The 112,334-nt window shown below is 71.4% G+C and carries 109 protein-coding genes, 1 tRNA gene, 1 pseudogene and 2 riboswitches (2 of these 113 running past the window's edge); of the genes and pseudogenes, 41 read left to right on the forward strand and 70 right to left on the reverse strand.

The window, feature by feature from the left end; genetic code table 11:
* Positions 1-130: the final stretch of a tyrosine recombinase XerC gene (locus ACIBK1_RS17535; protein ID WP_396736104.1), read on the forward strand. Its footprint begins 800 nt before the window's first position; 130 of the gene's 930 nt are visible here — the last part of the coding sequence; its start codon lies off the left edge, out of view; the stop codon is at positions 128-130.
* Between the two features lie 35 nt (positions 131-165).
* Here the strand turns inward: ACIBK1_RS17535 and ACIBK1_RS17540 are convergent, their stop codons facing one another.
* From ACIBK1_RS17540 to rpsP, 10 genes are all read right to left on the reverse strand, one after another.
* Positions 166-885 carry a M23 family metallopeptidase gene (locus ACIBK1_RS17540; protein ID WP_396736107.1) on the reverse strand — a complete coding sequence of 240 codons (720 nt, stop codon included), beginning with the start codon at positions 883-885 and terminating at the stop codon, positions 166-168.
* Between the two features lie 70 nt (positions 886-955).
* Positions 956-1,279 carry a DUF2469 domain-containing protein gene (locus ACIBK1_RS17545; RefSeq protein ID WP_030511723.1) on the reverse strand — a complete coding sequence of 108 codons (324 nt, stop codon included), beginning with the start codon at positions 1,277-1,279 and terminating at the stop codon, positions 956-958.
* Positions 1,280-1,333: 54 nt separating this feature from the next.
* The gene (locus ACIBK1_RS17550) at positions 1,334-2,059 is read right to left on the reverse strand and encodes a ribonuclease HII (RefSeq protein ID WP_030511724.1); all 726 of its coding nucleotides are present in this window, start codon (positions 2,057-2,059) and stop codon (positions 1,334-1,336) included.
* Positions 2,060-2,137: 78 nt separating this feature from the next.
* Positions 2,138-2,797, reverse strand: coding sequence for a signal peptidase I (gene lepB, locus ACIBK1_RS17555; protein ID WP_051762609.1), 660 nt, complete (start codon positions 2,795-2,797; stop codon positions 2,138-2,140).
* Positions 2,798-2,917: 120 nt separating this feature from the next.
* The gene (lepB, locus tag ACIBK1_RS17560; protein WP_030511726.1) at positions 2,918-3,766 is read right to left on the reverse strand and encodes a signal peptidase I; all 849 of its coding nucleotides are present in this window, start codon (positions 3,764-3,766) and stop codon (positions 2,918-2,920) included.
* Positions 3,767-3,874: 108 nt separating this feature from the next.
* Positions 3,875-4,240 carry a 50S ribosomal protein L19 gene (gene rplS / locus ACIBK1_RS17565; protein ID WP_030511727.1) on the reverse strand — a complete coding sequence of 122 codons (366 nt, stop codon included), beginning with the start codon at positions 4,238-4,240 and terminating at the stop codon, positions 3,875-3,877.
* Positions 4,241-4,390: 150 nt separating this feature from the next.
* On the reverse strand, positions 4,391-5,263 hold the full coding sequence (gene trmD, locus ACIBK1_RS17570; protein WP_083744220.1) for a tRNA (guanosine(37)-N1)-methyltransferase TrmD: 873 nt from the start codon (positions 5,261-5,263) through the stop codon (positions 4,391-4,393).
* A 10-nt stretch (positions 5,264-5,273) separates the two neighbouring features.
* Positions 5,274-5,789 (reverse strand): ribosome maturation factor RimM, encoded by a 516-nt coding sequence (gene rimM, locus ACIBK1_RS17575; protein WP_030511729.1) that lies wholly within the window; start codon positions 5,787-5,789, stop codon positions 5,274-5,276.
* A gap of 187 nt (positions 5,790-5,976) precedes the next feature.
* On the reverse strand, positions 5,977-6,219 hold the full coding sequence (locus tag ACIBK1_RS17580) for an RNA-binding protein (RefSeq protein WP_030511730.1): 243 nt from the start codon (positions 6,217-6,219) through the stop codon (positions 5,977-5,979).
* Between the two features lies 1 nt (position 6,220).
* Positions 6,221-6,676: a 30S ribosomal protein S16 gene (gene rpsP, locus ACIBK1_RS17585; protein WP_030511731.1), complete on the reverse strand. Its 456-nt coding sequence runs from the start codon at positions 6,674-6,676 to the stop codon at positions 6,221-6,223.
* A gap of 271 nt (positions 6,677-6,947) precedes the next feature.
* Between rpsP and ACIBK1_RS17590 the strand changes: the two genes are divergently transcribed.
* Entirely contained in the window at positions 6,948-7,619 is a 672-nt protein-coding gene (locus tag ACIBK1_RS17590) for a DUF4232 domain-containing protein (RefSeq protein WP_396736113.1), read from the forward strand.
* A gap of 109 nt (positions 7,620-7,728) precedes the next feature.
* Here the strand turns inward: ACIBK1_RS17590 and ffh are convergent, their stop codons facing one another.
* From ffh to ACIBK1_RS17615, 5 genes are all read right to left on the reverse strand, one after another.
* Positions 7,729-9,276, reverse strand: coding sequence for a signal recognition particle protein (gene ffh, locus ACIBK1_RS17595; RefSeq protein ID WP_030511733.1), 1,548 nt, complete (start codon positions 9,274-9,276; stop codon positions 7,729-7,731).
* A gap of 116 nt (positions 9,277-9,392) precedes the next feature.
* Positions 9,393-9,944, reverse strand: coding sequence for a GTP-binding protein (locus ACIBK1_RS17600; RefSeq protein WP_076434899.1), 552 nt, complete (start codon positions 9,942-9,944; stop codon positions 9,393-9,395).
* A gap of 7 nt (positions 9,945-9,951) precedes the next feature.
* Complete coding sequence (locus ACIBK1_RS17605; protein ID WP_363532869.1) at positions 9,952-10,386, reverse strand: DUF742 domain-containing protein; 435 nt, start codon at positions 10,384-10,386, stop codon at positions 9,952-9,954.
* A gap of 4 nt (positions 10,387-10,390) precedes the next feature.
* On the reverse strand, positions 10,391-10,819 hold the full coding sequence (locus tag ACIBK1_RS17610; protein WP_076443285.1) for a roadblock/LC7 domain-containing protein: 429 nt from the start codon (positions 10,817-10,819) through the stop codon (positions 10,391-10,393).
* A complete protein-coding gene (locus tag ACIBK1_RS17615; RefSeq protein WP_396736116.1) occupies positions 10,816-13,593 on the reverse strand; it encodes a sensor histidine kinase in 2,778 nt (925 codons plus the stop codon). The genes ACIBK1_RS17610 and ACIBK1_RS17615 overlap by 4 nt, the downstream gene beginning before the upstream one ends.
* A gap of 423 nt (positions 13,594-14,016) precedes the next feature.
* Between ACIBK1_RS17615 and ACIBK1_RS17620 the strand changes: the two genes are divergently transcribed.
* The 5 genes from ACIBK1_RS17620 to ACIBK1_RS17640 are packed head-to-tail and all read left to right on the forward strand — an operon-like array spanning position 14,017 to position 18,350.
* Positions 14,017-14,985, forward strand: coding sequence for an ABC transporter substrate-binding protein (locus tag ACIBK1_RS17620; RefSeq protein ID WP_036409627.1), 969 nt, complete (start codon positions 14,017-14,019; stop codon positions 14,983-14,985).
* A 19-nt stretch (positions 14,986-15,004) separates the two neighbouring features.
* Entirely contained in the window at positions 15,005-15,778 is a 774-nt protein-coding gene (locus tag ACIBK1_RS17625; protein WP_396736119.1) for an ABC transporter permease, read from the forward strand.
* Positions 15,775-16,563, forward strand: coding sequence for an ABC transporter permease (locus tag ACIBK1_RS17630; protein ID WP_396736122.1), 789 nt, complete (start codon positions 15,775-15,777; stop codon positions 16,561-16,563). The genes ACIBK1_RS17625 and ACIBK1_RS17630 overlap by 4 nt, the downstream gene beginning before the upstream one ends.
* A 9-nt stretch (positions 16,564-16,572) precedes the next feature.
* Positions 16,573-17,349: an ABC transporter ATP-binding protein gene (locus ACIBK1_RS17635; RefSeq protein ID WP_357323331.1), complete on the forward strand. Its 777-nt coding sequence runs from the start codon at positions 16,573-16,575 to the stop codon at positions 17,347-17,349.
* Positions 17,346-18,350: a methyltransferase gene (locus ACIBK1_RS17640; RefSeq protein ID WP_396736125.1), complete on the forward strand. Its 1,005-nt coding sequence runs from the start codon at positions 17,346-17,348 to the stop codon at positions 18,348-18,350. Before ACIBK1_RS17635 ends, ACIBK1_RS17640 begins: the two co-directional genes overlap by 4 nt.
* Positions 18,351-18,478: 128 nt before the next feature.
* Here the strand turns inward: ACIBK1_RS17640 and ACIBK1_RS17645 are convergent, their stop codons facing one another.
* The 12 genes from ACIBK1_RS17645 to ACIBK1_RS17700 all read right to left on the reverse strand — a co-directional run bounded on the left by ACIBK1_RS17645 (position 18,479) and on the right by ACIBK1_RS17700 (position 33,367).
* A complete protein-coding gene (locus tag ACIBK1_RS17645; RefSeq protein WP_076443290.1) occupies positions 18,479-19,054 on the reverse strand; it encodes a GTP-binding protein in 576 nt (191 codons plus the stop codon).
* A 7-nt stretch (positions 19,055-19,061) separates the two neighbouring features.
* Complete coding sequence (locus ACIBK1_RS17650) at positions 19,062-19,499, reverse strand: DUF742 domain-containing protein (protein ID WP_083744218.1); 438 nt, start codon at positions 19,497-19,499, stop codon at positions 19,062-19,064.
* 118 nt (positions 19,500-19,617) lie between these two features.
* On the reverse strand, positions 19,618-20,040 hold the full coding sequence (locus ACIBK1_RS17655; protein ID WP_076434898.1) for a roadblock/LC7 domain-containing protein: 423 nt from the start codon (positions 20,038-20,040) through the stop codon (positions 19,618-19,620).
* The gene (locus tag ACIBK1_RS17660) at positions 20,040-23,285 is read right to left on the reverse strand and encodes a sensor histidine kinase (RefSeq protein ID WP_396736128.1); all 3,246 of its coding nucleotides are present in this window, start codon (positions 23,283-23,285) and stop codon (positions 20,040-20,042) included. The genes ACIBK1_RS17655 and ACIBK1_RS17660 overlap by 1 nt, the downstream gene beginning before the upstream one ends.
* Before the next feature lie 381 nt (positions 23,286-23,666).
* Entirely contained in the window at positions 23,667-24,203 is a 537-nt protein-coding gene (locus ACIBK1_RS17665; protein WP_197042833.1) for a GTP-binding protein, read from the reverse strand.
* A gap of 28 nt (positions 24,204-24,231) precedes the next feature.
* Complete coding sequence (locus ACIBK1_RS17670; protein WP_030510865.1) at positions 24,232-24,591, reverse strand: DUF742 domain-containing protein; 360 nt, start codon at positions 24,589-24,591, stop codon at positions 24,232-24,234.
* 15 nt (positions 24,592-24,606) lie between these two features.
* Complete coding sequence (locus ACIBK1_RS17675) at positions 24,607-25,026, reverse strand: roadblock/LC7 domain-containing protein (RefSeq protein ID WP_030510866.1); 420 nt, start codon at positions 25,024-25,026, stop codon at positions 24,607-24,609.
* Positions 25,023-28,271: a nitrate- and nitrite sensing domain-containing protein gene (locus ACIBK1_RS17680; protein WP_396736131.1), complete on the reverse strand. Its 3,249-nt coding sequence runs from the start codon at positions 28,269-28,271 to the stop codon at positions 25,023-25,025. Before ACIBK1_RS17680 ends, ACIBK1_RS17675 begins: the two co-directional genes overlap by 4 nt.
* A 278-nt stretch (positions 28,272-28,549) precedes the next feature.
* Entirely contained in the window at positions 28,550-30,901 is a 2,352-nt protein-coding gene (locus tag ACIBK1_RS17685; RefSeq protein ID WP_231514091.1) for a [protein-PII] uridylyltransferase, read from the reverse strand.
* A gap of 4 nt (positions 30,902-30,905) precedes the next feature.
* Complete coding sequence (locus tag ACIBK1_RS17690; protein WP_030510869.1) at positions 30,906-31,244, reverse strand: P-II family nitrogen regulator; 339 nt, start codon at positions 31,242-31,244, stop codon at positions 30,906-30,908.
* Positions 31,241-32,557, reverse strand: a complete 1,317-nt coding sequence (locus tag ACIBK1_RS17695; protein WP_030510870.1) for an ammonium transporter — start codon at positions 32,555-32,557, stop codon at positions 31,241-31,243. Before ACIBK1_RS17695 ends, ACIBK1_RS17690 begins: the two co-directional genes overlap by 4 nt.
* A 384-nt stretch (positions 32,558-32,941) precedes the next feature.
* Positions 32,942-33,367, reverse strand: coding sequence for a MarR family winged helix-turn-helix transcriptional regulator (locus ACIBK1_RS17700; protein WP_231514092.1), 426 nt, complete (start codon positions 33,365-33,367; stop codon positions 32,942-32,944).
* A 93-nt stretch (positions 33,368-33,460) separates the two neighbouring features.
* On the opposite strand from ACIBK1_RS17700, the gene ACIBK1_RS17705 reads away from it, so the two are divergent.
* Positions 33,461-34,327, forward strand: a complete 867-nt coding sequence (locus tag ACIBK1_RS17705; protein WP_396736136.1) for an NAD(P)H-binding protein — start codon at positions 33,461-33,463, stop codon at positions 34,325-34,327.
* A 119-nt stretch (positions 34,328-34,446) separates the two neighbouring features.
* Here the strand turns inward: ACIBK1_RS17705 and ACIBK1_RS17710 are convergent, their stop codons facing one another.
* From ACIBK1_RS17710 to ACIBK1_RS17730, 5 genes are all read right to left on the reverse strand, one after another.
* Positions 34,447-35,379 (reverse strand): sigma-70 family RNA polymerase sigma factor, encoded by a 933-nt coding sequence (locus tag ACIBK1_RS17710; RefSeq protein ID WP_030510873.1) that lies wholly within the window; start codon positions 35,377-35,379, stop codon positions 34,447-34,449.
* A 223-nt stretch (positions 35,380-35,602) separates the two neighbouring features.
* Entirely contained in the window at positions 35,603-36,751 is a 1,149-nt protein-coding gene (hutI, locus tag ACIBK1_RS17715; protein WP_396736139.1) for an imidazolonepropionase, read from the reverse strand.
* 53 nt (positions 36,752-36,804) lie between these two features.
* Positions 36,805-38,148, reverse strand: coding sequence for a formimidoylglutamate deiminase (locus ACIBK1_RS17720; RefSeq protein WP_396736142.1), 1,344 nt, complete (start codon positions 38,146-38,148; stop codon positions 36,805-36,807).
* A 73-nt stretch (positions 38,149-38,221) separates the two neighbouring features.
* On the reverse strand, positions 38,222-38,908 hold the full coding sequence (locus tag ACIBK1_RS17725) for an SDR family oxidoreductase (RefSeq protein ID WP_030510876.1): 687 nt from the start codon (positions 38,906-38,908) through the stop codon (positions 38,222-38,224).
* An 81-nt stretch (positions 38,909-38,989) separates the two neighbouring features.
* The gene (locus ACIBK1_RS17730; RefSeq protein WP_030510877.1) at positions 38,990-39,328 is read right to left on the reverse strand and encodes a hypothetical protein; all 339 of its coding nucleotides are present in this window, start codon (positions 39,326-39,328) and stop codon (positions 38,990-38,992) included.
* Between the two features lie 39 nt (positions 39,329-39,367).
* Here ACIBK1_RS17730 and ACIBK1_RS17735 point away from each other — a divergent pair, with 39 nt between their 5' ends.
* Genes ACIBK1_RS17735 through ACIBK1_RS17745 form a run of 3 tightly spaced genes read left to right on the forward strand, consistent with a single transcriptional unit; the run spans position 39,368 to position 41,681 of the window.
* A complete protein-coding gene (locus tag ACIBK1_RS17735) occupies positions 39,368-39,907 on the forward strand; it encodes a PadR family transcriptional regulator (RefSeq protein WP_051762325.1) in 540 nt (179 codons plus the stop codon).
* 14 nt (positions 39,908-39,921) lie between these two features.
* On the forward strand, positions 39,922-40,878 hold the full coding sequence (locus tag ACIBK1_RS17740) for an ABC transporter ATP-binding protein (protein ID WP_030510879.1): 957 nt from the start codon (positions 39,922-39,924) through the stop codon (positions 40,876-40,878).
* A 53-nt stretch (positions 40,879-40,931) separates the two neighbouring features.
* Complete coding sequence (locus ACIBK1_RS17745) at positions 40,932-41,681, forward strand: ABC transporter permease (protein ID WP_396736147.1); 750 nt, start codon at positions 40,932-40,934, stop codon at positions 41,679-41,681.
* Here ACIBK1_RS17745 and ACIBK1_RS17750 read toward each other — a convergent pair.
* The 7 genes from ACIBK1_RS17750 to ACIBK1_RS17780 form a co-directional block, all read right to left on the reverse strand.
* Positions 41,678-42,496 (reverse strand): alpha/beta fold hydrolase, encoded by an 819-nt coding sequence (locus ACIBK1_RS17750; RefSeq protein WP_363418212.1) that lies wholly within the window; start codon positions 42,494-42,496, stop codon positions 41,678-41,680. The genes ACIBK1_RS17745 and ACIBK1_RS17750 overlap by 4 nt on opposite strands.
* Before the next feature lie 295 nt (positions 42,497-42,791).
* On the reverse strand, positions 42,792-44,579 hold the full coding sequence (locus tag ACIBK1_RS17755) for an ABC transporter ATP-binding protein (protein ID WP_396736150.1): 1,788 nt from the start codon (positions 44,577-44,579) through the stop codon (positions 42,792-42,794).
* Between the two features lie 92 nt (positions 44,580-44,671).
* The gene (locus ACIBK1_RS17760; protein ID WP_396736153.1) at positions 44,672-45,373 is read right to left on the reverse strand and encodes a hypothetical protein; all 702 of its coding nucleotides are present in this window, start codon (positions 45,371-45,373) and stop codon (positions 44,672-44,674) included.
* A 38-nt stretch (positions 45,374-45,411) separates the two neighbouring features.
* The gene (locus ACIBK1_RS17765) at positions 45,412-45,585 is read right to left on the reverse strand and encodes a hypothetical protein (RefSeq protein WP_156081130.1); all 174 of its coding nucleotides are present in this window, start codon (positions 45,583-45,585) and stop codon (positions 45,412-45,414) included.
* 100 nt (positions 45,586-45,685) lie between these two features.
* Positions 45,686-49,207, reverse strand: a complete 3,522-nt coding sequence (locus ACIBK1_RS17770; protein WP_396736156.1) for a WD40 repeat domain-containing serine/threonine protein kinase — start codon at positions 49,205-49,207, stop codon at positions 45,686-45,688.
* A gap of 109 nt (positions 49,208-49,316) precedes the next feature.
* The gene (locus ACIBK1_RS17775) at positions 49,317-49,769 is read right to left on the reverse strand and encodes a DUF3592 domain-containing protein (RefSeq protein ID WP_030510886.1); all 453 of its coding nucleotides are present in this window, start codon (positions 49,767-49,769) and stop codon (positions 49,317-49,319) included.
* A gap of 181 nt (positions 49,770-49,950) precedes the next feature.
* A complete protein-coding gene (locus ACIBK1_RS17780) occupies positions 49,951-50,268 on the reverse strand; it encodes a hypothetical protein (RefSeq protein ID WP_076434886.1) in 318 nt (105 codons plus the stop codon).
* Between the two features lie 204 nt (positions 50,269-50,472).
* Here ACIBK1_RS17780 and ACIBK1_RS17785 point away from each other — a divergent pair, with 204 nt between their 5' ends.
* The gene (locus ACIBK1_RS17785) at positions 50,473-51,504 is read left to right on the forward strand and encodes a hypothetical protein (RefSeq protein ID WP_396736159.1); all 1,032 of its coding nucleotides are present in this window, start codon (positions 50,473-50,475) and stop codon (positions 51,502-51,504) included.
* A 67-nt stretch (positions 51,505-51,571) separates the two neighbouring features.
* Here the strand turns inward: ACIBK1_RS17785 and ACIBK1_RS17790 are convergent, their stop codons facing one another.
* On the reverse strand, positions 51,572-52,429 hold the full coding sequence (locus tag ACIBK1_RS17790) for a hypothetical protein (RefSeq protein WP_051762331.1): 858 nt from the start codon (positions 52,427-52,429) through the stop codon (positions 51,572-51,574).
* A gap of 44 nt (positions 52,430-52,473) precedes the next feature.
* Positions 52,474-53,271, reverse strand: coding sequence for a FadR/GntR family transcriptional regulator (locus ACIBK1_RS17795; protein WP_051762354.1), 798 nt, complete (start codon positions 53,269-53,271; stop codon positions 52,474-52,476).
* 152 nt (positions 53,272-53,423) lie between these two features.
* Here ACIBK1_RS17795 and ACIBK1_RS17800 point away from each other — a divergent pair, with 152 nt between their 5' ends.
* From ACIBK1_RS17800 to ACIBK1_RS17840, 9 genes are all read left to right on the forward strand, one after another.
* A complete protein-coding gene (locus tag ACIBK1_RS17800) occupies positions 53,424-54,761 on the forward strand; it encodes a glutamine synthetase family protein (RefSeq protein ID WP_396736162.1) in 1,338 nt (445 codons plus the stop codon).
* Entirely contained in the window at positions 54,728-56,113 is a 1,386-nt protein-coding gene (locus tag ACIBK1_RS17805) for an aldehyde dehydrogenase family protein (protein ID WP_435872120.1), read from the forward strand. Before ACIBK1_RS17800 ends, ACIBK1_RS17805 begins: the two co-directional genes overlap by 34 nt.
* A gap of 4 nt (positions 56,114-56,117) precedes the next feature.
* Complete coding sequence (locus ACIBK1_RS17810; RefSeq protein WP_396736165.1) at positions 56,118-56,882, forward strand: 3-oxoacyl-ACP reductase; 765 nt, start codon at positions 56,118-56,120, stop codon at positions 56,880-56,882.
* Between the two features lie 10 nt (positions 56,883-56,892).
* Positions 56,893-57,582 (forward strand): gamma-glutamyl-gamma-aminobutyrate hydrolase family protein, encoded by a 690-nt coding sequence (locus ACIBK1_RS17815; RefSeq protein WP_396736168.1) that lies wholly within the window; start codon positions 56,893-56,895, stop codon positions 57,580-57,582.
* A gap of 408 nt (positions 57,583-57,990) precedes the next feature.
* The gene (locus tag ACIBK1_RS17820; protein ID WP_156081131.1) at positions 57,991-58,773 is read left to right on the forward strand and encodes an AfsR/SARP family transcriptional regulator; all 783 of its coding nucleotides are present in this window, start codon (positions 57,991-57,993) and stop codon (positions 58,771-58,773) included.
* Positions 58,774-58,831: 58 nt separating this feature from the next.
* A riboswitch (glycine riboswitch) is annotated at positions 58,832-58,929 on the forward strand.
* A riboswitch (glycine riboswitch) is annotated at positions 58,930-59,025 on the forward strand.
* 43 nt (positions 59,026-59,068) lie between these two features.
* Positions 59,069-60,160 (forward strand): glycine cleavage system aminomethyltransferase GcvT, encoded by a 1,092-nt coding sequence (gene gcvT / locus ACIBK1_RS17825; protein ID WP_030510896.1) that lies wholly within the window; start codon positions 59,069-59,071, stop codon positions 60,158-60,160.
* Entirely contained in the window at positions 60,157-60,549 is a 393-nt protein-coding gene (gene gcvH / locus ACIBK1_RS17830) for a glycine cleavage system protein GcvH (RefSeq protein WP_030510897.1), read from the forward strand. Before gcvT ends, gcvH begins: the two co-directional genes overlap by 4 nt.
* A gap of 22 nt (positions 60,550-60,571) precedes the next feature.
* A complete protein-coding gene (locus ACIBK1_RS17835) occupies positions 60,572-61,945 on the forward strand; it encodes an L-serine ammonia-lyase (protein WP_076434878.1) in 1,374 nt (457 codons plus the stop codon).
* Between the two features lie 198 nt (positions 61,946-62,143).
* The gene (locus tag ACIBK1_RS17840; RefSeq protein WP_036408300.1) at positions 62,144-63,571 is read left to right on the forward strand and encodes a hypothetical protein; all 1,428 of its coding nucleotides are present in this window, start codon (positions 62,144-62,146) and stop codon (positions 63,569-63,571) included.
* Here ACIBK1_RS17840 and ACIBK1_RS17845 read toward each other — a convergent pair.
* Both ACIBK1_RS17845 and ACIBK1_RS17850 read right to left on the reverse strand, forming a co-directional pair.
* Complete coding sequence (locus ACIBK1_RS17845; RefSeq protein WP_357329070.1) at positions 63,500-63,991, reverse strand: hypothetical protein; 492 nt, start codon at positions 63,989-63,991, stop codon at positions 63,500-63,502. The genes ACIBK1_RS17840 and ACIBK1_RS17845 overlap by 72 nt on opposite strands.
* A 1-nt stretch (position 63,992) precedes the next feature.
* A complete protein-coding gene (locus ACIBK1_RS17850) occupies positions 63,993-64,691 on the reverse strand; it encodes a DUF6286 domain-containing protein (RefSeq protein ID WP_396736172.1) in 699 nt (232 codons plus the stop codon).
* 201 nt (positions 64,692-64,892) lie between these two features.
* On the opposite strand from ACIBK1_RS17850, the gene ACIBK1_RS17855 reads away from it, so the two are divergent.
* Positions 64,893-66,068, forward strand: a complete 1,176-nt coding sequence (locus ACIBK1_RS17855) for an amino acid deaminase/aldolase (RefSeq protein ID WP_030510902.1) — start codon at positions 64,893-64,895, stop codon at positions 66,066-66,068.
* Positions 66,069-66,167: 99 nt separating this feature from the next.
* Here ACIBK1_RS17855 and ACIBK1_RS17860 read toward each other — a convergent pair whose 3' ends face one another.
* Positions 66,168-66,494 carry a DUF3618 domain-containing protein gene (locus ACIBK1_RS17860; RefSeq protein WP_030510903.1) on the reverse strand — a complete coding sequence of 109 codons (327 nt, stop codon included), beginning with the start codon at positions 66,492-66,494 and terminating at the stop codon, positions 66,168-66,170.
* Between the two features lie 135 nt (positions 66,495-66,629).
* On the opposite strand from ACIBK1_RS17860, the gene bcp reads away from it, so the two are divergent.
* The 4 genes and pseudogenes from bcp to ACIBK1_RS17880 all read left to right on the forward strand — a co-directional run bounded on the left by bcp (position 66,630) and on the right by ACIBK1_RS17880 (position 67,913).
* Positions 66,630-67,097, forward strand: a complete 468-nt coding sequence (gene bcp, locus ACIBK1_RS17865) for a thioredoxin-dependent thiol peroxidase (RefSeq protein WP_396736176.1) — start codon at positions 66,630-66,632, stop codon at positions 67,095-67,097.
* Positions 67,098-67,154: 57 nt separating this feature from the next.
* Positions 67,155-67,589, forward strand: a pseudogene (locus ACIBK1_RS17870) (HNH endonuclease signature motif containing protein); the annotation flags it as partial.
* A 36-nt stretch (positions 67,590-67,625) separates the two neighbouring features.
* Positions 67,626-67,699: transfer RNA gene (locus ACIBK1_RS17875), tRNA-Leu, on the forward strand.
* 91 nt (positions 67,700-67,790) lie between these two features.
* Positions 67,791-67,913, forward strand: coding sequence for a hypothetical protein (locus tag ACIBK1_RS17880; RefSeq protein ID WP_269321819.1), 123 nt, complete (start codon positions 67,791-67,793; stop codon positions 67,911-67,913).
* A gap of 171 nt (positions 67,914-68,084) precedes the next feature.
* Here the strand turns inward: ACIBK1_RS17880 and ACIBK1_RS17885 are convergent, their stop codons facing one another.
* Positions 68,085-68,369, reverse strand: coding sequence for a hypothetical protein (locus ACIBK1_RS17885; protein ID WP_357317853.1), 285 nt, complete (start codon positions 68,367-68,369; stop codon positions 68,085-68,087).
* A gap of 847 nt (positions 68,370-69,216) precedes the next feature.
* On the opposite strand from ACIBK1_RS17885, the gene ACIBK1_RS17890 reads away from it, so the two are divergent.
* From ACIBK1_RS17890 to ACIBK1_RS17905, 4 genes are all read left to right on the forward strand, one after another.
* Complete coding sequence (locus ACIBK1_RS17890; protein ID WP_396736180.1) at positions 69,217-70,398, forward strand: sensor histidine kinase; 1,182 nt, start codon at positions 69,217-69,219, stop codon at positions 70,396-70,398.
* Positions 70,399-70,578: 180 nt separating this feature from the next.
* The gene (locus ACIBK1_RS17895) at positions 70,579-71,244 is read left to right on the forward strand and encodes a response regulator transcription factor (protein WP_208865564.1); all 666 of its coding nucleotides are present in this window, start codon (positions 70,579-70,581) and stop codon (positions 71,242-71,244) included.
* A gap of 113 nt (positions 71,245-71,357) precedes the next feature.
* Positions 71,358-72,101 carry an ABC transporter ATP-binding protein gene (locus ACIBK1_RS17900; protein WP_030510913.1) on the forward strand — a complete coding sequence of 248 codons (744 nt, stop codon included), beginning with the start codon at positions 71,358-71,360 and terminating at the stop codon, positions 72,099-72,101.
* Between the two features lie 3 nt (positions 72,102-72,104).
* Complete coding sequence (locus ACIBK1_RS17905) at positions 72,105-74,594, forward strand: ABC transporter permease (protein WP_396736185.1); 2,490 nt, start codon at positions 72,105-72,107, stop codon at positions 74,592-74,594.
* 117 nt (positions 74,595-74,711) lie between these two features.
* Here the strand turns inward: ACIBK1_RS17905 and ACIBK1_RS17910 are convergent, their stop codons facing one another.
* A complete protein-coding gene (locus ACIBK1_RS17910) occupies positions 74,712-75,335 on the reverse strand; it encodes a TetR/AcrR family transcriptional regulator (protein ID WP_396736188.1) in 624 nt (207 codons plus the stop codon).
* A 40-nt stretch (positions 75,336-75,375) separates the two neighbouring features.
* Between ACIBK1_RS17910 and ACIBK1_RS17915 the strand changes: the two genes are divergently transcribed.
* Complete coding sequence (locus ACIBK1_RS17915) at positions 75,376-76,377, forward strand: alpha/beta fold hydrolase (protein ID WP_396736191.1); 1,002 nt, start codon at positions 75,376-75,378, stop codon at positions 76,375-76,377.
* Positions 76,378-76,416: 39 nt separating this feature from the next.
* Here the strand turns inward: ACIBK1_RS17915 and ACIBK1_RS17920 are convergent, their stop codons facing one another.
* From ACIBK1_RS17920 to ACIBK1_RS17950, 7 genes are all read right to left on the reverse strand, one after another.
* Positions 76,417-78,213: a toxin glutamine deamidase domain-containing protein gene (locus ACIBK1_RS17920; protein ID WP_051762343.1), complete on the reverse strand. Its 1,797-nt coding sequence runs from the start codon at positions 78,211-78,213 to the stop codon at positions 76,417-76,419.
* A gap of 158 nt (positions 78,214-78,371) precedes the next feature.
* Positions 78,372-80,219, reverse strand: a complete 1,848-nt coding sequence (locus ACIBK1_RS17925) for a molybdopterin-dependent oxidoreductase (RefSeq protein WP_396736194.1) — start codon at positions 80,217-80,219, stop codon at positions 78,372-78,374.
* A gap of 58 nt (positions 80,220-80,277) precedes the next feature.
* Positions 80,278-80,880 carry an RdgB/HAM1 family non-canonical purine NTP pyrophosphatase gene (gene rdgB, locus ACIBK1_RS17930; RefSeq protein ID WP_396736197.1) on the reverse strand — a complete coding sequence of 201 codons (603 nt, stop codon included), beginning with the start codon at positions 80,878-80,880 and terminating at the stop codon, positions 80,278-80,280.
* 19 nt (positions 80,881-80,899) lie between these two features.
* Positions 80,900-81,616 carry a ribonuclease PH gene (gene rph, locus ACIBK1_RS17935; RefSeq protein ID WP_357316180.1) on the reverse strand — a complete coding sequence of 239 codons (717 nt, stop codon included), beginning with the start codon at positions 81,614-81,616 and terminating at the stop codon, positions 80,900-80,902.
* Between the two features lie 5 nt (positions 81,617-81,621).
* Positions 81,622-82,374 carry an MBL fold metallo-hydrolase gene (locus tag ACIBK1_RS17940; protein WP_030510920.1) on the reverse strand — a complete coding sequence of 251 codons (753 nt, stop codon included), beginning with the start codon at positions 82,372-82,374 and terminating at the stop codon, positions 81,622-81,624.
* Entirely contained in the window at positions 82,371-83,207 is an 837-nt protein-coding gene (gene murI, locus ACIBK1_RS17945) for a glutamate racemase (RefSeq protein ID WP_036408302.1), read from the reverse strand. Before murI ends, ACIBK1_RS17940 begins: the two co-directional genes overlap by 4 nt.
* An 82-nt stretch (positions 83,208-83,289) precedes the next feature.
* Positions 83,290-84,084: a thioesterase family protein gene (locus ACIBK1_RS17950; protein ID WP_396736200.1), complete on the reverse strand. Its 795-nt coding sequence runs from the start codon at positions 84,082-84,084 to the stop codon at positions 83,290-83,292.
* A 236-nt stretch (positions 84,085-84,320) separates the two neighbouring features.
* Between ACIBK1_RS17950 and ACIBK1_RS17955 the strand changes: the two genes are divergently transcribed.
* Positions 84,321-85,943: a DUF3352 domain-containing protein gene (locus ACIBK1_RS17955; protein WP_396736203.1), complete on the forward strand. Its 1,623-nt coding sequence runs from the start codon at positions 84,321-84,323 to the stop codon at positions 85,941-85,943.
* A gap of 49 nt (positions 85,944-85,992) precedes the next feature.
* On the opposite strand, the gene ACIBK1_RS17960 is transcribed toward ACIBK1_RS17955, so the two are convergent.
* The 5 genes from ACIBK1_RS17960 to clpS all read right to left on the reverse strand — a co-directional run bounded on the left by ACIBK1_RS17960 (position 85,993) and on the right by clpS (position 88,716).
* Positions 85,993-86,940, reverse strand: coding sequence for a PLP-dependent cysteine synthase family protein (locus ACIBK1_RS17960; RefSeq protein ID WP_030510924.1), 948 nt, complete (start codon positions 86,938-86,940; stop codon positions 85,993-85,995).
* The gene (locus tag ACIBK1_RS17965) at positions 86,941-87,219 is read right to left on the reverse strand and encodes a MoaD/ThiS family protein (RefSeq protein WP_030510925.1); all 279 of its coding nucleotides are present in this window, start codon (positions 87,217-87,219) and stop codon (positions 86,941-86,943) included. It abuts the gene before it with no gap.
* Between the two features lie 258 nt (positions 87,220-87,477).
* Entirely contained in the window at positions 87,478-87,894 is a 417-nt protein-coding gene (locus ACIBK1_RS17970) for a Mov34/MPN/PAD-1 family protein (RefSeq protein WP_030510926.1), read from the reverse strand.
* Between the two features lie 10 nt (positions 87,895-87,904).
* Positions 87,905-88,429 carry a DUF2017 domain-containing protein gene (locus tag ACIBK1_RS17975; RefSeq protein WP_030510927.1) on the reverse strand — a complete coding sequence of 175 codons (525 nt, stop codon included), beginning with the start codon at positions 88,427-88,429 and terminating at the stop codon, positions 87,905-87,907.
* Positions 88,429-88,716, reverse strand: coding sequence for an ATP-dependent Clp protease adapter ClpS (gene clpS, locus ACIBK1_RS17980; protein ID WP_030510928.1), 288 nt, complete (start codon positions 88,714-88,716; stop codon positions 88,429-88,431). Before clpS ends, ACIBK1_RS17975 begins: the two co-directional genes overlap by 1 nt.
* Before the next feature lie 90 nt (positions 88,717-88,806).
* Here clpS and ACIBK1_RS17985 point away from each other — a divergent pair, with 90 nt between their 5' ends.
* From ACIBK1_RS17985 to ACIBK1_RS18000, 4 genes are all read left to right on the forward strand, one after another.
* Complete coding sequence (locus tag ACIBK1_RS17985; protein ID WP_396737245.1) at positions 88,807-90,051, forward strand: nicotinate phosphoribosyltransferase; 1,245 nt, start codon at positions 88,807-88,809, stop codon at positions 90,049-90,051.
* A 94-nt stretch (positions 90,052-90,145) separates the two neighbouring features.
* Entirely contained in the window at positions 90,146-90,718 is a 573-nt protein-coding gene (locus tag ACIBK1_RS17990; protein WP_396736207.1) for a nicotinamidase, read from the forward strand.
* A 114-nt stretch (positions 90,719-90,832) separates the two neighbouring features.
* The gene (locus ACIBK1_RS17995) at positions 90,833-91,477 is read left to right on the forward strand and encodes a hypothetical protein (RefSeq protein WP_396736210.1); all 645 of its coding nucleotides are present in this window, start codon (positions 90,833-90,835) and stop codon (positions 91,475-91,477) included.
* Between the two features lie 269 nt (positions 91,478-91,746).
* Positions 91,747-92,475: a hypothetical protein gene (locus tag ACIBK1_RS18000; protein WP_197042838.1), complete on the forward strand. Its 729-nt coding sequence runs from the start codon at positions 91,747-91,749 to the stop codon at positions 92,473-92,475.
* Positions 92,476-92,542: 67 nt separating this feature from the next.
* Here the strand turns inward: ACIBK1_RS18000 and ACIBK1_RS18005 are convergent, their stop codons facing one another.
* The 6 genes from ACIBK1_RS18005 to ACIBK1_RS18030 form a co-directional block, all read right to left on the reverse strand.
* A complete protein-coding gene (locus tag ACIBK1_RS18005; protein WP_030510933.1) occupies positions 92,543-94,297 on the reverse strand; it encodes a DEAD/DEAH box helicase in 1,755 nt (584 codons plus the stop codon).
* Positions 94,298-94,668: 371 nt separating this feature from the next.
* On the reverse strand, positions 94,669-95,202 hold the full coding sequence (locus ACIBK1_RS18010; protein WP_156081141.1) for a hypothetical protein: 534 nt from the start codon (positions 95,200-95,202) through the stop codon (positions 94,669-94,671).
* Positions 95,203-95,698: 496 nt separating this feature from the next.
* Positions 95,699-96,607, reverse strand: coding sequence for a hypothetical protein (locus tag ACIBK1_RS18015; protein WP_396722738.1), 909 nt, complete (start codon positions 96,605-96,607; stop codon positions 95,699-95,701).
* 187 nt (positions 96,608-96,794) lie between these two features.
* Complete coding sequence (locus ACIBK1_RS18020) at positions 96,795-98,186, reverse strand: zinc metalloprotease (RefSeq protein WP_396736214.1); 1,392 nt, start codon at positions 98,184-98,186, stop codon at positions 96,795-96,797.
* Between the two features lie 71 nt (positions 98,187-98,257).
* On the reverse strand, positions 98,258-98,518 hold the full coding sequence (locus tag ACIBK1_RS18025; RefSeq protein WP_030510937.1) for a DUF3039 domain-containing protein: 261 nt from the start codon (positions 98,516-98,518) through the stop codon (positions 98,258-98,260).
* Positions 98,519-98,603: 85 nt separating this feature from the next.
* Positions 98,604-100,169, reverse strand: coding sequence for an MFS transporter (locus ACIBK1_RS18030; RefSeq protein WP_030510938.1), 1,566 nt, complete (start codon positions 100,167-100,169; stop codon positions 98,604-98,606).
* Positions 100,170-100,304: 135 nt separating this feature from the next.
* Between ACIBK1_RS18030 and ACIBK1_RS18035 the strand changes: the two genes are divergently transcribed.
* Entirely contained in the window at positions 100,305-100,946 is a 642-nt protein-coding gene (locus tag ACIBK1_RS18035) for a TetR family transcriptional regulator (protein WP_396722734.1), read from the forward strand.
* A 63-nt stretch (positions 100,947-101,009) separates the two neighbouring features.
* Here ACIBK1_RS18035 and ACIBK1_RS18040 read toward each other — a convergent pair whose 3' ends face one another.
* The gene (locus ACIBK1_RS18040) at positions 101,010-102,062 is read right to left on the reverse strand and encodes a leucine-rich repeat domain-containing protein (protein WP_396736217.1); all 1,053 of its coding nucleotides are present in this window, start codon (positions 102,060-102,062) and stop codon (positions 101,010-101,012) included.
* 260 nt (positions 102,063-102,322) lie between these two features.
* Between ACIBK1_RS18040 and ACIBK1_RS18045 the strand changes: the two genes are divergently transcribed.
* The gene (locus ACIBK1_RS18045; RefSeq protein ID WP_030510941.1) at positions 102,323-103,717 is read left to right on the forward strand and encodes a cellulase family glycosylhydrolase; all 1,395 of its coding nucleotides are present in this window, start codon (positions 102,323-102,325) and stop codon (positions 103,715-103,717) included.
* 101 nt (positions 103,718-103,818) lie between these two features.
* Here the strand turns inward: ACIBK1_RS18045 and ACIBK1_RS18050 are convergent, their stop codons facing one another.
* The 3 genes from ACIBK1_RS18050 to ACIBK1_RS18060 form a co-directional block, all read right to left on the reverse strand.
* Positions 103,819-104,394, reverse strand: a complete 576-nt coding sequence (locus tag ACIBK1_RS18050; RefSeq protein WP_030510942.1) for a YqgE/AlgH family protein — start codon at positions 104,392-104,394, stop codon at positions 103,819-103,821.
* Between the two features lie 102 nt (positions 104,395-104,496).
* On the reverse strand, positions 104,497-105,906 hold the full coding sequence (locus ACIBK1_RS18055) for an NAD-dependent malic enzyme (protein ID WP_030510943.1): 1,410 nt from the start codon (positions 105,904-105,906) through the stop codon (positions 104,497-104,499).
* A gap of 237 nt (positions 105,907-106,143) precedes the next feature.
* Positions 106,144-107,061: a tetratricopeptide repeat protein gene (locus ACIBK1_RS18060; RefSeq protein ID WP_030510944.1), complete on the reverse strand. Its 918-nt coding sequence runs from the start codon at positions 107,059-107,061 to the stop codon at positions 106,144-106,146.
* A 129-nt stretch (positions 107,062-107,190) separates the two neighbouring features.
* On the opposite strand from ACIBK1_RS18060, the gene ACIBK1_RS18065 reads away from it, so the two are divergent.
* Positions 107,191-107,697 carry a DinB family protein gene (locus ACIBK1_RS18065; RefSeq protein WP_396736221.1) on the forward strand — a complete coding sequence of 169 codons (507 nt, stop codon included), beginning with the start codon at positions 107,191-107,193 and terminating at the stop codon, positions 107,695-107,697.
* 36 nt (positions 107,698-107,733) lie between these two features.
* Here the strand turns inward: ACIBK1_RS18065 and ACIBK1_RS18070 are convergent, their stop codons facing one another.
* Complete coding sequence (locus ACIBK1_RS18070; RefSeq protein ID WP_197042839.1) at positions 107,734-108,201, reverse strand: Lrp/AsnC family transcriptional regulator; 468 nt, start codon at positions 108,199-108,201, stop codon at positions 107,734-107,736.
* Positions 108,202-108,267: 66 nt separating this feature from the next.
* Here ACIBK1_RS18070 and ACIBK1_RS18075 point away from each other — a divergent pair, with 66 nt between their 5' ends.
* Positions 108,268-109,659 carry a pyridoxal phosphate-dependent decarboxylase family protein gene (locus ACIBK1_RS18075; protein WP_396736224.1) on the forward strand — a complete coding sequence of 464 codons (1,392 nt, stop codon included), beginning with the start codon at positions 108,268-108,270 and terminating at the stop codon, positions 109,657-109,659.
* Here the strand turns inward: ACIBK1_RS18075 and ACIBK1_RS18080 are convergent.
* Positions 109,656-111,338, reverse strand: a complete 1,683-nt coding sequence (locus ACIBK1_RS18080) for a methylmalonyl-CoA mutase (protein ID WP_396736227.1) — start codon at positions 111,336-111,338, stop codon at positions 109,656-109,658. The two genes, ACIBK1_RS18075 and ACIBK1_RS18080, sit on opposite strands and share 4 nt — an antisense overlap.
* A 196-nt stretch (positions 111,339-111,534) precedes the next feature.
* On the opposite strand from ACIBK1_RS18080, the gene ACIBK1_RS18085 reads away from it, so the two are divergent.
* Positions 111,535-112,334, forward strand: the 5' end (the start) of a protein-coding gene (locus ACIBK1_RS18085; RefSeq protein ID WP_396736230.1) for a S8 family serine peptidase. 931 nt of this gene lie beyond the right edge of the window; only the first 800 of its 1,731 coding nucleotides appear in the window; the start codon lies at positions 111,535-111,537; its stop codon lies off the right edge, out of view.

The raw sequence follows: 112,334 nt of genomic DNA on the forward strand, positions 1-112,334 counted from the left end.
AGGCGGGGCCGACCTGCGATCCGTGCAGGAGATGCTCGGGCACGCCTCACTGGCCACCACGCAGATCTACACGCACGTGTCCATCGAGCGGCTGCGGGCCGCCTATCGCCAGGCCCATCCCCGCGCCTGAGCACCGCGGCCCCGGCCCGGGCTTCGCCACGAGCCTCACGGTCGTCGTGACGCCCGGCGGGCTTCGGCGGCGGCCCAGCGCGGCAGAAGACGGACCTGCCCCAGGCCGAACAGCAGGAGCGGGTCCAGGTAGAGACGTCCGCGCAGGAGTCCCCAGTGCAGGCAGGGGGCGGTGCAGTGAGCGGCGGCGTCCTCCTCGACGACGCCGATGACCTCACCGGCCGCGACGGCGTCACCAGGCCGGACCAGGGCTCGGACCGGCAGATAGGTGGTGCGCAGGCCGTCGGGGTGCGAGATCGTCACGACTCCCCGGCCTGCGACCCGCTCCGCCAGGCCGACCGTTCCCGGTCCCGCGGCCACGACCTTCTCCCCTGGCCGCGCGGCCAGGTCCACGCCCCGGTGACCGGCCAGCCACCGCTGTGGGGGCGGATCGAAGCGCCTCATCGGACGTGCGGGCCCGGAAAGCGGCCAGCGCCAGCCGGACGCCTCCCCAGGCGGCCCCATCGGGCCCGGTCCGGCCGTCCCTGCCCCCGCGGATCGTGATGCCCGCGTCGGCGACGCCCCCGTCGGCGTCGTCTCCGCGGGCCGGGACGCCTCCGCCGACGACGGGTTCGCGGACCGGGGCCCACTCCCCGTCGCGTACGGCTCCACGGAGCTTCTGGCGGCCACGGGCCGGACGGCGCCGGATGGCCGGCCGGGAGCCGTGGTCAGCAGGACCAGCAGGACCAGTACGAGCACGTACGCGACGAGACGCATGCCACGACGATGCGCCCCGAAGGCTCGCCCCGAGCGGCCGAACGCCGTTCTGGGGACAGACCGTGCACGATCAGCTCGAGAAGCCCTCCTTGGGCATCTCGAGGTCGGGCTTGGCCAGTTCCTCGACGTTGACGTCCTTGAAGGTCACCACCCGCACGTTCTTCACGAAGCGGGCCGGGCGATACATGTCCCAGACCCAGGCGTCCTGCATCTTCACGTCGAAGAAGACATCGCCGTTCTCGGCGGTGCGGACGTCGAGATCGACGGAGTTCGTCAGATAGAAGCGCCGCTCGGTCTCGACCACGTAGGTGAACAGGCCGACCACATCGCGGTACTCCCGGTAGAGCTGCAGCTCCATCTCGGTCTCGTACTTTTCGAGATCTTCCGCGCTCATCCCGGTCCTCCTCTTCCACTCCCCGTCGGGATCCCACCGTCGAGGCCGACCCGTTCAGACGACACCGGTTCCAACCTCATTCTCGCGCATGTCCTCATCCTGCCCCGTCCACAGGCCCCCGGCCGGGATCCTTGTCCCACGAGTCACCCTGGCCACCGTCACGAACGAGAACCGATGGTGCGGACTCGGCCCGTGCCGCGCCAGCGCCCGCCGATGACCGGGAGTCACGTAGCCCTTGTGCAGAGCGAAGCCGTACTGCGGGTAGACCTCGTCGAGGCCGTGCATCAGCCGGTCCCTCGTCACCTTCGCCACGATCGAGGCCGCCGCCATGCACGCGGCGACCTGGTCGCCCTTCCACACGGCCAGCGACGGCGCGGGCAGCCCCGCCACCGGGAAGCCGTCAACGAGGACGTAACCGGGGACGAGCCCCAGCCCGGCGACGGCCCGCCGCATTCCCGCGACGTTGCACTTGTGCAGGCCGCGCGAGTCGATCTCCTCGGGCGGGATCACGACCACGCTCACGGCCCTGGCGGTCGCCGTGATCCGCTCGTAGAGGCGCTCGCGCACGGCCTCGGTCAGAAGCTTGGAATCGCTCAGCCCGTCGATCTCCCGCCCCAGCACGACCGCGGCGACGACCAGCGGTCCGGCGCAGGCGCCGCGACCGGCCTCGTCCACCCCGGCGACCGGCGTGAACCCCCGCCGGGCCAGGGCCCGCTCGTAGCCGTAGAGTCCGGAGTCCCGTCGTACGACACTCGGGCGCGGGCGATAGGCAGCTGTCATGACGACAAGCAGATTACGCCCCATTCGGGACCGGCGATACGGCCGGAACCACCGCCGACGGCAAAGCCGCAGGTGAGATCAGCGCACGGCGGAGAAAGTGCCGGGCCGGGAAAGCAGCGAGATCCGGTTAAGCGGCCAGTAGCGCAGGAACGCCCGCCCGGTGACGTCGTCCTCGGAGATCGTGCCCTCGTGCCCGTCGTCGGTGTAGAAGCGGGAGTCCGCCGAGTTGTTCCGGTGGTCGCCCATCAGCCACAGGCGCCCCTTGGGGACCGTCACGTCGAATTTAAGGTCGGAGGGCTTGGCCCCCGGGTAGAGGTACTTGCCCTCCTCGTCCAGCGGCGTCCCGTTCACGGTGATGCGGCGCTTGGCGTCGCAGCACTTCACGTGGTCGCCGCCCACCCCGATCACCCGCTTGATCGTGTCCTCGCCGTTCCAGCCCTTGAAGACCACGATGTCGCCGCGCTCCACCGGCCCGAGCTTGTACGCGAGCTTGTTGACCACCACGTAGTCGTTCACCAGGAGCGTGTTCTGCATCGACTCCGACGGGATCCAGAACGACTGCAGCAGGAAGGTGTGGACCAGCAGGGCGACGACGACCCCGCCGAGCACGTACATGATGGTCTCGAGAAAACCGGAGCGCTTCCTCTTCGCGGGCCGGCCCTTCTTCCCCCCGGCGGCCGGCGCGTTCTCGCCCGCCTCGCCCGCCTGGCCCGCGGCCGCCGCCTCCGACGGCTCCACCGATACCTCCGGTTCCGCCGGCTCTCCGGGGACGCGGTCCGCGGACCCGACCGGCCCCGCGGTGCCTAAGCGACCCTCGTCGGACTCTCCCACGGCTGCCTCCTCCGGCTCTGTCACGTCCTACCGTCGCCTCACCAGCCGCCGGCGCAGGGCCACCAGCGGCACGGCCCCCGCGAAGCCCGCGACGAAGGGCGCGGCCCCGAGGGCCGCCTGGAGCGCCGGTTGCGCGAACGTCTCCGGGATCGGCAAGATCTTGGCCCGGTTGAACGGCCAGACGATGACGAACGCGCGGCCGATCACCTTGTCGGCCGGAATGGTGCCGCCACCCGGGTCACCCATGTGCAGACGGGAGTCCCAGGACACCGAGCGGTGGTCGCCCATCACCCACAGGCGGTCCGGCGGGACGGTGACCTCGAACTCGCGCCCGGACGGCTCGTCGCCGGGATACAGGTACGACTTCTCGTTCAGCGGCACGCCGTTCACCGTGACCCGGCCCTGCTCGTCGCAGCATTTGACCTTGTCGCCCGGCACGCCGATGACCCGCTTGATGTAGTCCTTCTCCCCCGGCACGACCCCGAACGCGGTTCCGAGCCAGCGCAGCCCGGCCGCGATGGGGTTGGACGGCTCCTCGAGCTGCACCTCGGGGTCCCAGGAGTCCACGCCGGAGAACACCACGATGTCGCCGCGCTCGATGTCGCGTACGTGGTAGACCAGCTTGTTCACCAGCACCCGGTCGTTGATGAGGAGCGTGTCCTCCATCGACTCGGACGGGATGTAGAACGCCTGGACCACGAAAGACTTGATCAGCAGGGCCAGAGCGAGGGCGACCACGATCAGGACGGGCAACTCCCGCCAGAACGAGCCTTTCTTCTTCCCGTCCTCGGCGTTCTGCTTGACGTCTTCGGCGACCACGTCCACCCCGTCCTCGGCGGGGCGGCGCGTGCCCGGCCCCTGTCCCTCGCTAGCCATCGCTGCTGAGCCTAGATGATGTCCGCGACGGCGAGCGCCGGGGACACCGCATCACCGGCAAAAAGAAAGTGGCCCGCGCCTGGGGCACGGACCACGATCTCCAAAGCCTTACTTGGCGGCCGGCTGCGCCTCGCGCTTCTCGCGGATGCGCGCGGCCTTTCCGCGCAGGTCGCGCATGTAGTACAGCTTGGCCCGGCGGACGTCGCCGCGGGTCACCACGGTGATCTTCTCGATCACGGGGCTGTGAACCGGGAAGGTGCGCTCGACGCCGACGCCGTAGCTGACCTTGCGGACCGTGAACGTCTCACGGATGCCACCGCCCTGGCGGCGCAGGACGAAGCCCTTGAACACCTGGATGCGGGACCGGTTGCCCTCGACGACGCGGACGTGGACCTCCAGCGTGTCACCCGGGCGGAAAGCCGGTACGTCGCTGCGAAGGGCAGCCTTCTCGATCTCCTGGATCTGCGTGTGCATGGCGGCGGTTCCTCATTGACATGGGCACGCGGAGGTCCACCCGGCCGGCCCGAGGGCCCGGCGACGAGGGGGACACGCATGCTTGGCTTGATACGTCTTGTCTGCGTTCAGCCGGGCGCACCCGGCCATGCCGAAGTAGGCAGCAGCGATTCAGTCTGCCATATCTTCGGGCCCCGCGCGAAACGCGCTGTGAACCTCGGGGGGAAACCCGGTGGGAGACGCGGCGGCGGGACGGCGTTCGTCGACACGTTCCTCGAACTCCTCGATGACGCGCCGGTCGTGCTTGTCGAGGCCGTCACGGTCGAGCCTTGCGACCAGTTCGGGCCTCCGGTCCAGGGTGCGGCGCAGCGCCTCGTCGCGCCGCCAGCGGGCGATCCTGCCGTGATGTCCCGACAGCAGGACCTCCGGCACCTCGTGCCCCCGCCACACGGGCGGCTTGGTGTAGACGGGGCCTTCCAGCAGATTGGCCATGGCCCCCGGCGCGAAGGAGTCGTCGGCGACGGAGCGCGCGTTGCCGAGGACCCCCGGCAGCAGCCTCCCCACGGCCTCGACCATCACCAGGACGGCCGCCTCTCCTCCGGCTAAGACGTAGTCGCCGATGCTCACCTCGTCGGCGCGCAGACGCTCGCCGTACTCGGCGACGACGCGGGAGTCGATGCCCTCGTAACGCGCCGGGGCGAACAGCAGCCACGGCTCCTCGGCGTACTCCAGCGCCACTTCCTGGGTGAACGGCCGGCCGCTCGGCGTGGGGACGACCAGCCGGGGCAGCGCGTCCGCCCCGCGGGCCGCGCGTCCGCCCTCGATCACCGCGTCGACGGCCTCGCCCCAGACCTCCGGCTTCATCACCATGCCGGGGCCCCCGCCGTACGGCGTGTCGTCCACGGTCTTGTGGACGTCGTGCGTCCAGTCGCGCAGCTGGTGGAGGTGGATGTCGAGGATGCCGCGCTCGCGGGCCTTGCCCATGAGGGAGACGTCGAGCGGGGCGAAGTACTCCGGGAAGATCGAGATGATGTCGACGCGCATCGGCGGCCCCCTACTCCGCCTCGGCGTCGAGCAGGCCGGGCGGGGCGTCAACGACGAGGATCCCCTTGCCCAGGTCGATCTCGGGCACGAGCGCCTTGACGAACGGAACGTACGCCTCGTCGCGGGAGGGACGGGCAACCACCAGCAGGTCCTGCCCGTGGTGGAGGACGTCGCTGACCTCGCCGACCCGCTCGCCCTCGGTGGTGACCACCGTCAGGCCGATCAGCTCGTGGTCGTGGAACTCGTCGGGGTCCTCGATCGGCGGCAGGTCCGCGGAGTCCACGACGAGCAGCGTGTCGCGCAACGCCTCCGCGGCCTCCCTGCCCTCCACACCGGCCAGGGTCAGCAGCAGGATCCCCTTGTGCCACCGGGCCCGCTCCACCGTCAGCGGACCGGCCGAGGCCGGGTCGGTGACCAGCGTCGCCCCCGGAGCGAAGCGCAGATCGGGCTCGTCGGTGCGCACCTCGACCGTGACCTCGCCCCGCACGCCGTGCGGGCGGCCGATCCTGCCCACGACTAGCTGCACTTGTCGCCTACCTCCGCTACCGCTGCAACGCGACTTCTACACGACTTCTATGCGACTTGATCGCCACGGTTCGAACGTCGCCGCCCGAACCGGTCTGTCACTGCGAACCACCTGGAACAGACCGGTTCGAGCCCGGAAAACACGCCGGGGGACCCCGTTGCGGGGCCCCCCGGACGCGTCGTTCGGCTCAGCGCGCCTCTTCCAGGTCGACCAGGTCGATCCGCACGTACTTGCCGTTCGACAACGCGTTGAGCACAGTGCGCAACGCCTTCGCCGTACGGCCGCCACGGCCGATGACCTTGCCGAGGTCGTCGGGGTGTACCCGGACCTCGAGAACGCGCCCGGTGCGGATGCGCCGTGCGCGGACCCGGACGTCGTCCGGATGCTCGACGATGCCCTTGACCAGGTGCTCGAGGGCCTCCTCGAGCACCTCAGGCCTCGCCTTCCGGCTTCTCCTCCGCGGCCGGGGCCTCGGTGGTCTCTTCGGCCTTCACGGTCTTCTTGGCCTTCTTCGGCGTGGTGGCGGCGGCGCCGGTGTCACCCGCCAGCGACTCCTTGGCGGCCGCCTCGTACGCCGCGTGCCGGTCCGGCTTGGGCTCGGCGACCAGGAGCGGCGTGGTGGGGGCGGGCTCGCCCTTGAACTTCTGCCAGTCGCCGGTCAGCTTGAAGATCTTCAGGACCGGGTCGGTCGGCTGCGCGCCGACGCCCAGCCAGTACTGCACCCGCTCGGAGTTCACCTCGATGCGCGAGGGGTTCTCCTTCGGGTGGTACAGGCCGATCTCCTCGATGGCACGGCCGTCCCGCTTGCTCCGGGCGTCGGCGACGACGATGCGGTACTGCGGGTTGCGGATCATGCCGAGCCGCTTGAGCTTGATCTTGACTGCCACGGGTGTGGTCTCTCCTGCATTAGAGCGTGGGTGAGCGGTGTCTCATCGAGTGGGGCACGATGGGAGCCCGCCCGAGGGACAGGCGCGACCGGCGGGGGTGAGAGGGCACCCGCCAGGTCACGATGTTCCAGCCTGACATTCTGCCAGATGATTCCCCATGCTCCGCAAAGGACGGTCCCTTCGCCGCCCTGATTTCGGCACGGATGCGCCCATGCCTGCGGAAGGGGCGTGCGAACTGATCGCGCGAACAGGCCGTCCAATGGTCATGCGAATGACGAACACAACCCTCACGGCCGGAGCGGCGGTTCTCGCCCTGCTGGCCGCGGGCTGCGGCACGGGCACGACGCCCTCCGCGGCCTCCGCTCCCCCGGCCAGGACGACGACCGCGCGCACGACGGCACCGCACACGACGGCAGCCCAGACGACGGCACCGTCCGCCGCGGACACGGGACGGGCCACCGCCGCGGGCGCCGCGTCCGCCCGGTACGGCGCCGCGGCACGAACCACGGCCACTCAAACCACGGGCGCCGCCCCCCAGCGGTGCCGTACGACCGGCCTGCGGGCCCGCGTGGGACGGCAGGACCCGGGAGCCGGCAACCGCTACGCGCCGCTCGTGCTGACCAACACGTCGGGCAAGACCTGCTGGGTGTACGGCTTCGTCGGGCTCGTCCTCATCGACGGCCGGGGTGACGTGCTGCGCACGCGCACCCGCCGCGAGAGCGTCACCCCGCACCGGGTCACGCTGCGTCCCGGGGCGAGCGCGCACGCCCGGCTCCACTGGACCGTGGTGCCGAGCGGGCACGAGACCCGGTGCCCCGCCTCGGCCCGGCTGATGATCATCCCGCCTGACGAGGTGGCGCATCTGGAGGTTCCGTTCAGCGCGACGGTGTGCGACGACGGCAGGATCGACGTCAGGCCCATGGCCCCCGGCGCCGGCCTCTGACACGAGACGCCGGCCTCCGGCACAGGACAGGACACCGCGCGCGCCTCTGACAGGACCGCACCGCCGCCCGCCGGCAACCGGCGGGCGGGCGGTCAGGCGCGTGGGCGGGTCAGTTCTGGCCGGGCAGCTTCAGCTTCGACGGGTCGAAGCCGGGCGGCAGCTCCATGCCGGGGGGCAGCTGGCCGCCGCCGAGGTTGCCGAGCAGGCCCTTGGGCAGCTTCGGAGCGTCCGAGGACGACGCGTTCGCGCCGGCCTTGCCGAGCGCGGCCTTGCGCGGGTCGCCGCTGACACGACGGCCCTTCTTGGGCTTCTGCGCCTTCTGCTTGCGTCCGCCGGGCATGCCCGGGATGCCCATGCCCTGGGTCATCCGCTTCATCATCTTCTGCGCCTCGAAGAAGCGGACCACCAGGTTGCTCACCTCGGTGACCGTGACGCCCGAGCCGTTGGCGATGCGCGCCCGGCGGGAGCCGTTGATGATCTTCGGGTCCTGGCGCTCGCCGGGCGTCATGGAACGGATGATCGCCGCGATGCGGTCCAGGTCGCGGTCGTCGACCTGGTTGAGCTGCTCGCGCATCTGCCCCATGCCCGGCATCATGCCGAGCAGGTTCTTGATGGGCCCCATGCGGCGCACCATCATCATCTGCTCGAGGAAGTCCTCCAGCGTGAAGCCGTCCCCGGAGACGAGCTTGCCCGCCATCTTGGCGGCCTCCTGCTCGTCGAACGTCTTCTGCGCCTGCTCGATCAGGGTGAGGATGTCACCCATGTCGAGGATCCGGCCCGCCATGCGGTCGGGGTGGAAGGCGTCGAAGTCCTCGAGCTTCTCACCGGTGCTGGCGAACATGATCGGCCGGCCGGTGACGTGCCGCACCGACAGGGCGGCGCCGCCGCGGGCGTCGCCGTCGAGCTTGGTCAGCACCACGCCGTCGAAGCCGACGCCGTCCATGAACGCGCCGGCCGTGCTCACCGCGTCCTGACCGATCATCGCGTCGAGCACGAACAGGACCTCGTCGGGCGTGACCGCGTCGCGGATGTCGGCGGCCTGCTGCATCAGCTCCTGGTCGATGCCGAGGCGGCCGGCGGTGTCGACGATGACCACGTCGTGCTGCTGGCGGCGCGCGTGGTCCACCGACTGCCGGGCCACCGCGACCGGGTCGCCCACGCCGTTGCCCGGCTCGGGGGCGTACACGGCCACACCGGCGCGCTCGGCCATGACGGCGAGCTGCTGCACCGCGTTGGGCCGCTGGAGGTCGCAGGCGACGAGCAGCGGGGCGTGCCCCTGGTCGCGCAGCCACTTGGCGAGCTTGCCGGCCAGGGTCGTCTTGCCGGAGCCCTGGAGACCAGCCAGCATGATCACGGTCGGCGGGTTCTTCGCGTAGCGCAGCCGCCGCGTCTCGCCGCCCAGCACCTCGATGAGCTCGTCGTTGACGATCTTCACGACCTGCTGCGCGGGGTTGAGCGCCTGGGAGACCTCGGCGCCGCGGGCCCGCTCCTTGATCCGGGCCACGAAGTCCTTCACGACCGGCAGCGCGACGTCCGCCTCGAGCAACGCGATGCGGATCTCGCGGCAGGTCGCGTCGATGTCGGCGTCGGAAAGCCTGCCTTTGGACCGAAGGGAGGAGAAGACCGAAGTCAGCCGGTCGGAAAGCGTCTCGAACACGTGTTTGGCCAGCCTCGAAGCGAGTGGACGGGTCGGTGAACCATCAGTCTCCCCAGACTATCCGCCCGCACGCCCTTCACGCCCGTGCCGCGGGGGCGAGATCGCCGGTCCGGCCCTCACCGGACCGCGCTCACGTGGGACGTGAGCGCGTGTTCGACCAGCGTGATCAGGGTGCTCTTGACGGATTCGCGGTCGCGGGCGTCGGTGCGGACGATCGGAACCTGGGGCGACAGCGTCAGGGCCTCGCGCAGTTCGCCCTCTCCGTGGGTGTACTCCCCGTCGAAGCCGTTGACGCCGACGACGAACGGCAGGCGCGCCTCCTCGAAGTAGTCCACCGCCGGGAAACTGTCGGCCAACCGCCGGGTGTCGACCAGCACCACCGCACCGATCGCCCCCCGCACCAAGTCATCCCACATGAACCAGAACCGATGCTGACCCGGCGTACCGAACAAATACAAAATCAGATCCCGGTCCAGCGACACCCGCCCGAAATCCATCGCCACCGTCGTGGTCGTCTTGTGCGGCACCAACCCCACATCGTCCACACCCGCCGAGGCATCCGTCATCACCGCCTCGGTCGTCAACGGCACGATCTCCGACACCGCCCCCACGAAGGTCGTCTTCCCCACACCGAAGCCCCCCGCAACGACGATCTTCGTCGAGGTCAACCCCCGGCTAGAGCCTGCGAAGTCCACTGAGCACCCTTTCCAGCAAGTTCAGATCCGGCTTACCGGCCTCCAACTGCGGCTGATGCACATGCACCAGCCCCTCCGCCGCCATGTCCGCGATCAGCACACGGACAACACCCAGCGGAATCCGCAGCAACGCCGACACCTCAGCCACCGACCGCACCTGACGGCACAGGGAGGCGATGGCCCGATGTTCCGGGGGCCTCGTGGACAGGTCGTAGTGAGTGGTCGTGGCGGAGGAGACCAGCGCCTCCAGCGCGAGCTGCATGCGAGGCGTCGTACGCCCGCCGGTGACGGTGAACGGGCGCACCGGAGACGCGGGCTCCTCGGGGATCGGCCCGCCCGGCTGCCGCTCCCACGGGTCCGCGCCGGGTTGCTGACCCCACGGGTCCGCGCCCGGCTGCTGTCCCCACGGATCCATCCGGTCACCTCCGGGGATACGACACGGCTTGGAGCTCGGCGCGTACCGCGGGGGTCAGCACCTGACCCGCCCGCTCGACCAGCAACGTCATCTGATAGGCCACCAGACCCAGATCGGAGTCGGCCGCCGCCAGCACCGCCAGACAGGACCCGTCACTGATCGACATGATCAGCAACAACCCCCGCTGCATCTCCACCACCGTCTGCGTCACCGGGCCACCCTCGAACACCCGCGACGCACCCTGCGTCAAACTGATCAACCCGGCCGCCACCGCCGCCAGCTGATCCGCCCGGTCCTTCGGGAACCCGTGCGAGAACGCCAGGGGCAACCCGTCCGAGGAGACGACGACGGAGTGCGCCACGCCGGGCACCGAACTCACGAAATCATCGATCAGCCAGTTCAGGCCGCGTGCGCCCTGGCTCAACTCACTCATGCGCCGTCCCCTTTCGCGGTCGGGTAGCCCTCGTCCTCACTCAGTTCGCCCCTGGCCACCGCCCTGCCCTGCCGTACGCCCTGCTGCAGGCTCGCCAGCCGGCTGCGGGCCCGGTCGGGCGACAGGAGCGGCTGCGAGGGGGCGGGCGCCGCCGACACCGCGGCCCGATCGGCCGAGCCGGGCACCAGGTTGGCCTTCGGCACCCGCTTGGGCAGACCCGAGGTGGTCGTGCCGTCCGAGGCGGGCTTCTCGGTGGCCGCAGCCGCGGCCTGCCATCCGGCGTCCATGGGCGAGTCGTTCTGCCAGCCCGATCCGGTGTCGGTGGCGGGGGTGCGCTGGAACCAGGCGGACTCGACCGAGGCGAAGATCGGCAGATACTCCTCGGCCTGCGGCCCGGTCTGTGCTCCGTTCGGACGCGCGCCGCCCGGCGGGACGGGAGCGCCGTGCACCGGCCCGGAGATCGAGACCGGGCCGGTCGTCGCCGGCATCGCGCCGAACGCCGTCGGGACGGGCCCGGTCACCGCCGGCAGAGGCCCGGTCGCCGCTTCGTCCATGCCGGACGACCGGCCGCGTATCCGGGTGAGCGGATCGTGGAGCGACGGCGCGGCGATCCCGGAGGCCGGGAGCTGCTGACGGCCCCAGCCCCCGATGCCCTGCTGTGCGTTCCCCTGCTCGGCCTGACGGGGGCTCCAGGCAGGGGCGAACGCGCCGGAGTAGGAGGACTCCGGCTGCTGCGCCGGATACCCCATGATGGACTCGGGCAGCAGGACCATGGCGGTCAGCCCGCCTCCGTCGTGCGGCCTGAGCTGGACCCTGATGCCGTTGCGGGCGGCGAGACGGCCGACCACGAACAGGCCCATCCGCCGCGACACCGACACGTCCACCACCGGCGGGTTCGCCAGCCGCCAGTTCGCCTGGGAGATCTCCTCCGACGTCATGCCGATGCCGGAGTCGGTGACGGAGATCATCACGCCCCCGCCGTCGATCCGGTTGCCCGAGACCACCACGCGGGTGTCGCGGGCCGAGAACGCCAGCGCGTTCTCCACCAGCTCGGCGAGCAGGTGGATGACGTCGTTGACGGCCTGACCGGCGATCGAGACGTCCGAGGGGAAGTTCAGCGTCACCCGCTCGTAGCCCTCGACCTCCGACAGCGAGGCCCGGATGACGTCGGTGATCTCGACGGGCCGGCTCCAGCGGCGTGCGGGCTCCTGCCCGGCGAGAACCAGGAGGTTCTCACTGTTGCGGCGCATGCGGGTCGCCAGGTGGTCGAGCTTGAACAGGTCGCCGAGCCGCTGCTCGTCCTGCTCGCCCTGCTCCAGACCGTCGATCAGGGCGATCTGGCGCTCCACGAGGGTCTGGGTGCGCCGCGACAGGTTCACGAACATCGCGTTGACGTTGCTGCGCAGCCGGGCCTCGTCGCCCGCCAGCCGGATGGCCTCACGGTGAACCTCGTCGAAGGCCCGCGCGACCTCGCCGATCTCGTCGGCGGACGCCACGCCGATCGGCTGCACCCTGGCCTGCCCCGCCGCGTCGCCCTCGGACTCGCGCAGCCGCTGCACCAGCGTGGGCAGCCGGTGCCCGGCGACCTCCAGCGCCTCACTGCGCAGGCGCCGCAGCGGCCGTACGAGGGAGCGCGCCATGACGGCGGTGATGAGCAGCACCAGCAGCAGGACGAGGACGACCATCGTGATGCTGACGACGGCCACGTTCCGGTCGGAGCTCTGCAGCTCGTCGCTCCGGGTGACGATCGACTTGGTCAGTCCGGTCATCACGTCGCGCATGAGGTCGGCCTGCTCGCTGATCGCGTCGAACCAGCGGTCGGCGTCGGTCCCCCTGCCGCCGACGTTGCGGATGAGCTGCCCGGCGCGGACGAGGTACAGCGCCCGGTCGATGAAGAACCGCGCGCGGTCCACCTTCTGGTCGGTGACCGTGTCGTTGTAGAGCTGACGCTCGTCGGTGGTGGCCACGGCGGTGAACGCCGTCAGTTCGCTCTGCTCCCGCGCCGCGGCGCCGGTGAAGGCGTCGAGCTCGGCCGGGTCGAGCCGCTGCCGGGCCAGTCCCACCGCGAGCAGCGCGCGCTGCTCCGACACCGCTTCCTTGGCCCGCGCGAGCGCCGCGAGCGCCTTGATGCTCGCATACAGCCCTTCGTCCGGAACTCCCTGACCCGCCGCGTCGTACAGCTTCAGCAGGTCGTCGGTGACGAGCCGGTAGTTCTCGATGCCGCGCAGCGGCGCGAGCTGCGACTCCAGCACGATCTTCCGGAACGCCGTCAGGTCCGACAGACGGGCCAGGGCCCGCGCCAGGTCCTCCCGGCCGAGCCCGCCCAGCGCGTCCCCGCTCGTCCCGGCCCGGCCGCGCACCTGCTGCACGGCGGCGTCCACGGCCTCGTGCTGGTTTCTCACGGTGGTGAGCAGGTCTCGGTCACGGCGGCCGCCCGCGACGTACTTGACCGACAGGTCCCGCTCCAGCTGCACCTCGTGGAGGAGCACGCCGACGTTGCCGACGAGCTCGACGGCCTCGCGCACCCGCTGATATTCGGCGGCGCTGGATATCGAGCCCGCCACCCGCAGGCCGCCGAGCAGGACCGCGACGACGGTGGGCAGCACGATCAGCGCGACGAGCCGGGTTCGCACCCGCCAGTTCTTCAGCTGTATCGAGTTGCCGGTCGCCGGCGCCTCGGGTGGTCCGCCGTCCGCGGAGGACGCGCCGCCGGCGGGCTCGGCGACCGGTTCCGGCTCGGCGCGGCGACCGCTCTCGATCGTTGCTGTCCTCACTGGCGCAACCTCTCGCGCTGAATCTCAGGGGATAAGGCTTTGGGGGTCGCTCTATTGCGAGAGCCCGCACATCACCGGGCAATTTGAGCATAAGGCATCGAGATAGACAAAGAGCTTGGGATATTGGAGCGGTCCAACGTTTCGACCGACCTTAAACACATATCGGCAGAGCGGCGTCGAGCAGGGGGAAGGCAATATCGGACGGGCCATGGACGACGCCACCCCTCGTGGAACCGGTCCAAACCCCAGGCCGTAATTCCAAAGGATGACAGAAGTGATTTAGTCCTAAATTTCACTACAATCGTGACTCAAACACATCTAATCCGTACGGCTCCTGTACGCTTCTCGCCCGTCGCCGTCTATGCGGGACGACCCGGGCGGACGGCACCTCAACACTCCAGACAAGGAGACTTCATGAGGCTTATGAGTCGCACTCTCGCCGTCGGCGCCGCAGCCGTTCTGGCGCTCACTTCTTGCAGCAACTCCGAGACGACGTCCGCTTCTTCCTCGGGCAACGGACTGGAGAAGACGACGCTGAAGGTGGGCACCATCCCGGTGCCGGACAGTGCGCCGTTGCAGGTGGCGATCGAGAGAGGATTCTTCAAGGCGGAGGGCCTCGAGGTCCAGCCCGAGGTGGTCGCCGGCGGCGCCGTCGCCACCCAGAAGCTGCTGGGCGGGAGCCTCGACATCTCGCTCGGCGCCTACGTCGGCACTTTCCTCGCCCAGGACAAGGGCGCGGGGAAGTTCAAGTATGTCGCCGACAGTTACGGGGCCGCGCCCGGCGCTTTCGTCATTATGGTCAAAAAGGACTCCCCGATCAAAACTGTCGCAGACCTCAAGGGAAAGACCATAGCGGTCAACGTGCTCAACAGCGTCAGCCAGCTGACCGCCGAGGTGCAGATGAAGGTGGCCGGGGTGACCGCGACCCCGGACCAGTTCGTGGAGAAGACGTTCCCCGACATGCCCGCCGCTCTGGAAAACGGTCAGGTCGACGCGGCCGCGATGACCGAGCCGGTCATCACGGTGGAATCAAAAGCGGGCGGCCGAATCATCGTCGATGAGATGACCGGTCCGACCGAAAGTCTTCCCATCGCCGGCTGGTTCACCACTGACGCCACCGCGAGCAAATATCCGAAGGCGATAGCCGCGTTCCAGCGGGCGCTCGGCAAGGCGCAGGCACTCGTCGCGAAGGACCGCAAGATCGTCGAGGAGATGCTGCCCAAGTACACCAAGATCGACGCCGCCACCGCGGCCGTCATCTCCCTGGGCTCCTATCCGACCTCTCTCAGCGAGACCCGTCTCCAGCGCGTGGCCGACCTGATGAAGGAGTACGGCTACATCAAGAACGATCTCGACGTGAAGTCGATGATCCTGCCGCCCCCGGCGAGCTGACGGAGATCCCGTACCTGCTATGGAACATGCACGAGTCCTCCGCGGCGTCGCCGGCGTCGCGGGGTTCCTCGCCGTGGCCGAGGTCGTCGGCGCGACCGGCCTGATCGACGATCGCTTCCTGCCGCGGATGTCGACGATCCTCCGCGGCGCGGCGGAACTGCTCGTCGATCCGGAGTTCCTCGCGGACGCGCGTGCCTCGCTCGCCGCGTGGGGACTCGGGCTGCTGCTGACCGTTGCGGTGTCGGTCCCGGCCGGACTCGCGCTCGGGGCCCTGCCGCCCGTGGAACGCGCCGTACGGCCGCTGATCGAGTTTCTCCGGCCCATCCCCTCGGTCGCCATCATCCCGCTCGCGATCCTGATCTTCAGTGACAACCTGCACCTGAGGGTGGCCGTCATCGTCTACGCGGCGTCCTGGCCGATCGTCATCAACACGATCTACGCACTGCGGGACGTCGACCCCCTCGCCAAGGAGACCCTGCGCAGCTTCGGGTTCGGTCCGATGTCCGTGCTGCTCCGGGTGGCGCTGCCCAGCGCCGCGCCCTTCATCGCGACCGGCATCCGCGTCGCCGCCGGCACCGCCGTCATCCTCGTGGTCAGCGCGGAACTGCTCGCCGGAGGAGCGGAGGGGATCGGGATCTACATCACGGAGGCCGCGAGCGGCAACCGGATGGACCTGATGCTCGGCGCGGCCCTGTGGGCCGGCCTGTTCGGCGTCCTGTCCAACACCGCCCTGGTCGCGGTGGAACGCAGGCTGTTCCGCTGGCACGACGTACGCACCGGAGCCGCCCGATGAACGTGATCAGAGCCGTCGGCCGTCTCTGGCTGGTGCCGGTGACGCTCGTGGTCTGGGAGGTCGCCACCCGCGCCGCCGAGCAGCCGTTCTTCCCTCCCCCGTCGGCGACGCTGGCCCGGATGGGCGAGATGTGGCTGTCGGGCCCGCCCGCCCACCTCCTGCTGACGGAGCAGGCGATGGACGATTTCGGCCCCAGCCTCGCCCGTCTGTTCGCCGGGTGGGCGCTGGCCGCGGTCCTCGGAGTGGCCGCCGGAATCGCCATCGGCTGCTCCCCCCGCCTGTCCGGCTACCTCGACCCGCTGATCCACCTCGGCCGGGCCGTGCCGCCGCCGCTGCTGGTGCCCTTCTTCCTCGCCCTGCTGAAGCTGAGCACGCCTGCGCAGCTCACGACGATCGTGTTCGGGATCATCTGGCCGATCCTCCTCAACACCATCGACGGCACCCGGACGGTGGACCGGCAGCACCTGGAGACCGCCCGCATCTTCGGATTCTCGACGGTCCAGCGGCTCACCCGAGTGATCGTCCCCGCCGCGATGCCCAAGATCTTCGCGGGCCTGCGGCTGGCCCTCTCGCTGGCCCTGATCCTGCTGATCATCGCCGAGATCCTCGCCGGCTCCGGCGGCCTCGGCTACCGGCTCCTGACGGCACAGCGCACCTACCTCTACACCGACATGTGGGGCTGCCTGGTGGTGCTCGGCCTCCTCGGCTATCTGCTCAACTCCGCGTTCCTGTTGATGGAACGGCGCGTTCTCGCCTGGCACAGGAACGCCAGGCAGACCACCTAGGAAGGCATCGTGCTCGAGATCACCGATCTGGTCCACTCGTACGGCTCGCATCGCGTTCTCGACGGGGTGAGCATCCGCGCCGCCGAGGGCGAACTCGTCTGCGTCGTCGGCCCCTCCGGCTGCGGCAAGTCCACTCTGCTGCGATCCGTCGCCGGTCTCATCCGTCCCACCGGGGGCCGGGTGCTGATCGGCGGGCAGCCCGTCGACCGCATCCCCGACAACCTGGCCGTCGTCTTCCAGGACTACAGCCGTTCGCTCTACCCCTGGATGACCGCCGCGAACAACGTGGCGCTGCCGCTGCGACGCCGCGGGCTGGACCGGCGGCGCCGCAGGGAGGCGGCCACGGCCGCGCTCGACCAGGTCGGGCTGGCCGACGCCGCGGACAAGTACCCCTGGGAGATGTCCGGCGGCATGCAGCAACGGGTGTCCATCGCCCGCGCTCTCGCCTACCGCCCGTCCCTGCTGCTGATGGACGAGCCCTTCGGCTCGGTCGACGCGCAGACCCGCGAGGACCTGGAGGACCTGGTGCTGCGGGTCTGCGCGCATCACGGCATGACGACCCTGCTGATCACGCACGACATCGACGAGAGCGTCTACGTCGGCGACCGGGTGGTCGTCCTCACCCGGTCGCCGGCCCGGGTCGCCGCCGACCTGCCGGTCGGCCTGGGCGAATCACGGGACCAGATCGCGACGCGGCAGCTGGACGCGTTCGTCCGGCTGCGCGCCGAAGTGGGCCGCCTGGTCCGGGGCGGCTCCTCCACCTCAACTGTTCTGGAGAAGCATTGATCGACTCCACCGGCCCCGCCTGGGACGCCATCGTCGGGCTCTCCCGGTTCGCCGCGCTCGCCGCGATGGCCGAGCTGGACTGCGCCGAGCATCTGGCCTCCGGCCCGATGCGTGTGCCGGAGCTCGCCAAGGCGTGCGAGGCGCACGAGCCCTCCCTGGCGCGCCTGCTGCGGGAACTCGAGACGGTCGGCGTGGTCCGCGCCGTCGCTCCGGAGACGTACGAGCTGACCGAAGAGGGTCAGACGCTGCGCGACGGCGTTCCCGGCAGCATGCGCTCCGCCCTGCGCATGGCGGCCGAGAACGGCTACTGGTACGCCATGGGCAACCTGGCGCAGACCGTGCGGGACGGGCGGTCCGCCTTCATCGCGCGATTCGGCCCGTTGTATGGCTATTTCCAGGAGCATCCCGAGGCCGCCCGCCTGTTCAACGAGTACATGGCCATCCGCGCGGCGCCGCTGGAGGCCGCCCTGGCGACCTCCTACGACTTCACCGGTGTGGAGACGTTCGTGGACATCGCCGGGGGAACCGGGCACCTGCTGGCGGCGGTGCTCGAGCGGCACCCCGGCATGCGCGGCGTGCTCTTCGACATTGCGCACGTGGTGGAGAACGCCCGGGCGTCCCTGAGCGCGCGGGGCCTCGGCGACAGGTGCGAGTTCGAGAGCGGCGACTTCTTCGAGAGCGTGCCCGCGGGCGGTGACCTCTATCTGCTGGCCAGCGTCATCCACAACTGGAGCGACGAGGCGAGCCTGCGCATCCTCGCCAACGTGCGGAGGGCGGCTCCCCCCCACGCCCGGCTGCTGCTGCTGGAAATGGTGCTGCCGGACGACGCCACGCCGCACATCGGCAAGGACCTCGACATGCGCATGCTCGCGTTGACCGACGGCGGGATGGAGCGCACGGCGAGCGAGCACACCCGCCTGCTCGGCGAGGCCGGTTTCACGCTCTCCCGCATCCTGCCGCTGCCCGCCGGGGCGAGCCTGATCGAGGCCCTGCCCCGCTGAACCCGGAGTGCCTCACCGAGGCCGCCCTGCGGTGGTCTTCCCGGCCCCATGGAAGGTCCGCGCCTGCGAGGAGTTTCCATGGGGTGGAGCAGGCGCCGCCTGGGCCGCCCGCCGCAGAGCCCGGCCCGTCAGACGCGGCCTTGGTGGAAATTGGGGCCGGGTACGGCGACGCGCATGGTCAGCGCGTGTTCGACCAGCGTGATCAGGGTGCTCTTGACCGATTCGCGGTCACGGGCGTCGGTGCGGACCATCGGGATGTGCGGCGACAACGTCATCGCCTCCCGCACCTCCTCCTCGGCGTGGGGGAACTGCCCGTCGAAGCCGTTGACGCCGACGACGAACGGCAGACGCGCCTCCTCGAAGTAGTCCACCGCCGGGAAACTGTCCGCCAACCGCCGGGTGTCGACCAGCACCACCGCACCGATCGCCCCCCGCACCAAGTCATCCCACATGAACCAGAACCGATGCTGACCCGGCGTACCGAACAAATACAAAATCAGATCCCGGTCCAGCGACACCCGCCCGAAATCCATCGCCACCGTCGTGGTCGTCTTGTGCGGCACCAACCCCACATCGTCCACACCCGCCGAGGCATCCGTCATCACCGCCTCGGTCGTCAACGGCACGATCTCCGACACCGCCCCCACGAAGGTCGTCTTCCCCACACCGAAGCCCCCCGCAACGACGATCTTCGTCGAGGTCAACCCCCGGCTAGAGCCTGCGAAGTCCACTGAGCACCCTTTCCAGCAAGTTCAGATCCGGCTTACCGGCCTCCAACTGCGGCTGATGCACATGCACCAGCCCCTCCGCCGCCATGTCCGCGATGACCACACGGACAACACCCAGCGGAATCCGCAGCAACGCCGACACCTCAGCCACCGACCGCACCTGACGGCACAGCGTGCTGATCGCCTGGCGTTCCGGGGTGAGCGTGGAGAGGTCCTGATGCATCACCGTGGCGGAGGACACGAGTGCCTCCATGGCGAGTTGGAGCCGTGGTGCCGTGCGCCCGCCGGTGACGGCGTACGGCCGCACCAGCGAGCTCTGCTCCGTCGGCGCCGGCGTCGGGACGCGGTTCGTGCCTCCGTACTGCCGGTGGGCGTCATCCACCGGCGGATAGGCCTCGTTGTTCCAGCCGCCGCCTGCCACAGCGTCCTCCTGACCTTTTCGCTCTCGCTCCGGAAACCGGCGGCCGTTCCGGCCGCCCGCTCAGGGCGTCTTCCCCGATCTGTCCTCCACCGCGTGCCTCACTTCGCGGAGTCTTCCGTCACCGCGGGTGGGACGCCTGGAGCTCGGCGCGAACCGCGGGGGTCAGCACCTGACCCGCCCGCTCGACCAGCAACGTCATCTGATAGGCCACCAGACCCAGATCGGAGTCGGCCGCCGCCAGCACCGCCAGACAGGACCCGTCACTGATCGACATGATCAGCAACAACCCCCGCTGCATCTCCACCACCGTCTGCGTCACCGGGCCACCCTCGAACACCCGCGACGCACCCTGCGTCAAACTGATCAAACCGGCCGCCACCGCCGCCAGCTGATCCGCCCGGTCCTTCGGAAACCCGTCCGAGAACGCCAGAGGCAACCCGTCGGCCGACACCACCACGGTGTGCGCCACACCCGGCACGTTGTTCACGAAGTCCGTGATCAACCAGTTGATGCCGCGTGCGGCCTGGCTCATTTCCCTCATCAGTCCTCCTTCTCACTGTCCTGGGCATCGGGTGTGCCCAGGGGCGCCGCCCCGGGATATGCCTGGTCCTCCCCGGCCTCCCCGCGGGCGACCGCCCGGCCCTGCCGGATGCCCTGCTGGAAGCTGGAGAGTCTGCTGCGCACCCGCTCGGGCGAGAGCACGGGCGGGGGCGGCGGCGGGGCGGCCGCCGCTGCCGCGGCGGGCTCCGCGGAAGGGGCGGGAGCCGTGGCCGAGCCGGGCACCAGGTTGGCCTTGGGCACCCGCTTGGGCAGGCCGGACGAGGTGACCCCGCCCAGAGCCGGCTCGCTGGCCGCCTTGGCCGCCTGCCAGCCGACGTCCGCCGGGGACGACCAGGTCCTGGTGTCCGCGGCGGGCTCGTCGTCCGACTCGCTCTTGTCCGCCGGGAGGTCGACCTTCTTGAACCAGTCCGACTCGACCGCGGCGAAGATCGGGAGGAACTCCTCCTCCGACTCCAGCGGTGAGGTCCGCACCACCGGCAGCGGGCCGGTGTTGTCGTCGCCTTCGAATGGGCCGCGACCGGTCCGTCCGGGCCAGCCCGCGCCGTCGTCCTGCGGGGTGCCGGGCCAGGAGCCGCCTCCCGGAGGGGGCAGGTGGCCGGGCCAGGGCGTGTCCACGGGGGCCTCGCCGACGTGGCCCCGGCTGAACGGGTTGGTGTCGAAGGGGCTGGAGTCGAACGGTCCCGAGTCGAAGTTCGTGGTCTCGAACGGGTCCCGCTCGGGCGCCGTCCTCTCGGTCGGCGTCTTGTCGAAGGCCGCACGGTCGAACGGCCCGGACTCGAACGGGCTGCGGGCGAACGGATCGGGCTGCCCGCCCTGCCCGAAGCCGCCGGTGTCGAAGGGGTTGCGGGCGAAGGGATCGGACGGCTCGCCCGGCCGCCCCGCACCGCCGGCCTCGAACGGGTTGCGCGCGAACGGGTCGGCGTCGGCGCCGCGGCCCTGCGGCGGCTCGAAGGGGTTGCGGGCGAACGGGTCGGGGTCGAAGTCGACGGTCTCCCGCGGGAAGGACTCGAAGGGCCCACGCTCGAAGGGGTCCCCGCCGGGGGTGCCGACGCCGGGCGCGTCCGCGCCGAACACCGGGGTGCGCGGCGGGTTCTCGAACGGCGTCGGGCTGGCGAGGGCCGGCGCGTTGCCGAACATGGGAGCGCCGAACTGCGGCCCGGCTCCGACCGCCGGCATCGGGCTGGTCAGCTCGGGCTGCGGCATGCCCGGCACGCCGGGGAACGCCGGACCGGCGTTGGCCAGCAGCGCCTCGGGCAGCAGCACCATGGCCGTCAGGCCGCCGGTGTCCTGCTGGCGCAGCTGCACGCGGATGCCGTGACGCAGCGCCAGACGGCCGACCACGAACAGGCCCATGCGGCGGGACACCGACACGTCCACGACCGGCGGGTTGGCGAGCCGGTAGTTGGTCTGGGCCAGCTCCTCGGGCGTCATGCCGATGCCCTGGTCGCTCACGGAGATGATCAGGCCGCCGCCGTCGATGCGGTTGCTCGACACCGCGACCTTCGTGTCGCGGGGCGAGAAGGAGATGGCGTTCTCCACCAGCTCGGCCACGAGGTGGACGACGTCGTTGACCGACTGGCCGACGACCGACGCTCCACCCGGCACCTGGATGTCGACGCGCTCGTAGCCCTCGACCTCCGACAGCGAGGCGCGCACGACGTCGACGATGGGCACCGGCTGGCCCCAGCGGCGTGCGGGCTCCTGCCCGGCGAGAACCAAGAGGTTCTCACTGTTGCGGCGCATGCGGGTCGCCAGGTGGTCGAGCTTGAACAGGTTCCCGAGCCGCTGCTCGTCCTGCTCGCCCTGCTCCAGACCGTCGATCAGGGACAGCTGGCGCTCCACCAGCGTCTGGGTGCGCCGCGACAGGTTCACGAACATCGCGTTGACGTTGCTGCGCAGCCGGGCCTCGTCGCCCGCCAGCCGGATGGCCTCACGGTGAACCTCGTCGAAGGCCCGCGCGACTTCACCGATCTCGTCGCGGCCGACCACCTGAATCGGGGCGATGGGCGGGACCTCGGCGGCGTCGCCGGCCTCCCGCAGCTTCTGGACCGTGTCGGGGAGGCGGCTGCCGGCGATCTCCAGCGCCTCGCTGCGCAGCCGCCGCAGCGGGCGTACGAGCGAGCGGGCGACGCCGGTGGTGACGAGCAGAACCGCGATCAGCAGGAGGGCGACGGCGACGGCCACGATGATGGCCCGCTGCTGCTCGTCGTCCTTGAGCGTCTGGCTCCGCGCCACGATGGAGGAGGTCAGCTTGGCCTCGACGGTGCGCATCCGGTTGATGGGCTGCGACATCGCGTCGTACCAGAGGCGGGTGTCGTCGCGCACCGACAGGTCGAAGCCCTTGAGCGGGAAGCCCGCGTTGGCGCGGTCGAGCACCAGCGTGCGGATGAACTCCGCCTGGTCGACCTTGCCGCCGGTGACCGTGTTGTCGTAGTCGGTGCGTTCCTCGGGGGTGGCGCCCTTGCGGAAGGCGCGCAGCTCGCTCTCCTCCGCGGACACGGCGCCGAGGAAGTTCTGCAGCTGGGCCTGCTCGAAGCGGCCGTTGGGCAGCACCGTGGTCAGCAGGCCGCGCTGCACGGAGGCGTTCTCCTTCACACGGGCGAGCGCGGCCAGCGTGACGGACGAGGCGGCGAGCCGGTCGTCCTGCGTGCTCTTGGCCAGCTCGTCCTGCAAGGCCAGCAGAGTATCGATGACGAGGGTGTACTGGTCGAGCACGGCGCTCGGTTGCAGGTTCCCCTGCATGGCCTGGCTCCGCAGGACCTCCACACCGTCGAGCTTGCCGATGATGTGGTCGATCTCGTCGGAGGCGCGGCTGCCCACCTTCGTCCTGACCTCGTTGGCCAGGTTCCGGACGGCGGTGGCCGCCTTGTTGGTGAGAAGGGTCTGCGCCTTGACCGCGGCGGACGCCTTCGCCGGGTGGCCGAGCGTCGCGTTCCAGGCGGCGCGGTCGCGTTCCGACTGCAGCTCGTGGGTGAGGCCCGCAACCTTGTCGACAAGCCGCGCCAGGTCGCTGATCTGCTGATACTCGGCCGCCGTGGTGACGGAGGTGACAACCCGCAGGCCGCCCAGCAGCAGCGCCGCCGCGGTGGGGATGAGGATCAGCGCGACAAGCCTGGAGCGCACGCGCCAGTTGCGCAGGAGAAAACGACTTCCCTCGTCGGGCTCCTGCTCAGCCGGAACCCCGGTCCCGGGGCTCTCGTCGGTCCGGGGGTCTTGTGTCCTCACAGGCTTTGCAACCTCTCGCAGTATGTGCGCACAGGGGGAGTGTCTCAGCACGGATGTGGCTGGCGTGACGTGCGAGACGTCCTGCAGGCGAGGGTAATTGCAGCACACCGACACCAGGGAGGCCAACCGAACACCCGTGCACAAATAGCCTAGACAGGCATGTAGATGATGTTATTTGGTTAAATATCGGGTCGGCATCAATACCGAATTCTGCCCTGCCAGGTAGCCGCCGGTCCTGGAGACGGGAGCACCGAAGGCAAAGGTTGCGGCTCCGGCGCCGCGCTCCGGCCGGACGCCGCGAGGGCGGCACCCTGCGGGGTACCGCCCTCGCCGGCCCCGTCCGCGGGGCACGGTCTGTCCGGAACACGCTCTGTCCCGCGTTCAGTACTGTTTGCCGTACGCGGCCCGAACGGTCAGCACGTATTCGACCAGGCTGATGAGCGTGGACTTGACGGCTTCCCGCGAGCGCGCGTCCGTACGGACGACGGGGACGTGCGGAGGCAGCGACAACGCCTCACGGACCTCCTCCTCCGAGTGGAGGAACTGCCCCTCCCAGCCGTTCATCGCGACGAGGAAGGGGAGCTGCGCCTCCTCGAAGTAGTCGATGGCCGGGAAGCAGTCGGCGAGCCTGCGGCTGTCGACGAGCACGACCGCACCGATGGCGCCGCGGACGAGGTCGTCCCACATGAACCAGAAGCGGTGCTGGCCCGGCGTGCCGAACAGGTAGAGGATGAGGTCCTGGTCGAGCGAGAGCCGGCCGAAGTCCATGGCGACCGTGGTGGTCGTCTTGTTCGGCGTGAGCCCGAGGTCGTCGATGCCCGCGCTGGCGTCGGTCATCACGGCCTCGGTCGTCAGCGGCAGGATCTCGGAGACGGCACCGACGAAGGTCGTCTTCCCGACGCCGAACCCACCCGCCACGACGATCTTCGTCGAGGTAAGACCACGGCTAGAGCCTGCGTAGTCCACTGAGCACCCTTTCGAGCAGGTTGAGGTCTGGCTGTCCCTGGTTCAGCTGCGGCATGTGCAGGCGGACCAGACCCTCGTCGGCCATGTCGGCGATGAGCACACGGGCCACGCCGAGCGGGACCCGGAGCAGTGCCGAGATCTCCGCGACCGATCGTACGGAACGACAGAGCATCATGATCGATTCCTGCTCTGGGCTGAGCAGAGAATAATCATTGCTCTTCAAGGTCACCGATGATACGAGGGTTTCCATCGCCATGTGGTAACGCGGCTCGGATCGGCCACCGGTGACGGCGTACGGACGGAACAGAGGCTCGTCCTCTGTCCCGTCACGATCACGCACGGCCCTCTCCCCTTGTCATCGCCGCGACGTCTGCAGCTCGGCGCGCAGCGCCGGAGTGAGCACCTGACCTGCCCGCTCGACGAGCAGGGTCATCTGGTAGGCCACCAGGCCCATGTCGCAGTCAGGTGCGGCGAGAACGGCCAGGCAGGAGCCGTCGCTGATCGCCATCACGAGCAGCAGTCCCCGCTGCATCTCGACGACGGTCTGCGTCACCGAGCCCCCCTCGAACACCCGCGAGGCGCCGACGGTGAGGCTGAGCAGGCCGGCGGCGACCGCCGCGAGCTGGTCGGCGCGGTCAGGCGGAAAGCCGTCCGATTGGGCCAGCCGCAGGCCGTCCGACGACACCACCACCGCGTGCGCCACGCCAGGCGTGCTGCCGACGAACTCGGTGATCAGCCAGTCGAACCTGCGTGCATCCACGCTCAGCTCAGTCACGAGCCCTCCTCCTCTTTACCCGACCCTTCGGCGAGACCTCCGGCCGTCTGGGCCCGGCCTCGCCTTACACCCTGCTGGAAGCTGGACAGGCGGCTGCGCACCGCATCGGCCGAGACCGGGGGGCGCGGGGCCGCGGGGGGACTGTCCGCGCCCACCGAGCCGGGCACCAGGTTGGCCTTCGGCGTCCGCTTCGGCAAGCCCGCCGCGGTCACGCCGCCCAGCAGGGGGTCACGGGCGCTCGCCGCGGCCTGGAAGCCGCTGTCGGCCCGAGACCGCCATCCGGCGGGGTTCCCGCCCTGCGCCTGCGGGGCGGCGACGGGCCCCGGGGCGGGGGCGGAACGGGGCACCCTCGCGATCTCCCCGGTGCGCTCTCCGGGCTTCTCGTCGGCCGTCTCGCCGGGCTTCTCCGCGTCCGCGCCGGTCCGCGCCATGGGCGCGGCCTGCGGGCCGGTGTCGGAGGGACGCCGGAACCACGCCGACTCGACCGAGGCGAAGATCGGCAGGAACTCCTCGCCCTGCTCCAGCGGCGACTCCTCCACCGACGGCAGCGGCCCCGTCGACGACGCGACGTCCGCCGCCGCTCCCGGAGGCGGCGCCGCGCCGGGGAACGCGTTCGGTCCGGTGCTCGACGGGGAGAAAGCCGTCGGCCCGGAGCCGGACAGCGAGTCCGACGGCGAGAGGGCCGTCGGTCCGGTGCTGGACGGCGAGAACGCGTTCGGCCCCGTGCTGGACAGCGGGTCCGACGGCGAGAAGGCCGTCGGCCCGGTGCTCGACGGGGAACTCGGCTGGGGGAACGCCGTCGGTCCGGTGCTCGTCGGAGAGAAGGCCGTGGGGCCCGTGGACGCTCCGCGCTGCGGAAGTCCCGTCGGCCCGGTGGGCAGCGACGGCCACGAGTGCTCCGAGCGGTCGTCGCCGCTCCCGCCCGCTGCCCCGCTCTGGAACCCGTTCTGCGATTCGCTCTGCGAGCCGCTCTGAGAGAACGCCCCTGGCCACGACGGCCCCGGCTGCTCGCCGAACGCCGGGCGGTGCGCGTCGCCCTCAGGCGCCCTCCCGGCCCGGTCCGGCATCGGATGCGGCCCCGAGTGTTCGCCGAACGCGCTCTCCCCGTAGGTGTTCTCCACGGGCGGCGCGTCCGCCGTCGGCGCACCGAACGCGGCGAACCCGCCGGTGCCGTTGCCGCCGGCGCCGGCACCGCTGAGCCCGATTCCACCGGGACCGTTCCCGCCGGCCGCAGAGGGCCTGCGGGTCCCGACGCCGCCCGCCGCGCCGTTGCCGGGGCTCCAGGGTTCGAACGAACCGCCCCCCGGCGCGACGGGACCGAGCGGGTCCGGCTCGGCGAACGCCTGCCGGGCCGGCAGTCCGGCCGCCGTCTGCCCGGCGGGAACGGAGGGACGCGGCATCACCGGCTGGTCGGCGTTGGAGATGAGCTGGGCGGGGAACAGCACCATCGCGATGACGCCCGCGCCGTCGCCCCGGCGCAGCTGCACGCGGATGCCGTGACGCAGCGCGAGGCGGCCGACCACGAACAGACCCATCCGCCGGGACACCGAGACGTCGATCGTGGGCGGCTCGGCGAGACGGCGGTTGATCTCCGCGAGCTCCTCCGGCGACATGCCGATGCCCGCGTCGGTGACGCCGAGCATCACGGCGCCGCCCTCGACGGGGCTGCTGGAGACGACCACCTTGGTGTTGCGCGGCGAGAAGGCGATGGCGTTCTCGACCAGCTCCGCGAGCAGGTGGACGACGTCGTTCGCGGCGTGACCGGCGATCGCGATCGTCCGGGGAATCCGGACGACGACCCGCTCGTAGTCCTCGACCTCCGACAGCGAGGCGCGGACCACGTCGACCAGCCGGGCGGGCTGGCTCCGCTTGCGCGGCGGCTCGTGACCGGCGAGGACCAGGAGGTTCTCACTGTTGCGGCGCATGCGCGTGGCCAGGTGGTCCAACTTGAAGAGGTCGGCCAGACGCCGGCCGTCCTCCTCGCCCCGCTCCAGGCCGTCGATCAGCGAGATCTGCCGCTCCACCAGCGTCTGCGTACGGCGGGAGAGGTTCACGAACATCGCGTTGACGTTGGCGCGCAGGCGGGACTCCTCGGCGGCCAGGCGCACGGCCTGCATGTGGACCTCGTCGAAGGCCTGCGCCACCTCGCCGATCTCGTCGCTGCTGTCGACCGGGATCGGCTGCACGTGGGACTCGCGCTCGGGGTCCTCGGACTCGCGCATCTGCCGGACGATCTCCGGCAGCCGCCGCCCTGCGATGTCGAGCGCCTCCACCCGCAGGCGGCGCAGCGGCCGCACCATCGACCGCGCGATGAGCACGGTGGTGACGAGCACGAGCACGAGGAGCGCGAGGATCAGGCCGCCGGCGATGAGGGCGTTGCGCTGCTCGACCGACTGCAGGTCGCGGGCGCGGCTTTGCACCAGCCCCGACACGTGGCCCTCGACGGCCGCCATCTGCTCGATCGCCTTGGTGCTGTCCTGGAACCACTGCTGGGCCGTCCTGTCCCTGCCCCGGTAGCGGCTGAGGGACTGGTTCTGCAGGCCGAGCGTGAGCGCCCACGACTTGGTCAGCTCGCTGTTGACCACGTCCTTGTCGCCGAGAAGGGTGACCAGGCGGCTCGCCTCGGTCGCCGGGGCCTCGGTGTAGAACGTCGCCAGGTTGCTCTGCTGGCGCGACTGGGAGGCCAGGAAGTCCTGCAGCTCGAACGTGGTGAAGACCTGGTTGCGCTCCAGCAGCTCACGCGTGAGGGTGGCCCGCTGCAGCGCCGCCTCCTCCTTGGCGTGGGCGAGACCGCTGAGAGCGCGGAGGTTGCCGACGATCGCGGCGTTGTCGTCGTTGTTGCCCAGTTCGTCCTGCAGGCGCAGGACGTTGGCGATCACGGCGCTGTAGTCCTCCGGCGCACCGTTCTTGCGGATGCCCGCGAGGCTGGAGATGCGGCTCGACAGCTGCTGGGCCTGCTCCACCGCGCGCGTGCCGTAGTCCTCGTTGATGTTCTTGAGGTCGGCCTTCACCTGCTCGAGGAGCGGGTCGACCGCCGCGCGCTGCTGGGCGCGGGTCACGACGGTCTCCCCGTCGATGTTGAACTTGCGGCTGCTGTTGCCGCCCCAGACGAACAGGTCGCGTTCGAGAGCCAGCTGCTCGGCCAGATCCCGCAGGTGCACCGAGTATTCCGCCGCCGACCTGGTCCGCTGGTAGGCCGTCAGGCTGTCGATCGAACCCACGACGCGGACGCCGGCGAGGAGCACTGCCACGATCGTAGGGGCGACGATCAGCGCGGTCAGACGTGTAGGCACTCTCCAGTTGCGCGGCGAGAGACGACTCCGCCGCCTGCGGTTATCGGTATTCGACTGCTCCATGCTCACCGGCCCCGCCATCGTTCGGCCTGCCTTCACGCGTCTGGACAGCATGAAGTGACACAGCTGTATAAGCGGGGACAATTCGACCACAAGGTCACGATGGTGAGCGGCCCTACCCCTGCCGCAGCACCCCAATTGTTACCAAGAGGTGAGGATCGTTACCCACCTCATCTGAGTGCCGCGAGCACGTGCTCTCGCACCTGGATCCGCTGCTGCTCATCAAGAATGGGACGGCCTGTGCGATCCGCCACATAGAAGACATCCACCGCTTCTGCGCCCAGAGTCTCCACACGCGCGGCACGTACGTCAAGACCGCAGTCGCCGAACGCGCGGCCGATCCGCCACAGCAGCCCGGGTCTGTCGTGCGCCCGCACCTCCACCACGCTCGCCGTGAGCGAGGCGTCGTCCACCAGGGTGACCCGGGGCGGCGCGACCGGAACCCGGGACGGGCGCATCGACCTCGCCCGCCGGGCCAGGCGCTGCTCGATGTCGAGCCGTCCGGCCAGGACGAGGCGCAGGTCGGCCTCCAGCGTCGCCGGGTCGGGCGGCGTGCCGTACTCGGGGACGACGACGAACTCGATGACCGCCGTCGACCCCGCGGACGCGGCGGAGGCGGAGCGTACGGCCATGCGGTGCGCCGCGAGCACCCCCGCCGCCCGCCACAGCAGGCCCGGCCGGTCGGGCGCGACCACGGTGACCGCGCTCCCGTTCACGCGCACCGCGCCGCCGCCGTGCCGGGCGAGCGCCGCCTGCTCGGGAGAAAGGGCCGGCGCGGGCGCCGGCGGCGTGCCGGACAGCACCGACCGCACCCGCCGGACCAGGTCGGAGACCAGGGACGCCTTCCAGGAGTTCCACGCGGCCGGGCCCGTGGCGTTGCCGTCGGCCACCGCCAGCGCGGACAGCAGTTCGAGCACCTCCCGGGACCCGACGGCCTCGGCGACCCTGGAGATGGTGACCGGGTCGTCCAGGTCGCGCCGGGTGGCGGTCTCCGGCAGCAGCAGGTGGTGGCGCACCACGGTCGCGAGGATCTCCACGTCCGCCGGCGGCAGGCCCATGCGGGTGCCGATGTCCCTGGCGACGATCTCCCCTGTGGTGGAGTGGTCGCCCGGCCAGCCCTTGCCGACGTCGTGCAGCAGCGCCGAGATCAGCAGCAGGTCGGGGCGGGACACCTCGCGGGTGAAGGCCGCGGCCCCGGCCGCGGTCTCGATGAGGTGCCGGTCGACGGTGTAGCGATGGACGGGGTTGCGCTGGGGGCGGTGCCGGACGCGCTCCCAGTCGGGGATGAGCTTCACGAGCACACCGGCCTGGTCGAGCTCCTCCCAGACCGGCACGGCCGCGCGCCCCGCGCCGAGCAGGGCGACCAGCGCGCCGCGCGCCTCCGGAGGCCACGGCACGGGCAGCGGCGGCGACTGCGCGGCGAGCGCGCTGACCGTCGCGGGCGCGAGCGGCAGCCCGGCCTCGGCGGCGGCCGCGGCCGCGCGCAGCACGAGTGTGGGGTCGGTGCGCGGGTTGACGCCTCGGGCCAGCACGACCTCGCCGCCGTGCTCCACCACGCCGTCGGCGAGCGGCCTGCGGCCCCGGGGGGCGGGGCCGGTGAGCAGCCGGTCGACCGTCCGCCAGGTGGCGTCGAAGGCGTGGGAGATGGTCCGGCCCGCCTCGGCCAGGCGGCGCATCAGCGCCTCGGCGTCCAGCAGGCCCAGCGTGCCCGCGACCGCGTCCTGCTCCTGGAGCACCAGGCGGTCGGTGCCGCGCGCGGTGACGAGGTGCAGCCCGTGCCTGATGTCCAGCAGCAGCTCGTACGCCTCCCGGACCCGCGGGCCGGGGGCCGAGGCGACCCAGGCGGCCGCCACGGCCTGCATCGCCTGCACGTCCCGCAGCCCGCCCCTGGCGTCCTTGAGGTCGGGTTCGAGCAGGAAGGCCAGCTCGCCGCCGGACTCGGCGCGCTTGTCGGCCGACGCGCGCAGCTCGGCCAGCCTGCGCCGGGAGTCCGCCCGCCACTCGGCGAGCACGGCCTCCCGCACGGCCCTGGTCAGCTCGGGGTCCCCGACCACGTGTCGCGCCTGGATCAGGCCCAGCACGGCCTTGAGGTCCTCCCTCGCGACCTTCACCGCCTCGTCCACCGTACGGACCGAGTGGTCGAGGCCGATCCCGGAGTCCCAGATGGGATACCAGATGCGGTCGGCGATCCTCGCCACCTCGTCGCGGCCGTCGTGCAGCAGGACGAGGTCGAGGTCGCTGCCCGGGGCGAGCTCGCCCCGCCCCAGGCTGCCGACCGCGACCAGGGCGACCCCGCTGATCCCGTTGGGCGCGGCCACGCCCTGTCCGATACCACTGGGACCGGCCCCCTGGGATGCGGCGGGGCCGCGCTCGTCGGAGAGGCCGCCCTTCCCTCCCGATCCCCCCTCCCGCGCGTACGGCCGCGTGGCCGCCGTGCGGAACAGATCGGTGAGCCATCTGTCGATGTCCGCGGCCCGGTCCTTGCGGACCGCGGTGAACGAGCGCGCCTCCCCTCTCATCATCCGGTTACAGCGCCTCCGGCCCGCGCTCCCCGGTGCGGACCCGGACGACCGTGTCCACGGGGACCGACCAGACCTTGCCGTCGCCGATCTTGCCGGTCTGGGCCGCCTTGACGATGACGTCGATGACGTCCTCGGCGTCGTCCTCCTCGGCGAGAACCTCGACCCGGACCTTGGGCACCAGGTCGACCTGGTACTCGGCGCCGCGGTAGACCTCGGTGTGGCCGCGCTGACGGCCGTAGCCGCTGGCCTCCGAGACCGTCATGCCCTTGATTCCGAACTGCTCCAGGGCGGCCTTCACGTCGTCCAGTTTGAACGGCTTGATGACTGCGGTGATGAGTTTCATGCGTCGACCTTCTTCGCAGACGCGGGCACGGGCCCGTTGACTGAGGCCACTCCCGAGGAGTGGACGGTGCCGAGGTCGTACCCGGTCTCGGCGTGGGTCGTGATGTCGATGCCGGCGACCTCGTTCTCCTGGTTGATCCGGAAGCCCATCGTCTTGTCGATGATCTTTCCGATGACATACGCCATGATGAAGGAGTAGAGGCCCACCGCGACAGGACCGAGGGTCTGCACGCCGAGCTGGGAGATCGGGCCGCCGTAGAGGAGGCCCTCGTTCTGTCCGTCCGCGAAGGGGTAGCGGGCGATGATGCCGAGCGAGACCGCGCCGATCGCGCCGCCGACCAGGTGCACGCCCACCACGTCGAGCGAGTCGTCGAAGCCGAGCCGGTACTTCAGGCCGACCGCGTACGCGCAGACCGCGCCGGCGATGAGGCCGAGCACGAGCGCCGCCCACGGGTCGACGAAACCACAGGCGGGGGTGATGGCGACGAGGCCGGCGACGGCGCCGGAGGCGACGCCGAGGGTGGTGGAGTGGCCGTCGCGCAGCTTCTCCACCAGGATCCAGGCACCGGCGGCGGCGGCCGTGGCGACCTGGGTGTTCATGAAGGCGAGGCCGGCGGTGCCGTCGACGGCGAGCTCGGAGCCGGCGTTGAAGCCGAACCAGCCGAACCACAGCAGGCCCACGCCGAGCAGGACCAGGGTCAGGTTGTGCGGCCGCATCGGGTCCTTGCGCCACCCGGTGCGCTTGCCGAGCACCAGCGCCAGCGCGAGACCGGCGGCACCGGCGTTCACGTGGACGACCGTGCCTCCGGCGAAGTCCTCGATGCCGAGACCGGCCAGCCAGCCGCCGCCCCAGACCCAGTGGGCCACGGGGAAGTAGACGAGCGTCGCCCAGGCGAGGCCGAAGACGACCCACGCGCCGAACTTCGCCCGGTCGGCGATGGCGCCGCTGATGAGGGCCACGGTGATGATCGCGAAGGTGAGCTGGAAGGCCGAGAACACCAGGTTCGGCATACCGGTGCCGTCGTCCTTGGTGGCCGTGTCGATGAGGCTCTGCAGCCCCAGGGCGTCCCCGCCGCCGATGAGCTTGTTGACGAAGTTGTCCCCGTCGCCGAAGGCGTCGAAGGCCAGCGAGTGGCCGTACAAGACCCAGGCGAGGGTGACGGTGATGATGCTGACGAACGACATCATCATCATGTTCAGGACGCTCTTCGCCCTGGTCATGCCCCCGTAGAAGAACGCGAGCCCGGGCGTCATCAGCAGCACCAGAGCGGTTGCTGTGATCATCCAGGCGGTGGTGCCGGTATCGATCTTCACCGACGCGGCCCTCCTTACATTTGGCGTGTGGCCGTTATCACTCCCGCAGTGACTTCCTCCCGGGCGACCTTGGCCGGCTGGCGCACTGACGTTGGCGACAGCGTGTTCTTCCGCCGTTTCAGCCCACGACCATGTGTGTTTCACATGTGTGAAACTCGCCACCACCGTGTTTCGGGCCGGTTTCGGACGTGCTCAGAGAGACGAAACGCGCACCCGGAACGGATGCGCGTCGTCGGCCCTCCAATCGGGCCGACGGGACGGCCGCGAAGCGGCCGAGGGCCGCGTTCTATGCGTGCCCGTCCACGTTTGACGCCGCGGCGACGACCGATGAGACGCCTCCCCCGCCCCTGACCGATCCGCCGTCCTCGGCGCCGGACGCCCTGCTCACAGCAGTTCTCTGGCCGATTCGTAGACCTTGCCCAGCGCGGTCATCAGCTGGCGGAGCTCGGTCTCGGTGAGACCGGCGGTGATCTTGTCTTCCAGGCCGCGGCGCTCGGCTTCGACCGGCTCCCGAAGGGCTCGGCCCGCGTCGGTCAGCCAGAGCCGCACGAGCCTGCTGTCATGTTCGTCGCGGCGGCGGACGAGCAGACCGGTGGCGCTCATCCGGGTGGCCATCTTGACGACGGTGGGCGTGGTGACGTGCAACGCGGCCGCGATCTCACCGGGCGTGCTGCCGTCGCGCTCCCACAGGGCGGCCAGCAGGTGATCCTGCCCCTGATGCAGGCCGTGGCGGCGCATGGCCGTCTCGGCCAGCGCACGCAGCGCCTTCGTCGTTTTGCTGTGCAGGTCGAGGAACTCGGCCACCGCCACCTCCGGACGACAGATCGATTGACGGCTAATCATTTACCGGCTAACGTTCCGCCTCGTACGCCAATCGCTAGACGGCAAACGATTAGGAGTGTCATGCTACTGGTCACCGGAGCCACCGGCAGAATCGGCCGTGAGCTGGTCCGCGAGCTCGACGCGAGGAACGCGGAGTTTCGCATCCTCGTCCGCGACTCCGCCCGCGCGGCCGACTTGGCCGCAAGCGCCGAGCGCGTGCTCGGCGACCTGGACGAGCCCTCGACGCTCGCCCCCGCCTTCGACGGCGTCGACCGGGTCTTCCTGCTCACCCCGGGCATCGGCGTGGACCAGGCCGCGAACGCCGTCGCCGCCGCGCGCATCGCCGGAGTGCGCCACATCGTGCTGTTGTCGTCCATCTGGGTCTTCGGAGATCCGGTGCCCGCCATGGGCCGCTGGCACCACGAGCGCGAGCGGCTGCTGCGGGCATCCGGCATACCGGCCACGATCCTGCGTCCCGGCGGTTTCATGACCAATGTCCTGGAATGGGGGCCGTCCATCAGGAAGGAGGGGGTCGTCCTCGACGCGATCGGGCCGGGCCGGTCCGCGCCGATCGATCCGGCCGACATCGCGGCCGTCGCCGCCCTCGTGCTGACCGAGAACGGCCATGAAGGCCAGACCTACACCCTCACCGGTGACGAGACATTCACCATCGCCGAGCAGGTCGCGATCATCGCCGCCACCATCGGCCGCCGCATAGAGGTCCGTGCGGCGACCACCCCCGAGGAGATCGTCCGGTCCCGCTACCCCGACGGCGCGCCGAAGCCCCTTGCCGACGCGATCCTCGAAGCCGCGGCGCTCATGCGCGCGGACACGGCCGGAGTCCGCACCGGAACCGTGCACCACCTGCTCGGCCGCCGCCCCCGGACCTTCTCCGACTGGTGCGCCCGGAACGCTCACGCGCTGAGGCTCGGCGGCGAAGCCGAGTAGAGGAGGCCGGCAGGCGGGGCGCACCCCCTCTCCGCATGACGAACCGACGGCGCCCACGGACGACCGCGGACGCCGGCCTTCGTCACCCGGGCGAGACCCGGCCGAGGGCGGACCTCCGGTCAGGCGGCGCTGGCCATCTTGCGCAGCCGCACCAGCGCGTCGCGCTCGATGCGCCGGGCGCGGTCACGGCCGATGCCGTAGCGCTCCCCCACCTCGGTGAGGGTGTGCTCGCGGCCGTCCACCAGGCCGTACCGCCAGCGCAGCATCTCGCGCATCTGGCCCTCCAGGCCGGTCAGCCACTGCTCCAGGCGCTCCTTCTCCAGGGTGGCCATGGCCTGCTGCTCGGGGTCCGCCCAGGTCTCGTCGGCGATCATGTCACCGAGCTCGGTCTCGTCCTCGTCGCCCACACCGAGCTGGAGGGAGACCGGGTCGGAGGCCCAGCGGCGCAGCTCCTGCACCCGCTCGATCGGCAGGTCGAGCACCTCGGCGAGGTCGGCGTCGGTCGGCTCGGCGTCGAACTCCGCCAGCATGTCCCTGCGCACCCGCATGAGCCGCGTCATCTGCTCGCCCGCGTGGGTGGGCAGCCGCACCGGCCGCGCCTGCTCGTGGATCGAGCGGCCCACCGACTGCCGGATCCACCAGGTGGCGTAGGTGGAGAACTTGTACCCCCGGCGGTAGTCGAACTTCTCCACGGCGCGGACCAGCCCGAGATTGCCCTCCTGCACCAGGTCGATCAGCGGCATCCCCCGTCCGGAGTACTTCCTCGCGACCGCGACCACGAGACGCAGGTTGGCCTGGATGAACTCGTCCTTCGCCCGCCGCCCCGAGATCGCGATGCGCTCCAGCTCCTCGTCGGTCGCGTTCGCGATCTTCGGCTCGGGCCGCCCGCTGTCGAGCAACTGCTCGGCGAACAACCCCGCCTCGATGCGCTTGGCCAGCTCGACCTCCTGCTCCGCGGTCAGCAGGGGAACGCGGCCGATTTCGGCCAAATACGTCCCCAGCAGATCCCGGTCAGAGATGTGCTGCTCCTGCGTCCGATTCCCCGTCGCCATCCGATGGCACCTCGTTCCGCCGCCGCGATATGCAATATGTGAGCCGGGAGCCGGACGTGTCCGCCCCGCTCGGCACGGTCCCCGGCTTCCTGCTTCTGACCCGGACAACGGCCGGTCCATGGCAAAGATTCCCCAAACGGATACGACCGAGGAATGGTTTCCTTTTCCTCCTCAAGGAGGATGTGATGCCGGGAAAAAAGGCGTTTACCCAGGTTACGAGGGCCTAAACGAGGCGGCGCCCCATCCGCCACACCTGCGCGACCAGCGGCACTCCGGGCCGGTACGCGAGGTGGACGTACGACGGCGCCTCCAGGATGACGAGGTCCGCGCGGGCGCCGGCGCACAGGGTGCCCACGTCGGTGCGCCGCAGCGCCCGCGCGCCGCCCCGGGTGGCGGCCCGCACGGCCTCCAGCGGCGTCATGCCCATCTCGCGTACGGCCAGGGCGACGCAGAACGGCATCGAGGTGGTGAACGAGGAGCCCGGGTTGCAGTCGGTCGCCAGGGCCACCGTGACGCCCGCGTCGAGCAGCCGCCGCGCGTCGGGGTAGGGCGACCTGGTGGAGAACTCCGCGCCCGGCAGCAGGGTGGCGACCACCCCGGCGGCGGCGAGCGCGTCCACGTCGGCGTCGGTGAGATGGGTGCAGTGGTCGGCGGATGCCGCCCCCATCTCGCAGGCCAGCCGTACACCCGGCCCCGGTCCGAGCTGGTTGGCGTGGACCCTGAGCTGCAGCCCGGCCTTGCGGCCCGCCGCGAGCACCTCCCTGCTGTGCTCCTCGCCGAACGCGCCGCGCTCGCAGAACACGTCGGCCCACTTGGCGTACGGCGCGCACGCCTCCAGCATCGGGCCGGTCACGAGCCGGACGTAGTCGTCTGCGCTCGTCTCCGGCGGGACGACGTGCGCCCCGAGGAACGTGGTCTCCTCGGTGAACTGGCGGGCGATCTCCAGGCTGCGGCGCTCGTCCTCCACGGTGAGGCCGTAGCCACTCTTGATCTCGAACGTCGTCGTGCCCTGCATGGTCATCTCGGAGACCAGCAGCGCGGTGGTGGACACCAGCTCGGGGATGGTGGCCCGGCGGGTGGCTGCGACGGTCGAGCGGATGCCGCCCGCGGTGTAGAGCCGCCCGGCCATCCGCGCGGCGAACTCCTCGGTGCGGTCGCCGGCGAACACCAGGTGCGCGTGGCTGTCCACGAACCCCGGGACGACGGCGCGTCCCTCCACGTCGACCCGCTCGTCGGCGGGCGGGGCGTCGGCGGACCGGCCGATCCAACGGATCACGCCGTTCTCCGCGACCAGCGCGGCGTCCTCGATCTCCTCCCGCTCGGGGTCCGCCGTGTACAGCGATCCGATCCCCGTGAAAACGACTGATGTCATGCCGCTCGGCCCCACGTTTCCTGATCCTCGCCACCCCGCGAACTGCGCAAACCTCACCGGTTCAGCGGGGCGAGCGCCTCAACCAGCAGCGCGCCGACGTCGCCGAGCACGTGCCGCCCGTCCTCCACGATCCGCCGCCCGCTCGCGACCACCGAGTGCACGTCGGCGGCGGTGGCGGCGAACACCACCGACTCCACCGCCGACGCCTTGGTCGCTCCGGCCGTACGCACCGAGTCGAGCCGGACGGAGACGAGGTCGGCCCAGGCCCCGGGCACCAGGCACCCGGCGTCGGGGAAACCCAGCGACGCCTGCCCCGCGGCGGTCGCGGCGTGCAGGAGCTGCGCGGCGGGCCAGTGCCCGCGCTCGCCGGTGACCAGCCGCTCGTCCATCTCCACCGCCCTGGCCTCCTCGAACAGGTCGATGACCGCCTGGCTGTCGGTGCCGAGCGTGACGGGCGATCCTGCATCGAGAAGCCTGCGGGCGGGGCCGACGCCGTCGGCGAGGTCGCGTTCTGTGGTGGGACACATGCACACGTGGGTGGTCGAGCCGCCGAGCAGCGCCACGTCCACGTCGGACAGGTGGGTGGCGTGCACCGCGGTCGAGCGCGGCCCCAGCGCGCCGTGTTCGTGCAGCACCTGGACGGGCGTCGCCGAGTAGACCTCGACGCACGCCTCGTTCTCGGCCCGCTGCTCCGACACGTGCGCGTGCAGCGGGCCGGTGTGCCGGTGGGCGAAGTCGACGACCACGTGCATCTGCTCGGGCGGCACCGCGCGCACGGAGTGGATGGCCGCGCCGATCTCCACGTCCTCCTCGCCCTCGTGCGCCCGGGCGAGGTCGTCGGCCCTGGCCGCCCATCGCTCGGCGTCCCCGTCGCCGAAGCGCAGCTGGGTGCCGGTGAGGGCGTCGCCGATGCCGCCGGTCAGATAGCAGGTGTCGAGCAGGGTGATGCGCAGCCCGGCCCTCCTGGCCGCCTCGACCAACGCGTGACCCATCGCGTTCGGATCGGCGTACGGCCTGCCCCCGGGCCCGTGGTGCAGGTAGTGGAACTCGGCCACGGCGGTGATCCCGGCGAGCGCCATCTCGGCGTACGTCGCGGTGGCCAGGGCGAGGTAGCGGTCCGGATCGAGCGCCTCGGCGACCGCGTACATCCGCTCGCGCCAGGTCCAGAAGCTGCCGCGGCCGGTCTGGGTGTGGCCGCGCAGGGCGCGGTGGAAGGCGTGCGAATGGCAGTTGGCCAGGCCGGGCAGCGTGAGCCCGGCCAGCCGCACGGCTCCGGGGGGAGGCGGCGCCTCGGGCCTGATCTCGACGATGCGGCGGCCCTCGACGCCGACGACCACGCTCTCCACGATCTCGCCGGGCGGCAGCCACGCCATCTCGCACCAGTAGGTCACGTGCACCGGTCCTCCAGATGGGCGGCGTGGCGGTGATGCCACTGTAATGAACGTCCGTCCCCCGCGCCTCGCGCGGCCGTCAGCGGGTGGGTCCCCCAGCCGGCCGCACGGTGATCTCGGTGACGTGCGCGTCGGGCGTGGCCGTCACCGCGGCCAGCACGGCCCGCGCCACCGATTCCGCCTCCAGGTACTTTCCCGGCTCGTACGGCCCCTCCTCCTGGGCGCGGACGTCCCTCTGCATGTCCGTGTCCACGCGTCCGGGGAAGATCGTGGTGACGCGCACGCCGTGGGCGTTCTCCTCCTCGCGCAGCACGTCGGCGTAGGCGCGCAGGGCGAACTTGCTGGCGGCGTAGGCGCCCCAGTTGGGGTTGGCCCGCTGCCCGGCGCCGGAGTTGATCAGCACGACGTGCCCGTGGGCCGCGCGCAGCGCGGGCAGCAGCAGCCGGGTCAGCTCGGCGACCGCGATGACGTTGACCTCCATCGTCCGCCGCCACACCTCGGCGGGGACGTCGGCGAGGTGACCGAGCCTGGCGATGCCCGCGCTGTGGACCAGCAGGTCGAGCCGGTCGATCCCCTCCACGTCGGCGGGGGTGATCTCGGTGAGCTCCACCGCCCAGGGACGGGCGGACGGCAGTTCCGCGCACAGCGCGTCGAGCGCCGTGCCGTCCCGGCCGCCCAGGAAGAGGTCGTACTCGGGGGCGAGGGCACGGGCGATCGCCGCCCCCACACCCCGCGAGGCGCCGGTGATCAGAGCCGTGGGTCGCATGGACCTCACCTTAGAGCGCCGCCCGGATCTTGCCGCACACCGCGTGCCGGGTTTCCGGGCGACCGGGTGGCGGCGGGCATGTCACCGCTGCGGGCGCAGGGTCTCGGGCGTGGGGCGCTCCAGGGTCAGGGCGTAGCGGTGGTGCGGGTAGCGGTGGTCGGCCGGGCGCACCCGCACCTCACCGGCGGCGGCCTCCAGGATCACGCAGCGGTACCACTCGCCGTCTTCGAGGAACTCCCACTGCCCGGCGAGCACGTCGAGCCCGGCGCGTCGCACCTCCTCCTCGGCCCGCTCGTACGGCCCGGCCGCACCGATGGGATAGCCGAAGACGGTCAGCGGCTCCCACCCCTCACCGGTCCGCTGTACGTAGCCGAGCAGGGCGCCGTCGTCGTCCCTGCGGATCTCGTGTCTGTCGTTCACGGTTGACCACGATACTCAAGTTTGTATACAAATTTGAATATGTCATCGACGCGGGTGCTGATCCTGGGCGTGCTGCTCGACGGGCCGCTGCACGGCTACGAGGTACGCAAGAAGCTCGAACTGTGGGGCGCCCAGCACTGGGCCAACGTCGCCTTCGGCTCGATCTACCACGCCCTCGGGAAGATGGCCGAGGAGGGCCTGCTCGAAGTGGTCGGCGACGGACGGCCCTCCGGGCGAGGGCGGACCGTCTACGCCATCACGCCCGAGGGACGGGCCGAGTTCGACCGGCGGCTGCGCGAGCACTGGTCGGCGATCATGCCGATCGTCGACCCGTTCCAGGTCGCGCTGACGTTCATGGACCGGCTGTCCAAGGCCGACCTGCTCGCCGTCGTACGGGAGAGGGCCGAGCGGCTGCGCGCGGGGTTCGCGAGCTTCGAGCGGGCCCGTGACGCCAAGCGCGCGGCGGACGCTCCGCGGCACGTGGACGAGTGCCTGGCGTTGAGCGCGGCCGAATACCGCGCCCAGCTGGAGTGGCTGGAGCAGGCCGTCGAGCGCGTCGAGCGCGGCGACATCCCATGAACGAGGAGCCCGAGATGATCATTGACGCGCGGGGATTACGCAAGACCTACCGCCCCCGGGGGCGCCGCGGCGCCGCGCCGGTGGAGGCCGTACGAGGAGTCGACCTCCAGGTCGCCGCAGGCGAGATAGTCGGCGTGCTCGGTCCCAACGGCGCCGGGAAGACCACGACGATCCGCATGCTGGCGACGCTGGTCGCGCCCACCGGCGGCACCGCGACGGTGGCCGGGCACGACCTGCTGACCTCCCCCGAACAGGTGCGGCGCCGCATCGGGTACGTCGGCCAGGCCGGCGGGGTCGACGAGAACAACACGGCCCGGGCCAATCTCCGGCTCGCCGCCCGGGTCGACGGCCTGACGGCGGCCGAGGCAGCGGCGCGCACGGAGGAGTTGCTGGCCGCCTTCGACCTGACGGGTCCGGCCGACCGGCCGGCCCGCACCCTGTCCGGCGGGCAGAAGCGGCGCGTCGCGATCGCGCTCGGCCTGGTCCACCGGCCGCCGCTGCTGTTCCTCGACGAGCCCACGACCGGGCTCGACCCGCAGAACCGGGCCAACCTCTGGGAGCAGATCAAGGCGCTGCGCGACGGCGGGACGAGCGTGCTGCTCAGCACCCACTACCTGGACGAGGCCGACGCGCTGTGCGACCGCCTGGTCATCGTCGACCACGGGCTCGTCGTCGCGGCCGGCACACCCGCCGAGCTGAAACGCGAGGTCGCCGGGGATGTCGTGTCCCTGCGCGTGCCCGGCACGGACGAGGCGGCGCGAGTGCTGGACGGCCTGCCGTACACGAGAGAGGTCAGGGCCGACCGCGGCCTGCTGCGCGTCTACCTGGACGACGGCGAGCGGGCGCTGCCGCACCTGCTGGCCGCGCTGGCCGGGCAGGGCCTGGCCCTGGAGTCCGTGGCGCTCGACCGGGCCACGCTCGACGACGTCTTCCTGCACAAGACCGGCCGCTCGCTCCGCGACGCCGCCTGAACCCCGCTCGCAGGAAGCCGCTCACAGAAAGCTGCTCACAGAAAGACTGAGCCATGCTGAAACACACCGGCCTGTTCCTGGCCTACGAGTTGCGCAACACCGCGCGCAACCCGGTCTGGCCGCTGTTCGGCCTCCTCCAGCCCGTCCTCTATCTGCTGCTGTTCGCCCCGCTGCTGGCCAACACCATGCCCGGCGTGCCGGACGAGCGGACGCTCGCCATGTTCACCCCCGGCGTGATGGTGATGATCGCGCTGTTCGGCTCGCTGTTCGTGGGCTTCGGCATGATCGCCGAGATCCGCACCGGAGTGCTCGAACGGCTCGCCGCGAGCCCGGCGAGCCGCCCGGCCATCGTCCTCGGCCGGACACTGCGCGACATGATCGTGCTGGTGGCACAGGCCGTGCTGATCATCGTGGTGGCGCTGCTCATGGGCATGCGGCCCAGCCTGCCGGGCGTCGCCCTGATGCTGCTGCTCATGGCCCTGACCGGCCTTTTCGCCTCCGGCCTGTCGTACGGCCTGGCCCTGGCCGTGCGGGACGAGAACGGAATGTCGCAGATCCTGCAGTTCTTCGCGCTGCCGCTGATCCTGTTCACCGGCATCCTGCTGCCGATGTCGTTCGCCCCGCCGTGGATGCGGACGGTGGCCCAGGTCAACCCGCTCTACCACGCGGTCGAGGCCGGGCGGGCGCTGTTCGCCGGCGACCTCGCGGGCGGCCACGTCGTGCTCGCGTTCGCCCTGATGGCGGTGCTCGCGGTGCCCGCCCTGGCCTGGTCGGTCCGCTCCATGCGCCACCTCGCCGGCTAACCGTTCTTGAGGAAGGCCAGCAGGTCGTCGTTCAGGGCGTCCTTGTGGGTCACGAACAGCCCGTGCCCGCCGGTGGGGTACTCCTTGTAGACCGCCCCGGGCACGAGGGCGGCCGTACGACGGCCGGTCACCTCGACCCGCGCCGACATGTCGGCCGCGCCGTGCACGACGAGCGCCGGAACGGTGATCGCGCGCAGCCCGTCCCGGTGGTCGGCGTGGTAGAGCGCTTCGAACACGCGCGACGTCGCCCACGGCGAGGCCGACAGGCACTGCGCGAGCGTCCAGTCGACGAGCGCCGGGGAGACGTCGTTGCCGAGGTGCGTGGCGAACCACACCTGCGCCTGCCGGGCGAACCACTTCGGCCGGTCGGTCGCGAACTGGGCTAGCGTCGCCCGCAGCGCCTCCTCGGGGGCGCCCTCCGGGTTGTCCGCGGTCCGCTTGAGGAACGGCAGGACGGCGGAGACGAACGCGACCCTGGCCACGCGCTCCTCGCCGTGCCTGGCCAGGTAGCGGGCGACCTCGGCGCCCCCGGCCGAGTGGCCGACCAGGGTCACGCGGCGCAGGCCGAGGTGCTCGATCAGGGCGGCCACGTCGTCCGCCAGACTGTCCAGGTCGTAACCCGTGGAGGGACGGTCGGAGCGGCCGTGCCCGCGCCGGTCCAGCGTCACGCAGCGGTAGCCGCGCTCGACGAAGAACGGAAGCTGGTACTCCCACATGTCGCTGTGCAGCACCCAGCTCGCCAGGAAAAGAATCGGCTCGCCCTGTCCGTAGTCCTCATAGGCCAGCCGCGTGCCGTCGAAGGTCTCGAAGAACATGTCCACTCCCGCTGTCTCGGATCGACAACCGGAGTCTGGCCGGGCGAGCTCAGAAGATCGATTACGTGGGAGGTAAGCGGCGGGGCGCCCCGGCCTGACCGGCCGGAGCGCCCCGCCTCCGACCCGGGTCACCGGACGCGCCCGCACGCGCGATGGCACCGGAGACCGGGCGGTGGTGAAGGAGAGGTTACGCACCACCGACCTTCCCGGTCATCGGTCGAAAGAAGCTGTGGCCCGGTGTAAGGGCTGCTCACGGCTTCGCCATCGGCGTCTGCGGAGATCGTCGGCCCACCGGTCAGGACGAGACGAGGAACTGCGTGGCGGCGAGCTCGCGATAGAGCTCGTCGGCCGCGACCAGCTCGTCGTGGGTGCCCCAGGCCCGCACGCGACCGGCCTCCATCACCACGATCCGGTCGGCGCCGGTCACGGTGGACAGGCGGTGGGCGATCACCAGGACCGTCGTCTCGCGCGCCACCTCCGCCACGACCTCCCGCAGCCGCATCTCGTTGACCGCGTCGAGCTGGGAGGTCGCCTCGTCGAGCAGCAGCAGCCGGGGCCTGCGCAGCAGCGCCCTGGCGATGGCGACCCGCTGCCGCTCGCCGCCCGACAGCAGGACGCCGCGATGGCCGACCGGCGTCTCCAGTCCCTCGGGCAGCCGCTCGACCAGGTCGTCCAGGCGCGTACGGGCGAGTGCGTGAGCGATCTCCTCGCCGGTCGCGCCGGGCGCGCCGAAGACGAGGTTCTCCCGCAACGTCCCCGCGAGCACGGGCGCGTCCTGCTCGACGTAGCCGAGCATGGCCCGCAGCTCGCCGAGCGGCCAGTCGCGGATGTCCCGCCCGCCGACGGTGATCGATCCCTCCTGCGGCTCGTAGAACCGCTCGATGAGGCCGAAGACCGTCGACTTGCCCGCGCCCGAGGGGCCGACCAGCGCGGTCATGCCGCCGGCGGGCACCTCGAACGTCACACCCTGGTGGACCACCGGCCGGTCCTCGCCATAGCGGAAGACGACCCCGGAGAACGTCACCCCGACGGGCTCGCCTCGCGTCCGCGTCACGGGGGCGGCGGCGGGCTCGGTGGGCAGCGCGGCGATCTCCTGGATGCGGGTCACCGCGGCAAGGCCGTTCTGGATCTGCGTGAGGCTCTGGACGATCTGACCGATCGGGGAGACCAGGTAGAAGAGGTACATGAGGAACGCGATCAGGGCGGAGATCTCCATCTCCCCCGCCGCCACCCGCGCCCCGCCGACGCCCAGCACCGCGAGGAACGCGAGCTGGATCGACATCCACGCGCCGATCCCGGCCAGCGACGTCCACGCGGCGGCGGCCACGCCCCGGTCGCGCGCCTCGGCGGCCGCCGCGCCCACCGCCGCGATCTCCCGCGCCTCGGCCCCGCCGGCCTTGACCGTACGGAACGCCTGGAGAGCGCGGTCGAGCACCGAGCCCATCTCACCGAGCGCCTCCTGCGCCTGCAGGGAGGCGCGTCGGATGCGCGGGGCGATGACCACGCCAAGGAGCCCGACCAGCGCGACGACGGCGAGCGTGACCACCAGCAGCAGGCCGTCCATGATCGCCATCATCACGGCGGCGCCCAGGAACGTGAAGACGGAGCCGACCAGCGAGGCCAGCGCGTCCGTGCAGACGGCGCGCAGCAGCGTGGTGTCGGAGCCGACCCGCGACAGCAGGTCGCCGGGCTTGAGCCGGTCCACGTCGGAGACCCTGAGCCGCAGAATGCGGTCCACCAGGCCGCGGCGCGAGTCGAGCACGATCGTCTCGCCCATCCGCTCCAGCAGGAACCGCCCGGCCGCGGAGATCAACGCGCCGGCCAGGACCGCGAGCGACAGCCCGAGCACCGGGCCCACCAGTGCGCCGCCCTCGCCGAACGTGTCGATCACCCGCTTGGCCATGACCGGCATGGCGAGCCCGGTGAGACTGCCGACGAGGCTCAGCAGGCCGCCCAGCAGGAGCACCCGCCGGTGCGGGCGCACCTGGCCGAACAGCAGCCGCCAGGAGGCGCGCTCCCCCAGGGACGCCTTCGTCCTCGGCCCTGGCCGGCCACCGCCGGGGCCGTCGCCGTCCATCCCCATGGAGCCCCCTACGCGCGAACCCGGCGTGCGATCTTCCGGAGACCCTAATTCACCGGAAACGCCGGTGCGCGCGGGGTTTTCGACCTATCGGATCAGTCCACACCGGGGACGTCGAGGTCGAACTCGGCGTCGCCGTCGTCGACGCGGCGCAGCTTGATGTCCTCGGCCCAGGCGTACGCGAAGCGGCGGACGTCGGCGACGCCCTCCTCGTCCAGGCCGCCGAACGCCTCGTCGGCCAGCAGGTCGACGGTCTCCAGCCGCTCGACCAGGTCCTCCACCCGCCACTCGTCGTCGTAGCGCGCGCCGAGCTGTTCGAGCAGGCGGAAGGAGTACAGGCCGGACACCGCGGCCACGTCGGCGAAGTCGCGCGGCAGGCCGCGGTCCTGCAGGGCGCGGACCTTGAGTCCCACGGCGTCGTCCAGGCCGAGCACCCGGCAGGGGCCGATGTCGGCGGGCCGGTCCCGCAGCGGCTCGCGGAGCAGGGCGACCTCGCACGACTGGCCGTTGATCTCGTCGGTGACGACGACGCGGCCGATGCGGGCGCCGGCCTCGCACACCTCGGCCGACAGGCCGGTGCTTCCGAACGCCTCGGCCAGCGCCTGGCCGGCCTCCGCCAGCGGGGCCTCGCCGCCGGTGGCGAAGGTGAGGTCGTCGACCGGCCTCGACGTGCATCCGTGCGCCAGCAGCGCGTAGCCGCCGGCGAGCAGCAGGCCGTACCGGTCGAGGACCGGCCGCGCGTCCTCGATGAGGCGCAGGTGGAACGGGGGCGCCGGGAAGGCGGAAGACGCGGTCACCACCTCAGTATCGCCCGCGCACGCACCGTGATCGTCCCTCATCCGGATACCCCGTAGGCCAGGCGGATCCGCCGGGTGGTGTCCATGATCGCGTACCAGGTGAGGCACAGGTCGGCCTCGGCCTCCTCGCTGCGTGCCTCCGCCGCCATGAGCCGATCCCCTGTCAGCAGCGCCGCCTCCCGTTTGAGCTGCGCCGCCATCCGTTGGAACACGAACCGCTCCCGAGACTCCATTACCGCCCCTCCCGGCCCCCCAACAGCTCTGACATGGGATGAAATACCCACAGAACCAGCCGAAATGCTCTTTGAGCGATCAACACACGTCCCGGTAAGGCGTTCCTGGCAGGTAGCGCGCCCATTCCTCCCTGGTCAGGGTCCGCCCGGCCCGCGCGCACACCTGCCGCGCCACGAGATCCCCGTCCACGGGCATCTCGAACAGGTCCCCGATCTGGTCGGCGACGTACAGGCGCGTGCCGTCGGCGCCGAACGCCGAGGTCAGGCCGAGGTCGGAGAGCAGCGGGACGGCTCCGCCCAGCCGCCGCCCGGCGCGCACGTCCCACAGCTGCACCGTCCCGCGCTCGCTCACCGTGGCGAGGACGTCTCCCCCGGGTGAGAAGGCCAGTGCGTCGATCTGCTCCATCGTCCCGTGCAGCGTGGGCGGCACGGGGGACGGACCCCTGGTGTCCCAGAGGAAGATCCGGCCCGTGATGCCGCCCACGGCGATCAGGTCGCCGGTGGGACTGACGGCGAAGGACTCGGAGGGGATGAACGCCTTGCCCCGCTGCCTGCCGGTGGCCGCGTCCAGGATCCGTCCGTCGGTGCAGACGATCGTCCGCCCGTCGGCGCCGAAGGCGATGTCGCCGGTCTGCCGGTCGAGAGGAATGTCAAGGATCAGGTGGCCGGTGCGCGCGTCCCACTCGATCAGCCGGCTCCCCCGCGTTTCCGGACCGTTGTCCGCCTGCCCGAGCGTGGCCGCGAAGAGCCTGCCGTCCGGGCTGAAGGCGTGGCCCTCCACCAGGAGGCCGCGCGGCGCCCGGTAGCTCCACAGCGGCCGGCGCCCGGCGACGTCCCAGGCGCGCAGCCGCTCGAGCGTGTCGTTGCCGATCACCATGGTCCGGCCCGTACGGTCGAAGATCGCGTCTCCCCAGCCGGCCGTTCCCGGTAGCGACCCGGCCGGTCGCCGCCGGGACACGTCCCACAGCTCCAGGGGGCCGGACTCCTCCGGTTCGATCGCCAGCCAGCGGCCCTCCGGGCTCAGCCAGGTGCGGAAGATCCGGCCCGGCGGGCGGACCGGATCGGCCCGCGGCCGGATGTCCAGGCTGACCACGGCCTCCTCCAGGAGGAAGCGCAGGGTGTGCCCGTCGGGGTCGAGGCGGACGTCCGCCACGTCGTCCTCGGCCCGGTAGGTGAACACCTGCCGGTGGTCGCGCACCCGCCAGACCCTGATGGACCGGTCGGCGAACCCCGCCAGGAAGCGCCCGTCGGCGCTGAATCGCAGGCCGGCGTTCACGGCGTTGGCGGGCTCGTCGGCCCCGCTCTCGGTCCAAGGCCAGTCGTCGTCCCCCGCCTCGGTGATCCGCCGGCCCGTCGCGGCCGAGACGAGGGTGATCTGCCGGCCCCCGCAGGCCATCAGCGCGCCGTCCCGGCTGAAGGCGACGGCCCCCAGCCGTCCGGGACAGGCTCCCCGGAACCTCGGGTCGCGGTCCGGGCCGGGCAGCCGCCGCACGCCGAAGCCGCCGTCCGGGTCGAGCAGCGCGGCGATCCGTCCCGAGCGCGGCAGGACCGGCAGCTCTCCGGGCCAGCCGCCCTCAATCGCCCGGCCGTACGTCCGGCCGTTCGCGAGGTCCCAGACGAAGCCGTTCGTGTCCTCCAGCACGGCGACCTTCGACTCGTCGTCGGTGAACCCGATCTCTCCTCCTGCTCGCGCGCCGGGAACGGCGAGCTCGGCCCGGACCCGGCCGGTGCCCAGGTCCCACACCGTCGCCTTCGTCGTGGTGATCACCGCGACGGACCTGCCGCTCGGGCTGAGCGACACGCCGAGCAGGGGGTCGGAGCGCAGGCCCGGCACCGGGATCCGCCGGAGCAGGCGCCGGCCCCGCACGTCGTGAAGGCTGATTCCGTCGTCCGACACGGTGACGACGGTGCGCCCGTCCCGGCTCAACGCCTGCAGCCCGCCGCCCGGCGGGCGGTAAACCGCGATCTCCGGCTGATAGAGCGAGGACATGAGGCTGGAGCGGGCCTCGGAGCCGCCGTCGAGGCGCCAGGCGGCCACGCTGAGCAGCATGGCGGCGGTGGGGTCGGTGGTGCGCAGGGTCCCGGCGCGCAGCGCCGCCTCCCGGCCGTTGGCCCGGTCGCGCTGCGCGGAGATCTGGTCGCGCTGGGCGGCGATCCGGCTGCCCTGGTAGGCCGCGAGGCCGCCGCCCGCCAGCGACAGCACGAGCAGCACGGCCAGGGCCGCGGTGAGCAGGCGGCGACGGCGGGCTCGCCGCCGAGTCAGCGCGGCCGACGCGTCGAGGAACTCGCGCTCCAGGGCGTTGAGGGCGAGGTGACGGCGACCGGTGACGGCCCAGCCCACGGCCGCGTCCAGGCGGCCGCCCTGCAGCAGGTCGGCCTGGCGGCGACCGGTCGCGGCCCACTGCCGGGCCCTGAGGCGGATCTCCGCGTGGACCGGCAGGCCGTCCCACTCGTCGTCGAGCCAGGCCCGCAGCCGGGGCCAGGCCCGCAGCAGCGCCGGCCGGGCCAGGCCCACCTCGCCGTCCCGCCGCGACAGCACATAGGCGAACAACCGCAGCACCTCGCCCGAACCGGGCGGCAACTCATCCTCGCCCGCCCTGCGCGTCGCGAGCTCACCCTCCGGACCCACCGCGACCAGCCGCAAGAAGATCTGCGGCACCAGATCACGCCCCGCGGGGCCGAGCGTGTCATACGCGTCCTCGGCCAGCGCGCCCAGCGCCGGGTCGGGATCGCCCTGCCCGTGCACCGCCCGCGCCGCCCGGCTGCCCTCCGCCAGCAAGTGCGCGGTGTCCACCCGGCCGCCCCCGCTGATCAGCGCCAACAGCAGGTCGCGGGCGGACGGGCGGGCAGACGGTTCCTTGACCAGCGCCGCGCCGACCAGCGGCCGCAGCGACGCGGGCAGCACCGACAGGTCGGGATCGGCCGACAGCACCCGGTGCATCACCCCGCCCAGACTCTCCGCACGGAACGGATCCTCACCCGTGGCGGCGAACAGCACGATCCCGCCCCAGGCGAACACATCGGCGGCCGGCCCCGCACGCTGCCCGGTGAACACCTCCGGCGCCATGTACGTCGGCGTCCCGGCCACCAGCCCCGTGCTGGTCAGCGACATCTCCAACGTCCTGGCGACGCCGAAATCGATCACCCGGGGGCCGTCCGGGCCGAGCAGCACGTTGTCGGGCTTGAGGTCACGATGCACGACCCCCGCCTCATGGATCGCCGTCAGCGCCGTGGCGATCGCGGTCGCCAGCCGATGCAGGCCGTCCCCGGCGAAGACCTGCCCCTCCTGCACAGCCCGGCGCAGACTCCGCCCCTCGACATACTCACTGACGATGAACGGCCGGGGCCCGTCCAACTCGGCGGCGATGACCGGCGCCGTGCAAAACGACGCCACCAGCCGGGCCGCCGCGGCCTCCCGCCCGAACCGCTCCCGAAGCTCCGGATCCACCGCGGCGTCGCCGTGCAGCACCTTCACCGCCACCCGGCGCCCCTGGCTGTCGTACGCCTCGTACACGACGCCCTGGCCGCCGGAGCCGAGCCGCCCCGACAGCCAGTAACCCCCCAGCCGCTCCGGATCCTCCGGCAGCAGCGTCCCCGTCATGCGTCCACCCCTCGTGCCGGCACGTGGGATTGGACGCCGACGGGCGCGAGAGGGTTCTGCCGGATCCTCGGCGCGTACGCGAATTTCGATCAGATCGCGGCGGGCATCGTCACCATCGGTGCCAGGAGAAGACGAAGCTGACGCCGAAGACGAGCATGGCGAGCAGGATGGCGATCCCCACGAAATTTCCGGCCAGCCCGCCCAGGCCGGTGTCCTCCTCGCTCCTGACGACGTTCACGCTCTCGGGGTCGTAGACGATGCGGACCTTCTCCCCTGTCGCGTACCAGCCGGAGATCTCCTCGACGTGCCGTTGCGTGCCCACCGTGAAACCGATCTTCGTGTAGTTCACGGTGATGGGATGGCCGTCGGTGTCGTTCCATGTCTCCGACCGGGTGGAGAGGGCGACGCCGGTGGTGCGGACGCCGTGCCGCCCGAGGTCCAGGGCCGACACGATGTCGAAGACCTGAGCGACGAGCATCACGATCAGGATGCCGAACCAGGCCGCGAAGAACGCGAACGACCCGACACCCGATAAAGAACGCCGGGATGACCATCGAGCCATCAGTCACAGGCCCCCTTCGCGAAGGCGATCGGGAAAGGCGCGGCTGCCGCCCTGTCTCCTACGACTCCTCCCCGGCCCCGTAGGTTCAAGCACGGCCTCGGCACCTGTCGCGCGGGCGCGCGGAAACACCCGGGCCGGTGAGATGTTCCCGCGCACGGTCCCGCCGCGGAGCCGCTCCGCGTCAGCAGTTGTGCAGGGCGGAGAACTTGCCCGGCCACTTCCAGGACCAGTTCCAGGTGTTCCCGGGGGCGTAGTACGTGCACTTGAAGTCCCTGCGATGGGCCAGGATCACCTTGAACCAGTGCCCCGCGCCACAGCCGTTGGTCACGCTGAGGTGGTCCGTGACGCCGCTGCTCGACAGGTGCCAGTGCACGCACCCCGGAAGAGGGCTGCGCGCCTGGGCGGTGGCCGCGGAGGCCACTCCGCCCGTGGGCAAGAGCAGCGCGGCGACTCCCGCGGACGCCGCGATGGGGAGTGCGATCTTCTTGCTGAGTCGCATGGCTTCTTTCTCCTGTCTCCGGTGAAGCAGTTCGCCTGGACTCGGGCCAGGCATGGCCAGCTCACCTGGGAAGACAGGTGTCCGACAAGCGACGCAACAGAATTGGACGCGATTGGCCGATCTTGTACGGCAGGCGTAGAAGTGAACCGTCAGAGGGGACCATGTGACCGTCCCGTTCCCGTCCCTGGAAAGGTGGGTCCATACATGGGCGACGCGGTGACCTCGCCTCCGCCGGATCCGGCGTCGGCAGACAGCGCTCAGGAATTCATCGACTTACTCAAGCGGCTCAGGACCTGGGCAGGGCAGCCCTCACTGCGCCGCTTGCGTCACCTGGCCGGCCGCTCGACCACCTCCGACGGCCACGAGGTGGACGCCCTGCCGTCGAGCACCGTGTCCTACACCCTCAACGGCCGGGGGCTGCCCGGCCTGCCGCGGCTGGCCTTCGTCGAGGCCTACGTGGCGGCCTGCCTGTCCGCCTGCGAGCTGTCGTCCGCGGAGATCGAGGCTCAGATCGCCCGGTGGCAGGACGCCTGGCGGCGAATAGCCAGCCCTGGTGATCACGAGCCCACCATGGAGCAGACCAAGGGACAGGCCGAGGAGACGACACCCTTGGATGACGCCCCGGGCCCGTCCTCCGGGTCGGCGCTCACTGAGCCGACTCTCACCGGGCCGACTCTCACCGGGCCGACGTCCATCGGGCCGAGCCGTACCCGCGTCCTGTCGGCCGGCCTCGCCGGGCTCGTGGCGGGCGCACTGATCGCCACGGTTGTGACCCTGTTCCTGAGGCCCGCCGGCAACGAGATCCCCTTGGTCCGTGGTGAGGATCCCAACCGGTGCGACGCGCCCAGCGTCTGCTTCTACGACCGCGGGCAGACCGGCCGGTTCCACGACGTCACCGACGACTACCAATCCCTCAACGACAGCCGTGACACGGTGGCCATGGTCAACCCGCGCAAGGACGACGTGGTGTGGCTGCGCTGGGAGGACGGTCACAGCGAGTGCACCATGCCGTTCGCGACCTACCGGCTCGCCCCTGGGGTGGCCGAGATCCGCATCAGCCGCGACTACCGCTGCCCTCCGGACGAGAAGGGCAAGCGTCGCGCCGTCCTGGACCCGGCTGCGGTGGTTCCGGCGCCCCTGCCCCCCTGCTACGTCACCGCCTCCCGGCGGCAGGCGACCGTGGAGACGTCATCGGCCTCGACGGTGCCGACCGGAAGATCCCGGTCCGCTACGTAGGTCGGCTCCACCGGCCTGGTCACGGATCGCCGCACACGCCACCCGGCTTTCGGACGGCGGCGTGGTCTCATCGGGCGCGGGGCCGGCCCGAGCGCCAGGGACGCCCGGGGTGGTCCGCCCCCGGCCGGGGATGGGGGGACACGACCCGCCGCCGGTGCTGCCGGGCCGGCAGCGCGGACGCGGGCAGGTCGTGGCGGCCGGACACGAACTCCTGCACCGCGATCTTCACCCGGATGACCGGGCGGCGCCAGCGCTCCTCCCGGTGGACCGCCTTGGCCATCAGGCGCGGCCGGGGCCGCCTCGCCCGCTCCGAGTAGCACCAGCGGGCCCAGGGCGAGCCGGGACGGGCCACCCGCACCGCCCCCACGTACAGCAGCGGCGGCACGAACAGTCCCAGCAGACCGCTCCAGATCTTCCCCTTGAGCAGGGTGATCATGGCGAAGACGAGGTTGACGAAGAGGAACGCGGGAGCCGTCCAGTGGCCGCCGTCCGCGCCGGTCCAAGCGAGCGGGCGCAGCCCGAGCAGCAGCAGGCCGGTGGCGGCGATCGCCACGAAGACCGCGTCCACCGAGGTGCGGCCCTCCTCCTGCCAGTAGACGTCGCGCAGGTGCAGGATCAGCGCGAACTCGTCGAGCACGAGGGCGGCGCCCACGCCGAACACCGCCGAGGAGAAGGAGTACCACCCCGTGGACGCACCCGACAGGACCAGCCCGGCCACCCCGCCGAGCAGCGTGAGCACCACGCCGAACACCACGTGGTGGATGTGCATCTCGCCCACGCTGACGTTGCCGAGCCACCGCACCCGCGCCCTGATCAGCCGTACGTTCACCCGCGTGAATACGAACGCCGTGATGAGCGCGACGAAGAAGCAGAACAGCGGCAGGCGGTGTGCCTCGATGATGCGTTCGTGAAACCAGTCGGCCATCAAGCGTTCCCCCGGCCTCCGATGCTACGTGGCGGGGGAAGCGGTCAGGCGAGAAAGCCGCGCAGCAGGGCCGCCGTGCCCTCCAGATGCTCAGCCACCGCCCGTTCGGCCGCCTCGGGGTCGCCGTCCAGGATCGCCGCGGCGATGGCGGCGTGCTGGACCGCCGCGTGCTCGATGTTGGGCCGCAGCACGGGGATCGCGTTGAGCAGGTCGGTGACCCGCAGCCTGGCGTCCGCGCACGCGGCGGCCAGCAGCGGCGAGCCGCTCAGCTCCGCGATCGCCAGGTGGAACGCGATGTCCATCCGGCGGTAGTCGGCCGGCGCGGCGTCGTTCACCCCGGCCAGCCGGGCGGCGAGCGTCTCCCGCTGCCGCGGGGTCAGCTCGGTGGTCGCGAGCACCCGGGCCGCCCCGCACTCGACGGCCATCCGGAACGTCAGCGCGTCCTCGAGATCGTCTTCGCCCATGCGGGTGACGGCCCTGCGCAGGTCGCCCTTGCGCGGGCTCGGCGGCCGGTAGACGACGAAGGCACCGCCGTACCGGCCGCGCCGTACGTCGAGGTAGCCGGCCTCCTGCAGCGCGCGGATCGCCTCGCGCAGCGTGACCCTGCTGATGCCGAGCCGGGTGGCCAGCTCGCGCTCCGGCGGCAGCTTCTCGCCGTGCGGGACGACGCCGAGCTTGATGGCCTGGAGCAGACGCTCGACGGTCTCCTCGAACGCGTTGCCCGCCCGCACCGGCCGCAGCAGCGACACCACGCCGGTGATCCCCACGGCCGCGTCCCGGGACGCGGGCTCGGCCGGAGTCCGGGGACGGGAGACGGACGCCTCCGCCGGAGTGATCTCCATGCGCATCATCCCTCCACCCGTCACCGCGGGTCCCCCGTCCCTGTGATCGAGGTTAAACCCCCCGGACATTGTTGACGACGAGGGGAACATGGTGCTTGCATGCCCTCAATGGTCTGATTCCAGACTTTTGGACGGGAGGCACCGTGCTCAGCGTGGAGCGACTCCGCGATGACGTCGAAGCGGGCCGCGTGGACACGGTCCTGCTCGCGGTCACCGACATGCAGGGGCGGCTGCAGGGCAAGCGGCTTTCGGCGCGGTACTTCCTGGAGGAGGTGCTGGACCACGCCGCGGAGGGCTGCAACTACCTGCTCGCGGTGGACGTCGACATGAACACCGTGGACGGCTACGCCATGTCGTCCTGGGAGCGCGGCTACGGCGACTTCGTCATGCGGCCGGACCTGTCGACGCTGCGCCGCGTGCCCTGGCACGAGGGCACCGTGCTGCTGCTGGCCGACCTGGTGTGGGAGGACGGCGCGGACGTCGTGGCCTCCCCCCGGCAGATCCTGCGCCGCCAGCTCGCCCGGCTCGCCGACCGCGGCTGGACCGCGTACGTCGGCACCGAGCTGGAGTTCGTCGTCTACGACGACAGCTACGAGCAGGCCTGGCAGCGGGGCTACCGCGACCTGACCCCGGCCAACCTCTACAACGTCGACTACTCGCTGCTCGGCACCTCCCGCATCGAGCCGCTGCTGCGGAAGATCCGGCTCGGCATGGAGGGTGCCGGACTGTACGTCGAGTCGGCCAAGGGCGAGTGCAACCTCGGCCAGCACGAGATCGCCTTCCGGTACGCCGACGCGCTGACCACCTGCGACAACCACGTGTTCTACAAGAACGGCGCCAAGGAGATCGCCGCCCAGGAGGGCAGGTCGGTCACCTTCATGGCCAAGCCGAACCAGCGCGAGGGCAACTCCTGCCACATCCACATCTCGCTGCGCGACGCCGACGGCGCGCCGGTCATGGCGGGCGGCGAGCCGTACGGGCTGTCGGAGGTCGGGCGGCGGTTCATCGCCGGTCAGCTCACGGCGATGCGCGAGCTGACCCTGCCCTACGCGCCCAACATCAACTCCTACAAGCGGTTCGTGCCCGGCAGCTTCGCCCCCACCGCCGTCAAGTGGGGCCTGGACAACCGCACCTGCTCGCTGCGGCTTGTCGGCCACGGCCCCTCGCTGCGGATCGAGAACCGGGTGCCGGGCGGCGACGTGAATCCGTACCTCGCGGTCGCCGCCATGATCGCGGCGGGGCTGCGCGGCATCGACGCCGGGCTGGAGCTGGAGGAGCCGTTCGCCGGGAACGCCTACGACTCCGGGGCCGAGCGCGTGCCCGCCACGCTCCGCGACGCCCTGGCGCTGTGGGAGGGCTCGCCGATCGCCGAGGAGGCGTTCGGCAAGGACGTGGTCGAGCACTACGCCAACAACGCGAGGGTCGAGCTGGCCGCCTTCGACGCGGCGGTCACCGACTGGGAGCTCTATCGGGGGTTCGAACGGCTGTGAAGATAGTCAATCCGGCGACCGAGGAAGTGATCGCCGAGGTCGAGATGGCGGACGCCGCCGAGGTGGACCGCGTGGTCGAGCGGGCCGCCCGGGCCTTCCCCGCCTGGCGGGCGGTCGCCCCGGGCGAGCGGGCCCGGCTGCTGCGCCGCTTCGCGCAGGTGGTGGAGGACCACGCGGAGGAGCTGGCCCGGCTGGAGATCGCCGGCGCCGGCCACACGATCGGCAACGCCCGCTGGGAGGCGGGCAACGTCCGCGACGTGCTGAACTTCTACGCGGGCGCGCCCGAGCGCGACCACGGCAGGCAGATCCCGGTGCCGGGCGGGGTGGACGTCACGTTCGCCGAGCCGCTGGGCGTGGTGGGGATCATCGTGCCGTGGAACTTCCCGATGGTCATCATGACCTGGGGAGTCGCCCCGGCCCTGGCCGCCGGCAACACGGTCGTCGTCAAGCCGGCCGAGTGGACGCCGCTGACCGCGCTGCGGCTGGCCGAGCTCGCCCTGGAGGCCGGGCTGCCCGAGGGCGTGCTGCAGGTCGTGCCCGGCGAGGGTGAGGTCGCCGGCGCCCGGCTCGTCGAGCACCCGGACGTACGGAAGATCGTGTTCACCGGCTCGACCGAGGTCGGGAAACTGATCGGCGCCAAGGCCGCCGAGCAGGTCAAACGGGTGACGCTGGAGCTGGGCGGCAAGAGCGCCAACATCGTCTTCGCCGACGCCGACCTCGGCAAGGCCGCGGCCTCGGCACCCATGGCGGTCTTCGACAACTCCGGCCAGGACTGCTGCGCCCGCTCGCGCATCCTGGTGGAGCGTTCCGTCTACGACGACTTCCTCGTGCGCCTGTCGCAGGCGGTGCGCGAGGTGCAGGTCGGCGACCCGAACGACCCGGCGACCCAGATGGGCCCGTTGATCAGCGCCGAGCACCGGGAGCGCGTCGCGTCGTTCGTCACCGAGGCGGACGTGTACGCCACCGGGTCGTGCCCGGCGGGCCCCGGCTACTGGTTCCCGCCCACGGTGCTGGCCGGATCGTCCTCGGAGTCCTTCCGCAGGGCGTTCGCCGAGGAGATCTTCGGTCCCGTGGTGTCGGTCGTGCCCTTCGAGGACGAGGCCGACGCGGTGCGGATCGCCAACGACACGGCGTACGGCCTGTCGGGGTCGATCTGGACCCGCGACGTGGGCCGGGCGCTGCGCGTGGCGCGGGCCGTCGAGGCGGGCAACCTGTCGGTGAACTCGCACTCCAGCGTCCGATACTGGACCCCGTTCGGCGGCTTCAAGCAGTCGGGCCTCGGCCGGGAGCTCGGCCCGGACGCCCTGTCGGCCTTCACCGAGACCAAGAACGTCTTCATCTCCACGGAGTAGACCAATGCAGCGTTTGCAGGACCGCGTCGCCGTCATCACCGGGGCGGGCAGCGGCATCGGGCTGGCCACGGCCCACCGGTTCGCCCAGGAGGGCGCCAAGGTCGTGGTCGCCGACCTCGACGAGGAGGCCGGCGCGAAGGCGGCCGGGGAGGTCGGCGGCCGGTTCGTCAAGGCGGACGTGGCGAACGAGGACGACGTCACCCGGATGTACCGGACCGCGTTCGAGGAGTTCGGCAGCGTCGACATCGCGTTCAACAACGCGGGCATCTCGCCGCCGGACGACGACTCCATCCTGGAGACCGGCATCGACGCCTGGCGCCGGGTGCAGGAGGTCAACCTCACCAGCGTCTACCTGTGCTGCAAGCACGCCATCCCGTACATGCGGCGCCAGGGCAAGGGCTCGATCATCAACACCGCGTCGTTCGTCGCGGTCATGGGCTCGGCCACCTCGCAGATCTCCTACACCGCCTCCAAGGGCGGCGTGCTCGCGATGAGCCGCGAACTGGGCGTCCAGTTCGCCCGCGAGGGCATCCGGGTCAACGCGCTGTGCCCCGGGCCTGTGGACACCCCGCTGCTGCGGGAGCTGTTCGCCAAGGACCCCGAGCGCGCCCAGCGCCGTCTCGTCCACGTGCCGATCGGCCGCTTCGCCCGGGCCGAGGAGATCGCCGCGGCGGTCGCGTTCCTCGCCTCCGACGACGCGTCGTTCATCACCGCCTCGGAGTTCCTGGTCGACGGCGGCATCTCCGGCGCGTACGTCACTCCGCTGTAAGGGGGATGCCATGGCCCGTCCCGTGATCGGCGTGACGTGCTACGTCGAGCCGGCGAAGTTCACCGTCTGGGACATGCGGGCGGCGCTGCTGCCGTACATGTACGTCGACCACATCACGCGGGCGGGAGGCCAGCCGGTCATCCTGCCGCCGGCCGGAGAGCCCGCCGCGCTGGCCGGGCGGCTGGACGGGCTGATCATCGCGGGCGGGGGCGACATCGACCCCGCCCGCTACGGCGCGCCGCCCGCCGCGCAGACCGGATACGTCCGGGAGTTCCGCGACGAGGCGGAGTTCGGGCTGATGGAGGCCGCCCTGCGCACCGGCCTGCCGTTCCTCGGCATCTGCCGGGGTCTGCAGGTGCTCAACGTGGCGCTGGGCGGCACCCTCCACCAGCACCTGCCCGACGTGGTCGGCCACACCGCCCACTCCCCCGCCCCCGGGACGTTCGGCCGCCTCCCCGTACGGCTCTCGCCGGGCTTGGCCAAGATCTACGACGGCGAGGACCTCACGCCCGCCCACTACCATCACCAGGCGATCGACCGTCTGGCGGACGGGCTGGAGGTGACCGCCCGTTCGGACGACGGCACGATCGAGGCCGTCGAGGTCACGGGCGCGGCGTTCGCCCTGGCCGTCCAGTGGCACCCGGAGGCCGACGAGGACGGCCCGCTGTTCCACGCCCTCGTGGCCGCCGCCCGCCACTGAGAACCCGCCGCTGAGAACCGGTCATTTAGAACCGGTCGCTGAGAGCCGCGGCGGCCCGCTGAGCGTGGAATACGCACCTTCCGGGCCCTACGCCGCACGCGCGCCGATCATCCGGGTAATCGGGCGTCACGCTCCCTCACCGCCGCCATGGACGGCCGGCCAGAGCTTGATCTGTAACCGATTTCATTTGGGTTATCCGCGTATCCGCGCGTGCGAGGCCGGGCAATGCGGTGCACAGAGCGGCGTTTATGAGCGCCGGAGTGACCGACATAGAAACGGCATATTTTTGACGCAAGCCGCCGGAGAGAGATATGGTCAAATAGCGATCAAAGCCGCGTCGTCGGCGCGTTCACGCTGCTTTCGTGCGGGGGAACCGTGTTATACGCCGTGCTCGGACCGTTCCGGGCCATGAAACCCTCAGGGGACGCCATCGCCGGACTCGCCCCGAGGCACCGGCAGCTCCTCGCCTTGTTCCTGCTCAATCCGAATATCGCGGTTCACCGGGATCGGCTCATCGATCTGTTGTGGAATGGCCGTCCCACTAAATCGGCGCCGCGGAATCTTACCACCTACATCGCACAGGTGCGGCGGCGGCTCTCGCCGCGCGACCCCGACCTTTCTCCGCTGCACACCGTGGAGGGCGGGTACCTTCTTTCGGTGCCGCCGGGATCCGTGGATGCTGCAGTATTCAACCATTTCGCGGCGCAAGGCAGAATCGCTCGCGAGAATGGCGATTACCACAATGCGGCGAGGATGTTCGAGAACGCGCTGAGCCTGTGGCGGGGCGACGCCCTGCTCGCCATGAGACATGTCGACGCGCTCTCCGCGTGGGCCTATCGGCTCGACGAGGACCGTCGCGCGGTGACCGAGGACCTCTTCGACGTCAGGCTGGCACTCGGGCACCATCGCGAGATCGTCGGCGGCCTGGCTCAATGGGCGGGGCGCCACCCGCTGCGCGAACGGCCGCACCGGCAACTCATGCTGGCGCTGCACCGGTCGGGCCGCACCCACGACGCCTCGGCGTCCTACCAGCGACTGCGCCGCACCCTGGTCGACCGCCTCGGCATCGAGCCGTCCTCCGACACCCAGGCCCTCCACCAGCGGATCCTCACCGGCGACGACCTCCCGTCCACCCTCATGCGGCTCCGCGCGGCGCACCGGCCGCCGTGCGACTCCACCCACGGGCTGTGAGGGCGGTCCGGCCGGGTTACGGGGATGGCGGCGAACCACTAGGCTTGCAGCACACCAGTGATCCCGTGCGGGAGAGTGTCCTGGCATCCGGTCAGGGCCCCTGAAGGAGCAAGCCCTCCCCGCGAACCTCTCAAGGCAAAGGACCGTGCGGGCGAGGTGGCCTCTGGAAAGAAGGCCGTGAGGCCTCGCCGAAGGTGAAAGTCCGGTAAAGATCGGACGAAGCTCTCAGGCGCCGATGACAGAGGGGGAGGATGCCCGATAGTCAAAACGCAGCATCCGTCCTTCCGAGGTGCGCATGTCCCGATCCACCCCGCTCCGCGGTGTCCACGAAAGCCTGGGCGCGACCCTGACCGACTTCGCGGGCTGGCAGATGCCCCTGCGCTACGGCAGCGAGGCGGCCGAGCACAACGCGGTGCGCACGGCCGCGGGGCTGTTCGACCTGTCCCACATGGGGGAGATCTTCGTCGTCGGCGCGCAGGCGGGTGAGGCGCTCGACCACGCTCTCGTGGGGCACCTCAGCGTCCTCGCGCCCGGCCGCGCCCGCTACACCATGATCGTGAACGAGACCGGCGGCATCCTCGACGATCTCATCGTCTACCGCCTCGACGAGGACCAGTACATGGTCGTCGCCAACGCCTCCAACTACGCCCTCGTCGCCCGTGAGCTCGCCGACAGGGCCCGCGGCTACGACGCGCGGGTGACCGACAGGTCGGACGAGTACGCGCTGGTCGCGGTGCAGGGCCCGCGCGGCGCCGCGATCCTCACCGCGCTCACCGACGCCGACCTCGACGATCTGAAGTACTACGCCATCGTCCCCGGCGTCGTCGCGGGCACCCCCGCCCTGATCGCACGCACCGGATACACCGGTGAGGACGGCTTCGAACTCTTCGTGCCGAACGAGCACGCCGTGCCGCTGTGGAACGCCCTCGCCGAGGCGGGCGGGGACGCCGGGCTCGTCCCCGCCGGGCTGTCGGCCCGCGACACGCTGCGCCTGGAGGCCGGCATGCCGCTGTACGGCAACGAGCTGAGCGCGGCGATCACGCCGTTCGACGCGGGGCTCGGCCGGGTCGTCCGCTTCGACAAGCCCGGCGACTTCGTGGGTAAGGCCGCCCTCGAGAGGGCGGCGGAGAACGGCACCAAGCGGCGCCTGGTCGGGCTGGTGGCGCGCGGCCGGCGCGTGCCTCGCCACGGCTACTCCGTCACCCGCGAGGGCGCCGTCGTCGGCGAGGTGACCAGCGGGGCCCCGTCGCAGTCCCTCGGCCGCCCGATCGCCATGGCGTACGTCGACGAGGTCGCCTTGGAGAAGGGCGGCCTGGCCGTGGACATCCGGGGCAGCCAAGAACCGGTCGACGTCGTCGATCTGCCTTTCTACAGGAGGAGCAAGTGAGCACCATTCCGGACGACCTGAGCTACACCAAGGAACACGAGTGGGTGGCCGGGCTTGAGGACGGCCGCACCGTGACGGTGGGCATCACGGCGTACGCGGCCGAGCAGCTCGGCGACGTGGTTTACGTGGAGGTGCACTCCGAGGTCGGCGCGACCGTCGCGGCCGGCGACGCGGTCGGCGAGGTGGAGTCCACCAAGTCCGTGAGCGACATCTTCGCGCCTGTCGGCGGCGAGGTCGTCGAGATCAACACCGCCGTCGTGGACAACCCCTCGCTGGTCAACTCCGACCCGTACGGCGAGGGCTGGCTGTTCCGCGTGCGCGTGGAGGAGGAGCCGGACGACCTGCTGTCGGCGGCGGAGTACACCGCGCTGACCTCCGGCGAGTCCTGACAGGCCTGAGAGGCGACGGTCAATGGCGATCAGCGTCTTCGACCTGTTCAAGGTGGGGATCGGGCCGTCCAGCTCGCACACGGGCGGCCCGATGGCGGCGGCGCACAAGTTCGCCCGCGGGCTGCACCAGGACGGGCTGCTGGAGAAGGTGACCCGGGTCGAGGCCATCCTGTACGGCTCGCTCGGGCTCACCGGCAAGGGGCACGGCAGCGACAAGGCGGTCCTGCTCGGCCTGTCCGGCGACAAGCCCGAGCTGGTCGACGTCGACACCGTCGACGAACGGCTGGCGGCGATGCGGGCGAGCGGCACGGTCACGTTGTACGGCGTGCACGAGATCCCGTTCGTGGTCGGGGAGCACCTCGTCTTCGAGCGCAAGCTGTCGCTCCCCCACCACCCGAACGGCATGCGGTTCACGGCGTACGCCGACGACACGGTGCTGCGCGAGAAGGTCTACTACTCGGTCGGCGGCGGCTTCGTGGTGGACGAGAACGCCACCGGCGCCGACCGGATCAAACCCGACGACACCGTGCTGCCGTACGCCTTCACGACCGCACAGGAACTGCTCGCGCACTGCGCCGAGACCGGCCTGTCGATCTCCGGCCTGATGATGGAGAACGAGAAGGCCTTCGGCCGCACGGAGGAGGAGATCCGGACCCGCCTGCTGCACCTGTGGGCGGTGATGGCCGAGTGCGTACGGCGCGGCACCAGCCGCGAGGGCGTCCTGCCGGGCGGCCTCAAGGTGCGCCGCCGGGCCCACCAGCTCTACCGGCGGCTGCAGAGCGAGGCCGACGGGACCGATCCGCTGCGGGCGATGGACTGGGTCTCGCTGTTCGCGCTGGCCGTCAACGAGGAGAACGCCGCGGGCGGCCGGATCGTCACCGCGCCGACCAACGGCGCCGCCGGCATCGTCCCGGCCGTGCTGTCCTACTACATGCGCTTCCTCCCGGGCGCCGGCGAGGACGGCGTCATCCGCTTCCTGCTCACCGCGGGCGCGATCGGCGTGCTGTTCAAGGAGAACGCCTCCATCTCCGGCGCGGAGGTGGGCTGCCAGGGCGAGGTCGGCTCGGCCTGCTCGATGGCGGCGGCGGGCCTCACCGAAGCGCTCGGCGGGACGCCGGAGCAGGTCGAGAACGCCGCCGAGATCGGCATCGAGCACAACCTTGGCCTGACCTGCGACCCGATCGGCGGGCTCGTCCAGATCCCGTGCATCGAGCGCAACGCCGTCGCCTCGATCAAGGCGATCGCCGCCGCCCGCATCGCGCTGCGCGGCGACGGCCGCCACTTCGTGTCGCTGGACAAGGCGATCAAGACGATGCGCGACACCGGCAGGGACATGCTCGACAAGTATAAGGAGACCTCACGCGGCGGCCTCGCCGTCAACGTCATCGAGTGCTGACCCCCCACCCCCACCGTGATCTTGTAGTTTGTCGCACGCGATGCCCCTCACCTGCACCGGAACCCTTCGTGATCATGCAGGAAATCGGCGAGCACCCACCTGACCTGCCGTGGAACCGTTCGTGATCATGCACCCGGGCAGAACGTCGGCCGGAGCCAATAAGGTGGTGACTTCCCCGGCGAGGAGGAGGGCCGTCACGTGAGGTGGCGCGAGGCGCTGCGCCCGCATCGGGCGTTCCTGGTCGTGCTGGCGGCGGGCGTCGCACTGCGTGCGCTCGCCGTGCTCGGCTACCGGCCCGCCCTGTGGTTCTGGGCCGACTCCTTCGCCTACCTCAGCTCGGCACTCGACCTGCGGCCACTGCCCTCGCGGCCGTCCGGCTACTCGCTGTTCCTGGCGGCGCTGAGCCCGCTGGGCAGCATCACCGCCGTCGTGATCGTCCAGCACCTGCTCGGTCTCGGCATGGCCGTCTGCGTGTACGCGGTGCTGCGCCGCCGCACCCGGCTGCCGGGCTGGGGAGCGGCCCTGGCGGCGGCGCCGGTGCTTCTCGACGTCCACCAGATCCAGCTCGAACACCTCGTCATGGCGGACCTGCTGTTCACCGCACTGGTCGTGGCCGCCGTGACGATCCTGCTGTGGCGTCCCAGGCCCGGCGCGTGGGCCGTCGTCGCGGCGCTGCTGCTGCTCGGGTTCGCCACGGTCACCCGCACCCTCGGGCTGCCCCTGATCGCACTGGCGCTGCTGCCTGTGGTGCTGGCCGGACGCTGGAGGGCCGCGCTCGCGGGGCTCGCCGCCGCGTCCGCCGTGCTCGGCGGGTACGCCGTCTGGTTCCACGACGCCCACGGGTCGTACGGGATGGGCGGCAGCAGCACGTGGCTGTGGTCGCGCACGATGACCTTCGCCGACTGCTCGGTCATGAAGCCGCCGAAGGAGCTGGCGGTGCTGTGCCCGTCGGGGCCCCGGCTCGCCGCGCCCGCCTACATCTGGGCCGCCGACTCGCCCATCCAGCGGGTGAAGAAGGACAAGGACCGGCTGGCGAGCGAGTTCGCCTCGCTGGCGATCCGCAGTCAGCCCCTCGACTTCCTGACGACCGGGCTGCACGACGCCATGTGGGCGTTCGAATGGGACCGGAAGGTCTACCCTGCCCCGGGCCCGCAGAGCGCGTACGTGTTCCCCGCCTCGGTGAAGCCGTTCACCTCAAAGGTGGCCTCCGGCGGCCGTACGGCCGGTGAGCTGACCACCGCCTACCAGGGAAGCTCCGGGGACACCAAGGTGGTCGAGCCGTTCGCGGGATGGCTGCGCGCCTACCAGGAGCAGGGCTTCCTGCGGGGGCCGCTGCTGGCGGTGATCCTTCTGGCCGGGCTCGCCGGGCTGGTGGCCCGGCGGTGGACGGCGCTGCTCCCTTGGGCCGCGGCGGCGGTTCTGCTTCTGCTGCCACCCCTGATCGCCGCCTTCGACCACCGCTATGTGGTGCCCGTCGTGCCGCTCGCCTGTCTGGCCGCCGGGCTCGCCCTCGGCACGGGCGCGACCCCCGCGCCATGGCGCAGGGAGGGGCGGTCAGCGGCGGCGGACGTGAAGGCGAACGACCGCAAGCGCGTCGTCGCTGCCGACCGCGCGGCGAACGCGTGAGACCGCCGACTCGTCCAGCCGCCTGATCACCTGTCGCAGGTCGGCCGACCGCCGGAGCGACACCGACACCCGCACCCTGCCGTCGCGCACGAGCCTGACCGAGATGCGGCCGATCCCGTCGATCCCCTTCAGCGCCACGCCGAGCATGGCGATGCCGGCGCCGGTGCGGCTGCCGACCCGGCCCCAGCCGAGCGCCATGAGGAGCCAGCGGGTCGCGACCAGGGCGAGCACCATCGCCGCCCCGGCCAGCAGGGGCAGCGCCCACGGCTTCCCGTCGGCCACGCTCCCGTCGGCCACGCTCGCGTCGATCAGGACCGCGCCGGGCCGCCGGCGCACGATGGCCAGCAGGCCGAAACCTCCCGCGACCAGCGCGAGACCCACCAGCAAGAGCCCGACGCGGTTCCCCCATCGCGGACGCACCTCAGCCCCCTCTCCTGCGCAGCCGTACGACCACCTCGTGGCGGGACCGTACGCCGAGACCCGACAGCCGGTCCCCGACCGCGGCGCCGACCTCGCGCAGCAGGGCGCCGGTCGTGTTCGCGTCGGCTACCACGGCGACCTCGATCCGCCTGCGGAGGATGTGGACGCCGGCCCGCCGGACGTGCTCGACCTCCCTGGCCGAGGCGGCGAGCGTCCTGCGCAGGCCGGCGCGGGTCAGGCCCATCGCGAGCAGCGGGTCCGTGCACTCCAGGGGCATGAGCCGGGGACGGCCGGGAACGAGCGCGAGGGCCACCAGGCCCGCACCGCAGACGATCATGCCGACCGCGGCGGCGGGAACGGCGGGGTCGGCCGTCGTGAGGTTCAGCAGCCGGGGCGGCAGCCGCAAGTCCGGGGACAGGCCGAGCATGACGGCGACGACCACGGCGGTGAGCACCCAGCCGAGCAGGGCGATCACGGCGGCGACCACGACGGCGGCCGGGGTCCGGCCCGGCCGCAGGAGGCGCACGGCGCTCCGCCGGCCCGCCGCGGCGCCCCTGCCGCCTGTATCGCTTCCGGCGCCCTTGACGCCTTCGCCGCCGCCCACACTCCGGGCGCCTCGGGCGCCGCCGGCGTCCTCGGCGCCTCCGCCCTTGGCGCTCCTCGCCGACGAACCCGCCAGGATTCCCTGCACGACGCTCATCAGCCGTTCACCCTTCCCGTTCACCGTGCCGGGTCCGCTCGGTAGTCACGTCATCATGGGTACACGGAGCGGTGGCGGGACGGGCGGGTCACCCGCGCCCTTGCGCGATCATGGAGGACCCAGGGCGAGGATTTTGCCCAGGCGCGGTTAACGTGAACGCCGCTCATGTATTTCCCGGCGGCGCCGTATTAGGCTGCGCCCATGGACGACCGACAGCGCCTCGACCAGGCGACGGCCCACCTTGAGCCGCCCTTCGCGGTCCTCGACATGGACGCGCTCCGGTCGAACGCGGCCGCCATGGTGCGCCGGGCCCGGGGCAAGCCGATCCGGGTGGCCAGCAAGTCGATCCGCTGCCGGGCCGTGCTCGAACAGGTCCTGCGCATGGACGGCGTCTCGGGCGTCATGGCCTTCACGCTGCCCGAGGCGCTGTGGCTGGTCTCCACCGGCCTGCGGGACGTGCTCGTGGCCTATCCCACGGCCGACAGGACCGCGCTGCGCGCCCTGGGATCGGACGAGGTCGCGGCGCGGGAGATCACCGTCATGGTGGACTCGCCCGAACACCTCGACCTCATCGAGAGCCTGCGGCTCCCCCACCGCATCCGGGTGTGCCTGGACATCGACGCCGGGTTCGTGGCCTTCGGCGGCGCGTTCCGGGCGGGCGCGCTGCGGTCGCCGATCCGTGAACCCGAGCAGGCCGCCGAGATCGCCGCGCACATCGCCAAGCGTCCCGGGCTGCGGCTGACCGGGCTCATGGCGTACGAGGCCCAGATCGCCGGGGTGGGCGACGACGTTCCGGGACCGTACGGCCGCGCGCTGCGCTGGATGCAGGAACGGTCGCGCCGCGAGCTGGTCGTGCGGCGCGGCCGGATCGTGCAGGCCGTACGCCAGGTCGCCGACCTGGAGTTCGTCAACGGCGGCGGAACGGGAAGCATCGAGAAGACCGCCGCCGAGCGGGCGATCACCGAGGTCGCGGCGGGCTCGGGCTTCTTCCATCCCCGGCTGTTCGACTTCTACCGGGGCTTCACCGGCCGTCCGGCGGCGCTGTTCGCCCTGCCGGTCGTGCGCAAGCCGGCGCCGGACGTCGCCACCGTGCTCGGAGGGGGCTACCCCGCCTCCGGGGCCTCCGGGGCCACCCGGCTGCCCCAGCCGTACCTGCCGGCGGGGCTCAGATACCACCCGGACGAGGGGGCGGGCGAGGTGCAGACGCCGCTTCTGGGCGAGGCCGCCGCCGACCTCCGCCTGGGCGACCGCGTCTGGTTCCGCCACGCGAAGGCCGGGGAGCTGTGCGAGCGGTTCGCCACTCTGCACCTGGTCGAGGGCGATCGGGTGACCGAGGAGGTCCCGACCTATCGCGGCGAGGGCAGGACGTTCCTGTGACCGCCGGCCCGGCCTTGTGACGGACCCTTCGAATACGCGGCCGGTGAGAACGCGGACGCCGCCGTGAACCCGGTCACGACGGCGGCGTCCCTCGGCGAGTCAGCGGGAGCGGCGGCGCAGCAGCACGATGGCCGCGCCCACGGCGACGACCACGCCGATCCCGATCAGCACCGGAGCGATGCTGGGCGCCGGATTCTCCGCGGGCTGCTCGCCCTCGCCGTCGGCCGGGGCGTACGTGCGCGGCCCCAGGACCATGTCCTCCATCGACGTGACGAAGTCGCGCGCATTGGCCTTCGCCTTCGCGACGCCGCGCTCCGCGACCCGCTTCGGGCTCACCCGGTCCGCGATGGCGTCGACCGTGCGAGCGAGCTCCGCCCGCGTGCGCTCGATCTTCCGTTCCAGCGCATCGGGATCGGTGTCCGCCATGCGATCCCCCTCCTGTGGTATTCGTGTGTGATCAGTCTGCCAGGTCCGGCGGTCGCCCCGCACAGCGGCTGAGCCGGTAGTTTGGTTGACGCTTGCCCGCCGATCGCCGCGGGTCACCTTTTTCCGGAGGACGTGATGAGCAAGCTCCAGCCCGGCGACGCCGCGCCGGACTTCACCCTGATCGACGCCGACGACAACGAGGTCTCGCTGGAGTCGCTCCGCGGCAAGCGGGTCATCCTGTACTTCTACCCGGCGGCGATGACCCCCGGGTGCACCAAGCAGGCCTGCGACTTCCGCGACAATCTCGGCGCGCTGACCGCGCAGGGCTTCGTGGTGCTGGGCGTCTCCAAGGACAAGCCCGCCAAGCTGCGGCAGTTCCGCGAGCGCGACGCGCTCACCTTCCCCCTGCTGTCCGACACCGGCCTGGACGTGCACAAGGCGTACGGCGCGTACGGCGAGAAGACGAACTATGGCAAGACCATCATGGGCGTCATCCGCTCCACGTTCGTCATCGACCCGGACGGAAAGGTCGAAAAGGCCCTCTACAACGTGAAGGCCACCGGTCACGTCGCCCGGCTCACAAAAGAGCTGGGAATCTCCTGAGATATCCCTTTTACCACGCTCCCGGAATTGTCGGCCGCGGCCGATAAATTCCGGGGCATGGCGAAGTACAAATACACCCCCGAGTTGCTCGCCGACGCGGCGGCCGGCGCGAGCAGCGTCGCGGACGTGCTGCGCTGTCTCGGCATCCCGTGGTCGGGGGGCGCCCACGCCCACATCAGCCGCCGCCTCAAGCACTTCGGCATCGACACATCCCACTTCCTCGGCCAGGCTCACAGGCGGGGGCAGCCGTCACCGCGACGGAGCCTTCCGGCGCAGGTGCTGGTCCTGAACCTCCCGGGTGCCGGCCGCGAGAAGCCGACCAAGCTTCGGCGGGCACTGCGCGAAGTGGGAGTTCCCTACCGCTGCGCAGACTGTAAGATAGGCGGCACTTGGCAAGGCCGTCCGTTGACATTGCACATCGACCACATCAACGGAAACTGGCTGGACAACAGAAAAGAGAATCTGAGATTTCTCTGCCCGAACTGCCACTCTCAGACCGAGAACTTCGCAGGAAAGGGAAGAGGAAAAGGGGCCGTAGTCCAACGGCAGGAGACCGCGGCTTTAGGTGCCGTACAGTGCGGGTTCGAATCCCGCCGGCCCCACAACAAATCAAATGATAACAACGGCACATCGAATACCGGCGAGGACGGCAACTCTTCAAGCCGACAGAGGGCGCCCGCGAGGATGGCCGTGATGGTCACCACGGACGACCTCGCTTTCCTCGAGCATTTCGCGGCGACGCAGGGCGCCCCGTCGCGGTCCTCCGTCATCCGAACGGCGATCGCTCTGCTCCGTGCCCAGAGCGAGCCGGAGTGACCGTCATCCGGCAGGGCTTTAAGCGGAGTCGTCAAAACAGGTGACGGCACCTACGACGTGCCGCCGACAAAGGCTTATGGGATTCAGGGCCGACAGCGCCGACGCGTGGAATACCTGCAGGCGCGCGCCGGCCCCTCCGCCGGCACGCGCCTGTCGGGAATGTGAGACGTCTCAGCCGGGGGCCTGGCAGCGCACTCCGGCGTCGGTCTGCCTGCACCAGGGGGGCAGGCCGTCCTGACCCTGCGGCGCGTCCTGGCCGAAGCCGCGAGGGAAGAACCGCTGCGGGTCGTTTCCGCCGACCCAGCTCGTTCCGGCGTCCGCCCGGTCCCAGACCATGCCGGTGACGGCGACGATGCCACCGCCGAGGAGCGCTCCGACGATTGCGGACGCGACACCGACGGCGACGAGCTGCCCGGCGTGTCCGCGAGGCAGCCGAGCCGCCAGGCGCGCGGGCATGCCAGGCCGCGGAGCTGACGCGAACCGTACCCGGGGGTCCTGCCAGCCCGGGGCGTTCCATCCCGTGCCGCCGGGGCCGAAGGCATAGCCGCTGCCGGTCGGAGGCGCGCCTCCGGCTCCCGGCCCGGGTCGGCCCGGGCCGGGAGGGCCTGCAGGGCCTGCCCAGGTCGCGTATGGCCCCGTGGAATAGGGCCCCGCCGCGCCAGGCCTGTTCCCGCGGCCGGTCCACGGCGATCCCGGCCCTGCCGCCCCAGGCGTGTTTGCCGGCCCGGTCCGTGGCGATCCCGGCCCTACTCCCCCGGGCGCGTTCCCGGGGCCGGTCCGTGGCGATCCCGGTCCTGCCGCTCCGGGCGGGCCGGCCGGGCTGGTCCAGGATGACGTGGGAGTGTTCCCAGGAGGCAGGGGCGCGGTCGGCCCGTTGGGCCCGACCGGCCCGGTCGGCGAAGTGGATTCGGCGGGTGACATGACCGGCCCGCTCCCCTCCGGCCCCGTTCGCGCGCCGGGCGCGGCGAGCGCGTGAGACGCAGCGTCAGGCGCAGTGGGCTCGTCGGGTGCAGTGGGCTCGGCCGGTCCGCTGGTCGCGGTGGGCTCACCCGGCCGGGCCGGCCCGGTCTCCGGCTCCGGGCGCGGGCCGCGCGGCTCGTCCCCTGCGCCACGCGACCCCGCGTCCTGATCCGCCATCCAAATCTCCCTTTACCCGCTTCAGAGAAGCGTTCCCGAGGACAAGGATGCGCCGTGATCCGTAAAAACGGCGTAAGCGCGACAAATGGCTGCGACCTGAGTCGTACGGTCGTATCCGCCGCAAGGGTGAGACCTTCCTGAGCAGCCGATACATAGGGTTGGGTACGTGTTCGGCAGACTGCGCGCCTGGACCCGGCGCCACAGCAAGCTCGTGGACGCGCTCACGATCTCCCCGCTGGCGCTGTTGAGCCTGATCACCATCGAGGTGTTCAGCAAGGCCGGATCGATCGGGGCACGACAGGTCGACGTGCCCGGGCTGCTGCTGTTGTCGGCCGCGCTCATCGTTCCGCTGGGGTGGCGCCGCGACCACCCCCGTGAGGTGTTCGCGGCGGTCGCCACCGTCAGCTTCGTCCAGTGGCTGCTCAACGTCGTCATCCTGCCCGCCAACATCGCGGTGCTCGTCGCGCTGTACAACGTCGCCTCGCGCTGCACGCTCCGGTGGGCGCTCGCCGCCGGGGCGGTCGCGGAGCTCGGGCTGCTGCTGGCGATGATCCGCTGGACTCCCGAGGCCGGGCGGGCGTGGGTGTCCTCTTCGGCCTTCATCGTCGCCGTCTGGCTCGCCGGGATCTACGCCAACACGCGCCGCCGCTACGTGGAGAGCCTGGTCGAACGCGCCGAGCGGGCGGAGCGGGACCGCGACCAGCAGGCGCGCATCGCCGCCGCGGCCGAGCGCGCCCGGATCGCCCGCGAACTGCACGACGTGGTCGCCCACAACGTCAGCGTGATGGTCGTCCAGGCCGACGGCGCGGGGTACGCCATCGACGGCGACCCCGAGCAGGCCCGGCGTGCGATGCAGGCGATCTCGGCAACCGGGCGGCAGGCGCTGGCCGAGATGCGCAGGCTGGTGGGCGTGCTGCGGCAGGACGCCGGCAGCCCTGCGGAGGAGTACGCTCCGCAGCCCGGCGTCGCCCAGCTCGGCGACCTGATCAGACAGGTCAGGGACTCGGGGCTGCCGACGGAGTTCACCGTGTCCGGCACCGCGCGGACCCTGCCGGAGGGCGAGCAGCTCGCCGTCTACCGGATCGTGCAGGAGGCGCTGACGAACGCGCTCAAGCACGGCGGTCCGGGCACGCGGGCCTGGGTGGAGATGACGTACGGCAGGGGCGAGATCGAGCTGAGGATCAGCGACGACGGCAGGGGCGCCGCGGCGCCGCGCCTGGTCGGCGGGCACGGGCTGATCGGCATGCGGGAGAGGGCGGCGATGTACGGCGGAAGCGTCGAGGCCGCTCCCCGGCCGGGCGGCGGCTTCCGGGTGGTCGCCCGCATTCCCCTCGGGGTGGCCGCGTGACGCGCGGGTCCCCCGGCACCGGCGACCGCGGCGACCGGTCCTCCCCGGCCCCCATGCCCAGCCGCCCCGGAACCAAGGCGACCGGGGCGACCGGCCCTCCCCGGATGGCAGTGACCCGGCCGTCGCCCCACCGCGTACGGTTACGGGGATCGCGGCGATGACGAGCGGAGCGGAGCGGCAGTGATACGCGTCATGCTGGTCGACGACCAGGAACTGGTGCGGACCGGGTTCCGGATGGTTCTCGGGGCGCAGCCGGACATCGAGGTCGTGGGCGAGGCGGCGGACGGGCTGGCGGCCGTCGAGGCGCTGCGCGCGGTCGAGGCGGACGTGGTCCTCATGGACGTCCGCATGCCGCGGATGGACGGCGTGGAGGCGGCCCGCGTGATCTGCGCGGCGCCGGACGGCCCCAAGGTGCTGATCCTGACGACGTTCGACCTCGACGAGTACGCGTTCGCCGCCATCAAGGCGGGAGCGGCGGGGTTCCTGCTGAAGGACGTGCCGCCGGCCGAGCTGATCAGCGCGATCCGGTCCATTCACTCCGGGGACGCGGTGGTCGCGCCGAGCACGACCCGCCGTCTGCTCGACCGCTTCGCCGTGCTCCTGCCGGAGGGGGACGCGCGGCGGGAGGACGCGGGCGTGCTGACGGCGCGGGAGCGGGAGGTGATGGTCCAGGTGGCCCGCGGCCTGTCGAACTCGGAGATCGCGGCGCGGCTGCATCTCGCGGAGGCGACCGTGAAGACCCACCTCGGCCGCATCCTGGCCAAGCTGGGGCTGCGCGACCGGGCCCAGGTGGTCGTCTACGCGTACGAGACGGGCGTGGTCTCCCCCGATCATCCCCGGGGCTGAGACCGGACTACCTCACAGGTCGCACACGTCCCGGCGAGGCCGTCCTGGGGCCGCACGCCAAGAACGTCCGGGAGGCCGAGGAAACGCGCTGATCACGCTCATAGCGTGGCGTCATGACCACAACAACCCAGGTTCGCACCGCGGTCGTCGCGCGGGGACTGACAAAGGTGTACGGCGAGGGCGACGCGGCGGTGCACGCGCTGCGCGGCGTCGACGTCGGCTTCGCCGCGGAGGCGTTCACCGCGATCATGGGGCCGTCCGGCTCCGGCAAGTCCACACTGATGCACTGCCTGGCCGGATTGGACACCGTGACGGACGGGCAGGTGACCATCGGCGACGTCGAGATCACCGGTTTGAACGACAAGCAGCTCACGCTCCTGCGGCGCGAGCGCGTGGGTTTCGTCTTCCAGGCGTTCAATCTGCTGCCGACGCTGACGGCCGAGCAGAACATAATGCTCCCGTTGGAGATCGCGGGACGCCAGGCCGACCAGGCGTTGTTCGACCGAGTGATCGAGACGGTCGGCCTGCGGGACCGGCTCGGGCACAAGCCGAGCGAGTTGTCGGGCGGCCAGCAGCAGCGCGTCGCCGTGGCGCGGGCGCTCATCAGCAAACCCCAGGTGATCTTCGCCGACGAGCCGACCGGCAACCTCGACTCCCGCAGCGGCGCCGAGGTGCTGGCGTTCCTGCGCAGGTCCGTACGCGAACTCGGGCAGACGATCGTGATGGTCACGCACGACCCCGGGGCGGCGTCGTACGCCGACCGGGTGGTCTTCCTCAGGGACGGGCTGCTGGTCAGCGAGGTCGAGCGGCCGACGCCGCAGACCGTGCTCGACACGCTGATGGCGCTGGAGGCCTGAGCCGTGTTCAGGATCACCCTCGCCGGGCTCCTGGCGCACCGCCTGCGCCTGGTGCTCACCTCCCTGGCGATCGTGCTCGGGGTCGGCTTCATCGCGGGCACGTTCGTGCTCACCGACACCATCGACGCCGGGTTCACCCAGTCGTTCGCCGCGGACGCCGACAAGGTGGACGTGGTGGTGACGCCCGATGACGACGCCGAGCCCGACGGGAATCTGCCGGAGAGCGCGCTCGCCGCGATCAGGGCGGTGCAGGGCGTCGAGGACGCCCAGCCCATGGTGTCCGGGGACGCGCCGCTGATCGGCAAGGACGGCAAGGTCGTGGGGGACGTCCCTACCGCCGGGGTGTCCATCCCCGCGAGCCGCATCAAGATCACCTCCGGCCGGGCCCCCTCCGCCGCCGGCGAGGCGGTGCTCGACAAGAACACCGCCAAGACGCAGGGGCTCGCGCCCGGAGCCGCCGTCACGGTGCTCGACCAGGCCGGTAAGCGCCAGCAGTTCCGCCTCGTCGGCGTCTTCGACGTGGGCCTCGACCAGGACCTCGCCTACCGGGGCGCGGTCGCGTTCACTCCCGACACGGCTCGGCGCGTCACCGGCGCCAAGGGCTTCACCGAGATCGACGTCGTCTCCTCGGGCCCCTCGCCGGAGAGCCTGCGTACGGCCGTCGCGGCGGCCGCGGGTAAGGCGAAGGTCGTCACCGGGCGGGAACGCGCCGACGAGGTGGCCAAGCGCAACCACGTGGACACGTCCTTCCTGCGGCTGGGCCTGCTGCTGTTCGGCGCGGTCGCGCTGCTCGTCGCCGCGCTCGTCATCTACAACACCTTCAACATCCTGGTCGCGCAGCGGATGCGCGAGATGGCGCTGCTGCGCTGCATCGGCGCGACCAAACGGCAGGTTTTCGGCTCGATCGTGCTGGAGTCGGCCGTGGTCGGCCTGTTGTCGTCGGTGCTCGGCCTGCTGACGGGCCTCGGCCTCGGGGCCGCCGCGGTCGCCGTGCTGCGGGCCGTCGGAACGGACATTCCCACGGGCACCGTGAGCCTGTCCCCGCAGGCGATCGCCATCGGCGTCTGCACCGGCGTCGTCGTGACGATGGGCGCCGCCCTGCTCCCGGCGCGGCAGGCCACCCGGGTGCCGCCCGTCGCGGCGCTGCGCGCGCAGGTGGAGGAGCACGCGTTCCGCACCGGGGTTGTCCGGGTGGTCGTCGCCGCCCTGTTCGTGCTGACCGGGGTCGGCCTCACCGCGGCGGGCGTGCTGCAGAAGCCGGGCCAGGCGGCGCTGCTGACGGTCATGGCGGGCGGCGTGCTCGTGTTCTTCTCCGTGCTCATCCTCGGCCCGGTGATCGTACGGCCGCTGAGCGGGCTGGCCGGTTGGGTGCCGGCGCGGCTGTTCGGCGTGCCGGGGCGGCTCGCCGTGGACAACTCGCGGCGCAACCCCAAGCGGGCGGCGACCACGACGGTGGCCCTGACCGTCGGCGTGACGCTGATGACGTTCATGACGGTCCTGACGTCCACGATGCGGACCACCGTGGGCGACCAACTCGACCAGCAGTTCCCCGCCGACTACATCCTGTCCGCGCAGACGGGCACGATCCCCCGCTCGGTCGCCGACACGCTGCGCGCGAGCCGCGATCTGGCCGCGGTGACCGAGTTCCGCGGGAAGAAGGCCAAGGTGAACGGCCGCGACTTCGAGGTGGGCACGGTCACGCAGTCGGCTCTCGGCACCGCCATCAAGCCGGAGGCGGCGTCCGGCACCATGGACGGCTTCGGCGCGGGCGAGGTCGCCGTGGCCGACGTCGTGGCCAAGGACCTCGGCGTCAAGGTCGGCGACACGGTGACGGTCGCGTCCGGCGGGCGGAGGACCTCTCTCAAGGTCGTCGCGGTGCTGAAGGCCGACGTGTCCCTGCTGCCGCCGTTCACCATGGCCGAGCAGACGTTCGAGCGGCACTTCGGCAGGGTGGACGACGCGCAGGTCCTGGTGAACGCGGCGGACGGGGTGGCCCCCGAGCGGGCGCGCAAGATCGTGGACGACGCGACGGCCGCCTACCCCGTGGTCAAGGTCGGCAGCACCACCGAGATCCGCGGCCAGTTCGACGAGGCGCTCGACTCGATCCTCATGGTCATCACCGGGCTGCTTGCCCTCGCCATCGTGATCTCACTGCTCGGCATCGCGAACACGCTGTCGCTCTCGGTCCACGAGCGCACCCGCGAGTCCGCGCTGCTGCGCGCCCTCGGCCTGACCCGGCCGCAGCTGCGGGGCATGCTCTCGGTCGAGGCGCTGGTCCTCGGCCTGGTGGGCGCGATCGTCGGCGTCGTGCTCGGCATCGTGTACGGCTGGGCGGCCACGGCGACGTTCACGGAGAACGTCTCCTTCCAGCTGCCGATCGGGCAGATCCTGCTCTTCATCGCCGCCTCGGGCCTGGCCGGGGTGCTCGCCGCGCTGCTGCCCGCCCGCCGTGCGGCCCGGGCCTCGGTCGTCGGGGCGCTGGCCGCCACCTGACCGCCGCTCCCCCGTCCGGACCGGTACGGCGGTCACCCGGGCCGCCCGCGCGAGCGGGTGACCCGGGCGGCGGGCCGGAGCACACACGCCTCCGGCCGGGCCGACGCCTGACGATCGTCACTCGGAGACCCGCCGCGAGGAGGGGGTGTCGGAGCCGGTCGCCGCCTCGGGCAGGATCCGGCGGAGGTGATGGTCGACTATGGCGGCCGCGTCGTCGACGCCGAGTTCCCCGAGCAGCACTCCGTCTGCGAGGCCCCGCGCGAGACCGAGCAGCGCGTGGGCCTCCGCGCCGGCGTCGACGTCCGGTGCCGCGCCTGAGGCCGCCACCAACGCGGCGATCTCGCGATGGACGGCGTCGCCGCCGGCACGATAGAGGGCGCGGATCTCCGGGTCGGCGACGGCCATGCTCACGAACGCGTGCCCGGCGAGCAGCGGGACCACAGCGGTCACGCCCAGTTCGACGATCGCGATCAGCACGCACCTCAGCGTGTCCGCCGGGCCGCGAGCGTCCCGGACGGCCTCGCGGACATGGCGTTCGATCTCCGCCCTCAGGATTTGGGCACTGGCGCGCAGCAGATCGGCCTTCCCGGCGAAGTAGTGCTGCACGAGCCCCTTGGAGACGCCGGCCTCCTGTGCCACCTGCCCTATGGTCACTCCGGCCAGGCCGTCTCGCGCGCACAGCCGCAGCGCCGCCTGGACGATCTCCTCCCGCCGAGCCGCATGATCGACCTTCTTCGGCACGATCCGCTCCTTTTTGCGATACGAACGTATTGTGATAGCAATGCAATACGATCGTACTGCCAAGAGCGAACGGGAGGACCCGTACGTGAACGACCTCGTGCGGCCCAACATCGGAGCACAGTTCCGTCGGCGGCGCCTCGGGCACTTCCCGGACGCACCGGCCTACACGCGTTACCGACAGATCTACGACCGGGCCATGGCCGGCCTCCCGCCGTACGACGGGTTCCAGGACGTGCCGACCGGCTTCGGAACCGTCCGCGCCTACCGCTTCGGCGCGGACGGCGCCGGTGCCGGAACACCGCTCCTCCTGCTGCCCGGGCGCACCGCGTCCACCCCGATGTGGGCGCCGAACCTCACCGGCCTGCGCGCTCGTGGCCGCGTCGTCTACGCGATCGACCTGCTCGGCGAGCCCGGCCTCTCGGTGCAGAGCAGGCCTTTCGCGAGCGCGGCCGACCATGCCGTGTGGCTCGCGGAACTCCTTGCCGGGCTCGGCCTCGACCGAACCCATCTACTGGGAGTGTCGATCGGCGGGTGGACCGCCTTCCGGCTCGCCCTGCACGCTCCGGAGAGGGTCGCCTCCCTGAGCCTGCTCGATCCCGCCTGCCTGTTCGGCCGGATCACCTGGAAGGCGGTCGCCGTCTCGCTGGGAACGGTGGGACCGCTCCCCGAACCGTGGCGAAAGCGGCTGCTGCGCTGGATCTCCGGAGGAGCCGACGTCGCCGGAGACGAGCCGGTCGCCGCTGTGATCTCCGCCGGGATGCGGGACTTCGCCGCCTTCCTCCCCCCGCCGGCGTACCCCTCGGACGCCGAGGTCGCCGCGGTCGGCGTACCGACCCTCGCCGTGATCGCCGGGCGCAGCATCATCCACCACCCGGGCAGGGCCGCGGAACGCGCCCGCCGGCTGCTCGCCCAAGGCGTCGTCGAGCTGTGGCCGGATGCCTCCCACGCCCTCAACGGCGAGTTCCCCGAGCGGGTCGCCGCCCGGGTCCTCGACTTCGTCGACCGGCTCGACGCGGACGACACTCTCCATCGCCGTCACTGACCGTCGTCGCCGTCGGGCCGGCGCTCTCCGCCAGGGCCGTCACAGGCGGCGGCCCTGGCGGTCGATCACCACGGCGAAGACCCCCGTGACATCCTCGTACGGCGGTTCCACGGCCATGTGACCCCGCTGGGCGTCGATCCACAGGACCTCGCCCCGGCAGTTGACGGCGTTCCACGCGTGGCTGCCTCCCCCGGCCCAGCGGGTGATCAGGACGGCGGCCGCACCGTGGCCGCCGAAGATCAACCGCTGCGCGATCGCCACGTAGGCCCGGCGGCCGTGGCCCACGTATTCGAAGCGGTGCCCGAGCCACTCCTCGGCGCGGGCGACTCCCCCGGTCTCCCCGGTCAGCAGCGGACGTCCCGAGCCGTCGTACTCCGGCTGCCTGCGTGCCGCCACGACGGGCTCGCCGTGCCAGGTGGACATGACCGACAGCGCGCAGTCGACGGCGTTGTTGGATCTGAACGCGTCCTCGGTCGGGCCTTCGGCGTTGATCAGGCGGATCCAGGTGCCTCGCGGGTCCGGGAAGCGCCCGCTCACCGCTTGCACGAGGCTCACCTGGCCGTCCGGATCCGCCTCGGCCAGGCCGCCGGGCCTGCCGTACGGGCGGGTCTCCTCCAGCCGTCGCGGCCGGCCCTGGCTGTCCAGCCAGTCACGCTCGGTCTCGTCGCGGAGCACGGCCGACCAGAAGTCGTCGGCGTCCGCGAGTTCGCCCGTCTCCGGACCGTCGGCGGCAGCCATGCCCGGCTGTACGGCGATGGTCGGCGCGGGCGCGGTCTCGGCGAACCACTCGTCCTGTCCGGTCGAGGCACCCACGTCGTGTCCGGTCGAGGCACCGACGTCGTGTCCCATCTCGGGCAGCGGCTCGACCGGCCGGACGCTCTCGACGGTCGTCACGGCCGGCGAGGCCTCGTCTTCCGCCGCACCGTCCTGCTTCCCGGCGGCCGCCGTCTCCAGGTGATCCCCGGGCTCGGCCGGGTCCTCGACGTCGTCCTCGTACTCGCCCTCGCCGCCCTCGGCCTCGGTGTCGGTGTCGGTGTCGGAGTCGGTGTCGGCGCTGTCCGCCTCGGTTCCGACGGTCGGACGCTCCTCCACATCCGCGAGGTCGCCGGAGTCGTACGAGCCGGGCTCCTCCACGCCGGGCACCTCGACAGCGGGCAGCTCGACAGCGGGCTCTCCCACGTCGGGCTCCCTCACGTCGAACACCTCGACGGCGGGTTCCCCCACGCTGGGCTCGCCCAATCCGGACTGTTCCGCGCCGGACTCTGCCACACCCAATTCAGCAGCGCCCAACTCTGCCGCGCCCAACTCTGCCGGGAGCGACGGCGTGCAGTCGGGTGTCCTGGCGGTCTCCTCGGCCACCGCCTCGGCCACCGCCTCTTCCGCCGCCTCCCGAGCCTCCCCACCGGCCTCCTCGAAGCCACCGGCGTCCTCAGCGTCGTCGACGTCCTGTGCGTCCTCGAAATCCCCGAACTCCTCGGGATCCCGCAACTCCTCGGGATCCTCGGCGTCTACCTGGTCCCCGGTGCTCCGGGTGGTCCCGGCGCCTGCGGGCGTCGCGGCGGTGACGGCTTCCCGAGGGTCTGACGACCCCGCGCGCCGCCTGGCCGGCGCCCCCAGCCCGTGGGCCCCGTGGGCCCCGCGTCCCCCGTTGTCGCCGTTCCTCGCGGCCGGCACCACCGGCATGGTCACGGTGTCCACACCGAGCGGCAGCGCCGCGAGCCGTACCTCCAGGCGTCGGTCCTCCAGCGAGGGAGCAGGCGCCTCCGCGGCCTGCTCGTAGTCCCGCCATCGCCGGCCGTCGGCCGACACGACCGGGTTGTACACACCCGACGGCAACCGCCACCTCGCATGCCGGCGCGCCCTCTCCTGGTTCACGCGCTTGGCCCCCCTCCTCGCGCACATCAGCGTGCCGATGGTAGAGGCGGGCCGTCCGGGGCACGGCGGGTTTTCCCAACTCCAGACCCGGCTCTGCACCGGAGACCGCGCGGGGACGGTCAGCGGGCCGTCACGGCGATCGTGTGGAAGCCGGTGGCGCCGTCGGGGGCGGGCGGCGCCTCGTCCGAAGTCTGGGTGTAGCCGGTCGCGTCGGTGGCCCGCACGGAGATCGTGTGCCGGCCCGGCGTCAGGTCGAGGTCGAGCGACCACTGCCGCCACGTGTCGAGTCCCGGGGTGTCGGCGAGCCGCGCCTGCCGCCACGCTCCGCCGTCCACCCGCACCTCCACCGCGTCGACGCCGCGGTGCTGGGCCCAGGCGACGCCCGCAGCGGTCGTACGGCCCGCCGTGACCTCGTCCCCGTCATGGGGCAGGTCGATCCTGGACTGGGTCTTGATCGGGCCCCGGGGAGCCCAGCCGCGCGGCGTCCAGTAGCCCTCGTCCCGGTCGAACCGGGTGGCCCTGATCTCGGTGACCCACTTCGTCGCCGACACGTATCCGTACAGTCCGGGCACGACCTGGCGGACCGGGAAGCCGTGGGCCTCCGGGAGCACCTCACCGTTCATGGCGACGGCGAGCAGCGCGTCGCGGCCGTCCATGACCACGTCGACCGGTGTGCCGCAGGTCCAGCCGTCCTGGGAGACGCTGAGCAGCATGTCGGCCTCGCGGCGGATCCCGGCCTCGCGCAGCACGTCGGCGAGCCGGGCGCCGAGCCAGCGGGCGTTGCCGATGTACGGCCCGCCGACCTCGTTGGACACGCAGGTCAGGGTGACGTCCGCGTCCATGAGAGGGCGCTTGAGCAGGTCGGCGAAGGTCAGCTCGACCGGCCTGTCCACCAGCCCGTGGATCTTCAACGTCCACCGGGCCGGGTCAACCGACGGCACGACGAGTGCGGTGTCCACGCGGTAGAACTCCGCGTTGGGCGTGACGAACGGCGAGAGGCCGGGAATCCGCAGGTCCGCACCGGCGGGGATCGGCGCGGCCGGGCGGGCCGCGCGCGGCAGCATCTTCGCCACGCCGCGCCGGGCCAGTTCGGCGTCCTTGGAGCCCTTCAGCAGCCATCCGCCGAAACCGGCGACGCCCGCCACCGCGACCCCCGCCGCCGCTCCGGTCAGGAGCCTGCGCCGGTCGAAGACGTACGGACCGGAGTCCGGTCCCGCGCCCGGCCCCGCTCCCGCCCGCATGACGGCCGGCATCACGGGCGACGGGCTGGGCGGCGGGGAGGCGGGCGCGGCGAGACCGGACTCCGCCGCGCGGCTCTCCTCCCCCACGCCTGCGACCCTCGCGCGCTCTACCCCCGTGCGCTCTGCCCTCGCGCTCTCTGCCCTCGCGCTCTCTGCCATTGTGCGCTCTGCCGTTGTGCGCTCTGCCGTTGTGCGCTCTGCCGGCGCGGGCACCGCCAGGACCCTGCCGCCCGCGGCGTGGTCGGCGGCCCGGCTGGCGGCGACGTAGTCCTCCTCGCCGCTGCTCATCGCGCGGCGCGTCAGGCGCGACAGCGTCCACGCGCCGGCCGCGGCGCCCACGAGCGAGGGCAGGACGTGCGCCACCCCGGCGTCCGGCCGGGACAACGCCGCGGCGGCGCCGACGAGGCCGAACACGGCCAGGCCCAGCGTGCCGTACGCCCTCCGGCGGCGGGCCAGCAGGCCGAGACCGGCGGCGACGAGGGCGAGCACGACGACGATGCCGCCGAGCAGGACCGGCTTGTCGTTGGAGCCGAAGGTGCGGATCGCCCATTCCTTGAGACCGGCGGGCGTGGCGTCGACCATCGTGCCGCCCACCGCGACGACCGGCGCCGCGCCGGGATCGATCAGACCGGCGACGATCTGGGCCACCCCGAGCGCCACCGCGCCGGCGACGAGCCCGGTCAGCGCGGCCGCCCAGGCGGGCATGCGGGTGCCTGCTGCGTTCACGTTCCGAACGCTACGCCCGTCCGCCCGCCGAGGTCTTACGGCGGTATTACGAGAGGCGTTATGAGACGACCTGGGCGATCACCGGGGCGATGGCCCGGAATGCCTTGCCCCGGTGGCTGATCGCGTTCTTCTCCTCGGCCGACATCTCCGACGTCGTGCGGGTGTCGCCGTCCGGCACGAAGATCGGGTCGTAGCCGAAGCCGCCCGTGCCGCGCCGCTCGCGGATGAGGTGGCCGTGCACGGCCCCCTCCACCACGTGCTCCTCGCCCGTCGGCAGTGCGAGCGCGGCCGTGCAGGCGAAGTGGGCCTGGCGGTGGCCGTCCGGCACGTCGGCGATCTGCGCGAGCAGCAGGTCGAGGTTGGCGTCGTCGTCGCCGTGGCGGCCCGACCAGCGGGCGGAGAAGATGCCCGGCATGCCGTTCAGCGCCTCGACGCACAGGCCGGAGTCGTCGGCGATGGCGGGCAGTCCGCTCTGCGAGGCGACCGCGTGGGCCTTGAGCAGCGCGTTCTCCGCGAACGTGAGCCCGGTCTCGGCCACGTCGCCGATGTGCGGGAACGCCTCAAGGCCGACGAGTTCGACCGGCACACCGGCGTCGGCGAGGATCCGGCGCAGTTCTACGATCTTCCCGGCGTTCCGGGTGGCCAGGACCACCTTGTTCATCTTGTCGTTCTCCCGTGGATCAGGCGAGGGCCTCGGTCTGGAGGCGGGTGAGCTCCGCGCAGCCGACAGCGGCGAGGTCGAGCAAGCCGTTGAGCGCCGTCCGGTCGAACGGCGTGCCCTCGGCGGTGCCCTGCACCTCGACGTAGTCGCCCCTGCCGGTCATCACCACGTTCATGTCGGTCTCGGCCTTGACGTCCTCGCTGTAGTCGAGATCGAGCATCGGCTCGGTGCCGACGACGCCGACCGAGACGGCGGCGACCGAGTTCACCAGGGGGTCGCCTGGGCACATCCGGCGCTGCCGCATCCAGGCGATCGCGTCGGCGAGGGCGACGTACGCCCCGGTGATGGCGGCGGTGCGGGTGCCGCCGTCGGCCTGCAGCACGTCGCAGTCGAGCACGACGGAGTTCTCTCCCAGGGCCTTGTAGTCGACGCAGGCCCGCAGGGACCTGCCGATCAGCCGGGAGATCTCGTGGGTGCGCCCGCCGATCTTGCCGCGGACCGACTCGCGGTCGTTGCGGGTGTTCGTCGACCGGGGCAGCATGGCGTACTCGGCCGTCACCCAGCCGAGGCCGCTGCCCTTGCGCCAGCGGGGCACGCCGCTTTCCACCGTCGCGGCACACAACACCCTGGTGCCTCCGAACTCCACCAGTACGGAACCCTCCGCGTGGGCGAGCCAGTTCCGGGTGATGGTCACGGGGCGAAGCTGGTCGGAACGACGACCGTGTGAACGAGCCATACGGGTCACCCTAGGTCATACACCGCCCCGCTCCGCGCCAACTCCATCGGGCCGGCGAAGCCGCCGCGCGAGGCGTCCTCCAGGATGCGGGACTTGTCGTACCACGGGACGAGATGGGTGAGGACGAGCGCGCCCGCCTCGGCGCGGGCGGCGTGCTCGGCCGCCTGCCTGCCGCTCAGGTGCAGGCCGGGGGTCAGGCCCGGCTCGTCGAGGAAGGACGCCTCGCACAGCAGCACGTCGGCCTCGTGGGCCAGCTTGACCAGCTCGGCCGACTCGCCGGTGTCCGCCGAGTAGGCGACGGAGCGGCCCTGGTGGGTGACGCGGAAGCCGTAGGTCTCCACCGGGTGGTTCATCGCGGCGGCCGCCACCTCGAACGGGCCGACGTGCCGGGTGCCGGGCGACAGCCGTACGAAGTCGAAGGAGTTCTCCAGCACGGGCTCGTCCGGCATCGCGTACGCCGCGTTGAGCCGCTTGGAGGCGCCGGCGGGGGCGTGCACGGGCACCTTCGGCAGCGGGCCGTCGGGGGTGTAGGTGCGCACGACGTGGTAGGCGCACAGGTCGAGGCAGTGATCGGCGTGCAGGTGGGACAGGAGGATGGCGTCGACGTCGTAGAGCCCGGCGTGCCGCTGCAGCGCGCCCAGGGAGCCGTTGCCGAAGTCGAGCAGCAGCCGGAAGCCCTCGGCCTCGATCAGGTAGCAGGAGGACGGGCTGTCGGGGCCGGGGAAGCTGCCCGAACACCCGATGATCGTCAACTTCATCGCGAACTCCCTACGCCGCTGACGTCGCCGATGCCGGAGGCGGTCCGCTCCACCGACTGGAGCTCGGGACCGAGGAAGCGCTGCCCGAGCCGTTCGAACAGCTCGGTGTCGCCGGTCGCGCGGAAGCGGTGCAGCGGCTCGCCCGCGCCGTTGGACAGCCCGCGGTCGTGCAGGATGCGGTAGACGTCCTTGGCCGTCTCGTCGGCGCTGGACACCAGCGTGACCCCGTCCCCGGCGACGTACGACAGGGCGCCGGTGAGCAGCGGATAGTGGGTGCAGCCGAGGATGAGCGTGTCGCACCCCGCGTCCTGGATCGGCTTGAGGTAGCCCCTGACCACCTCGATCAGATCCTCGCTCATCGTCTCGCCCCGTTCGACGAACTCCACGAGCAGGGGCGCGGCCACCGCGACCAGCTCGACGTCGGGGGCGGCGGCGAAGGCGTCGTGGTAGGCCATCGACTCGATGGTGGCCCGGGTGGCGATCACGCCGACCCTGCCGTTCCTCGTGGCCCGCACGGCCCGGCGGGTGGCGGGCTGGATCACCTCGACGACCGGGACGTCGTAGCGCTCCCTGGCGTCCCTGAGCACGGCCGAGCTCGCGCTGTTGCACGCGATGACCAGCATCTTCACGTCGTGCTCCACCAGGTGGTCCATGACCTCCAGCGCGTATGCGCGGAGCTCGGCGATCCTCTTGGGCCCGTACGGCTGGTGGGCCGTGTCGGCCACGTAGAAGATCGATTCGTGGGGCAGCTGGTCGATGATCGCCCGGGCGACGGTCAGGCCGCCCACCCCGCTGTCAAAGATCCCGATCGCCCTGGTGTTGTCCTCCGGCACGCTTCCCAAGGTTAGGGGACTGATCCCCGCCGCCGACGGTAAGAATGCTCACATCGCGCGCCGGACGGCGGGGAGGCGCGATCTAGCCTCGGCCCAGACGTGCGATCTGACGGGACTGGGCGACCAGCCGGCCCGCCGAGTCCCACACCTCGACCTCCTCGTCGAACCAGCCGTCGCTGATCAGACGTCCGCCGCCGATCAGGGTCAGCCACCCCGGCGCGGGCAGGGCCCGCAGGTGCCAGGTCAGCTCCACCGTCGGGGCCCATCCCCGCGCCCCCGCCGAGAACACGACCGGCGGCAGCGCGTCCACCGCCAGCGCCAGCACGTACGGGTCGGGGTCCTGCGGTTCGGCCAGCCGGAAGTACGCCCGCGACTCGGGCCGTCCGGTCGGCGCGCCGGTGAGCCAGCCGATCGTGGGCGGGTCGAAGACGAGCTCCATCTGGGTGCTGAAGTTCATGTTCGACTGGGGCTTGGGCTGGGGCAGGCGCATGCAGTCGGCGAGGTCCGGCATGACGGCGGACGGGCCGTCCGCCCAGTCCGGGGCCGCCTCCCCGTTCAGCGTGGCGGTCGTGACGAGCGCCTCGATGAACGACTCGCCGTCCTGGACGAGCCGCGCCCGGGTCATCGCCGCCGTACGGCCCGTCTTGAGCTGCTCCAGCAGCACCCTGGCCGGGCCGGGCCGGGCCACTCGCAGAAACTGGGCGCTCGTCGAGATGGGGTGCGCGTGCGGCGAGGCGTCCACCACGGCGCGCAGCATCGTGGCCATGAGGTAGCCGCCGTTGAGGGGCCCTCCGATGGAGTATCCGTCGTCGAGACACACGTCGTAGGTGGTGTCGTCGACCCGGATGGCCTGCGTCGCCTCGTCGAACTTGGTCATGCGCCCCTCGCCGCTCTACCGAATATTGTTCTGCTGATTACTCTAGCGTGGCACTCCCGCAAATCGCTCGGCGGGCTCACGCCCGGCTCCCAGGGCAGGCGTGCACGGCGGGCTTGGGCCGGCGGGCTCGCAGGGCCGGCAGCGCCGAGTCCGCGGTCAAGCGGGCTGCAAGCGCGCCGCTACCGGCCGCGCCTACCTTCACGGCGTACCTGACGACGACGCCTGTGAGTGAGCCCATGTCCCCCCACGCCTCCCCGAACCCGCCGAGCCCGTGGCGGCCGGGCGACGAACCCGACCTCGACCGCACCGTCGCCTATCGCGTTCCCCGCGCCGCCGCGAACGAGTCGCCCACCGTGCGGCTGCCGTACTGGACGGACCCGGAGGAGATCGGCTTCGCCACCGTGCCGGGCTCGCCCGCGCCGCCTTCCGGCCGGGGCCGGCTGGGGCGCGGCTGGATCCTCGCGCTGGTGGCCGCCGTGCTCGTCGGGGTGGTCGGCGGCGGCGGCGTGTGGGCCGCCTCGAAACTCAGCGGCGGCGGCACGCAACCGCAGGACGTGCTGCCCGCGAACGCGATGGCCTACGTACGGCTCGACCTCGACCCGTCGGCCGGGCAGAAGCTCGCCTTGTTCGGCATCGCCCGCAAGTTCTCCGCCACCCGCGACGCCTTCGGCGGGGACGACCCCCGCAAGGCCCTCGTCACCGCACTGCAGAAGGACGAGCCCGGCCTTTCCAAGGTCGACTACGCCAGGGACGTCGAACCCTGGCTCGGCGACCGCGCCGGCCTCGCCGTGCTCCCCGCGGACGGCGGCGGCGACCCCGTCGGGGCACTCGCCGTACAGGTGAAGGACGAGGCTGCGGCCCGGACCGGCATCGCCAAGATGGGCCTCGGCGACGGCAAGGGCGGCCTGGCGTTCCGCGACGGGTACGCCGTCATCGCCACGAGCCAGAAGCTGGCCGACGAGTACGTCAAGGCGGCGCCGCTGTCCGGCGAGCCGCGCTTCACCGCCGACCTCGACGCGCTGGGCGAGCCGGGTGTGCTGTCGTTCTGGATTGACGTGGAGAAGGTCGCCGACGCCGGCTGGAGCGAGGTCGCCGCGACGCCCGTGCTGCGGCAGATCCGGGGCATGCGGTTCGCCGGCGCGCTCCGGTTCTCCGGGGACTACGCCGAGCTGGCCGGGATCACCCGCGGCGGGACGGCCACTCAGGGCCGGCCGGAGCCGGTGAGAATCGGCGAGCTGCCCGCCTCCACGGTCGCGGCGGCCTCGGTCTCCGGCCTGGGCGACCTGCTGCGCGAGCAGTGGCCGTCCGTCGAGAGCGCGGCGAGCGGCTCGGGCGGCGCGATGGTCCGGCAGGCCCTCGACGAGGCGCGGACGCAGTACGGCCTGTCCCTGCCGGACGACCTCGCGACGCTGCTCGGCCGCACCCTCACGCTCGCCCTGGACGAGCAGGACCTGGACGGCGCGCTGCCCCGGGTCGGCGCCGTGCTCACGACGGACACCGCCAAGGCGCGCGACGTGGTGGACCGGCTCAAGGGCCATCTGAACGGCATGGAAAGGTCCGCCGACATCGCCACCGCCGAGGGCGACGGGCGGTTCGTGATCGCGAGTACCCAGGAGTACGCCGACGCGCTCAACGGCGGCGGCTCTCTTGGTGAGAGCGAGACGTTCCGCCTGGCCGTCCCGGACGCCGCGAACGCCACCTACGCCGTGTACGCCGACCTCGACCGGCTGGAGAAGCTCTACCTGGACGGGCTGAAGGGCCAGGAGCGTGCCGACGCCGAGCAGTTGCGGGCGGTCGGCCTGAGCGGCACCCACGGCGAGGACGGCTCGACCTTCACCCTCCGCCTGGTCTTCAACTAACCCCCCACCCCACCCTCTCCCCCGGGTGGGGTAGGGGTGGGTGGGGTGATCAGGCCCAGAGCTGGCCTTCGAGCCGGTCCTCCGCCTCGTCGAGGGTGCCCTCGTACGCGCCGGTGGACAGGTACTTCCAGCCGCCGTCGGCCACGATGAACACGATGTCGGCCCGCTCGCCCGCCTGGACGGCCTTGCGGGCCATGCCGATTGCCGCGTGCAGGGCGCAGCCCGTCGAGATGCCCGCGAAGATGCCCTCCGCGGCCAGCAGCTCACGCGTCCGGCGCAGCGCGTCGGCCGAGGTCACCGAGTAGCGGGTGGTCAGCACGGACGCGTCGTACAGCTCGGGCACGAACCCCTCGTCCACGTTGCGCAGGCCGTAGACCAGCTCGCCGTACCGCGGCTCGGCGGCCACGATCTTCACGTCCGGCACCTGCTCGCGCAGGTAGCGGCCGACGCCCATCAGCGTGCCGGTCGTGCCGAGCCCCGCGACGAAGTGGGTCACGGTCGGCAGGTCCGCGAGGATCTCCGGCCCGGTCGACTCGTAGTGGGAGCGCCAGTTGGCGGGGTTGCCGTACTGGTAGAGCATCACCCAGTCGGGGTGCTCGGCCGCGAGGCCCTTGGCCACCCGCACGGCCTCGTTGGAGCCGCCCGCGGCCGGGGAGGAGATGATCTCGGCGCCCCACATGCGCAGCAGCTGGCGGCGCTCCTCGGAGGTGTTCTCCGGCATGACGCAGATCAGCTTGTAGCCCTTGAGCCGGGCCGACATCGCCAGCGAGATGCCGGTGTTGCCGGAGGTCGGCTCCAGGATCGTGCAGCCGGGCGTGAGCAGCCCGTCCTTCTCGGCCTGCTCGATCATCCACAGCGCCGGCCGGTCCTTGACCGACCCGGTCGGGTTGCGGTCCTCCAGCTTCGCCCAGATCCGTACGTCGGGAGACGGCGAGAGCCGGGGCAGACCCACCAGCGGGGTGCGCCCGACCGAGTCGATCAACGAGTCGAAGCGCATCTAGCGCGCTCCGCCCGCGACGGCCGGGAGCACGGTCACGGTGTCGCCGTCGGCGACGGGGGTGCCGAGCCCGCCGAGGAAGCGTACGTCCTCGTCGTTGAGGTAGACGTTGACGAAGCGGCGCAGCCCGGAGTCGTCCATCAGCCGGTCCTTCAGGCCCGGGTGGCGCGACTCCAGGTCGCCGATCAGCTCTTCGAGGGTCGATCCCTTGGCGTTGACCGCCTTGGCGCCATCGGTGTAGCTGCGGAGGATGGTAGGAATGCGGACCTCGATGGCCATGTCGGCTCAATCTCCTTGATCAGTGGTCGTCTTATGATGAGCGTCCACCTGCTATGAACAGGGCCAGGCGGACGGCGATTCCAGCGGTCTTCCTCCCCGGCGCCGAGCGGCCGGCCGGGTTCAGCGACAGTCGTAGACGACGACAGACGGCGTGTGCGCGAAGAGGAACGCCTGAACAGGAGATTCCGGGCGTACCCGGCGCGAAATGACAGCCGGTGACGACACGGGACGAGCGTCATCGTTAGCCATGGTTCAAGTTTAACCGTACGACTCTACGATCTTGACTTCCTCCTCGGTCACGACGCCGTCCACGATCCGGTAGGACCGGAAGGGCGTCTCCTCCTCGGAGGCCGTCGACACCAGCACGTAGTGGGCGTCGGGCTCGGAGGCGTAGCTGATGTCCGTACGGGACGGGTACGCCTCGGTGGCGGTGTGGGAGTGGTAGATCACGACGGGCACCTCGTCGAGGTCGTCCATCTCCCGCCACACGCGGAACTGCTCCATCGAGTCGAACCGGTAGAACGTCGGGGAGCGCTCGGCGTTCTCCATGGGGACGAACCGCTCGGGACGGTCGGACCCGGCGGGCCCGGCCACGACACCGCACGCCTCGTCGGGGTGGTCGGCCCGGGCATGGGCCACGATCTTGTCGACCAGCTCGCGTGAGATCGTCAGCATGCTGCGAAACCTACCAAAGCGCCCTGACAAGGGTGTCCTGCAGGTAGGTGAGCCAGTCGTAGGTCACGAACGCCGGATAACGGGGGTCGTCCTCGGACATCGAGGAGATCTCCTCGTGGACCTCCTCGGTGACCTCCAGCCGCACGCCAAGCGCGAGGCGGACGTCGTTGATCGCCCGCAGCCACGCCTGGCCCTGATCGGCCGTCAGCGTCAGATGGCCCGGCGTCGCCGTCTCCAGGAGCGTGGTCGCGTCGGCCCGCTTGCCGTCGCGCAGCGTCGCCTCCGTGTAGCGCCGGAACTCCTGCGCCGCGTCGTCGTCGTCCGAGTACGCCGAGGGGAACAGCCGCGCGAGCACGGGGTCGGCCGGCGGGGCCGCGGAGCCGATGCCCAGGGCGCGCTCCAGCGGGTCGTCGCCGGTGGCCCCCGGCTCGACCAGGCCGAGCACCTGCGACACCAGCGAGCGCAGGATCGACACCTCGCCCGCGTCGAGCTGGACGGCCACCCCGTCGCGCGTCGCCCGGAATCCCATGCTCATCATCTGTCCTGCTGGACGGTCGCCCACAGGCCGTAGGAATGGAGGATCTGCACGTCCCGCTCCATCTCCTCCCGGGTGCCGCTGGCGACGACGGCTTTGCCCTTGTGGTGGACGTCCATCATCAGCTTCTCGGCCTTCTGGCGGGGATAGCCGAACACGGTCTGGAAGACGTACGTGACGTACGACATCAGGTTGACCGGGTCGTTCCACACGATCGTGAGCCACGGCAGATCGGGACGCACGTCCGACGACGGACGCTCGACCTCGGTTGGAGCTGTGCTACCCACGTACCCATCCTGCACCACGACCGTCGTAGTCTTCGACACGTGCGCACGACCACGGGCACGGCCCTGCTGACCGACCGGTACGAACTGACGATGCTCCAGGCCGCGCTCGCCAGCGGAGCGGCCCATCGGCGGGCGGTCTTCGAGGTGTTCGCCCGGCGGCTGCCCGGAGGACGGCGCTACGGGGTGGTGGCCGGCACCGGGCGGTTCCTCGACGCGCTTGAGGACTTCCGCTTCGAGGAGCAGGACATCGAGTTCCTGTGCTCCTCCGGGATCGTGGACGAGCCCACCGGCGAGTTCCTCGCCGGCTACCGCTTCTCCGGCAACGTGTACGGCTATCGCGAGGGCGAGGCGTTCTTCCCCGGCTCACCGATCATGGTGGTGGAGGGGACGTTCGCCGAGGCCGTGCTGCTGGAGACGATTGCCCTGTCGATACTCAACCACGACTGCGCGATCGCGGCGGCGGCCTCGCGGATGGCCCAGGCGGCCGGCGACCGGCCGCTCATCGAGATGGGCTCGCGCCGCACCCACGAGTACGCCGCGGTCGCCGCCGCCAGGGCCGCCCACCTGTGCGGCTTCGCCTCCACCTCCAACCTCATGGCCGGCCACCTGTACGGCGTGCCGACCGCCGGCACCGCCGCCCACGCGTTCACCCTGCTCCACGACTCGGAGGAGGACGCCTTCCGGGCCCAGCTCGACTCGCTCGGGCTCGGCACCACCCTGCTCGTGGACACCTACGACGTGGCGAAGGCCGTACGGACCGCGGTGGAGCTGGCCGGGCCCGATCTCGGCGCGGTGCGCATCGACTCCGGCGACCTCGCGGTGGTGGCGGTGGAGGTGCGCCGCCTGCTCGACGAGCTGGGCGCGAGCCGCACCCGGATCGTCGTCACCAGCGACCTGGACGAGTTTGCGATCGCGGCGCTGGCCGCGGCGCCGGTGGACGCCTACGGCGTCGGCACCGCCCTGTCCACGGGTTCCGGCCATCCGACGGCCAGCCTCGTCTACAAGCTCGTCGCCCGGGAGGACCACACAGGCCGGCTCCAGCCGGTCGCCAAAGCGTCCGTGGGCAAGCCGAGCGTCGGCGGGCGCAAGTGGGCCTACCGCAGGACCGCCGGCGGCACCGCGACCGCCGAGGTCGTCACCCGCGAGCCGATGGAGACGCCGGCGGAGACGGACGACCGCCCGCTGCTGGCCGAACTCGTGCGGGACGGCAAGGTCGTCGGCCGCGAACCCCTGGCGGCCGCCCGCGACCGCCATCGGGCGACTTTGGCCGAGTTGCCACTGGAGGCGTGCAGCCTCTCCCCCGGAGACCCCGCAGTCCCTACTATCTTCAAGTGATCGCGGGGGACCGGCGCATGAGGACGACGCCGGTCCTCCGCGATCGCCAGGTCGAGGATCGCCACGTTGAGGATCGTCACTGTGAGGTGACCCCATGAAGACCGCACTCGTCGTCGTGGATGTGCAGAACGACTTCTGTGAGGGCGGCAGCCTGCCGGTCGGCGGCGGCGCCGAGGTGGCCGCCGCGATCAGCCGCCATGTCCAGGAGCACGCGTACGACCACGTGGTCGCCACCCGGGACTACCACGTCGATCCCGGCGCCCATTTCGCGGCCGAGCCCGATTTCGTGGACTCCTGGCCGCCGCACTGCGTGGTCGGCACCTCCGGCGCGGACTTCCACCCGGCCTTCGACACCGCGAAGGTCGAGGAGGTCTTCAGCAAGGGCGCGCGGCAGGCGGCCTACAGCGGGTTCGAGGGCGCCACCGCCGACGGCGTGGGCCTGGCCGCGTGGCTGCGCGAGCGCGGCGTGGAGGCCGTTGACGTCGTCGGCATCGCCACCGATCACTGCGTCCGGGCCACCGCCCTCGACGCGGCGGCCCACGAGTTCGCCGTACGGGTCCTGCTGGACCTGACGGCCGGCGTGGCCCGGGAGACGACCGAGTCGGCGCTCACCCGCCTCGCCGAGGCCGGGGTGGAGCTCACCGGGCAGCCGGTCCTCCGCTCCTGACCCGCAAAACCGGCGACCCGGGCGGCCGGGCCGGGACACGCGCGGCCTGGGACGTCAATGACTTCACCACGAAGCGTCACGGGTGTATTACCTAGAGCGACGACCCTTCGTGGATTGGCGGCCCCGATGTTCGCGTTCCTGCTCGGCCTCAGCTGGCTCGTCCTGACCCCGGTCTGCATCTGGCTGCTCTTCGGGCGCGGCCACAGGGGCGCGCTCCGCGCCACCGGCGCGCTGACGCTGGCGGCCCTGCAGACGGTCACGATGACCGTGGGGTTCGTCCAGGAGCCCGCCCGGGTCCCCGCCCAGACGGTCGCCGTACGCGACCCGCGTGCCGACGCGAGCCGGCCGGCGGACGTGGCGCCCGTGCGGTCCCCCGGCGTCGCGGCGGCCGCGACACCGTCCCCGGCGCCCGAAGGCTCGCCCGCCTGCGATTCCCGCGTCCCCGACCCCGAGGCCGTACGGCTGTCGTTCCACGGCAGGGCCCTGCACGGCCTCACCGTGTACTGGCCCGCGTCATCCGCGCAGTGCGACGTCGCGACGGTGGCCGTCCACCAGGCCGGGCGCCGGCTGCGCATCTGGCTGCAGGAGGGCGCGAAGGCGCGGCAGCACGAAGGAGCGCACAACGTTCCCGTACGCGTGGAGCAGGGCATGGCCTCCCTCAGCCTCCGGCTCAGCACGGTCACCCGGCGCCACCGGCGTTACGTGGCGATCAACGGCCAAACCGGCGACAAGATCCCGTTGCGCTCCCGCACCTCGTAGCGCACCTGCGCGGCGGGGGTTGAAGATGAGCCATTCACCAATCGCACGAAATGAGGACACGACGCACAGAACACGCGGAGCCAGGTGAATATTCGTCACACCGGTAGCGAACTATGCTCACCCCGCTGACGGAGCCTCAGAAAATCCGCCTCGCGCATTCTCATCCCGCCGGCCTCCGAGCTGATAGCAATTACCTCCGCGCACCTGCCGCGCTCTTATTCCCCCCAGCGAGCTTCGGCTACGTTGCTAGCAGCATCGGAGGACCGAACGTGAGAACACTCAGAGAACGCGTCGAGCGCTTGGAGAATGAAATGGAGAAACTGAGCGTCGATTGTTTCAAGCAGGCAGCAGCCCACGCATACGACGCGCTGCAGCCGAGTTGGGACAAGATCGATGCGATGAGCGATCGCCTGATGCGAGTCGAGCGGATCGCCGAGGAGACCAGAGCCGACGTCAGTCTTCTCAAGAGGCAGATGACCGTCGTCACTGTCCGATTCGACCGCATCGACAGCGAGATCGGCCGTCTGGATAGGCGCATCGACGGACTCAGCGAACGCGTCGACACCCTGACCGACCGGATGGACGGCCTCACCGCCCGAGTCGACGGACTCAACGAACGCGTCGACGGTCTCACCACCCGCGTCGACACCCTGACCGACCGGATGGACAGTCTCACCACCCAAGTCGACACCCTGACCGAGCGGATGGACGGCCTCTCCGAACGCGTCGGCACTCTCACCGAGCGGGTGGACGGCCTCTCCGAACGCGTCGGCACTCTCACTGAGCGGGTGGACGGCCTAGGCGAGGGCATGTCCGCATTGACTGAGCAGGTCAACGCGGTCAGCCGCCAGGTGGACACGATGGCGGGGACCAACGCCGCGATGTTCCAACTGATTGTGGACCGATTGGACTCCCTGTCCGCGACGGCATGGCCGACAGACCAGAGGGAACTCCCCGAGACAGAGATCGACGGCAACCCCACGCGACGCTCGGTCTGACAAAGCCTTCACGTGCTGCCCTCGGTGCGCTGTCCTAGTCAGACGGCGAACCGAGGGCCTTGGTACGTCACCTGCGCTGGGTGGCCCATTTACGGATCATCGCGATGCGCTCGCGGACCTGCTCGGCGGTGGCCTGGGCGATGGCGGGCCCGCCGCAGGCGCGGCGCAGCTCGGCGTGGATGACGCCGTGCGGCTGGCCGGTGCGGTGGTTCCACGCGCCCACCAGGCCGTTCAGCTCCTTGCGCAGCTCGGCGAGCTGCTCGTGCGGCGCGAGGGCGGGCGCCTGCTCCTCGCTCTTCTTGGTCTTGCGCTTGGCCGCCTGCTGGTCGGCCTGGCGCTTGCGTAGCAGCGAGGCGACCTGGTCGGGCTCCAGCAGGCCGGGCAGGCCGATGAAGTCCTCCTCCTCCGGCGAGCCGGGCGCGGCGGCGGTGCCGAACTCTCCGCCGTCGAACAGCACCCGGTCGAAGGTCGCCGAGGCCTCCAGCGTCTGGAAGGGCAGCTCGTCGCCGAGCGCGTCGGGCTGCTTCTTGTCCTGCTGGGCCTGCTCCAGCAGGAGGTCGTCGAGGCCGTCCTCGTCGCGGCGGCGGCCCAGCACGTGGTCGCGCTCTTCCTCCATCTCGCCCGCCAGGCCCATGAGGACGGGCACCGAGGGCAGGAAGACCGACGCGGTCTCCCCCCGCTTGCGGGCACGGACGAAACGCCCGACGGCCTGGGCGAAGAACAGCGGGGTCGAGGTGCTTGTGGCGTAGACCCCGACACACAGCCGGGGGATGTCGACGCCCTCGGAGACCATCCGGACCGCGACCAGCCAGCGCCGGTCGGAGACGCCGAAGTCCTTGATCTTCTTGGAGGCGCCCGGGTCGTCGGAGAGCACGACCTCGGCGCCCTCCCCGGTCACCGCACGGATGTGCCGGGCGTACGCGCGGGCCGCCTCGTGGTCGGAGGCGATGACCAGGCCGCCCGCGTCCGGGACGCCCCGCCGCACCTCGGTGAGCCGCCGGTCGGCCGCGTGGATGACCTGGCGGATCCAGTCGCCCTTCGGGTCGAGGGCGGCCCGCCACGCCTGCGAGAGCTGGTCCTTGGTCAGCGGCGTGCCAAGCGTGGCGGCGATCTCGTCGCCCGCGCGGGTGCGCCACTTCATCTCTCCCGAGTACGCCAGGAAGATGACCGGCCGGACGACGCCGTCGGCCAGGGCCGGGCCGTATCCGTAGGAGTAGTCGGAGACGCTCCGCATCGCCCCCTCGCCGTCCTCCACGTAGGTGACGAACGGGATCGGGCTGTCGTCGGATCGGAACGGGGTGCCGGTCAGTCCGAGTCGCCTGGTCGCGGGCTCGAACGCCTCACGGATGCCGTCGCCCCACGACTTCGCGTCGCCGGCGTGGTGGACCTCGTCGAAGATCACCAGCGTCTTGCGCGCCTCGGTGCGGGCCCGGTGCAGCGCCGGGTGCATGGCGATCTGCGCGTAGGTGACCGCGACCCCGATGTAGTCGCGCGAGGTGGCGCCCTGGCTGTTCTTGAACTCGGGGTCGATGCTGATCCCGACCCGGGCCGCGGCGTCGGCCCACTGCCGCTTGAGGTGCTCGGTGGGGGTGACGATCGTGATGGCGCGCACGACCCCGCGGCTGAGCAGTTCGCTGGCGATCCGCAGTGCGTACGTCGTCTTGCCGGCGCCGGGGGTGGCGACGGTAAGGAAGTCGCGCGGCTCGCGGCTGAAGTAGAGGTCGTAGGCCTGCTGCTGCCATGCGCGCAGCTTCGGGGCGGTGCCCCAGGCGGCTCTGTCGGGGTAGGACGGGGAGAGGTGGGACGCGGCCGAAACGCTCAACGACGCCTCCCCGAACTCATCGGAACACTGATGTCTCTATCGGTTCGCTCCCTCACAGTGGATTCAGACTAGCCCGCCGGACCGACAAGACGCGCCGAGCACACGCAGCACGGTCGGAATTCACCCGGTGTGGCGTCGAGCACATCAGAACCGCCGGTGCGCTGCCGCTGCCGCCCCAGCCCACCACCGCGGCGCATCCTGCCCCCCGGTCTGCTTCTCCCTGGCTCCGGTTCGTTCACCGGCCGGAAGACGCTCCCTGCGGTAGCCGCGTCCCCGCATGCCGGTGCCCTCGCACACGAGGGCGGACAGCCCCGGGAGCCATCGGGCTCCCGGGGCTGTCCGCCCTGGGTGTCGTCAGTCGGTGCCGACCGTCACAGCGTCTGCGGGGCCGAGCAGTTGGCGGTGGCCAGCGGCAGGAACGCGCCGAGCGTCCCGCCGCCGCTGAGGGAGCTGACCGTGCAGTCGGAGCGGAGAATCGCGCCGTCCGCCCGCCGCACCGTGACCCTCACCCGGCCCGCGGCAGCACCGGTGCCGGGAAGCGTGACCCCGGTGGCCCCGGCCGGGACCGCCGTGCTGGTGGTCGGAGCCAGGGCGATGTCGTAGTAGTAGCCGGTGTTGCCGAAGACCGACGTGAGGTCCGTCCAGCTGTTGCCGTCGTGGACGAACACGTGACCCCTACGCGCGGACCCGGTGAAAGTCCGGGAGGCGGTCGGGGCGATGGTCGTCGCACCGGCGGCGAACGTGAAGTCGGTGACGATATTCGTCGCGTCCAGCCTCGGGAAGGGAATGAACTTCTTCGTCTCCCCTCCGCCCTGCGGAGGCGTCGCCTGCGTGGCGGGGGTGGTATTCGTCGTTGATGCGCTCGCCGCGACCGCACCCGACAGCGCCACAGATGCGCACGTCACGGCCACTGCGGCGGCCCGCGCCAGCAGGCGACCGGCGCCACGCGAACCAGAGGCCGAGCTGCTCCTACGAGAAATCAATTTGATTTCCCCCCCATGGTGAGAATTGGTGTTTCCGGGTCACCGCGTTTTCGTGCGATGCGACATTGAAGATACCTGTCCGGGGAAACGCGGGCAGTGAGCCACTTATCGGATACGGGCAAACAGATGCTACGCCTATCTCAAAGCCGCACGGAAAATACCTGGATCTCCCGCTATCACGTGATCGAGCAGCGGAGAAAAGACCAACACGCCGATATGTGCATTCGATCGGACGTACACGACAAAGAGACGGGCCGCTATATCGCTTGCTTTCCCGATTCATCGTTCATATCGATGTGGATGATCCAACATGGGGAATTTCCCGACATAGTGGACGGCGCGGCCACAGAACTGCAGAACCGCAGAACCGCGCGGCCGCGGGACAGCAGAAGCAGCGTCGACGAGATCGACGGTGACCTCAGCGGGCTCCCCACATCAGGCCCTCGATCTCGGCACGCGACTGGGGACGGTCGGGATGCGCCAGCCCGAGCAGGACCGTGCTGCCGCCATCCGGCCGGGTCAGCAGGGTCACCCGCATGAAAGCGGGCTCGTTCACCACGTCGGTGTACTCGGCCCGCACGGCCCGCGTGTGGCCCGGCCGCCCGCCGACGGTGACCGCGCGGTCGTCGAGCACCTCGACCTTGTCGCCGTGCAGCAGCAGCTGCGTGTAGAGATCGCTCAGGTCGATGACGGCCGAACGCAGATTAGGCGGGTCCACCCGGTCGCCGGCCCGGGCCATGACCGTGGCGCTGTCTCCGCGCGCGGCGACGGAGGTGAAGCCGGTCACGGGCGCGACCACGCCCTCCCGCCACTCCGGCGGCAACGTGTAGGCGACCCCGGCGATCTGGTCGTGGATCACCGTGGGGGGCGCGCTCTCGGCCCGGTGCAGCACCGTGACCACCACCGCGCCGATGACGGCGGCCGAGCAGACCAGTGCGAGGCCGCCGACGAGGAGGCGCCGCAGCCACCGCGGCATCGGGCGGGGAGGCGTCTCGGGCGCACGGTAGCGGCTGGCCGACGGGGGCAGGTCGTCCTCGGGCTCCGCGGACTCCGCGGACTCCAGGCCCAGCGAGGGCCAGACCGGGCGGCCGGCCTGCGGCCGCTCGGCGACCGGCGCTCCGTACAGGCCGGTGAGGCTCTCCTCGGCGGAATTCCGGTCCGGCTCAGGGCCGCCGTACGGCCGGGTGGGCCACTGGGGGGACGCGGGCTGCGTGGACGACCGCGGCGACCCGCCCGGAACGCCGTACGGGCGAGTGGGGCCCTGCCCGGACGGCGGGGACTCCTCCTCCGCGGGTGGCCAGACCCGGCGGGTCCACTGGTCATCCACAAAGCCTCCCCGGGCGGCCTGGCCGGGCACGTGGGACGGAACCGGCGAGCGACTCGGCGCTCAGGGCCGGGCGCGAGGCTTCGTGACCATGAACGCTGCTGTGGAGTTACTCACACCCCGCGCCACGACGTCAACGGATCCAGCCGATTCGTCATCGCCCTGTTCCTCCTGATGATCCCCCATCGCCCTACATGTTGCCAGCGGGGTTGTCAGAGCCCTGGGCGGCGAGGCCCGGCACAGGGTCACTCACGGTCCCGCTCCCGGGATCGTTCACAGTGTCGTTCCCGGCGTCGGCCGCGGGGTCGTTTCCGAGATCGCTCACAGTGTCGTCGTTCGCGAGGTCGTTCGCGATACCGCCGGGAGCGTCCGCGCCGTCGGCGGCGGCGTCCGCCTGCGCCTTCGCGGCGTTCGCCTGAGCACCCGCTGCGGCCTTGTGCAGTCCCGCGTCGGCCCTCTGCGGCCCGGGGCGGCGATAGGCGTCCCACATCTGGTGGACGCGTACGCCCTGGCCCGCGGTGAACTCGCGCATGCAGCGGTCCTGGGCGTAGTCCATGAAGTTGCGTATCGGATCGCCGCCCTGAGCGGGGCAGGTGTCCTTCTTCGCAGGGCAGCCGTTCGTCGGGTAGGCCTCGGCGGGAGTGTCGTCCACCGAGTCGCCCGGGGCCTTGCAGCCGTTCTCGAAGGTGTGCAGCAGGCCCAGCCAGTGGCCGATCTCGTGCACGGCGGTGAAGCCTCTGGCGAAGTCGCGCAGCGGGCCGCCGGGCACGCTCCGCCAGTCGATCACCACGCCGTCCAGCACGGGCTCGTCGTCATACCAGTACGGATAGGTGGAGTAGCCGAGCACGAGCCGACTCAGCTGCGCGATGTACAGGTTGAGCGTCTCGGGACCCCCGACCCGCAGCTTCTTCTTCATCGGCTCCTCATAGCCGAGAGGGTCGCGGAACCAGCTCCGGTTCTCGGTGTGCGTGATGCCCTTGAGCTCGAAGCGCACGCCGGTGTCGGCGCCGCCGTACCCGCCGGAATAGGCGGTGTTCAGCGCGGTGATCTGCCGGGAGACGGCGGCGTCGGGCAGGCCGAGCGCGTGGTCTTTGATGATGTGCACCCACACCGGGACGGTGATCCGCTCGACTGTCCCTGAACCGACCCGCCGGTCGCCCACCCCGCTCCCCGGCCGCGCCGTCACCCCCGGCGGCGGAGTGACTGCGGCCTGCGCGGCGTCTCGTGGCTGCGCGGTTTCTCTCGGCGTCGTGGGTTCTCTTGGCGTCGCGGTGCCGAGTCTGCGGGCCAGGTCGGCCGACATCCGGGCGACCTCGTCCGGCCCCGGCTCACGGGGCTCCGGGGCGTGCGTGAGCCCGCCCACGCCGTGCCGGCGCTGCGTGGCACCGTGGGCACGGCCGTGCCGACGCTTGGGAACGGTGTGACGGGCCAGGCAGGCGTCGGGCCGGGTGGCCGGCGATGCGCGCAGCGCGGCGCCGGTGAGACCACCGGGCGCCCGGGAGGCGGCGGACGCCGGGACGGCGCACGCGCCGCCCAGCGCATAGAGGCATGCAAGGACGACGGCGATGGGTCGCCGAACCATTCGTTCCCCCGATACGGCTGGTCAGAAGGCAGACCCTAGCCGCAGGGGACGCGATGATCCCGGATCGACACTCACTCGCCGGACGGTTCGCCCTTGGGCAACCCCTCGTAGATCTCCTTGCACTCCGGGCAGACCGGATACTTCTTCGGGTCGCGGCTGGGCACCCACACCTTGCCGCACAGCGCCCGCACCGGCGCGCCGGTGACGTAGCTCTCAGTGATCTTGTTCTTGTCGGCGAAGTGCGAGAAGCGCTCGTGGTCACCGTCGCCGTGCGAGAGTCGGGGTGTTACGTCGCTCTCGGGAAGAATCTTCGTGCCGCTCACGGATACCAAGTCTACTGAGCGAGCAGCCGCACCAGGCCCGGACGCGCGTACGGCCCCCGCCGGGTGGCGGAGGCCGTACGGAGGAGACCGGACGTCAGCCCATGTGGACCGGGGCGCCCTCGGTCTTGCGACCGGCCTTGACGAACAGGGCCAGGGCCGCCGCGAGGAGGGCGACCGCCGTGCTCACGACGAAGCCGAGGTGCAGGCCGTCCATGAAGGACAGGTGCGCCGCGTCGGCGAGCGTCTTGGCCACGGGGCCGGTCAGTCCGGGCGGGGCCTGACCCACCGACGCCAGGGCCTTCAGGCCCTCCATCTGGGCGGGCGGGACGGCGGCCGCCGCCGGGCCGAGATACCCGGGCAGCACGTCGGCCACCTTGGCGGACACGACCGCGCCCAGGATGGCGGTGCCGAGCGCGCCGCCGATCTGCATCGCGGAGTTCTGCACGCCGCCCGCGACGCCGCTCAGCTCCTCCGGCGCGTTGCCCACGATGATCTCCGTGGCTCCGACGAACACCGGCGACAGGCCGAACGCGAGCAGCACGAACGGGATCGCGCTGTCGGCGAAGGCGGCCTCGACGCTGAGCCGCGACATGAGGAACATCGCGAAGGCGCTGATCACCATGCCGCCCGCGATGGTGATCTTCGGGCCGAGCTTGCCGATGAGGATGCCCGCGATGGGCGAGGCGACGATCATGCCGGCGCTCATGGGCAGCATCCGCAGGCCGGAGTCGAGCGGCGTGAGCCCGTGCACGCCCTGGAAGAAGAACGTGAGGAAGAACATCGCGCCGAACATGGCGAACGACATGAGGATCATGAGAACGGTCCCGATCGAGACCGAGGCGTTGCGGAACAGGCTCAGCGGCAGCAGCGGCTCGCTCACCTTCGACTGCCAGAACAGGAACACGGCCCCGACCACCACGGCGGCGGCGAGGAAGCCGAGCGTCTTGGCGTCGCCCCAGCCCCACTCGGGGGCCTTGATGATGGCCCACACCAGCGCGAACATCGCGCCGGACAGCAGCACGACGCCGAGCCAGTCGACCCGGGACAGCATCTTGGCCCTGCGCTCCCGCAGCGCCCACAGCCCGAACGCCAACGCCGCCACGCCGACCGGCACGTTGATGAAGAACACCGACTGCCAGCTCACGTTCTCCACGAGGAGGCCGCCGACGATCGGGCCCGCCGCGCTCGACAGCCCGATGATCGCGCCCCACGCCCCCATGGCCATGTTGAGCTTCTCACCGGGGAACGCCGACCGGAGCAACGCGAGGGCGGCGGGCTGGAGCAGCGCGCCGAACAGTCCCTGGAGCACCCGCAGCGCGATCAGCACGCCGATCGAGGACGACAGGCCGATGGCGAGCGAGGTCAGCGCGAAGCCCGCGACGCCGATCAGGAAGACGCGCTTGTGTCCGAACAGGTCGCCGAGCTTGCCGGCGGTGATCAGGAAGACCGCCAGCGCGAGCAGATAACCGCTGGTCACCCACTGCAGGTCCGCCAGCGTCGCCTTGAGTTCGACCTGGATGACCGGGTTCGCGATCGCCACGACCGTGCCGTCGAGCATGACCATGATGACGCCGAGTGAGACGGCGAGCAGCGTGAGCCATGGATGCCCCTGGCCTCGTCCTGGAGGCGCGTCGGCATCCACCGATACGGCTTGAGTCATGGAGATTCCCCCTTAGCACCACTGTGTCGACCGGCAGTAATTTATGTCAGTCGATGACAGATGACAAATCCTTTTATCCGACATACTGTGACAACTGAGAGTTTGTGAACCGGCAGTTTCGAGGAGGTGACCGCCATGGGTCTACGCGAACGCAAGAAGCAGCGGACGCGGGACGCTCTGATCGACGCGGCCCTCGACCTCTTCCTCACCAGGGGCTACGAGGCGACGACGATCGACCAGATCGCCGCCGAGGTGGAGGTGTCGCCCAGGACGTTCTTCCGGTACTTCGCCTCCAAGGAGGACGTGGCGCTCTCGCTGACCGCCGACGAGCAGCGGATGCTCCTCGCCGAGCTGGTCTCACGTCCCGAGTCGGAGTCGCCGTTCACCGCCCTGTGTCAGGCGATGCGCTCGTTGCTGAAGATGCTACGAGAGGCGGATGACGCGGAGACGGGCAGGTACCTGCGTTGCCAGAAGGTCGTGCACTCCACACCCGCCCTGCTCGCCGGGACCATGCGGCTGATCAAGGAGAACGAGCGCAGGCTGGTCGCCGAGGTGGCCCGCAGGCTGGGAGCCGACCCGTGCGACCTCCAGCCGCAGTTCATCGTGGCCGTCTTCGTCAGCGTGGCCCTCGCCTGCTTCGACGAGCGCACGCAGGACCCGGCCATACTGGCGCGGCGGCTGGAGGATCTGCTCACGCTGGCCGAGCGTTCCCTGTGCCCCGGCTGGGACCTGCCCGTACGCTCCGGCACGGCCCAGCCCGCCGCGGCAGCGGGCTGACGCGCCGGAACGTCCGCACAGCAGCCCGCACCGCCGCCCTCGGAGTCGTCCTCGGAGCCGTCCTCACAGCAGGACGACGCACCCGCGTTCGCGCAGCGGGCGGACACAGGCGGGGGTCTCGTCGAACTTGACCCAGCGCAGGTCGAGCTTCTCCAGCCGCGGCAGCTCCGCGAGCCCGATGGGCAGCGAGGTGAGGCGGGTCGCCCGCAGGTCGAGGTGGGTCAGCTCGGTCAGGCGTACGACGGCGCCGGGCAGCCGTTCCAGGGGGTTGCCGCGCAGGTCCAGGTGGCGCAGCGCCCGCAGGCCGCCGAGCGACTCGGGCAGCGCGGCGAGGCGGTTGTTCCTGAGGTGCAGCTCGCGCAGGCCGGTCAGACGGCCGATCGTCTCCGGCAGCGTGGTCAGCCGGTTGTCGTGGGCACGCAGCTCGTGCAGGCCGGCCATGCCGCCGATCGACGAGGGCAGCGCTGCCAGCCGGTTCTCCGCGAGGTTGAGATAGCCGAGCCGGTCGAGCCGCCCCAGCGAGGCGGGCACCGAGGTGAACCCGTTGTCGCTCAGGTAGAGGTAGTCCGTGAGGCGGGGCAGATCGCCGATCTCGGCGGGCACCTCGCGCAGCCGGTTGTGCCCGAGGTCGAGCATGCGCAGCTCGCGAAGGCCGCCGAGTCCGGCGGGGAGGTCCGCGATCTCGTTCTCCGCCAGGTTGAGCGACCGCAGCCGGCTCAGCCGCCACAGCGCGTCCGGCACCGCGGTCAGCGCGTTGCGCCCCACGCTGAGGTGTTCGAGCGCGGCGAGACGGCCCACCTCCGGCGGGATGGCCGCGATCTGGTTGCCGTAGAGCAGCAGGACCCGCAGGCGCTCCAGGCGTCCGACCCAGCCGGGCAGGGTCGTCAACGCGTTCCCGTCGAGGTCGATGCGGCGCAGCGTCGCCATGTCGCCCACGGCCGCGGGCAGCGACGGCAGCCCCGCACCGGGCGCCACGAGGGCGACGGGCACCCCGCCGGCGAACCGCACGGCGCCCGGAGGCGCCCAGCGGAGATCGGGCGCACCGACATCGGGCACGCCGGGATCGGGCTCACCAGGATCGGGCACGCCGGGATCGGGCAGACCGAGATCGGGCATGGCAGCCGACTCTACAGACGGCCTCCGCGCCCACGCGCAGCGACCGTCCGGTGAACGTTTCATCTGGGTGACACGGCCCAGGTGAGGGCCTACGGCAGGAGATCGCGCTGGTCCGATGGCACGCGCAGCAGAACCGGTTCAGTAGGGGCGGGCCCGTCAAAGAGCACCGCAAGAGCCGTCTCCTGTACGGCCCCGCCTCCCCCTGCCTATCGTGCGTTCGGCGCTTCCACCGGCGCCGATCCCCCCACCCGAGGTACAGAATGAGAACACGTTTCATCGCCGCGGGCGCGGCCCTCCTCGCCCTCCTGACGTCAGTGCTCGCGATGACCCAGAGCGCGCAGGCCGCGACCGGACTCCACGTCAGCGGCACGAAGATCCTCGAAGCCAACGGAAACCAGTTCATCATGCGGGGCACCAGCCACGCCCACACCTGGTTCCCGAGCCAGACGAGCTCGTTCGCGAACATCAAGTCCCTGGGCGCGAACACCGTCCGCGTCGTGCTGAGCGGCGGCCGCTGGACGGCCAACGCCGCGAGCGACGTCGCCAACGTCATCGCGTTGTGCAAGCAGAACCGGTTAATCTGCGTGCTGGAGAACCACGACACCACCGGATACGGCGAGCAGAGCGGCGCGTACACGCTCGACCAGGCGGTCGACTACTGGGTCGGTCTCAAGAGCGTGCTGACCGGCCAGGAGAACTACGTCGTCATCAACATCGGCAACGAGCCGTACGGCAACAACAGCCCGTCCGCCTGGACCAGCGCGACCAAGAGCGCGATCGGCAGGATGCGGGCGGCCGGATTCCAGCACCTGCTGATGGTCGACGCGCCCAACTGGGGCCAGGACTGGCAGTTCGTCATGCGCGACAACGCCGCCTCGGTCTTCGACAGCGACCCCCAGAAGAACACCGTCTTCTCGATCCACATGTACGGCGTCTTCGACACGGCGGCCGAGGTCACCGGCTACCTCCAGGCGTTCCAGACCGCCGGCCTGCCGCTGGTGATCGGCGAGTTCGGCAACATGCACTCGGACGGCGACCCCGACGAGGACACGATCATGTCGCAGGCCCAGTCGCGGGGCGTCGGCTACCTCGGCTGGTCGTGGAGCGGCAACGGCGGCGGCGTCGAATACCTGGACCAGGTGACGAACTTCAACGTCAGCCAGCTCACCTCGTGGGGCCAGCGGCTCTTCAACGGCGCCAACGGCGTCAAGTCGACCGCCAAGGAGGCGACGATCTACAGCGGCCAGCCGCCGGTGAGCCCGTCTCCCAGCCCGTCCGCCTCCCCCAGCCCGTCCGCGTCTCCGAGCGCCTCTCCGAGCAGGTCCCCGAGCCCCAGCCCGTCCCCCGGCGGCGCCAAGGGCTGCGCGGCGACCTACACGGTCACCAACCAGTGGGGCGGCGGCTTCCAGGGTGAGGTGACCGTCAAGGCCGGCTCCAGCGCCATCTCCGGCTGGGCCGTGACCTGGGCCTACGCCAACGGCCAGGCGATCACCCAGGTGTGGAACGCCACGGTGACGTCGAACGGGTCGTCGATAACCGCCAGGAACGTGAGCTACAACGGCGGCCTCGGCGCCGGAGCGTCCACCTCGTTCGGGTTCCTCGGCTCCTGGAACGGCGCCAACGGGGTGCCGGCGGTGAGCTGCACCGCGAGCTGACACGCGGCGTCCCACCCACGGCCGGGCGCGCTCCCCGCGCCCGGCCTCCGCGCGACACGGCCGGCCCGGGACGGACGCGCCAGGACCGGCGCGCCGGGGGATCAGTTGAGCAGGGGGTCGTCGGGGAAGGTGGCGACCAGCGCCAGGTCCCCCTTCTGCCTGCGCAGCACGGTGCGCCACAGCGTGGCCGGGTCCGCGTGGAAGGTGTCCCCCGGCTCGGAGTCCACGACGTACCAGGCGCCCTCCTGGAGCTCGCTCTCGAGCTGTCCCGCGGTCCAGCCCGCGTAGCCCGCGAAGATCCGCATCTGGGAGATCTCCCCCGCGAGGATCTCGGGGGGCGCGTCGAGGTCCACCGTGCCGAGGCGCGAGACCGCCGCCCTGCCCTGCAGCCGGCGCCAGCCCAGCGGCTCCTCGCCGCTGAGCACGACGGCGAGCGCGAGCGCGCTGTCCGTCTGCACCGGGCCCCCCTCGAACAGCACCGGAGGACCCGTTACCAGGGCGTCCCACGAAGGTAAGACCTGGGTCACGGCGATCTCGCTGGGCCGGTTGAGCACAACACCCAGGGTGCCGCCGTCCTCGTCGTGCTCCAGGACGAGCACGACGCTACGCCGGAAGTTGGGGTCGTCGAGCAGTGGCGTCGCTACAAGCAACCCGCCGACGTAGATCGCCTCCGCCATACATCCCATCATGAGGGAGGATTGCGGATTCGTGTACGCCGACCCCGGTTTGCCGCGTCATGTTACCGATCGTGACGGCGGCGTCACCGACCGGTGAATCGATCACGCCTCGGTGAAGCCGCGGGCCCTGCCTCCGGCCGATTCCCGCACGGCCGCCGCCACCGCGTTGGCCACGTCCGGGTGGAAGACGCTGGGAATGATGTAGTTGGGGCCGAGCTCCTCGCTCGTGACGACCGCGGCCAGCGCGCGGGCCGCCGCAAGGAGCATCTCCAGCGTGATCCCGTTCGCCTGGGCGTCGAGCAGGCCGCGGAACACGCCCGGGAACGCCAGCACGTTGTTGATCTGGTTGGGGTAGTCGGACCGGCCCGTGGCCACGACCGCCGCGTGCTCGCGGGCGTCGTCCGGGGAGACCTCCGGCTCGGGGTTGGCGAGCGCGAACACCACCGCGTCCTTCGCCATGGCGGCGATGTCGTCCCCGGTGAGGATCCCCGGCGCGGAGACGCCGATGAAGACGTCGGCGCCCTTGACCGCGCCGCGCAGGTCGCCGCCGTACCCCTCGCCGTTGGTGTGCTCGGCGATCCACCGCAGCGAGTCGTCCAGGTCGTCGCGGCCGAGGTGGACCGCCCCGCGATAGTCGCAGACGACGACGTTCCTCGCCCCGGCCGCCAGCAGCAGGCGCAGGACGGCGGTGCCGGCCGCGCCGGCGCCGGCCATCGCGATCCGCACCTCGGACAGCTCCTTGCCGACCACCTTCAGCGCGTTGGTCAGCGCGGCGAGCACGCAGATGGCGGTGCCGTGCTGGTCGTCGTGGAAGACCGGGATGTCGAGCAGCTCACGCAGCCGCCGCTCCACCTCGAAGCAGCGCGGCGCCGAGATGTCCTCCAGGTTGATGCCGCCGAAGCCCGGCGCGATGGCCCGCACGGTCGCGACGATCTCGTCCACGTCCTGCGTGTCGAGACAGATGGGCCAGGCGTCGATGCCGGCGAACCGCTTGAACAGGGCGGCCTTGCCCTCCATCACCGGCAGTGCGGCGGCGGGGCCGATGTTGCCGAGGCCGAGGACGGCCGAGCCGTCGGTGACGACGGCGACCGAGTTCCGCTTGATCGTGAGGCGGCGGGCGTCCTCCGGGTTGCGCGCGATCGCCAGGCTGACCCGCGCCACGCCCGGGGTGTAGGCCATCGACAGCTCGTCGCGGTTGCGCAGGGGGACCTTCGACTGCATCTCGATCTTGCCGCCGAGGTGCATGAGGAAGGTCCGGTCGGAGACCTTGTGGATCGCGACGCCCTCGACCGCGCCGAGGCTGTCCACGATCGCCTGCACGTGGTCGGCGTCCTTGGCCGCGCACGTCACGTCGATGCGGAGCTTCTCGTGACCGGCGTTGGTCACGTCGAGGGCGGTCACGACGCCGCCCGCGTTCTCCACCGCGTGGGTGAGCAGGCTGACCGCCTTGCCCCCTGCGGGCACCTCGAGGCGCACGGTGATCGAGTAGGACACGCTGGGCACGGTGGCCACGTCTATCCGCTCCTTTGCGGGTGATGCCTGGCCGTGCTCTCCCGGCTGCTCCAGTGGGGCGCGGCCTCCGCGTGGGCGGCCACGCTCGCGCATCCGGCTGGACGGCTCATGGGTGCTATCCATCGTGCCATCCCCCGCGGGGTGTTTCAGCCCGTGTCCGTGCCGTCCCGCCACCCGTCGCGCCCGGCCCGCGCGCCGCCGTGCCGCAGGGGGCCGACGGGCGCGGGCGGGAACCGATCAGAAAAGCGCGCTGGCCAGCGCCCTGCGCGCCCGCGAGACGGACGGGTCGTCGGCGGGCAGCGCGTCGAACAGCCCCAGCAGATGAACCCGCGCCTTGTCCCTGTCGGCGCCCCGGGCGCGCCGTACGAGCGCGACCAGCCGGTCGAACGCCTCGTCCACCTGCCCGCTGACCATCTCCACGTCGGCGGCCTGGGTCTGCGCGTCCACGTCGTCCTGACTCTCCGCGGCCCGGCGCAGCACGTCGGCCGGGTCGAGGTCCTGCGTGCGCCGCAGCAGCCCGACACCGGCGAGGCCGATCTTCGCGCCCTCGTCCGACGGCGACCGCGCCAGCAGACGCTCGAAGGCCGCGGCCGCGGCGTCCAGGTCGCCCTTCTCCACGGCCTGCTCGGCCGCCAGGAGCTCGGGGTCCACCGGCGGCTCGTCGGGCTGGTCCTCGCCCGGCGCGTCGGCCAGCTCCACGCCGAGCTGCTCGAACACCTGCGCCAACGCCTGCCGGAGCTGCGACTCGGGCAGTGGGCCCTCGAACAGAGGCATGAGCTGCCCCTGGAAGGCCAGATAGACGGTGGGCACCGCGCGCATCCGCAGCGCCTGGGCGAGCTGCGGGTCGGCCTCCACGTCCACCCTGGCCAGCACCCACGAGCCCGCCGCCTCCGCGGCCAGCTTCTCCATCACGCCGCTGAACTGCCGGACCTGCTCGGCCCTGGTCACCGTCGCCTCGACGATGACGGGAACGCTCAGGGAGCGCTCCACCACCTCGGCGTTGAAGGTGGCCGAGGTCACCTCGATGACGTCCGCCGAGGCGGCTCCGGACGGCCCGGCGGCCTCACGCCGCGCCTGGGCCTCGAGTGCCTGCTTGCGCGCGCCGAGGTCCACGGCGCCGTAGAGCGATCCAGGTCGAGAGAACTCCGCTGCCATACCCCCAATCCTGCCGTACGCGCCCGCGTGATCCGTGCGATCCCCGCCCCATTCCTCCGGTGATCGGGGCGAGCCGGCGCCCGTCGTAGGGTGAACGGCGCACAAATCGCCATATAGAAGGAGCAGGACATGGCAGTAGAACGCATCGGCCCGCCGAGCGTCGCCGGTGAGCGCGAGATGCTCCGGGCGTTCCTCGGCTACCACCGGGCCACGCTCGCACTGAAATGCGACGGGCTGTCGGACGAGGAGCTGCGCCGCAGGTCGATGCCGCCGTCGACGCTCACGCTGCTCGGCCTGGTCAGGCACATGGCCGAGGTCGAGCGCGCGTGGTTCCGCCGGGTGATCGGCAAGGAGGACGTGCCGCTCGTCTGGTCGGAGGAGGACGACTACCAGGCGGCGTACGACCCGAGCGGGTCCACCGGCGCGGAGGCCTTCGCCGCCTGGCAGGCGGAGGTCGAGCACTCCCGCAGGATCGAGCGCGCGGCGGAGTCGCTCGACGTCGTCGCCTACGCGCCCCGGTGGGACGAGGAGGTGTCGCTGCGGCTGGTGATGCTGCACATGATCCATGAGTACGCCCGGCACAACGGCCACGCCGACTTCCTGCGTGAGGGCGTCGACGGGACCGTGGGCGTCTGAGACCGGCCGTCACCGCCCTTCGGCCGGCCCGTCTCCTCAGCTCACCGGGCCCTGGACGGTCCTGCGCTCGGTACGGAAGATCAGCGTCGTCTCCAGATGGACGATCTCCTGGCGGACCAGGATGCGTTCGAGGACCAGACGGTGCAGGTGGTCGGCGTCGGGCACCGCGACATGCACCAGGAAGTCCTGCGGGCCGGCCACGTGGAACAGCGCGATCGTCTCGGGGAGCCCGAGCACGAACGCCCGCAGCGGGTCCACCAGCTGGCTCGTGTGGGGCCGCACGCGCAGCGCCAGCAGCGCCTCCAGCGGCCGTCCGAGCGCCTGGGTGTCGACCTCCGCACGGAAGGCCGTGATCAGGCCGCGCCGGCGCAGCGACCGTACGCGTTCGAGAGCGGTGGAGGGGGCGACGCCGACGTGCTCGGCGAGATCCTTGTTGGGCAGCCGCGCGTCCTTCTGCAGCAGCTCCAGGATCTTCCTGTCGGTCGAATCCAGTTCGGCGCTCACGGCCTCTTTCCTTGGTCGATTCGGTGAATATGGCGAACGAGCGTCCACTGAGGCCATCATCGCGGTATGACCCCGAATCACGCCTGGGATATCGACGACTTCGTCCACGCCGCCGAGGTGACCGTCCAGGGCCTCGCCGCGTACGTCCGGGAGAGCCAGGACGGGACGGCGCCGGTGATCCGCCGCAGACCGCCCGGGGAGCTGGCCGGGCGGCTCGGGCTCGCCCGCTGGATCCGGGAGGGCGGCATGACCCCGGAGAGCTACCAGGAATGGCTCGACACCTACCTGGTGGAGGGCACGCGGCTGCACCATCCGGCCTACCTCGCCCATCAGACGGCCGCGCCCGACTTCCCCGCCGCGCTGGCCGACTTCGTCCACGGGGCGATCAACAACCCGATGGCGATCTACGAGATGGGCGCCGCGGCGGCGACCGTCGAGTTCGAGGTGCTGCGCTGGATGCTCGGCAAGGTCGGCTTCCCCGAGGGCGGCGGGGTGCTCACCCACGGCGGGTCGCTGGCCAACCTGACCGCGCTGCTCGCCGCACGGGCCGCGGCCGCACCGGACGCGTGGACCGAGGGCGTGCCCGGCGATCTCGCCCTCCTCGCGCCGCCGTCGGCGCACTACTCGATCACCCGGGCGGCGGCCATCCTCGGCCTCGGCGAGCGCGCGGTCGTGCCGCTCGACGTGGACGACCTGGGCAGGATCGACGTGGCCCGGCTGCCCGAGGCGCTCGACCGGGCGCGGCGGGCCGGGCGCAGGCCGATGGCCCTGGTCGCGGCCGCCTGCGCCACCGGCACCGGCCTGTACGACGACCTGCGGCCCATCGGCGAGTTCTGCGCCGAGCACGACCTGTGGTTCCACGTGGACGGCGCGCACGGCGCGTCGGCGCTGCTCAGCGAGGAGCACCGCCACCTGCTCGACGGCGTGGAGCTGGCCGACTCCGTCATCTGGGACGCGCACAAGATGCTGCGCACCTCCGGCCTCGTGGCGGCCGTGCTCGTCCGGCGTGAGGGCGACCTCGACGCGGCGTTCCGGCAGCGGGCCAGCTACCTGTTCTACGGCGACCAGGGGTTCGACCTGATCGGCAGGACGGTGGAGTGCTCCAAGGCCGCGCTCGGGCTGAAGGTGTTCCTCAACCTCGCCTGGCGGGGCGAGCGGGGCCTTGGCGAGCACGTGGCGGAGCGGTACGCCGCCGCGCACCGCTTCTGGGAGCTGGCCCGCGAGCGGCCCGGCTTCCACTGCCCGTACGAGCCGGAGAGCAACATCGTCTGCTTCCGTTACGGCGACGGCGACCAGGCCGAGATCCGCGAGACCCTGCTGGAGGAGGGCTCCTTCCACCTGACCTCGGCCGAGGTCGGGGGCGTTCGCCACCTGCGGGTGACGGTCATCGCCCCCGCCACCGACGACAAGACCCTGGAGTCCCTCCTCGACCGCATCGCCTCGCTCGGGGACGCCTAGAAGGCGGCGGGCTCGGAGTAGGTGCCCCACTCCTCGCGCAGGACGTCGCAGATCTCGCCCAGCGTGGCCTCGGCCCGTACGGCCTCCAGCATGGGCGGGATCATGTTGTCGGTGCCCTTGGCGGCGGCCCGCAGGGCGGCCAGCGCCGCGTCGACGACCTCCCGGTCCCGCGCGGCGCGCCGCCCGGCCAGCACCCTGCGCTGCTCGACCTCGACCTCGTGGCTGATCCGCAGGATCTCCAGCGGCTCCTCCACGCTCGCGGTGTGGCAGTTCACGCCGACGATCCGCTTGTCGCCCTTCTCCAGCTTGCGCTGGTAGTCGAAGGCCGACTCGGCGATCTCGGACATGAACCAGCCGTCCTCGATGCCCCGCAGGATGCCGGCGGTCATCGTGCCGTCGCCGCCCATCTCCCTGATCTTCGCGAAGGTCTTCTCCGCCTCGGCCTCCAGCCGGTCGGTCAGCGCCTCGACGTACCAGGAGCCGCCCAGCGGATCGACGACGTTGACGACCTCCGTCTCCTCCATGATCACCTGCTGGGTGCGCAGCGCGATCTCGGCGGCCTTCTCCGACGGCAGCGCGAGCACCTCGTCCAGCGCGTTGGTGTGCAGCGAGTTGGTGCCGCCGAGCACGGCCGCCAGCGCCTCGATCGCGGTGCGGACGATGTTGTTGTCCGGCTGCTGCGCGGTCAGCGACACCCCCGCCGTCTGCGTGTGGAAGCGCAGCCACTGCGCCTTCTCGGTGCGCGCGCCGTACACGTCGCGCATCCAGCGGGCCCAGATGCGCCGCGCGGCGCGGAACTTCGCGATCTCCTCGAAGAAGTCGATGTGCGCGTCGAAGAAGAACGACAGTCCTGGCGCGAACACGTCCACGTCGAGGCCGCGCGACAGGCCGAGCTCGACGTAGCCGAAGCCGTCGGCGAGCGTGAAGGCCAGCTCCTGCGCGGCCGTGGCCCCCGCCTCGCGGATGTGGTAACCCGACACCGACAGCGGCTTGTACGCGGGGATCTCGGCGGCGCAGAACTCCATCAGGTCGCCGATCAGCCGCAGGTGCGGCTCGGGGGCGAACAGCCACTCCTTCTGCGCGATGTACTCCTTGAAGATGTCGGTCTGCAGGGTGCCGTTCAGCTTGCCCACCGGCACGCCCTGCCGCTCGGCCGCGACCACGTACATGCAGAAGATCGGTACGGCGGGCCCGCTGATGGTCATCGACGTGGTGACCTCGCCGAGCGGGATGCCGTCGAACAGCAGGTCCATGTCGAGGGCCGAGTCGATCGCCACGCCGCAGTGGCCCACCTCGCCGAGCGAGCGGGGGTCGTCGGAGTCGCGGCCCATCAGCGTCGGCATGTCGAACGCCACCGACAGGCCGCCGCCCCCGGCGCCGAGGATCATCTTGTAGCGCTCGTTGGTCTGCGTGGCGTTGCCGAACCCGGCGAACTGCCGGATGGTCCAGGGACGGCCGCGGTAGCCGGTGGCGTACAGGCCGCGGGTGAAGGGGAACTCCCCCGGCCAGCCGATGCGCTCGAACCCGGGGTCGTCCCCGGGCGGCCCGTAGACGGGGTCCACCTCCAGCCCCGACAGGGTGCGGAACTCACGGTCCCGTTTGAAGGCGGCGTCGTATCGCGCCTGCCAGCGGGCCCTGCCCGCCTCGACCGACTCGGCGCCCGTCGCGTCCGGCTCCATGCGTCCCTCCCCGTGTCTCACTCTCCGAGAAGATACTAGGACGTCCTATTAAATCCGGCCACCACCGGTCCCCTATTGATCGCCCGCCTCCACGGCGGTCATGTCACACGTTGGTCGCGAATTGTCACGGACCTTTGACAGAGCCGGGAAATCTCCAAGCATGGTCAGCGCCCTTGAAGTCCACATGGAGGTGGATGTGAAGCGCTTGACAGTCGTCGCCGCGACCGCGGCGACGGTGGCGGCAACCCTCGCCACACCCGCGCAGGCCGAACCGGCGGCCGCCGGGTCTGCTGCCCCGGCCGAATACGTCGTCCTGTACAGGGAAGGCGCGGCCGCCGCGGACGCCCAGAAGGCGATCGAAGCGGCGGGCGGCAGCGTGATCAAGGTGAACACCGAGGTCGGCCTGGCCACGGTCAGCACCGCCAACGCCGGCTTCGCCGGCGCCCTGCGGGGCTCGGCGGCCATCGAAGGGGTCGCCCGCAACCAGTCGATCGGCAGCACGCCGGACGACGCCGCGGCGTCCGCCGCCGCGAAGAAGGCCGTGGCGCGGGCCGCCAAGAACCACGCCGTGGAGAAGGAGGGCCGGGGCGGCGGACCCCTCAGATGGGGACGCAACGTCAAGGACGAGCCGCTGGCCGACCTGCAGTGGGACATGAAGCAGATTCACGCGGACCAGGCCCACAGGGTCGAGCAGGGGGACAAGGGCGTCCTCGTCGGCATCCTCGACACCGGCGTCGACGGCTCCCACCCCGACATCGCGCCCAACTTCGACCGGAGGCTGAGCCGTAACTTCACCGTCGACCTGCCGGCGGACGCCAACGGCACCGAGATCGACGGCCCCTGCGAGAGCGACCCCGACGGCTCCTGCACCGACCCGAACGACGTGGACGAGAACGGCCACGGCACCCACGTCGCCTCGTCGATCGCCGCGCCCATCAACAAGCTGGGCATCTCGGGCGTCGCGCCGAAGGTGACGATCGTCAACCTGCGGGCCGG

The sequence above is a fragment of the Microbispora rosea genome (genome assembly GCF_044460045.1).
Lineage (GTDB): Bacteria > Actinomycetota > Actinomycetes > Streptosporangiales > Streptosporangiaceae > Microbispora > Microbispora rosea.

What these genes read in the sequence shown, in the direction of transcription:
- ACIBK1_RS17590 (WP_396736113.1), top strand. Translation starts at nt 6,948, where the DNA reads ATGACGAACACAACCCTCACGGCCGGAGCGGCGGTTCTCGCCCTGCTG.
- ACIBK1_RS17795 (WP_051762354.1), bottom strand. Translation starts at nt 53,271, where the DNA reads ATGGAGATCACTCCGGCGGAGGCGTCCGTCTCCCGTCCCCGGACTCCG.
- ACIBK1_RS18035 (WP_396722734.1), top strand. Translation starts at nt 100,305, where the DNA reads ATGGGTCTACGCGAACGCAAGAAGCAGCGGACGCGGGACGCTCTGATC.
- ACIBK1_RS17770 (WP_396736156.1), bottom strand. Translation starts at nt 49,207, where the DNA reads ATGACGGGGACGCTGCTGCCGGAGGATCCGGAGCGGCTGGGGGGTTAC.
- trmD (WP_083744220.1), bottom strand. Translation starts at nt 5,263, where the DNA reads ATGCGCGTCGACATCATCTCGATCTTCCCGGAGTACTTCGCCCCGCTC.
- ACIBK1_RS17540 (WP_396736107.1), bottom strand. Translation starts at nt 885, where the DNA reads ATGCGTCTCGTCGCGTACGTGCTCGTACTGGTCCTGCTGGTCCTGCTG.
- ACIBK1_RS17985 (WP_396737245.1), top strand. Translation starts at nt 88,807, where the DNA reads ATGCTCCAGGCCGCGCTCGCCAGCGGAGCGGCCCATCGGCGGGCGGTC.
- ACIBK1_RS18030 (WP_030510938.1), bottom strand. Translation starts at nt 100,169, where the DNA reads ATGACTCAAGCCGTATCGGTGGATGCCGACGCGCCTCCAGGACGAGGC.
- ACIBK1_RS17785 (WP_396736159.1), top strand. Translation starts at nt 50,473, where the DNA reads ATGGGCGACGCGGTGACCTCGCCTCCGCCGGATCCGGCGTCGGCAGAC.
- ACIBK1_RS17915 (WP_396736191.1), top strand. Translation starts at nt 75,376, where the DNA reads ATGCAATACGATCGTACTGCCAAGAGCGAACGGGAGGACCCGTACGTG.
- ACIBK1_RS17835 (WP_076434878.1), top strand. Translation starts at nt 60,572, where the DNA reads ATGGCGATCAGCGTCTTCGACCTGTTCAAGGTGGGGATCGGGCCGTCC.
- ACIBK1_RS18065 (WP_396736221.1), top strand. Translation starts at nt 107,191, where the DNA reads ATGGCAGTAGAACGCATCGGCCCGCCGAGCGTCGCCGGTGAGCGCGAG.
- lepB (WP_030511726.1), bottom strand. Translation starts at nt 3,766, where the DNA reads ATGGCTAGCGAGGGACAGGGGCCGGGCACGCGCCGCCCCGCCGAGGAC.
- ACIBK1_RS18045 (WP_030510941.1), top strand. Translation starts at nt 102,323, where the DNA reads ATGAGAACACGTTTCATCGCCGCGGGCGCGGCCCTCCTCGCCCTCCTG.
- gcvT (WP_030510896.1), top strand. Translation starts at nt 59,069, where the DNA reads ATGTCCCGATCCACCCCGCTCCGCGGTGTCCACGAAAGCCTGGGCGCG.
- ACIBK1_RS17810 (WP_396736165.1), top strand. Translation starts at nt 56,118, where the DNA reads ATGCAGCGTTTGCAGGACCGCGTCGCCGTCATCACCGGGGCGGGCAGC.
- ACIBK1_RS17550 (WP_030511724.1), bottom strand. Translation starts at nt 2,059, where the DNA reads ATGACAGCTGCCTATCGCCCGCGCCCGAGTGTCGTACGACGGGACTCC.
- ACIBK1_RS17885 (WP_357317853.1), bottom strand. Translation starts at nt 68,369, where the DNA reads ATGCCCGCGCGCCTGGCGGCTCGGCTGCCTCGCGGACACGCCGGGCAG.
- ACIBK1_RS17860 (WP_030510903.1), bottom strand. Translation starts at nt 66,494, where the DNA reads ATGGCGGACACCGATCCCGATGCGCTGGAACGGAAGATCGAGCGCACG.
- ACIBK1_RS18020 (WP_396736214.1), bottom strand. Translation starts at nt 98,186, where the DNA reads ATGGTTCGGCGACCCATCGCCGTCGTCCTTGCATGCCTCTATGCGCTG.
- ACIBK1_RS17610 (WP_076443285.1), bottom strand. Translation starts at nt 10,819, where the DNA reads ATGAGTGAGTTGAGCCAGGGCGCACGCGGCCTGAACTGGCTGATCGAT.
- ACIBK1_RS17940 (WP_030510920.1), bottom strand. Translation starts at nt 82,374, where the DNA reads ATGAAGTTGACGATCATCGGGTGTTCGGGCAGCTTCCCCGGCCCCGAC.
- ACIBK1_RS17605 (WP_363532869.1), bottom strand. Translation starts at nt 10,386, where the DNA reads ATGGATCCGTGGGGACAGCAGCCGGGCGCGGACCCGTGGGGTCAGCAA.
- ACIBK1_RS17850 (WP_396736172.1), bottom strand. Translation starts at nt 64,691, where the DNA reads ATGAGCGTCGTGCAGGGAATCCTGGCGGGTTCGTCGGCGAGGAGCGCC.
- ACIBK1_RS17965 (WP_030510925.1), bottom strand. Translation starts at nt 87,219, where the DNA reads ATGGCCATCGAGGTCCGCATTCCTACCATCCTCCGCAGCTACACCGAT.
- ACIBK1_RS17735 (WP_051762325.1), top strand. Translation starts at nt 39,368, where the DNA reads ATGTCATCGACGCGGGTGCTGATCCTGGGCGTGCTGCTCGACGGGCCG.
- ACIBK1_RS17975 (WP_030510927.1), bottom strand. Translation starts at nt 88,429, where the DNA reads ATGAGCATGGGATTCCGGGCGACGCGCGACGGGGTGGCCGTCCAGCTC.
- ACIBK1_RS17855 (WP_030510902.1), top strand. Translation starts at nt 64,893, where the DNA reads ATGGACGACCGACAGCGCCTCGACCAGGCGACGGCCCACCTTGAGCCG.
- rdgB (WP_396736197.1), bottom strand. Translation starts at nt 80,880, where the DNA reads ATGAACAAGGTGGTCCTGGCCACCCGGAACGCCGGGAAGATCGTAGAA.
- ACIBK1_RS17705 (WP_396736136.1), top strand. Translation starts at nt 33,461, where the DNA reads ATGCTACTGGTCACCGGAGCCACCGGCAGAATCGGCCGTGAGCTGGTC.
- hutI (WP_396736139.1), bottom strand. Translation starts at nt 36,751, where the DNA reads ATGACATCAGTCGTTTTCACGGGGATCGGATCGCTGTACACGGCGGAC.
- ACIBK1_RS18080 (WP_396736227.1), bottom strand. Translation starts at nt 111,338, where the DNA reads ATGGAGCCGGACGCGACGGGCGCCGAGTCGGTCGAGGCGGGCAGGGCC.
- ACIBK1_RS17790 (WP_051762331.1), bottom strand. Translation starts at nt 52,429, where the DNA reads ATGGCCGACTGGTTTCACGAACGCATCATCGAGGCACACCGCCTGCCG.
- ACIBK1_RS17755 (WP_396736150.1), bottom strand. Translation starts at nt 44,579, where the DNA reads ATGGGGATGGACGGCGACGGCCCCGGCGGTGGCCGGCCAGGGCCGAGG.
- ACIBK1_RS17750 (WP_363418212.1), bottom strand. Translation starts at nt 42,496, where the DNA reads ATGTTCTTCGAGACCTTCGACGGCACGCGGCTGGCCTATGAGGACTAC.
- ACIBK1_RS17820 (WP_156081131.1), top strand. Translation starts at nt 57,991, where the DNA reads ATGAAACCCTCAGGGGACGCCATCGCCGGACTCGCCCCGAGGCACCGG.
- ACIBK1_RS17780 (WP_076434886.1), bottom strand. Translation starts at nt 50,268, where the DNA reads ATGCGACTCAGCAAGAAGATCGCACTCCCCATCGCGGCGTCCGCGGGA.
- ACIBK1_RS17950 (WP_396736200.1), bottom strand. Translation starts at nt 84,084, where the DNA reads ATGACCAAGTTCGACGAGGCGACGCAGGCCATCCGGGTCGACGACACC.
- ACIBK1_RS17970 (WP_030510926.1), bottom strand. Translation starts at nt 87,894, where the DNA reads ATGCTGACGATCTCACGCGAGCTGGTCGACAAGATCGTGGCCCATGCC.
- ACIBK1_RS17690 (WP_030510869.1), bottom strand. Translation starts at nt 31,244, where the DNA reads ATGAAACTCATCACCGCAGTCATCAAGCCGTTCAAACTGGACGACGTG.
- ACIBK1_RS17880 (WP_269321819.1), top strand. Translation starts at nt 67,791, where the DNA reads ATGGTCACCACGGACGACCTCGCTTTCCTCGAGCATTTCGCGGCGACG.
- bcp (WP_396736176.1), top strand. Translation starts at nt 66,630, where the DNA reads ATGAGCAAGCTCCAGCCCGGCGACGCCGCGCCGGACTTCACCCTGATC.
- ACIBK1_RS17745 (WP_396736147.1), top strand. Translation starts at nt 40,932, where the DNA reads ATGCTGAAACACACCGGCCTGTTCCTGGCCTACGAGTTGCGCAACACC.
- ACIBK1_RS18060 (WP_030510944.1), bottom strand. Translation starts at nt 107,061, where the DNA reads ATGGCAGCGGAGTTCTCTCGACCTGGATCGCTCTACGGCGCCGTGGAC.
- ACIBK1_RS17960 (WP_030510924.1), bottom strand. Translation starts at nt 86,940, where the DNA reads ATGCGCTTCGACTCGTTGATCGACTCGGTCGGGCGCACCCCGCTGGTG.
- ACIBK1_RS17740 (WP_030510879.1), top strand. Translation starts at nt 39,922, where the DNA reads ATGATCATTGACGCGCGGGGATTACGCAAGACCTACCGCCCCCGGGGG.
- ACIBK1_RS17545 (WP_030511723.1), bottom strand. Translation starts at nt 1,279, where the DNA reads ATGAGCGCGGAAGATCTCGAAAAGTACGAGACCGAGATGGAGCTGCAG.
- ACIBK1_RS18050 (WP_030510942.1), bottom strand. Translation starts at nt 104,394, where the DNA reads ATGGCGGAGGCGATCTACGTCGGCGGGTTGCTTGTAGCGACGCCACTG.
- rph (WP_357316180.1), bottom strand. Translation starts at nt 81,616, where the DNA reads ATGGCTCGTTCACACGGTCGTCGTTCCGACCAGCTTCGCCCCGTGACC.
- ACIBK1_RS17815 (WP_396736168.1), top strand. Translation starts at nt 56,893, where the DNA reads ATGGCCCGTCCCGTGATCGGCGTGACGTGCTACGTCGAGCCGGCGAAG.
- ACIBK1_RS17955 (WP_396736203.1), top strand. Translation starts at nt 84,321, where the DNA reads ATGTCCCCCCACGCCTCCCCGAACCCGCCGAGCCCGTGGCGGCCGGGC.
- ACIBK1_RS17685 (WP_231514091.1), bottom strand. Translation starts at nt 30,901, where the DNA reads ATGATGAGAGGGGAGGCGCGCTCGTTCACCGCGGTCCGCAAGGACCGG.
- ACIBK1_RS17990 (WP_396736207.1), top strand. Translation starts at nt 90,146, where the DNA reads ATGAAGACCGCACTCGTCGTCGTGGATGTGCAGAACGACTTCTGTGAG.
- ACIBK1_RS17630 (WP_396736122.1), top strand. Translation starts at nt 15,775, where the DNA reads ATGAACGTGATCAGAGCCGTCGGCCGTCTCTGGCTGGTGCCGGTGACG.
- ACIBK1_RS17620 (WP_036409627.1), top strand. Translation starts at nt 14,017, where the DNA reads ATGAGTCGCACTCTCGCCGTCGGCGCCGCAGCCGTTCTGGCGCTCACT.
- ACIBK1_RS17655 (WP_076434898.1), bottom strand. Translation starts at nt 20,040, where the DNA reads ATGAGGGAAATGAGCCAGGCCGCACGCGGCATCAACTGGTTGATCACG.
- rplS (WP_030511727.1), bottom strand. Translation starts at nt 4,240, where the DNA reads ATGCACACGCAGATCCAGGAGATCGAGAAGGCTGCCCTTCGCAGCGAC.
- ACIBK1_RS17775 (WP_030510886.1), bottom strand. Translation starts at nt 49,769, where the DNA reads ATGGCTCGATGGTCATCCCGGCGTTCTTTATCGGGTGTCGGGTCGTTC.
- ACIBK1_RS17625 (WP_396736119.1), top strand. Translation starts at nt 15,005, where the DNA reads ATGGAACATGCACGAGTCCTCCGCGGCGTCGCCGGCGTCGCGGGGTTC.
- ACIBK1_RS17900 (WP_030510913.1), top strand. Translation starts at nt 71,358, where the DNA reads ATGACCACAACAACCCAGGTTCGCACCGCGGTCGTCGCGCGGGGACTG.
- ACIBK1_RS17725 (WP_030510876.1), bottom strand. Translation starts at nt 38,908, where the DNA reads ATGCGACCCACGGCTCTGATCACCGGCGCCTCGCGGGGTGTGGGGGCG.
- ACIBK1_RS18040 (WP_396736217.1), bottom strand. Translation starts at nt 102,062, where the DNA reads ATGCCCGATCTCGGTCTGCCCGATCCCGGCGTGCCCGATCCTGGTGAG.
- ACIBK1_RS18075 (WP_396736224.1), top strand. Translation starts at nt 108,268, where the DNA reads ATGACCCCGAATCACGCCTGGGATATCGACGACTTCGTCCACGCCGCC.
- ACIBK1_RS17710 (WP_030510873.1), bottom strand. Translation starts at nt 35,379, where the DNA reads ATGGCGACGGGGAATCGGACGCAGGAGCAGCACATCTCTGACCGGGAT.